This window comes from Lacinutrix sp. Bg11-31 (assembly GCF_002831665.1).
Lineage (GTDB): Bacteria > Bacteroidota > Bacteroidia > Flavobacteriales > Flavobacteriaceae > Lacinutrix.
The window spans coordinates 2,825,902-2,941,244 of record NZ_CP025118.1 but is presented as its reverse complement, the minus strand read 5'-3'; the positions used below and the strand labels follow the sequence as shown (position 1 = coordinate 2,941,244).

General features: G+C 30.9%; 101 protein-coding genes and 2 tRNA genes (2 of these 103 only partly in view). 64 read left to right on the top strand and 39 right to left on the bottom strand.

Translation table 11 applies throughout. The features are described 5' to 3' along the window. Positions 1-302, top strand: partial view of a prolyl oligopeptidase family protein gene (locus CW733_RS13230; protein WP_100997630.1) — the 3' end only. It extends 1,861 nt beyond the left edge of the window; 302 of the gene's 2,163 nt are visible here — the last part of the coding sequence; the start codon falls outside the window, past its left edge; its stop codon occupies positions 300-302. Between the two features lie 70 nt (positions 303-372). Further along, on the top strand, positions 373-1,284 hold the full coding sequence (locus tag CW733_RS13225) for an ABC transporter ATP-binding protein (protein WP_100997629.1): 912 nt from the start codon (positions 373-375) through the stop codon (positions 1,282-1,284). Here CW733_RS13225 and CW733_RS13220 read toward each other — a convergent pair. The 17 genes from CW733_RS13220 to pdxA all read right to left on the bottom strand — a co-directional run bounded on the left by CW733_RS13220 (position 1,274) and on the right by pdxA (position 15,351). Then, the gene (locus tag CW733_RS13220) at positions 1,274-1,831 is read right to left on the bottom strand and encodes a 4'-phosphopantetheinyl transferase superfamily protein (RefSeq protein ID WP_100997628.1); all 558 of its coding nucleotides are present in this window, start codon (positions 1,829-1,831) and stop codon (positions 1,274-1,276) included. The two genes, CW733_RS13225 and CW733_RS13220, sit on opposite strands and share 11 nt — an antisense overlap. Further along, entirely contained in the window at positions 1,828-2,082 is a 255-nt protein-coding gene (locus tag CW733_RS13215; RefSeq protein ID WP_100997627.1) for an acyl carrier protein, read from the bottom strand. The genes CW733_RS13220 and CW733_RS13215 overlap by 4 nt, the downstream gene beginning before the upstream one ends. A 78-nt stretch (positions 2,083-2,160) precedes the next feature. Further along, on the bottom strand, positions 2,161-3,438 hold the full coding sequence (locus CW733_RS13210) for a beta-ketoacyl synthase (RefSeq protein ID WP_100998837.1): 1,278 nt from the start codon (positions 3,436-3,438) through the stop codon (positions 2,161-2,163). A gap of 53 nt (positions 3,439-3,491) precedes the next feature. Beyond that, entirely contained in the window at positions 3,492-3,929 is a 438-nt protein-coding gene (locus CW733_RS13205; RefSeq protein WP_100997626.1) for a 3-hydroxyacyl-ACP dehydratase FabZ family protein, read from the bottom strand. A 55-nt stretch (positions 3,930-3,984) separates the two neighbouring features. Continuing rightward, a complete protein-coding gene (locus CW733_RS13200; RefSeq protein WP_100997625.1) occupies positions 3,985-4,779 on the bottom strand; it encodes an enoyl-ACP reductase in 795 nt (264 codons plus the stop codon). Between the two features lie 58 nt (positions 4,780-4,837). Next, the gene (locus tag CW733_RS13195) at positions 4,838-5,890 is read right to left on the bottom strand and encodes a type III polyketide synthase (RefSeq protein WP_100997624.1); all 1,053 of its coding nucleotides are present in this window, start codon (positions 5,888-5,890) and stop codon (positions 4,838-4,840) included. Between the two features lies 1 nt (position 5,891). Further along, on the bottom strand, positions 5,892-6,605 hold the full coding sequence (locus CW733_RS13190; protein WP_100997623.1) for a methyltransferase domain-containing protein: 714 nt from the start codon (positions 6,603-6,605) through the stop codon (positions 5,892-5,894). Beyond that, positions 6,602-7,729: an NAD(P)/FAD-dependent oxidoreductase gene (locus CW733_RS13185; protein ID WP_100998835.1), complete on the bottom strand. Its 1,128-nt coding sequence runs from the start codon at positions 7,727-7,729 to the stop codon at positions 6,602-6,604. Before CW733_RS13185 ends, CW733_RS13190 begins: the two co-directional genes overlap by 4 nt. A gap of 64 nt (positions 7,730-7,793) precedes the next feature. Further along, entirely contained in the window at positions 7,794-8,255 is a 462-nt protein-coding gene (locus tag CW733_RS13180; protein WP_100997622.1) for a 3-oxoacyl-ACP synthase, read from the bottom strand. After that, a complete protein-coding gene (gene mtgA, locus CW733_RS13175; protein WP_100997621.1) occupies positions 8,248-8,934 on the bottom strand; it encodes a monofunctional biosynthetic peptidoglycan transglycosylase in 687 nt (228 codons plus the stop codon). Before mtgA ends, CW733_RS13180 begins: the two co-directional genes overlap by 8 nt. Positions 8,935-8,938: 4 nt before the next feature. Further along, positions 8,939-10,054, bottom strand: a complete 1,116-nt coding sequence (locus CW733_RS13170) for an FAD-binding oxidoreductase (protein ID WP_100997620.1) — start codon at positions 10,052-10,054, stop codon at positions 8,939-8,941. A 271-nt stretch (positions 10,055-10,325) separates the two neighbouring features. Beyond that, positions 10,326-11,678 (bottom strand): acetyl-CoA carboxylase biotin carboxylase subunit, encoded by a 1,353-nt coding sequence (gene accC, locus CW733_RS13165; RefSeq protein WP_100997619.1) that lies wholly within the window; start codon positions 11,676-11,678, stop codon positions 10,326-10,328. Positions 11,679-11,762: 84 nt separating this feature from the next. Then, a complete protein-coding gene (gene accB / locus CW733_RS13160) occupies positions 11,763-12,236 on the bottom strand; it encodes an acetyl-CoA carboxylase biotin carboxyl carrier protein (protein WP_100997618.1) in 474 nt (157 codons plus the stop codon). Positions 12,237-12,272: 36 nt separating this feature from the next. After that, positions 12,273-13,268, bottom strand: a complete 996-nt coding sequence (locus tag CW733_RS13155) for a beta-ketoacyl-ACP synthase III (protein ID WP_100997617.1) — start codon at positions 13,266-13,268, stop codon at positions 12,273-12,275. A 178-nt stretch (positions 13,269-13,446) separates the two neighbouring features. Then, entirely contained in the window at positions 13,447-13,650 is a 204-nt protein-coding gene (rpmF, locus tag CW733_RS13150; protein ID WP_013869593.1) for a 50S ribosomal protein L32, read from the bottom strand. A gap of 9 nt (positions 13,651-13,659) precedes the next feature. After that, a complete protein-coding gene (locus tag CW733_RS13145) occupies positions 13,660-14,199 on the bottom strand; it encodes a DUF177 domain-containing protein (protein ID WP_100997616.1) in 540 nt (179 codons plus the stop codon). 72 nt (positions 14,200-14,271) lie between these two features. Then, complete coding sequence (gene pdxA, locus CW733_RS13140; RefSeq protein ID WP_100997615.1) at positions 14,272-15,351, bottom strand: 4-hydroxythreonine-4-phosphate dehydrogenase PdxA; 1,080 nt, start codon at positions 15,349-15,351, stop codon at positions 14,272-14,274. A 66-nt stretch (positions 15,352-15,417) separates the two neighbouring features. Between pdxA and CW733_RS13135 the strand changes: the two genes are divergently transcribed. Next, entirely contained in the window at positions 15,418-16,008 is a 591-nt protein-coding gene (locus CW733_RS13135) for a riboflavin synthase (protein WP_100997614.1), read from the top strand. On the opposite strand, the gene CW733_RS13130 is transcribed toward CW733_RS13135, so the two are convergent. After that, positions 16,005-16,208, bottom strand: a complete 204-nt coding sequence (locus tag CW733_RS13130; RefSeq protein WP_198520077.1) for a PID-CTERM protein-sorting domain-containing protein — start codon at positions 16,206-16,208, stop codon at positions 16,005-16,007. The two genes, CW733_RS13135 and CW733_RS13130, sit on opposite strands and share 4 nt — an antisense overlap. 362 nt (positions 16,209-16,570) lie before the next feature. Here CW733_RS13130 and CW733_RS13125 point away from each other — a divergent pair, with 362 nt between their 5' ends. Then, the gene (locus tag CW733_RS13125) at positions 16,571-17,893 is read left to right on the top strand and encodes an amidohydrolase family protein (protein WP_100997612.1); all 1,323 of its coding nucleotides are present in this window, start codon (positions 16,571-16,573) and stop codon (positions 17,891-17,893) included. 139 nt (positions 17,894-18,032) lie between these two features. Here the strand turns inward: CW733_RS13125 and CW733_RS13120 are convergent. Together CW733_RS13120 and mce are read right to left on the bottom strand one after the other, a co-directional pair. After that, positions 18,033-18,106, bottom strand: a tRNA-Ile gene (locus CW733_RS13120). 47 nt (positions 18,107-18,153) lie between these two features. Beyond that, the gene (gene mce, locus CW733_RS13115; protein ID WP_100997611.1) at positions 18,154-18,570 is read right to left on the bottom strand and encodes a methylmalonyl-CoA epimerase; all 417 of its coding nucleotides are present in this window, start codon (positions 18,568-18,570) and stop codon (positions 18,154-18,156) included. 172 nt (positions 18,571-18,742) lie between these two features. Here mce and rbfA point away from each other — a divergent pair, with 172 nt between their 5' ends. Then, complete coding sequence (gene rbfA / locus CW733_RS13110) at positions 18,743-19,144, top strand: 30S ribosome-binding factor RbfA (protein ID WP_055447333.1); 402 nt, start codon at positions 18,743-18,745, stop codon at positions 19,142-19,144. A gap of 5 nt (positions 19,145-19,149) precedes the next feature. Next, positions 19,150-20,364: an FtsX-like permease family protein gene (locus CW733_RS13105; protein WP_100997610.1), complete on the top strand. Its 1,215-nt coding sequence runs from the start codon at positions 19,150-19,152 to the stop codon at positions 20,362-20,364. A 275-nt stretch (positions 20,365-20,639) separates the two neighbouring features. Here the strand turns inward: CW733_RS13105 and dusB are convergent, their stop codons facing one another. From dusB to CW733_RS13090, 3 genes are all read right to left on the bottom strand, one after another. Then, on the bottom strand, positions 20,640-21,635 hold the full coding sequence (gene dusB / locus CW733_RS13100) for a tRNA dihydrouridine synthase DusB (RefSeq protein ID WP_100997609.1): 996 nt from the start codon (positions 21,633-21,635) through the stop codon (positions 20,640-20,642). Positions 21,636-21,670: 35 nt separating this feature from the next. Further along, positions 21,671-22,069 (bottom strand): DUF4345 domain-containing protein, encoded by a 399-nt coding sequence (locus tag CW733_RS13095; protein ID WP_100997608.1) that lies wholly within the window; start codon positions 22,067-22,069, stop codon positions 21,671-21,673. Between the two features lie 65 nt (positions 22,070-22,134). Then, positions 22,135-23,367 carry a M20/M25/M40 family metallo-hydrolase gene (locus tag CW733_RS13090; RefSeq protein ID WP_100997607.1) on the bottom strand — a complete coding sequence of 411 codons (1,233 nt, stop codon included), beginning with the start codon at positions 23,365-23,367 and terminating at the stop codon, positions 22,135-22,137. A gap of 136 nt (positions 23,368-23,503) precedes the next feature. Between CW733_RS13090 and CW733_RS13085 the strand changes: the two genes are divergently transcribed. After that, entirely contained in the window at positions 23,504-24,616 is a 1,113-nt protein-coding gene (locus tag CW733_RS13085; RefSeq protein WP_100997606.1) for a PD40 domain-containing protein, read from the top strand. Here the strand turns inward: CW733_RS13085 and CW733_RS13080 are convergent. After that, entirely contained in the window at positions 24,613-27,039 is a 2,427-nt protein-coding gene (locus CW733_RS13080; protein WP_100997605.1) for an outer membrane beta-barrel protein, read from the bottom strand. The genes CW733_RS13085 and CW733_RS13080 overlap by 4 nt on opposite strands. Before the next feature lie 161 nt (positions 27,040-27,200). On the opposite strand from CW733_RS13080, the gene lepA reads away from it, so the two are divergent. Beyond that, positions 27,201-28,997 carry a translation elongation factor 4 gene (gene lepA, locus CW733_RS13075; RefSeq protein ID WP_100997604.1) on the top strand — a complete coding sequence of 599 codons (1,797 nt, stop codon included), beginning with the start codon at positions 27,201-27,203 and terminating at the stop codon, positions 28,995-28,997. A gap of 74 nt (positions 28,998-29,071) precedes the next feature. On the opposite strand, the gene CW733_RS13070 is transcribed toward lepA, so the two are convergent. The 6 genes from CW733_RS13070 to CW733_RS13045 all read right to left on the bottom strand — a co-directional run bounded on the left by CW733_RS13070 (position 29,072) and on the right by CW733_RS13045 (position 37,102). Beyond that, positions 29,072-29,836 carry a LytTR family DNA-binding domain-containing protein gene (locus CW733_RS13070; RefSeq protein WP_157811577.1) on the bottom strand — a complete coding sequence of 255 codons (765 nt, stop codon included), beginning with the start codon at positions 29,834-29,836 and terminating at the stop codon, positions 29,072-29,074. A gap of 4 nt (positions 29,837-29,840) precedes the next feature. Next, positions 29,841-30,854 (bottom strand): sensor histidine kinase, encoded by a 1,014-nt coding sequence (locus CW733_RS13065; protein WP_100997602.1) that lies wholly within the window; start codon positions 30,852-30,854, stop codon positions 29,841-29,843. After that, the gene (locus CW733_RS13060; RefSeq protein WP_100997601.1) at positions 30,851-31,627 is read right to left on the bottom strand and encodes a CPBP family intramembrane glutamic endopeptidase; all 777 of its coding nucleotides are present in this window, start codon (positions 31,625-31,627) and stop codon (positions 30,851-30,853) included. The genes CW733_RS13065 and CW733_RS13060 overlap by 4 nt, the downstream gene beginning before the upstream one ends. 6 nt (positions 31,628-31,633) lie before the next feature. After that, positions 31,634-33,991 carry an outer membrane beta-barrel protein gene (locus CW733_RS13055; RefSeq protein ID WP_198520076.1) on the bottom strand — a complete coding sequence of 786 codons (2,358 nt, stop codon included), beginning with the start codon at positions 33,989-33,991 and terminating at the stop codon, positions 31,634-31,636. Positions 33,992-34,108: 117 nt separating this feature from the next. After that, a complete protein-coding gene (locus CW733_RS13050; protein ID WP_100997599.1) occupies positions 34,109-35,155 on the bottom strand; it encodes a glycosyltransferase family 9 protein in 1,047 nt (348 codons plus the stop codon). A gap of 96 nt (positions 35,156-35,251) precedes the next feature. After that, positions 35,252-37,102: a sodium:proton antiporter gene (locus tag CW733_RS13045; RefSeq protein ID WP_100997598.1), complete on the bottom strand. Its 1,851-nt coding sequence runs from the start codon at positions 37,100-37,102 to the stop codon at positions 35,252-35,254. Positions 37,103-37,237: 135 nt separating this feature from the next. Between CW733_RS13045 and CW733_RS13040 the strand changes: the two genes are divergently transcribed. The 8 genes from CW733_RS13040 (at position 37,238) to CW733_RS13005 (ending at position 47,826) form a co-directional block, all read left to right on the top strand. Next, positions 37,238-38,086: a universal stress protein gene (locus tag CW733_RS13040; RefSeq protein ID WP_100997597.1), complete on the top strand. Its 849-nt coding sequence runs from the start codon at positions 37,238-37,240 to the stop codon at positions 38,084-38,086. After that, positions 38,083-40,269, top strand: coding sequence for a SulP family inorganic anion transporter (locus tag CW733_RS13035; protein WP_100997596.1), 2,187 nt, complete (start codon positions 38,083-38,085; stop codon positions 40,267-40,269). Before CW733_RS13040 ends, CW733_RS13035 begins: the two co-directional genes overlap by 4 nt. A gap of 51 nt (positions 40,270-40,320) precedes the next feature. Next, complete coding sequence (locus CW733_RS13030; RefSeq protein ID WP_100997595.1) at positions 40,321-41,193, top strand: MBL fold metallo-hydrolase; 873 nt, start codon at positions 40,321-40,323, stop codon at positions 41,191-41,193. Between the two features lie 24 nt (positions 41,194-41,217). Then, positions 41,218-42,831, top strand: a complete 1,614-nt coding sequence (locus CW733_RS13025) for a S8 family peptidase (protein ID WP_100997594.1) — start codon at positions 41,218-41,220, stop codon at positions 42,829-42,831. A 67-nt stretch (positions 42,832-42,898) separates the two neighbouring features. Continuing rightward, the gene (locus tag CW733_RS13020; protein WP_100997593.1) at positions 42,899-44,740 is read left to right on the top strand and encodes a M1 family metallopeptidase; all 1,842 of its coding nucleotides are present in this window, start codon (positions 42,899-42,901) and stop codon (positions 44,738-44,740) included. A 140-nt stretch (positions 44,741-44,880) separates the two neighbouring features. After that, positions 44,881-45,246: a ribonuclease P protein component gene (gene rnpA / locus CW733_RS13015; RefSeq protein WP_100997592.1), complete on the top strand. Its 366-nt coding sequence runs from the start codon at positions 44,881-44,883 to the stop codon at positions 45,244-45,246. A gap of 4 nt (positions 45,247-45,250) precedes the next feature. Further along, positions 45,251-46,897 (top strand): S41 family peptidase, encoded by a 1,647-nt coding sequence (locus tag CW733_RS13010; protein WP_100997591.1) that lies wholly within the window; start codon positions 45,251-45,253, stop codon positions 46,895-46,897. 53 nt (positions 46,898-46,950) lie between these two features. Next, positions 46,951-47,826: an OmpA family protein gene (locus CW733_RS13005; protein WP_100997590.1), complete on the top strand. Its 876-nt coding sequence runs from the start codon at positions 46,951-46,953 to the stop codon at positions 47,824-47,826. A 321-nt stretch (positions 47,827-48,147) separates the two neighbouring features. Here CW733_RS13005 and CW733_RS13000 read toward each other — a convergent pair whose 3' ends face one another. The 3 genes from CW733_RS13000 to rpiB form a co-directional block, all read right to left on the bottom strand. Beyond that, a complete protein-coding gene (locus CW733_RS13000) occupies positions 48,148-48,594 on the bottom strand; it encodes a GNAT family N-acetyltransferase (RefSeq protein WP_100997589.1) in 447 nt (148 codons plus the stop codon). Between the two features lie 134 nt (positions 48,595-48,728). Continuing rightward, complete coding sequence (locus tag CW733_RS12995) at positions 48,729-49,646, bottom strand: cation diffusion facilitator family transporter (protein ID WP_100997588.1); 918 nt, start codon at positions 49,644-49,646, stop codon at positions 48,729-48,731. Then, positions 49,647-50,075, bottom strand: coding sequence for a ribose 5-phosphate isomerase B (gene rpiB / locus CW733_RS12990; RefSeq protein ID WP_100997587.1), 429 nt, complete (start codon positions 50,073-50,075; stop codon positions 49,647-49,649). It abuts the gene before it with no gap. Between the two features lie 854 nt (positions 50,076-50,929). Between rpiB and rnr the strand changes: the two genes are divergently transcribed. From rnr to CW733_RS12965, 5 genes are all read left to right on the top strand, one after another. Beyond that, entirely contained in the window at positions 50,930-53,128 is a 2,199-nt protein-coding gene (rnr, locus tag CW733_RS12985) for a ribonuclease R (RefSeq protein ID WP_100997586.1), read from the top strand. 186 nt (positions 53,129-53,314) lie between these two features. Beyond that, on the top strand, positions 53,315-53,623 hold the full coding sequence (locus tag CW733_RS12980) for a heavy metal-binding domain-containing protein (protein WP_100997585.1): 309 nt from the start codon (positions 53,315-53,317) through the stop codon (positions 53,621-53,623). A gap of 58 nt (positions 53,624-53,681) precedes the next feature. Then, the gene (locus CW733_RS12975; RefSeq protein ID WP_100997584.1) at positions 53,682-54,356 is read left to right on the top strand and encodes a head GIN domain-containing protein; all 675 of its coding nucleotides are present in this window, start codon (positions 53,682-53,684) and stop codon (positions 54,354-54,356) included. Positions 54,357-54,505: 149 nt separating this feature from the next. Beyond that, on the top strand, positions 54,506-55,186 hold the full coding sequence (locus CW733_RS12970) for a LysE family translocator (protein ID WP_100997583.1): 681 nt from the start codon (positions 54,506-54,508) through the stop codon (positions 55,184-55,186). Positions 55,187-55,201: 15 nt separating this feature from the next. Further along, complete coding sequence (locus CW733_RS12965) at positions 55,202-56,095, top strand: hypothetical protein (protein WP_100997582.1); 894 nt, start codon at positions 55,202-55,204, stop codon at positions 56,093-56,095. Positions 56,096-56,180: 85 nt separating this feature from the next. Here CW733_RS12965 and CW733_RS12960 read toward each other — a convergent pair. After that, positions 56,181-56,251, bottom strand: a tRNA-Cys gene (locus tag CW733_RS12960). Positions 56,252-56,301: 50 nt separating this feature from the next. Next, positions 56,302-56,664, bottom strand: coding sequence for a dihydroneopterin aldolase (gene folB / locus CW733_RS12955; RefSeq protein ID WP_100997581.1), 363 nt, complete (start codon positions 56,662-56,664; stop codon positions 56,302-56,304). Positions 56,665-56,884: 220 nt separating this feature from the next. On the opposite strand from folB, the gene CW733_RS12950 reads away from it, so the two are divergent. From CW733_RS12950 to CW733_RS12930, 5 genes are all read left to right on the top strand, one after another. Beyond that, entirely contained in the window at positions 56,885-58,891 is a 2,007-nt protein-coding gene (locus CW733_RS12950; RefSeq protein WP_100997580.1) for a glutamine--tRNA ligase/YqeY domain fusion protein, read from the top strand. A 427-nt stretch (positions 58,892-59,318) separates the two neighbouring features. Next, positions 59,319-62,798 carry a S8 family serine peptidase gene (locus CW733_RS12945; RefSeq protein WP_232730366.1) on the top strand — a complete coding sequence of 1,160 codons (3,480 nt, stop codon included), beginning with the start codon at positions 59,319-59,321 and terminating at the stop codon, positions 62,796-62,798. A gap of 116 nt (positions 62,799-62,914) precedes the next feature. Beyond that, a complete protein-coding gene (locus CW733_RS12940) occupies positions 62,915-63,394 on the top strand; it encodes a DUF1761 domain-containing protein (RefSeq protein ID WP_100997578.1) in 480 nt (159 codons plus the stop codon). Positions 63,395-63,452: 58 nt separating this feature from the next. Continuing rightward, a complete protein-coding gene (locus CW733_RS12935) occupies positions 63,453-64,613 on the top strand; it encodes a GNAT family N-acetyltransferase (RefSeq protein ID WP_100997577.1) in 1,161 nt (386 codons plus the stop codon). Between the two features lie 84 nt (positions 64,614-64,697). Continuing rightward, positions 64,698-65,594 carry a hypothetical protein gene (locus tag CW733_RS12930; RefSeq protein ID WP_100997576.1) on the top strand — a complete coding sequence of 299 codons (897 nt, stop codon included), beginning with the start codon at positions 64,698-64,700 and terminating at the stop codon, positions 65,592-65,594. Between the two features lie 70 nt (positions 65,595-65,664). Here the strand turns inward: CW733_RS12930 and CW733_RS12925 are convergent, their stop codons facing one another. Continuing rightward, entirely contained in the window at positions 65,665-66,600 is a 936-nt protein-coding gene (locus CW733_RS12925) for an SPFH domain-containing protein (RefSeq protein ID WP_100997575.1), read from the bottom strand. Between the two features lie 105 nt (positions 66,601-66,705). Here CW733_RS12925 and CW733_RS12920 point away from each other — a divergent pair, with 105 nt between their 5' ends. Continuing rightward, complete coding sequence (locus CW733_RS12920) at positions 66,706-67,392, top strand: hypothetical protein (protein ID WP_100997574.1); 687 nt, start codon at positions 66,706-66,708, stop codon at positions 67,390-67,392. A 56-nt stretch (positions 67,393-67,448) separates the two neighbouring features. Beyond that, positions 67,449-69,275 (top strand): T9SS type A sorting domain-containing protein, encoded by a 1,827-nt coding sequence (locus CW733_RS12915; RefSeq protein WP_100997573.1) that lies wholly within the window; start codon positions 67,449-67,451, stop codon positions 69,273-69,275. A gap of 75 nt (positions 69,276-69,350) precedes the next feature. On the opposite strand, the gene gltX is transcribed toward CW733_RS12915, so the two are convergent. Next, positions 69,351-70,859, bottom strand: coding sequence for a glutamate--tRNA ligase (gene gltX / locus CW733_RS12910; protein WP_100997572.1), 1,509 nt, complete (start codon positions 70,857-70,859; stop codon positions 69,351-69,353). A 246-nt stretch (positions 70,860-71,105) separates the two neighbouring features. Between gltX and CW733_RS12905 the strand changes: the two genes are divergently transcribed. From CW733_RS12905 to CW733_RS12880, 6 genes are all read left to right on the top strand, one after another. Next, positions 71,106-74,615: a DUF4175 family protein gene (locus CW733_RS12905; RefSeq protein WP_100997571.1), complete on the top strand. Its 3,510-nt coding sequence runs from the start codon at positions 71,106-71,108 to the stop codon at positions 74,613-74,615. Next, positions 74,608-75,018 carry an rRNA maturation RNase YbeY gene (gene ybeY, locus CW733_RS12900; protein ID WP_100997570.1) on the top strand — a complete coding sequence of 137 codons (411 nt, stop codon included), beginning with the start codon at positions 74,608-74,610 and terminating at the stop codon, positions 75,016-75,018. The genes CW733_RS12905 and ybeY overlap by 8 nt, the downstream gene beginning before the upstream one ends. Before the next feature lie 155 nt (positions 75,019-75,173). Continuing rightward, positions 75,174-77,045 (top strand): tRNA uridine-5-carboxymethylaminomethyl(34) synthesis enzyme MnmG, encoded by a 1,872-nt coding sequence (gene mnmG / locus CW733_RS12895; RefSeq protein ID WP_100997569.1) that lies wholly within the window; start codon positions 75,174-75,176, stop codon positions 77,043-77,045. 428 nt (positions 77,046-77,473) lie between these two features. Beyond that, positions 77,474-78,334: a class I SAM-dependent methyltransferase gene (locus tag CW733_RS12890; RefSeq protein ID WP_100997568.1), complete on the top strand. Its 861-nt coding sequence runs from the start codon at positions 77,474-77,476 to the stop codon at positions 78,332-78,334. 224 nt (positions 78,335-78,558) lie between these two features. Continuing rightward, positions 78,559-79,071, top strand: coding sequence for an OmpH family outer membrane protein (locus tag CW733_RS12885; protein WP_100997567.1), 513 nt, complete (start codon positions 78,559-78,561; stop codon positions 79,069-79,071). 140 nt (positions 79,072-79,211) lie between these two features. Next, on the top strand, positions 79,212-81,101 hold the full coding sequence (locus tag CW733_RS12880; protein ID WP_100997566.1) for a hypothetical protein: 1,890 nt from the start codon (positions 79,212-79,214) through the stop codon (positions 81,099-81,101). Positions 81,102-81,126: 25 nt separating this feature from the next. On the opposite strand, the gene CW733_RS12875 is transcribed toward CW733_RS12880, so the two are convergent. After that, positions 81,127-82,281 (bottom strand): DNA polymerase III subunit delta', encoded by a 1,155-nt coding sequence (locus CW733_RS12875; RefSeq protein WP_100997565.1) that lies wholly within the window; start codon positions 82,279-82,281, stop codon positions 81,127-81,129. A 169-nt stretch (positions 82,282-82,450) separates the two neighbouring features. On the opposite strand from CW733_RS12875, the gene CW733_RS12870 reads away from it, so the two are divergent. Genes CW733_RS12870 through CW733_RS12855 form a run of 4 tightly spaced genes read left to right on the top strand, consistent with a single transcriptional unit; the run spans position 82,451 to position 87,880 of the window. Continuing rightward, positions 82,451-84,028 (top strand): hypothetical protein, encoded by a 1,578-nt coding sequence (locus tag CW733_RS12870; RefSeq protein WP_100997564.1) that lies wholly within the window; start codon positions 82,451-82,453, stop codon positions 84,026-84,028. 17 nt (positions 84,029-84,045) lie between these two features. Next, on the top strand, positions 84,046-85,233 hold the full coding sequence (gene pgk, locus CW733_RS12865; RefSeq protein ID WP_100997563.1) for a phosphoglycerate kinase: 1,188 nt from the start codon (positions 84,046-84,048) through the stop codon (positions 85,231-85,233). A gap of 54 nt (positions 85,234-85,287) precedes the next feature. Then, the gene (locus CW733_RS12860) at positions 85,288-86,871 is read left to right on the top strand and encodes a LysM peptidoglycan-binding domain-containing protein (RefSeq protein WP_100997562.1); all 1,584 of its coding nucleotides are present in this window, start codon (positions 85,288-85,290) and stop codon (positions 86,869-86,871) included. Between the two features lie 22 nt (positions 86,872-86,893). Next, on the top strand, positions 86,894-87,880 hold the full coding sequence (locus CW733_RS12855) for a DUF4837 family protein (RefSeq protein ID WP_100997561.1): 987 nt from the start codon (positions 86,894-86,896) through the stop codon (positions 87,878-87,880). A 72-nt stretch (positions 87,881-87,952) separates the two neighbouring features. Here the strand turns inward: CW733_RS12855 and CW733_RS12850 are convergent, their stop codons facing one another. Beyond that, positions 87,953-88,138: a twin-arginine translocase TatA/TatE family subunit gene (locus CW733_RS12850; RefSeq protein ID WP_100997560.1), complete on the bottom strand. Its 186-nt coding sequence runs from the start codon at positions 88,136-88,138 to the stop codon at positions 87,953-87,955. Between the two features lie 127 nt (positions 88,139-88,265). Here CW733_RS12850 and CW733_RS12845 point away from each other — a divergent pair, with 127 nt between their 5' ends. The 26 genes from CW733_RS12845 to CW733_RS12720 form a co-directional block, all read left to right on the top strand. After that, positions 88,266-89,138, top strand: a complete 873-nt coding sequence (locus CW733_RS12845) for a M23 family metallopeptidase (protein ID WP_100997559.1) — start codon at positions 88,266-88,268, stop codon at positions 89,136-89,138. A 143-nt stretch (positions 89,139-89,281) separates the two neighbouring features. Beyond that, a complete protein-coding gene (locus CW733_RS12840; RefSeq protein ID WP_157811576.1) occupies positions 89,282-90,034 on the top strand; it encodes a S9 family peptidase in 753 nt (250 codons plus the stop codon). Further along, complete coding sequence (locus CW733_RS12835; protein ID WP_100997557.1) at positions 90,034-91,536, top strand: GH3 auxin-responsive promoter family protein; 1,503 nt, start codon at positions 90,034-90,036, stop codon at positions 91,534-91,536. Before CW733_RS12840 ends, CW733_RS12835 begins: the two co-directional genes overlap by 1 nt. A 28-nt stretch (positions 91,537-91,564) precedes the next feature. Further along, on the top strand, positions 91,565-93,253 hold the full coding sequence (locus CW733_RS12830; protein ID WP_100997556.1) for a hypothetical protein: 1,689 nt from the start codon (positions 91,565-91,567) through the stop codon (positions 93,251-93,253). A gap of 15 nt (positions 93,254-93,268) precedes the next feature. Continuing rightward, positions 93,269-94,333: a hypothetical protein gene (locus tag CW733_RS12825; RefSeq protein WP_100997555.1), complete on the top strand. Its 1,065-nt coding sequence runs from the start codon at positions 93,269-93,271 to the stop codon at positions 94,331-94,333. Next, positions 94,329-95,342 carry a dTDP-glucose 4,6-dehydratase gene (gene rfbB / locus CW733_RS12820; RefSeq protein ID WP_198520135.1) on the top strand — a complete coding sequence of 338 codons (1,014 nt, stop codon included), beginning with the start codon at positions 94,329-94,331 and terminating at the stop codon, positions 95,340-95,342. The genes CW733_RS12825 and rfbB overlap by 5 nt, the downstream gene beginning before the upstream one ends. Beyond that, on the top strand, positions 95,339-96,202 hold the full coding sequence (gene rfbA, locus CW733_RS12815) for a glucose-1-phosphate thymidylyltransferase RfbA (RefSeq protein ID WP_100997553.1): 864 nt from the start codon (positions 95,339-95,341) through the stop codon (positions 96,200-96,202). Before rfbB ends, rfbA begins: the two co-directional genes overlap by 4 nt. A gap of 15 nt (positions 96,203-96,217) precedes the next feature. After that, positions 96,218-96,766 carry a dTDP-4-dehydrorhamnose 3,5-epimerase gene (rfbC, locus tag CW733_RS12810; protein WP_100997552.1) on the top strand — a complete coding sequence of 183 codons (549 nt, stop codon included), beginning with the start codon at positions 96,218-96,220 and terminating at the stop codon, positions 96,764-96,766. Further along, on the top strand, positions 96,763-97,620 hold the full coding sequence (rfbD, locus tag CW733_RS12805) for a dTDP-4-dehydrorhamnose reductase (protein WP_100997551.1): 858 nt from the start codon (positions 96,763-96,765) through the stop codon (positions 97,618-97,620). The genes rfbC and rfbD overlap by 4 nt, the downstream gene beginning before the upstream one ends. A gap of 123 nt (positions 97,621-97,743) precedes the next feature. Beyond that, the gene (locus CW733_RS12800) at positions 97,744-99,012 is read left to right on the top strand and encodes a nucleotide sugar dehydrogenase (protein ID WP_100997550.1); all 1,269 of its coding nucleotides are present in this window, start codon (positions 97,744-97,746) and stop codon (positions 99,010-99,012) included. An 11-nt stretch (positions 99,013-99,023) separates the two neighbouring features. After that, entirely contained in the window at positions 99,024-100,112 is a 1,089-nt protein-coding gene (locus CW733_RS12795; protein ID WP_157811575.1) for a hypothetical protein, read from the top strand. Between the two features lie 111 nt (positions 100,113-100,223). Further along, positions 100,224-100,547, top strand: a complete 324-nt coding sequence (locus tag CW733_RS12790; RefSeq protein ID WP_100998833.1) for an acyltransferase — start codon at positions 100,224-100,226, stop codon at positions 100,545-100,547. 142 nt (positions 100,548-100,689) lie between these two features. Further along, positions 100,690-101,139, top strand: coding sequence for a hypothetical protein (locus tag CW733_RS12785; protein ID WP_100997548.1), 450 nt, complete (start codon positions 100,690-100,692; stop codon positions 101,137-101,139). 73 nt (positions 101,140-101,212) lie between these two features. Then, positions 101,213-102,220 carry an SDR family oxidoreductase gene (locus CW733_RS12780; protein WP_100997547.1) on the top strand — a complete coding sequence of 336 codons (1,008 nt, stop codon included), beginning with the start codon at positions 101,213-101,215 and terminating at the stop codon, positions 102,218-102,220. Further along, on the top strand, positions 102,210-103,550 hold the full coding sequence (locus CW733_RS12775; RefSeq protein ID WP_100997546.1) for an O-antigen ligase: 1,341 nt from the start codon (positions 102,210-102,212) through the stop codon (positions 103,548-103,550). Before CW733_RS12780 ends, CW733_RS12775 begins: the two co-directional genes overlap by 11 nt. Continuing rightward, complete coding sequence (locus CW733_RS12770) at positions 103,543-104,787, top strand: oligosaccharide flippase family protein (RefSeq protein ID WP_100997545.1); 1,245 nt, start codon at positions 103,543-103,545, stop codon at positions 104,785-104,787. Before CW733_RS12775 ends, CW733_RS12770 begins: the two co-directional genes overlap by 8 nt. 7 nt (positions 104,788-104,794) lie before the next feature. Beyond that, positions 104,795-106,222: an O-antigen polymerase gene (locus CW733_RS12765; protein WP_100997544.1), complete on the top strand. Its 1,428-nt coding sequence runs from the start codon at positions 104,795-104,797 to the stop codon at positions 106,220-106,222. Positions 106,223-106,228: 6 nt separating this feature from the next. Beyond that, entirely contained in the window at positions 106,229-106,768 is a 540-nt protein-coding gene (locus CW733_RS12760; protein WP_100997543.1) for a DapH/DapD/GlmU-related protein, read from the top strand. Between the two features lies 1 nt (position 106,769). Continuing rightward, positions 106,770-107,837: a glycosyltransferase gene (locus CW733_RS12755; protein ID WP_100997542.1), complete on the top strand. Its 1,068-nt coding sequence runs from the start codon at positions 106,770-106,772 to the stop codon at positions 107,835-107,837. A 3-nt stretch (positions 107,838-107,840) separates the two neighbouring features. Next, positions 107,841-109,001: a glycosyltransferase gene (locus tag CW733_RS12750; RefSeq protein ID WP_100997541.1), complete on the top strand. Its 1,161-nt coding sequence runs from the start codon at positions 107,841-107,843 to the stop codon at positions 108,999-109,001. Between the two features lie 15 nt (positions 109,002-109,016). After that, positions 109,017-110,168, top strand: coding sequence for a hypothetical protein (locus CW733_RS12745; protein ID WP_100997540.1), 1,152 nt, complete (start codon positions 109,017-109,019; stop codon positions 110,166-110,168). Continuing rightward, positions 110,149-111,303, top strand: a complete 1,155-nt coding sequence (locus CW733_RS12740) for a glycosyltransferase family 4 protein (protein ID WP_100997539.1) — start codon at positions 110,149-110,151, stop codon at positions 111,301-111,303. Before CW733_RS12745 ends, CW733_RS12740 begins: the two co-directional genes overlap by 20 nt. After that, positions 111,296-111,904, top strand: a complete 609-nt coding sequence (locus tag CW733_RS12735) for a sugar transferase (protein WP_100997538.1) — start codon at positions 111,296-111,298, stop codon at positions 111,902-111,904. The genes CW733_RS12740 and CW733_RS12735 overlap by 8 nt, the downstream gene beginning before the upstream one ends. Further along, positions 111,901-112,509: an acetyltransferase gene (locus CW733_RS12730; protein WP_100997537.1), complete on the top strand. Its 609-nt coding sequence runs from the start codon at positions 111,901-111,903 to the stop codon at positions 112,507-112,509. The genes CW733_RS12735 and CW733_RS12730 overlap by 4 nt, the downstream gene beginning before the upstream one ends. Positions 112,510-112,511: 2 nt before the next feature. Beyond that, positions 112,512-113,642 (top strand): DegT/DnrJ/EryC1/StrS aminotransferase family protein, encoded by a 1,131-nt coding sequence (locus CW733_RS12725; RefSeq protein WP_100997536.1) that lies wholly within the window; start codon positions 112,512-112,514, stop codon positions 113,640-113,642. A gap of 63 nt (positions 113,643-113,705) precedes the next feature. Continuing rightward, a protein-coding gene (locus tag CW733_RS12720) for a nucleoside-diphosphate sugar epimerase/dehydratase (RefSeq protein WP_100997535.1) crosses the window boundary here: on the top strand, positions 113,706-115,343 show its 5' portion. Its footprint extends 327 nt past the window's final position; 1,638 of the gene's 1,965 nt are visible here — the first part of the coding sequence; it begins with the start codon at positions 113,706-113,708; its stop codon lies off the right edge, out of view.

Sequence of the window (115,343 nt, the reverse complement as noted above, 5' to 3'; positions counted from 1 at the left end):
TAAAAGGCTATTCACCTGTACATAACGTTAAAGCAGGTACGCAATATCCTGCTACTTTAGTAACCACTGGAGATCATGACGACAGAGTTGTACCTGCTCACAGTTTTAAATTTGCTGCAGAATTACAAGCAAAACAATCCGGAGCAAACCCAACACTAATTAGAATAGAAACAGACGCTGGACATGGAGCGGGAACTCCTGTAAGCAAAACAATAGAGCAAGCAGCAGATGTTTTTGGTTTCACACTGTATAATATGGGTTATGATATTTTACCAAGTAACACTGAAAATTTTAAAGACTAATTAAAATTATTTAATAATATTTAGACCTCACAGATTTTAAAAACCTGCGAGGTCTTGTTATATTTACAAAATGTTAAACGTAAAAAACCTTTCCTTTTCTTACAAAAAAATACCAGTTTTAAAAGACCTTTCTTTTAATGTAAAGCCAGGAGAATACCTTGCGATAATTGGAGAAAGTGGTTGTGGTAAAAGCACGCTTTTAAAAGTACTTCGTGGTGAATACGATTTAAATAACGGAACTGTTTTCTGGAAAAAAGAGCAAATTCTTGGACCAAAATACAATCTAGTTATTGGTTACGGTTTTATGAAATACGTAGCACAAGAATTTGAGCTAGAACCATTTATTTCGGTTTCAGAAAATATTGGTCAACACCTTTCAAACTTTTTTAAAGAAGAAAAGAAAGAACGTATTGCAGAGCTTCTTGAAGTTGTAGAACTTACAGATTTGGCAACAACTAAAGTGAAATTATTAAGTGGTGGGCAAAAACAACGTGTTGCATTAGCGAGAGCTTTAGCAAATGCACCAGAAATTTTGTTATTAGATGAGCCTTTTAGCCATATCGATAATTTTAAAAAGCAATCGCTACGTCGTAATATTTTTAGCTATTTAAAAGATAAAAACATTACCTGTATTGTTGCTTCTCACGATAAAGAAGATGTTTTAGGTTTTGCAGACCAAATGATTGTTTTAAACGACAATAAGATAGAAGCTTATAATACTCCCGAGCAATTATACAGTAAGCCAGAAACACCTTTAATCGCTTCTTTTTTTGGTGAGTTTAATGTAATAAATAATGTGATTGTTTATGCACATCAATTAAAAATAGTTAAACAATCTCACTTAAAAGCAACTGTTAAAAATGCTTATTTTAAAGGGAATCATTATTTAATTGAAGCTAATTTAGATGGAAATAAAGTGTTTTTTGAGAATAAAATAGGTCTAAAAATTAATTCCAATCACTATTTAGAAATTATAAAATAGCAAAAGCACTATACTTACCATGATGCGTCAAAGAAAAGCAAGTGTTTAATTTTTTTCCATTTTGAAACAATTTAGGCACTCTAACATCGTTTTTTCTAATCTCTATTAAATCTAAATTTAAGAATTCTAAAAATTTCTTTTTTAATGTTTTACTCTGTATTTTATAATTTGAGTTTTCCATTTTAAAATACGCACTTACATAGCTCCGTTTAGAATTTAAAGTAGCTATTGAATGTATGTATTCGTTTGTAATTATTGATTCAGTAAAATAGTTATTACTATCAATTGAAACCATTCCTTTTTCTAAAGAAACAAGCTCACATTCAATCCGTTTCGGATTAAAAAACCGTTTCCCAAACTGCTGCACATTCACTTTATAAGCCGCTTCTTTCATACTCCAAAGCAACCAAACCGTTTGATGTTTATTTTCCGAAGCCAAAATAAATTCTTGTTCTTTTTTAGTAAAAACTTTATCTAAAAAACGTGGTCGCTTCCAATTACTATCTATGGTAGCTTGTTTTAAATCGACAATATCATTGCCTATCATTTTGCTGCTAATTTTTCGTTTACAATATTCATTGCTGCTTTTACAGAAATCATTTTTTCCATATCGTCATTTTCTATTCTAATATCAAATTCGTCTTCGACATCTAGAATAACATCTACAAGATTTGCAGAATTTATCTTGAGATCATTTATAAAATCTGTGTTTTCAGATAAATTATTAAACGCCTCTTCATCTTGAATATAAGGCTCAACGATTGTTTTTAACTTGGCTATTAATTCTTCTTTTATCATATTTATTTTAGTTCTTATTTCTTAGAGTGTGGTCTAGAGATTTTAATATTTCTCGATTATGCTTGAGGTGACATTCTTTTATTCAGAATACTTCTTAAAGATAACACAACCATTTACATCACCAAAACCAAAACTTGCTTTAACTGCAATATTTAATTCTGTATTTAAAAGTTGTTTTACAATTTTTTCTTCGGAAATTAATTTTGAAATATCAGGATGCAAATCGTCACAATTAATATTAGGAAACACAAATTGTTCCTTAATTTGAAGCACAGTTGCAACACTTTCAATGCTTCCTGCTGCAGACAAACAGTGTCCAACCATAGATTTTAAAGAATTAATATATGGAAAATCACCACCTTTTCTGTCTAGTGCTTTGGTCCAGTTTTCAATCTCTAATGCATCTTTAGAAGTTGCAGTTAAATGACCATTTATTACATCAATCTCCTCAGCAGTAATACCTGCATTTTTTATAGCATCTTTAATACAACGTTGTACAGCTTTAGCATTTGGTGCTGTCATGGTTCCACCATTTCTTTGTCCTCCAGAATTAATGTTTCCACCTAAAACCTCTGCATAAATTTTTGCGTTGCGTTCTAATGCGCTTTCTAAAGATTCTAAAACTAAAGCACCTGCTCCTGAACCAGGAACAAAACCAGATGCGCTCGCACTCATTGGTCGAGAACCTTTTTCTGAAGATTCATTATGTTTATAAGTCATTACTCGCATAGCATCAAATCCTCCCCAAATATATGGGCCATCATCGCTACAACTACCAACAAGCATACGCTTTGCTTGACCGTTTTTAATACGCTCGTAACCCATTAAAATAGCTTCGGTTCCTGTGGTGCATGCAGACGAATTTGTTGTGACTTGATTCCCTAACCCAAGAATTCCACCCAAAAAAGCGCTTACTCCACTTGCCATAGTTTGTACCACTACTGTGCTACCTAAACGTTTTACTTGTTTATCGTCAAGCTTGTAAATGGCTTCTCTAAATTTTTCTACTCCAGAGGTTCCTGTACCAAAAACAGTTCCGCTATCGAAGTCCACATTGGTCTCTGAGTTAATTTTAAACCCTGCATCTTTCCATGCATCCATTCCTGCAATACAACCATATAAAATTCCAGAACTATTAAAACCTCTAAGTTGCAAAGGTGTTAAATACTCTAGTTTCTTTTCTTCGGAAATCTTTGGAATACCACCAATACAGCACGAGAAATTTAAGTCGGCTAAATTTTGATGAAATGTAACTCCTGATTCTCCCTTTTTTATAGCTTTTGTGAATGCTTCAATACCTACACCATTTGGCGCAACGACTCCTAAACCTGTTATTACTACTTTTTTTTTATTCATAATATTTTTAGAGCTTGTAGATTTTAACAACCTTTAAGGTCTTTTCTTAAAAATTAAATCTTCAACATTCCAGAAATTTGACCACGACACACCAATTCGTCTTTTTCATTTAATAGTTTTACTTTACATTTTAATTTATTAAAACGAAAGACCTCTTTTTCTGAAATCACTGTCACTTTTTCACCAGGAAATACAGGTAAAAAGAAATCTACTTGACTAGACGTTAAAGCTATTTGAGGCTTATTTTCTTCATGAATTTGATCTTTCAACATATAAATACCAAGACATACAACACCTATTTGAGCCATACATTCTGTTAATATCACACCTGGAGTAACTGGGTTATTTTTAAAATGGCCTCGGTAAAAATATTCCCTATCTCTAAAGGTGTAATTACCTGTTATGCCTTCTGAAGAGATCATAGTTAATTCATCAACGAACATAAATGGCTCTTGATATGGTAAAAGGTTTATAATCTCTTTACTGTTCATCTTTTCTTTAAGTTGTGAGCTCCGGCATATCTAAGAATTACAAAACACTTTTTAATTATGAGATATGTTCTCCACCATCCACAGGAATTATACATCCATTTATCCAACTTGCCTCGTCTTTACATAATAAATAAACCGCATTAGCAACATCTTCAGGTTGTGTTAATCTCTTAAATGGATTACGCATTAAACTGTGCGCTTTAATTTGCTCGCTTCCCGGAATCATACGTAAAGAAGCAGTATCTGTTACACCTGCTTGAATACAGTTTGCTCTAATACCAAAAGGCGCAAACTCTAAAGCAATGTTTCTTGTAATAGCTTCTAAGGTTACTTTTGCTGCAGATACTGCTGCGTAATTTTGCCAAGCTTTAGTATTTCCTTCACTTGTAAAGCTAATAATTCGAGAATCTTCTGCAAATAGTTTGTTCTCAAAAACAGCTTGTGTCCAATCGTATAAACTAATCGCCATGGCGTTGATTGTTAAACTAAAATCATCATTTTTTAGTGTTAGCTTATTATTAGAAATCATTGGTTTTAAGTTTCCTTTTGCTACGCTATGTACTAAAGTTCTAATTTTGCCTTTGGTTCCTAAAAGGTCTTTTAATTCTGAAATAATTTGCTCTCTTTTTTCTATTTTAAATGCATCTACATTATAAGACTTAAACTTAACATTTTCCGCTTTAATACTTTCAAACTCTAAAGTGATTTCTTCTTCTTGTGCTCTTAGATTTCTGTGAATTATACAAATATTCATACCTTGATTCGCTAGCTTCTTTGCTGTTGCTAAACCTAATCCGCTGGAGCCACCTAAAATGAGTGCCCAATAGTTTTTATCTTGAAATTCTTTCATTTTCAATATTTAATAAGAAATGCTTACATAGACTCTGCATGTTTTACACTTAATAACACTACCATTCTAAAAGTATGCGTTGAGCAGAAAAACCTGGCCCAAAACTTAGCATTAATCCTCTATCACCTTTGGGTAATTTTTTATCCATAAAACGTTCTAAAACATATAATACAGTTGCACTACTCATGTTTCCATATTGCTTTAATACATCTTTCGTGTCGTCTATATTCTTCCCAAGAGATCCAAATAAATCTTCTACTGTTTGAACTATCTTTTTTCCTCCTGGATGAAAAATTAAGTGATCGATGTCTTCAATCGACATATTGTTTCGTTTTAAAAACGGATGTACAATCATAGGAAAATGTTCTGAAATAGTTTCTGGAACTACCTTATCTAAAATCATTTGCAAACCTGTGTTTACGAGTTTAAATCCCATCATAGTCGTTGCATCATAAAAATGATACATGGCTTCGTCAATAATTTTTGGTCCTTCTTCATTTTCATAAGACGATATAATTACACTTGAGGCACCATCACCAAAAATGGCAGCACTTACAATATTAACCATTGAAAAATCGTCTAGCTGAAATGTTGCTGTTGGCGACTCTACAGCAATAACTGCCGCTCGCTTATTTGGATTTGCTTTTAAAAAATTTTTAGCATAAATAATTCCTGAAACTCCAGCTGCACAACCCATTTCTGTTATTGGGAGTCTTACAATATCTTGTTTCATTTTTAGATTATTAATCAAATAAGCATCCACAGAAGGGATCATAATTCCTGTACAGCTTACCGTAATTATATAATCTATATCTGTAGGTTTTAATTTTGCTTTATCTAAGGCTTTTACCAAAGATTGCTCTGCTAATTTGATGACTTCTCGAGCATAGATATCATTTTTTTCTTCAAAAGATGTTTTTAAAAACACTTCTTCAGCATCCATTATAGAGTAACGTCTCTCTACTCCTGCGTTTTCAAAGAGCTTAATCACTTTGCGTTGAAAACGTTCCTCTTGACCTGTCATCCATAGTTTTAAATATGGAATGATATCCTTAGTGTCCCTAGTGTATTTAGGTAATTGTTTAGCTACTGCCGTTATTTTTACACTCATATTATTTTTTTTTCAAAATCCATTGGAAACGAAATGCCCACTTCCATTGGATTTGATAATCTGCATTTATTTTTTCTGAAATAGCTTTCAGCTCGCTTCTCTTAAATCCTCTTAAAACTGAAGTTAGACCATCTTCAATAATTGTTTTGTTTTTAATAGTGGTACATAATAGTTTAAAGAGATAATAAGCTAGTCTATGTCTATGTAAATCGTTAATTACTATACCTAATTTTGCTTTTTCTAATACTGGTTTTAAAAATTTTTCTAATTCTTCTTTTTTAAAATGATGTAGAAATAGTGTTGATAAAACTAAATCGTATTCTAAGTCTTTAAATTCTTCAGAAAAAATATCAATAACCTTAAACTGTATATTATTATAATTTTGAGATAGACTATCTGCATAAGAAACAGTGTAAGGGTTGGCATCTAAACCAATTAATTGAAAATTATAATTGCGTTTATTTCCAAATGCTGAGATTTCTCTTAAAATATCTCCTCCGCCACATCCTAAGTCTACAATGGTAATGGTTTCTGTTTTGGTTTGGTTTTTTAGTGCTTTTTTTAAACCGTTTATGGTGACTATATTTCCACCTAACCATTGGTTTATTTTGGCTAATTTATCTAGTGCATCATGCAAAATCGGACCGTTATAATCCAAATTGTCCATAATTTCTTCTTCTTCACTTCTATGTTTTGTATTTACTAAAAAACTCATTTAACGTTCATTAATTTACCATGTGTGCGCTTAATAATATGAGGTAAAATACTTGGCACCCATTTTATAATCCTAATTAAAACTTCGGCTAATTTGTTTTTGCTAAACAAATTAGCAACAATATGACCTGTTGTTAAACGCGATTTAAACTCTGCATTCCATTCTCTAAGATACTGTTTTTCTAAAGTTTGTCTGTCTTTAATTTCATTATTAAAAAATTCAAGAATAAGTAGCGATGCCATCTGTGCACTACGTATTGCCATACTCATTCCATTACCACATAATGGATGAATCATGCCTGCTGTATCACCGCACATTAACATATGGTTTTCTATTGGTTTTTTAGTTTCAAAAGAAATTTGACTAATACTTAAAGGTAACTTAAAGACTGGCTTTGAATTTTTAAAAATGGCTTTTAATGTAGTGTTTTTAAAGACTACTTTCTCCTGAAACTCGTTGATGTTTTTATACTTTTTAAAAACCTCAATATTAGCAATATAACATATATTTATACTATCGTCTTCTACTTTTGAAACTCCGCAATAGCCACCTTCAAAATTATGAAGCGCAACTAAATCGTTAGGAAAATCACCTTTAATATGCGTTTTTACTGCTAAAAAAGGCGATTTCTTTTTAATGAAACTCCGCTTAAGTTTAACATCTAAATTTGCGCGTTTGCCATAAGCACCAATCACAATTTTAGAGGTATAATTGGCTTGTTTTGTTTGAATTGAAAACGTATCGTTTGCAAAGGTGACATCTTCAACAGTGTCTTGAATAATTGCTGCTTTGTTAGCAATGGCTTTTTTAGCAAGATTATTATCTAAACAAAACCGACTGATTCCAAAACCACCAAGTGGTAAGTTTGCTTGTACTAATTTATTTTTGGGTGTTGAAAGCTCAAATTTATTTATTCTTTTAGCTCCTAATTTAAAAACATCGATTCCTAAAAAATTGAGATAAGGCAAGACTTCGTTTGAGATATATTCGCCACATACTTTATGCTTTGGATACGCGTTTTTTTCGATAACCAATACGCTACACTTATTTTTAGATAAATGGATAGCACTACTTAAACCGGCTAATCCACCACCAATAATAATGATATCAAAATTTAAGGGAATTGTATTCAACTTTTTTCTAATTCAATTTTTACTAAAGATAAGTCGAAAATTGTTTACTTAGAAGTTAGTTAACATTTGTTATGGTAAACTCTTGATTTCTAAACTTAATTTGATCTCCATTTTTTTTACCTAACACTAATTGTGCAATTGGTGTATTAGCAGATATAGCGTAGAATTTTTGGTCTCCATATTCTAATTCACCTGCACTAATTGCTATATAATAATTAGCGTTTGTTGTGAAGACAACACTTCCTAAACCAATGATATTAGATCTTTTTTCTGTACTTATTTTAGCTAATAATTGATTTACTTTCTGAATTTCGGCTAATTGTTCACCTGCTTTTTCGCGTTCTAAATGTACCATTGCACGACCCGTTTCATGCTTATCACCTGCGCTACTTTTGGTTTCGGATGTTAAGGATTCTTGTAATTCTTCAATCGTTTTATTAATAGTATCCAGTCTGTTTTTTGTAAACTGAACGCACTTATTATAGAGTACCTGCTTTATATTTTCTACTTTATTCATCTTTAGTTGTATAATTTAAAACACCATAAAAATTCATCTGATTTACAATCCATTGCTTCCTTTTTTTAATATAAGCAGAAGCAGGATTTGCACGATACTTTCTTGGACTTGGTAATATAGAAGCTATTGCCGCAGCTTCATAAGCTGTTAACTTAGCTGCAGATTTTTTAAACCAATATTGGGATGCTGCCTCAATGCCATAAATACCGTTTCCCATTTCTATACTATTTAAATAGACTTCGAGAATACGTTCTTTAGACCACATTTTTTCAATTAAAAAAGTGAAATAGGTTTCTAATCCTTTACGTAACCAACTGCGTTGTGGCCAAAGAAACACGTTTTTTGCTGTTTGTTGACTAATAGTACTTCCTCCTTTTACGCGTTTACCTTTTTTATTATAGTTATAGGCTTTTTCTATAGCTTCAATATCGAAACCATTATGCTTTAAAAACTTTTGGTCTTCGGTACAGATAACAGCTAATTGTATATTTTTAGAAATTTTCTCTATGGGCTTCCAATCGTGTTGCCACATTTTTTTTTCTGAAGGGTTTTCGAAATAACGAATAACCATTAAAGGTGTAGCAGGCACTGGAACATACTTAAAGACAAGTACTAAACCAACCGAAAACACAACGCTCCAAAAGAAAACTTTAATTATAAGCTCTAAAAAATTTTTCATTTAGTTACAAAGTAATATCTGCTAGCTGTTTTCCAATAGTACTACCAATAGCAACTCCCATTCCTCCTAATCTTACACCGCAAAACACATTATTACTTAATTGTTTTACTATTGGTTTTTTTTGGTTTCCAACACCCATAATTCCACTCCAACGGTGTTCTATTTCAAATGCTGTGTTTGGTAAAATTGTAGTTTTAAGTAGCTCTTCTAGCTTGTTTTGAATAAGATCTGTTTGAGACACCTCGGTGGTTTCTTCTGTTTTAAAATCTAAGTTCCTACCACCTCCAAATAGGATTCTATTGTTTATGTTTCTAAAATAGTAGTAACCTTCATCTAAATGAAATGTGCCTTTTATATGTAAGTTTTTAATTGGTTTTGTTATTAGTACTTGCGCTCTTGCTGGCTTTACGGTTTCACTTATTAATTGTGATGCAAAACCATTTGTGGCTATTAATAATTTAGCAGATGTAAACTCAAATTGGTTTGTTTTTATATTTACGGTATTCTCGTTATCTGAGAATTCTTCGACTAGAATGTTGTTTAATATTTTGATGCCTTTTGCTTGTACTTTTTTAAGCAAAGCTTCCATCATTTTACCTGTATCTATCTGTCCTTCGAACTGATTAAAAATAGTGTTTTCTTTTATATTTTTAAACTGAAAGCTATTCTGTTTTAAACTAAAAACGCCTGCATTAAATACTGGTTTTAATAAATTGTTTATCTCTGTTATTTTAGAAATACAATTTTGAAATAGGTTAGAATTTGTGTCTTGAAATAATTCGTAGCCTCCCAGTTGTAGGTAGTCAATAGTCTTGTCTCCTAAATTGTCTCTTAAAAGCGCTAAACCTTTAACTCTCTTTTTAACTAACTCTATTACTTCTTGTTCTGTATGTGTGTTTAAATCGTCTATAATCTCGCTTAAACTACCAAAACACGCAAATCCTGCATTTTTAGTACTTGCTCCTTGTGGCAACATTCCTTTTTCTAATATAAGAATGTTAGCTTTTGGATATTGTTTTTTTAGTTGTAACGCACAATTTAGGCCCACTATTCCGCTTCCAACAACTGTATAATCTATGTTGGTTAACCATGTTTTTATTTCCCAATAAGATAAATTCATGATGCTAAGTTATTGTTTTATTTTTAAGTGTTGCGCTGTGTTAAGGATAGAAGTGGCATCCTTTTTTTGTGCAAATGAAATTATTGTATTGAAATACAAACTATAATATAATTTGTAAACTTGATAAGATACTGAAACAAGTTCAGCACAAGAAAAGATATAGCGGATAGCCTGACTTTTGCTTTTTGGAGCAAAAGTAACGCCATAAAAAAATAGAGAATATTATAGTTATAAAAAAAGCGACTTGTGTGTTACAAGTCGCTTTTTTGTTTTAGTCTTCAGTTGGTTTTTGCATTACAAAATCTTCCATGAATTTTGTAGTGTAATTACCAGCTAAATAATCTGGGTGATCCATTAATTGTCTATGGAACGGAATTGTTGTTTTGATACCTTCTATTACGAATTCGTCTAAAGCACGCTTCATTTTATTGATAGCTTCTTCTCTTGTTTGCGCTGTTGTAATTAACTTAGCAATCATAGAATCGTAATTTGGCGGAATAGAATATCCTGCATAAACATGCGTATCTAAACGCACACCATGACCACCAGGAGCATGTAATGTTGTTATTTTTCCTGGCGAAGGTCTAAAGTCGTTAAATGGATCTTCGGCATTAATTCTACATTCTATAGAGTGTAATTGTGGTAAATAGTTTTTACCAGAAATTGGCACACCTGCAGCTACTAGAATTTGCTCACGGATTAAGTCGAAATCTATTACTTGTTCTGTAATTGGATGTTCTACTTGAATACGTGTATTCATCTCCATGAAGAAAAAATTTCTGTGTTTATCTACTAGAAACTCTACTGTTCCTGCGCCTTCATATTTAATATATTCGGCAGCTTTAACTGCAGCTTCTCCCATTTTTTTACGCAAAGCAGGCGTCATGAATGGAGAAGGTACTTCTTCTGTTAATTTTTGGTGACGTCTTTGGATCGAGCAATCTCTTTCTGATAAGTGACAAGCTGTTCCTTTAGAATCCCCAACAATTTGAATTTCAATATGGCGAGGCTCTTCAATAAGCTTTTCCATATACATATCGTCATTTCCAAATGCGGCTTTAGATTCTGCTCGAGCAGATTCCCAAGCGTTCTGTAAATCTTCTGGTTTCCAAACTGCTCGCATACCTTTTCCACCACCACCTGCAGATGCTTTAAGCATTACTGGGTAACCGGTTTCTTTAGCTATTTTTTTACAGTCTTCGAATGTTTCTATAACGCCTTCACTTCCTGGAACACATGGCACTCCTGCTTCAATCATGGTTGATTTTGCATTTGCTTTATCTCCCATTCTATCAATCATCTCTGGAGAGGCACCAATAAATTTGATTTCGTGTTCGGCACAAATTTTAGAAAACTTAGCGTTTTCTGATAAAAAGCCATACCCAGGATGAATTGCATCTGCGTTTGTAATTTCTGCAGCTGCTATAATGTTAGACATTTTTAAATACGAGTCTTTACTTGGTGGAGGACCAATACAAACCGCTTCGTCTGCAAATTTTACGTGAAGACTTTCGGCATCTGCAGTAGAATAAACAGCTACTGTCTTGATACCCATTTCTTTACAAGTTCTAATAACACGTAGTGCTATTTCACCTCTATTGGCAATTAGTATTTTTTTAAACATAACTTATTTTTTAATAATTAAATTTCCTAGCATTAAATCCTAGATTTTAAAAATTTAGAACTTGTGTATTGGAATTTTAAATTGTTATGATGGATCTACTAAAAATAATGGTTGATCAAATTCTACAGGAGAAGAATCGTCTACTAAAATTTTAACTACTTTACCTGAAACTTCAGATTCTATTTCGTTAAATAATTTCATAGCTTCAATAATACAAAGTACGTCTCCTTCTGCTATAGTCTGTCCTACCTCAACAAATAAAGGTTTGTCTGGTGATGGCTTTCTATAAAATGTTCCAATAATTGGAGATTTTACAGTTATATACTTAGAGTCTTCGCTTTCCGAAGCTTGTGTTGCTGCTGGAGTTGATGCTACAGGAGCTTGCGCTACTGGCATTTGCATTTGCGGCATTTGGCCCATTGGCATTTGTTGCACAATAGTTGTTTCTTCAGATCCTGTTTTTATTGTAATCTTAACATCGTCTGTTTCTAATTTCACCTCACTTGCACCAGATTTTGCTACAAACTTGATTAAGTTTTGAATGTCTTTTAAATCCATAATATTAGAGTTATTAAGTGTTTTTTTAGTTAGTTTTTAAGAATTGTAAGCCCATTTTAAATATATTGAGCCCCAAGTAAAGCCACCTCCAAAGGCGGCAAAAATAATAGTATCGCCTTTTTTTAATTGCGATTCATAATCATTTATTAATAATGGTAATGTTGCAGAAGTAGTGTTTCCATACTTCTCTATATTCATCATTACTTTTTTGCTATCCAGCTCAATACGTTTTGCTGTTGCATCAATAATTCTCTTATTAGCTTGATGTGCTGCTAACCAAGTAACATCATCTTTTGATAAATTATTTCTTTTAAGAATTTTTTCAGCGACATCTGCCATATTAAAAACTGCGTTTTTAAAAACTGTTTTTCCATCTTGAAAAACAAAATTTTCTTTTTTAGCTATAGTTTCTGCTGTTACAGGATAAGAAGAACCACTTGATTTTACTTGAAGAAATTCTCTACCTGACCCATCACTTCTTAGGTATTCGTCTTGTAAACCTAAACCTTCTTCATTTGGCTGAAATAAAACAGCTCCTGCTCCATCTCCAAAGATGATACATGTTGCCCTATCCTCATAATTAATCATTGAAGAGTTTTTGTCTGCTCCAATAAGTAATACATTTTTATAACGTCCAGATTCGATATATCTAGCTGCTGTAGACATGCCAAAGAGAAAACCTGAACATGCTGCTTCCAAATCGAAAGAGAATGCATTTACAGCTCCTATTTGTGTAGCAGTATATGCTGCAGTAGATGCTGCTTGCATATCTGGTGTTGCAGTAGCTACAATTACCAATTCTATGTCTTCAGGACTTATATTAGATTTTTTAAGAAGATCTTGAGCGGCTCTAATAGCCATAAAGGAAGTACCTTTACCTTCTCCTTTTAGGATGCGACGTTCTTTGATACCTGTTCTTGAGGTTATCCATTCGTTGTTAGTATCAACCATCGATTCTAAAATCTTATTGGTTAATATATATTCTGGCACATAAGCGCCAACAGCTGTAATTGCCGCAGAGATTTTACTCATACTTTTAAGTTAATTTAACCAAAAACTGCTCGAAATCGCCAAAAGAAGGCGGATTTTTATTAAAAATAGTGAATCTTGGTTAATTACGTGCAAATTAAGTTGTTTTTAACTGAAAGAAAAATATATCACAAAAAAAACGCTCACAAGTGAGCGTTTTTCTATATGCATGCATAGTAAATTATGCAATATTCTCTTCTGCAACAGCATTGTCAATTAAAACCTGACCTCTGTAATATAATTTACCTTCGAACCAATGTGCTCTATGGTATAAATGCGGCTCACCAGTTGTTGGGCAAGTTGCAACCTGTGGCGCAGTTGCTTTGTAATGTGTTCTTCTCTTATCTCTTCTTGTTTTCGAGATTTTTCTTTTAGGATGTGCCATTTTATTATTTTATTTATCCGTTAATAGTTTCTTTAATGTATTCCAACGAGGATCTGTTTCCTCTTGGTCTTCTTTTATATCCTTTTCTTTAGGACTTAATTCTTCTAATCTTTCAAGTATGTCTGAATCTAATGTACCATCTTCAATTCCAGGATGAATTCTTTTTGTTGGCATAGCTAATACTATAAGTTCATATACATATTGTTGTATACTAATCTCGTATTCTCCATGCGAAATGATTAAAATATCTATATTCTCATCATTATACTCATCACCAAACTTAACTACTAAATCAAATTCATTTTGCAACGATTGATCGTAAGGTTCGTTAGTAACGTCGCAATTAACGTTTACTGTTCCTGAAACTTCAAAATGTAGTTCTAAAAGTGTTGATTTTTTTACAAATTCAACATCAACTTTTAAATTACTACTATTAAAGTCTTCATATTCAAAATATTCAAAGAACTTATTATCAATATTAAAATCAAAATGATGTTTTCCTTCTTTTAAACCTACAAATGGAATTGTAAACTCTTTCAATGGCTTCATTATCGCATCTATTTTGAGCCTGCAAATATACAATTTTTTATTTATTGAGCAGACTTATTAACAATTTTTTGTTTACTTCTTTTTTGACTCGTATTTTCTTTCATCAAAACGCTTCCTTTTACCAATGGTTAAAGGGTTTTTGTTTAGCTCTTCAAATTCATTTCTATTATTGAAAATACTAACAGCTGTAAAAAGAGCTTCTTTAAAAGAACCTGTATCTGCTATACCTTTACCTGCAATCTCATAAGCTGTGCCATGATCTGGCGATGTCCTTATTCTATTTAGTCCTGCAGTAAAGTTTACACCTTGACCAAACGATAATGTTTTAAATGGTATTAAACCTTGATCGTGATATGATGCGATTATAGCATCGAAACTTTTGTAATTATCACTTCCAAAAAAACTATCTGCTGCGTAAGGTCCAAAAACTAATTTCCCGCTTTCTTTAATCTTTTTTAATGTTGGTCGCATTACGGTATCATCTTCTGTACCAATAACACCATTATCTCCTGTATGAGGATTTATGCCTAAAACAGCTATTTTTGGCTTACTAATTCTGAAATCCTTTTTTAAAGAATTGTAAACAGTCTCTATTTTTTTAGTTATTAATTCTGCAGAGATATGACTTGAAACATCTTTTACTGGGACATGGTCTGTTAGTAAACCAACTCTTAATGTCTCTGTAACCATAAACATTAAGCTATCTCCTTCTAGTTCTTGAGCGAGATAATCTGTATGCCCAGGAAATTTAAAGGTTTCAGACTGAATATTACTTTTATTAATAGGTGCTGTTACTAACACATCTATTGTTTTGTCCTTTAAAGCTTTTGTTGCGCTTTCAAGAGATTTAATAGCATACTCACCTATTTTAGTGTCTTCTTTACCAAAATTAATGTTTACGTTTTCTTTCCAACAATTTAGCACGTTTACTTTACCGTGAAGAATTTCGTTTGCATTATTTATACCATTCAAATTAATGTTTAACTTAAAATGGTTCTTAACAAAAGTCATTGTTTTTGTAGATGCAAAAATTACTGGAGTAAAGAAATCCAGCATTCTATTATCTTCAAAAATCTTTAATACAATTTCTGAACCTATACCGTTTAAATCTCCTATAGAGATGCCTACAATTATTTTTTCTTCTCTCTTCATTAATAATGCTAACTATTGTTCGTAATTTTATACACGCAAATTTAACCAAATAATATAGTTAAAAGTATGTTTACAGGAATTATTGAAAGCTTGGGTCACGTTACAAATCTTAAAAAGGAAAAAGACAACTTACATATTACAGTTGAAAGTGCTTTTACAAGCGAATTAAAAATAGATCAAAGTGTTGCGCATAATGGTGTGTGTTTAACTGTTGTTAAAATTGAGGGTAATAATTACACAGTTACTGCTATTAAAGAAACCTTAGACAAAACAAATATTGGAAATCTAAAGCTTTCAGACACAGTTAATTTAGAACGTGCAATGAAACTTGGCGACAGGCTTGATGGACATATTGTACAAGGACATGTAGACCAAATTGCACAATGCATAAATGTTAAAGAAACCGAAGGAAGTTGGTTGTTTACTTTTAAATACGATTCCTCTCTTAGTAATATAACAATTGAAAAAGGCTCTGTAACTGTAAATGGAGTGAGTTTAACAGTTGTGAACTCTAAACGAGATACATTTAGTGTCGCTATAATTCCCTACACATACGAGCACACAAATTTTAAAGCTTTTAAAATTGGCTCTATAGTGAATTTAGAATTTGATGTTATTGGAAAATACGTTTCGAGACTAAACGCTTTAAATAGCTAGATTGCTTTTTTTTTAAGACGATACATTTTATAAATACCATACAAAACGCCTACTGCAAACAACGCAATTAAACCACTGTCTATAGGTAATCCTACAGGTCCAGCAGGTCCTAAGGGAGGTGGTGGAGGTGTTTGAGCTGAGCATACAAAACTTATTAATAAAAATAAGATTGAGGCAAATATTTTTTTATTTTGTATCATAATTCGGAGTGTAAATGTATAAAAAAAACCGTCTTTACAAAACTTTTTATCACTTATTCGTTAAAAACACTCTACGAAGTGTAGTTTTTTTTCGATAAAATACCAGAATCACTCAATATTAGCGCTTTTAATAGTTTTATGTTTGAATTTATTCTTCGGAATCTATCAAAAAGAGGCTTACTGTCTGATTTTAATTCGGACTGATGAATAAAAAATGTTTGGTAGCACCATATAAAAATAATGTGTAGTTTAGTGCTTAATCAACAGTTCGTGCTGTTTTGTTACGGCTGATTTCTCTTCAAAAACCCTCACACTATTCCTATACAACAGAGTTGTATTTCAATATAACAAACCGATAACCAATGATAAAACTCTTAAAAAACATGAACTTAAGGCAAATTGCATCAAGTGCTCTTCTATTCGTTTTGACAACTACAACAGCAACCGCTCAAATAAGTTTTAGTTCTTATGCTTTGCAAAATGTCAATATTATTGACGTAAACACAAATGATATACTGTATGATTATACCATAATAATCAACAATGATAAAATTTCCAAGATTTTACCATCTAAAAACTATAGTCTTAATGATACAATTCCATCCATAAAATTAAAAGGAAAATTTGTAGTTCCTGGCTTAATTGATTCTCATGTTCATTTTGCAACAGACCCAACAGAAGAAAGAAGAGATAATGCAGAAAAAGTGCTTAAAGAAATGTTATTAACAGGTATCACTTCTGTTAGAGATATGGCTGGTGATGCGAGAGCTTTATCTAGTCTATCAAGAAATGCATTAGTGGGAGATATAGTAGCACCTAATATCTATTACTCTTCCTTAATGGCTGGTTCTAAGTTTTTTAAAGACCCAAGAACCTTGGCTACTGCACAAGGCGGAGTAAGTGGACAAATGCCTTATATGAAAGCTATTGATGACAATTCAAACATTCTTTTAGAAGTTGCTCAAGCAAAAGGAACTGGTGCAAAAGGCATAAAACTTTATGCATTGTTAACCAACCAACAAATTAAAACAATTGTTTTAGAAGCAAAAAAACAAAACATTCCAGTATGGTCTCACGCATCTTTAATACCCACTTTACCCATAGATGTAGTGTCTTCAGGTGTAATTTCTATTTCTCATTCAGACATGCTTGTGAATCAAACTTATCGAGAAAAAACGAATATTCCAAGTAGTTGGAAAGGAACTGGTGCGTTAGAAATGTTACCTGAATTTTGGGACGAAGAATACAGCAAGCTTAAACTTAATTCCATCTTTGAATTAATGAAACAATATAATGTGGTCCTTGACGCAACACTAACTGTTTATGAGTCTTATAAAGGTTTAAAGAATGCACACTGGAGGTATGAAATGGCGAAAAGAATAACTAGAGAAGCAAAAAACGCAGGTGTAAAAGTGGCTGCAGGTAGCGACTCTGACCAAGCGACATTTGTGCAATATGAAATGAAGCTATTAGTCAATGAAGCAGGTTTCACTCCTTTTGAAGCTCTTGTTTCTGCTACTAAAAATTCGGCACAAGCAACTGGAATTATTGATAACCAAGGAACCATTGAGGTTGGTAAAAAAGCAAATTTGCTTTTTTTAAATTCAAATCCTGTGGAAAATATTGATCATATAGATGACCTCTTTATGGTAATTAAAAATGGAAAGTTTTATAATAAGAAATAACGAAGGTACAGCGCAGTGGCTATAAATAACTGCTTGATTATATTCTATATTTAATAATTTTTAAACTTAAGACATAACTGCTAAAAGCAAAAACAAAAAAAAGCCTTTCAAATAAATGAAAGGCTTTTACAATTTTATGTGGTCCCACTTGGGCTCGAACCAAGGACCACCTGATTATGAGTCAGGTGCTCTAACCAACTGAGCTATGGGACCAAAATTGGTTTGCAAATCTAATATTAATTTTAAAAGGTCACAACATTTTATTTCTTTATTTCTTCCTTTATTTCTTGACACAGTTCTATTAGTACTCCATTAGAGGACTTTGGGTGTAAAAAAGCTACTAATTTATTGTCTGCTCCTTTTTTTGGTATTTCGTTTAAAACAATAAAACCTTCGTTTTTAAGTCTTTCAATTTCGGCTACAATATCATCGACATCGAAGGCTATGTGGTGGATGCCTTCACCTTTCTTCTCTATAAACTTGGCTATTGGGCTGTCTTCCTTAGTCGCTTCAAGTAATTCAATTTTATTATCACCTACTTGAAAAAAAGACGTATTTACACCTTCAGACCTTACTTCTTCAGTTTTATAATGTGGCTCACCAAATAACTTGGCAAACAAACTATTTGAATCTTTCAAGCTTTTAACAGCAATACCAATGTGTTCTATTTTATTCATTTAATGCTCTATTTTTTTATTTCCGCGTAGACGGAAATCTTTTTTTTTAATTTAATTCTACTCTAATCCTTAATTAAGGTACAAAATTTGCTTTCAAAAATACTATAATATTTAAAAAGCGTATTTTTGCAGTCCAACTCTTTAATACTAAAGCTTTGGATTAATACAATAGATGAAAACAGAAGAAAGTCAAAGACAAAAAAAAATAGGGTCGGTTTTACAACGCGATCTAGTAGATATACTACAAACAGCAGCTACTCAAGGTGGAATGCGTGGTGTTATTATTTCGGTATCTAAGGTTAGTGTAACCGTAGATTTATCGGTTGCAAAAGTATATTTAAGTATTTTCCCTAACAACAAAGCTAAGGAATTGGTAGAAGGCATAAAATCTAATCAGCCTTTTATTCGTCATGAATTAGCTCAACGTACAAGAAATCAATTACGCAGAATGCCACAACTTTACTTTTTTGTGGACGATTCTCTAGAGCATATTGATAAAATTGAACAATCTTTAAAAGGAGAAGACAACCCATTAAAAGATCCAGACCTTTTTAAGAAACGTAAAAAATCTTAAACTGTTTGAGCTTTCCACTTTACATCGCAAAACGCTATTTACGGTCTAAAAGCTCTAATAATGCAATTAATTTTATAACCTATATTGCCATTGTTGGTATTATTCTAGGTTCTGCTTCTTTATTTGTTGTACTCTCAGGTTTTGCTGGTCTTCGCGAATTTACGCTTCAGTATACAACCATAATAGATCCCGATTTAAAAGCCGAAACCACCATTGGTAAATCTTTTATTTTAGATCCAAGTACCGAAACAAAACTAAGCGCAATAACAGGTATTGCAAATTATTCTAAAATTGTAGAAGAACGCGTTATTGCTTCTTTCGATGGAAAAAGACAACCTTTATTTATTAAAGGTGTAGATGCTAATTTTACAAAATTAAATGTAATAGATTCTATTCTATGGAAAGGCAGTTGGTTAACCGATAAAACCAACCAAGTTGTAGTTGGATATGGCGTTTCTAATAGTTTAAATATTGGCCTTTTAGATTATGGAAAGCGCATCACTCTATTTGTGCCCAAACCAGGAAAAGGACAAATTACGTCTATAGAGCAGGCCTTTAATCAAGTTGAAACTACAAATGTTGGTGTATTTACTGTAAACGAAAAATTAGACGATAGTTATATTTTTGCAGCCTTAGAAGTAGCGCAAGAGCTACTAAGTTTTAAAGACAACCAGATTACAAATATTGAATTTAGATTAAAGGAAGGTGTAAACGAAGACGAAGTAAAATCTCAAATTCAAGCCATTTTAGGAGATAATATCACATTAAAAAATACAGCACAGCTAAACGATGCGTTAAACAAAATGCTAAACACCGAAAACCTTATGGTTTATCTGCTGCTCACATTAGTCTCAATTATCTTAATTTTTAATGTTATCGGTTCTATAATCATGATGATTTTAGACAAAAAAAGGACTTTAACTACACTTTATAGTATTGGAGCAACATTAAAAGATATTAGACGCATCTTTTTTATTCAAGGAGCAGCAATGACAATTATAGGCTCTCTTTTAGGTCTATTTATTGGTTATCTGGTTTCCGTTAACCAAATATATGGGCCAGAATTTCTAAAAGTTTACATCACCAATTCTTTACCTTATCCACTTGCTATTAAGTTCGAAAACATGCTTCTTGTTTTTGTAACAATTACTGTTTTGGGTGTAATAGCCTCGAAAATTGCTTCGGCAAGAATTACAAAAGATATGGTAAAAATGGGTTAGATTATTTTGGGCGAGCTGCCTAAAAAGGCAAACAGGCTTTCCGCTATATCTTTTTTTAAGAAAAACAAAAAAGGATGCCGCATCAATCCTTCTCGCACGTACTTGTTAAGCTTGGTCTTAACTTACAAGCTCTCTTTTTTACTTTATTTTTTAATATTTATACAGCTTCGTACAAATTGAAAACCTTCAGGTTTTAATCTAAAAATAAAAACCCCTCTCTTTAATTAAAGAAAGGAGCTCATAATAATATATTTATTTTGGAAATTTGCTCTTAACTATTCCGTGAATTGAAAATCACCAAACTTCTCAAGTACCTCATCAAAAGCAGCAAATACATCTACAGACGCATCGCTAGTTACCATTTTCATTCTATGTTCTTTAAAGTGTGGAATCCCTTTAAAGTAGTTTGTATAATGTCTTCTTGTTTCAAAGACACCTAATATCTCTCCTTTCCAATCAATAGACATTTGTAAATGTCTGCGAGCAGCTTCTACACGTTCTTGCATAGTAATTGGTCTATAATGTTCTCCTGTTTCAAAAAAGTGTTTTACTTGTTTAAAGAACCAAGGATTACCAATTGTTGCACGACCAATCATGCAGCCATCTAAACCATATTCATCTCGCATTTTCATAGCGAGTTCAGGTGTTGTTACATCTCCATTTCCAAATACAGGAATGTGCATTCTTGGATTATTTTTAACTTCAGCAATAGGTTTCCAATTTGCATCACCTTTATACATTTGCGCTCTAGTTCTACCATGAATTGCGATAGCTTTACAACCCACATCTTGGAGTCTTTCAGCAACCTCAACAATTCTAATAGAATCATCATCCCAACCTAAACGTGTTTTTACGGTAATTGGAATATTGGTACGTTTTACCATTTCGGCAGTTAGCTGCTCCATTAAACAGATGTCTTTTAAAATGCCTGCTCCCGCACCTTTACTTACTACCTTTTTTACGGGACAACCAAAATTAATATCGATAATATCTGGTTTAGAAGCCGTAACAATATCGATGGTTTCTAACATACTTTCCATATTAGCTCCAAAAATTTGAATACCAACAGGTCGTTCTTTCTCATAGATATCTAATTTCATAACGCTTTTTGCCGCATTACGAATTAAACCTTCACTACTTACAAACTCGGTATACACAACATCTGCACCTTGTTCTTTGCATAAAGCACGAAAAGGTGGATCGCTAACATCTTCCATTGGTGCTAAAAGTAATGGGAAATCCGGAAGTTCTATGTTGTCTATTTTAACCAAAGTATTCTGTTTTTGGGCAAAATTACGGTTTTTTATTAAATCTTTATCTCTATATTAATTCGGTTTAAAACCCAAAGTCCATAGAATCCCAAAAACAATTCAGCAATTACACCAAAAACATATCCAAAAGTTGGTATTCCATCTGCCAAAATACTTACAACTCTTCCAAAACCTAAGCCAAGCATAAAAATAATATTAGTTACAATAGCTGTTTTAAGATAACTGGCTTTAAACAATCCAAAAACCCAAAGTGCTGAAAACCCTAAATACAATCCCATAACTGCTTTGTAGAAATTATGCTCATCTATTGTTTCTAGAAACATATCGAAGCTTAATTCTGGCTTAAAACCGTATATAATTGCTGTTGGCACAACAATACTTACCGAAATTATTAGGTGGATTTTATTTATGAAATCGGTTTTTGTTTTAATCATATTTTAACTTCTTTATACAATTTTTCGTGCCTCAAAATTACTCGAAGTGACAATTGTTTCGTTTATTAAAAAGTAACATCTGCTTCAACCAATTCTTCATCTCGTTTTACAATTACTTTGGTAGAGTCTCCTTTTTTAAAGCTTGCTAAGGCTTTCATATAACTCATCATATCTGTAATGTCATGAGTTCCCATTTTCATTACAATATCTCCTTTTTGAATACCTGCATTTGTGGCTGGAGTATTAGATCGTGTACCATCTATTCGCATACCTAATCCATCGTATAAATAATCTGGTGTGACACCTAATCCAACTTCAAACTTTGGGACTTCGTCGCTTTCATTTTTTGTTTCTCTAAACGGTAATTTACCATTGTTATCAAGATCTGTAATGATTTCGAAAATGTAATTAGAAATGGTTTTCATTCCTTCATAATTTAGTTTTTCGGTATCATCACTTGGCTTATGGTAATCTTCATGCTGGCCAGTAAATAAATGTAGTACAGGAATATCTGCATTATAAAAACTCGTGTGATCGCTTGGTCCAACACCAGATTCTTTAGCAACTATTTTAAATTTAGAATTGTTAGATGTTACTGTCTGTTTTAAAATTGGAGACGTACCAACACCATAAACAGCCAAAGTACTATCTGCTTTTAAGCGTCCAACCATATCCATATTAATCATATAGTTTACTTTCTTTGTATCTATAGTTGGGTTTTTTACAAAATAGTTAGACCCTAATAATCCCATTTCTTCACCAGAAAAAGCCATGAATAAATAGTTGTTGTTTATGTTTTTGGCTTTTAGTTTTTCTGCTAAATTTAAAAGCACTGCTACTCCACTTGCATTATCGTCTGCTCCATTATGAATTGCTTTTTCACCTCTATGTAACGAGCCTTCTGCGCCTAAACCTAAATGATCGTAATGTGCACCAATTATAATGGTGTTTTCTGCTTTGTTATCTATAAAACCAATAACGTTTGTTCCTGTAATTGTACTGTCTCCATCTTTTACAGTATAATTTACTTTCTGGTGTGGATCTGTTTTTGGGCGAAATGAAAACGTTTGCAGATACCCTTTTGTTCCTTTTTCTTGTAAACCAATATTTTGAAATCTTTCTGCAATATATTTCGCTGCTTTTTGCTCTCCATCGCTTCCAGTTTGTCTGCCTTCTAAAGCATCTGACGCTAAAAAAGTAACATCTTCTTTTATTGAAACTGTATTAATTGGTTCTTTTGTTTCTGATTTACAAGCAGATAAAAACACTAAAAAAAGTGAAGCGATTATGTATTTCATGATAAGAGTATTAGTTTTACACGAAATTAGACATTATTAAGCAATTATTAAACGAGCATGTTATAAATTTAATCATCTAAGGAAATGATTAATAGAGAACAGTATGTGACCATAAAAAACAATAAATATAAAACACATGAAAACACGTGTATTTAACTTATTACTTATCGCAATTGTTTGTTTTTCTTGTAAAAAGGAAGCGAAAACAGAAGGTGAAAAAACTGTAGTAACTTCTGAAACAATAGAAATAAAAAATCCTTTAATCTATACAGATGAAGTTCATTTTAAAGACTTGCGTCAAGTTACTTTTGGTGGAGATAATGCTGAGGCCTATTGGAGTTTCGATGATAAGCAAATAGTATTTCAATCTAACTATACAAAATGGAACGTTAGCTGTGACCAAATGTTTTTAATGCATGCAGACGATACTTTTAATGGTACTGTTCCTCCAATGGTAAGTACAGGAAAAGGACGTACAACATGTTCTTATTTTATGCCAGACAACAAGCATATAATTTATGCGTCTACACATTTAGCAAATGAAAATTGCCCAGATACTCCTTTACGTAAAAACGGAAAATACATCTGGCCTGTTTACGATACTTTCGATATTTTTGTAGCCGATTTAGAAGGTAATATTGTTAAACAATTAACCAACGAAAAAGGCTACGATGCAGAACCAACAGTATCTCCAAAAGGCGATAAAATTGTATTTACGTCGACTAGAAGTGGTGATTTAGAATTATACACTATGAATCTTGATGGTAGCGATGTTAAACAAATTACAGATGAGCTTGGTTACGATGGAGGTGCTTTTTTCTCACCAGATGGCACAAAAATTATCTTCCGTTCTTCTAGACCAAAAACAGAAAAAGAAATTAAAGACTATAAAGATTTATTAGCTGAAGGTTTAGTAGAACCAACAGATATGGAGCTTTACATTTGTAATGCAGATGGAAGTGATTTAAGACAATTAACCGACTTAGGAAACGCTAATTGGAGTCCGTTTTTTCATCCAAGTGGTAAGAAAATATTATTCTCTTCTAACTTTGAAGCAGAGCGTGGTTTCCCTTTTAACTTATACTTGATAGATATTGATGGTAAAAATTTAGAACGCGTAACACATGGTGAGACTTTTGATGCTTTTCCTGTGTTTTCGAACAATGGTAAAAAACTAGCTTTTTCTTCTAATAGAAATAATGGAGGTGGACGCGATACTAATTTGTTTATTGCAGAGTGGCAGGATTAATTTTTCTCCAAACGATCTCGCTCATTTAACTCTTTAGTGCGCTCGTTAGTTCTTAAAGTTGTATTACCAAATTTATAATTAAAGCCTAGCTTAACGTAACGGTTATCTAAATTGGTGAAATTGCGATTATCTTGGTTTCCAAATTTTGATCTTACTGCAAAGTCTTGCTTGTTAAACAAATCTGCAAAGGCTAAAGATAGCGTTGCTTTCTTTTTTAAAATAGACTTACTAAAGGACAGGTCTGATATTAAACGAGAATCTACTATTTGAAATCCTTGTTGGTTTTTACTAGCATAAGTTAACGTAAAATTCATTTTTAAACTCCTATCTTTTAATAACGAGATATTATTACTAAGTTCAGAATAGTTACTCCATTGGTCCATTTTAAGTAATTGGTTATCAATAAAAGCTTCTTCTTGAATATTATAAAAAGACGTTACAAAATAAACTGACCAATTATCTTTAACATCAAAATAAGTAATAAAATCGAAACCTAACTCTTTGGTATTGCCAATATTAGTTGGCGAATATATTAATAGGTTATTAGTGTTATCTTGTCTAGGCAGTTCTACAATTTCGTTAGAACTATCTTTGTAATAAGCTTCTATCGTGTAAAGCTTATTTATTTCTGTACCAACTACAAAATGATTTGAAAAAGAAGGTAATATATTTGGGTTACCTGTTACTATTGTATTGTCATTTAAAAAGAAGTTAAACGGATTTAATAATTGATAACTAGGTCTAGAAAGACTACGTTTATAATTAGTGTAAACATTTACTTTCTCTGAAGCTTGATGACTTAAATTTAATGTTGGAAACAACTCAAAATAGTCTTGAGTGTTTTTTACATTATCTGAAACAGACAATCCTTCTAAGTTAGTTTGCTCTAATCTTAATCCACCACTAAAACGCCACTTATCCCAAGATTTATTGTAACTCGTATAAGCGGCAAAAATAGTCTCTTCATAATCAAATACGTTAGAGTTTTCTGCATTAAAATCTATAGTGCCTGTTCCTTGGTTAATATCAAACTGAGCAATATTACTATTGGTTTTAATAGCGGACGATTTTAAACCAAAGGAGAAATCTGAGCTTTCATCTATAGGCAAATCATAGTCAATTTGAGAGCTTATAATATTTGTATCTTGGTTATTATCAGTAATAAAAGCAGTACTAAAGTTTCCTACATTATTAGTAAAAAAATAATCACTACTTACGTTTTGATTTCTTTGGTAGTCGTAATCTGTATAATGAACGTTAAATGCCAGCTTTCCTTTGCTTTTAAAACGATGCACAAAGTCTAAGTTGAATCCTAAATTATATTTTTCATCTTTAGAATGATTGTTAGCATTAAAATTGAAAAGCTTAGCGTTCTCGTTATCTACAACTTCCGTTTGTCCATTTATTCTATAATCATAATAAGGCACTAATAACACGTTAGACGAAAAACTTAATGTGTTACTATCGTCTATAAAATAATCAAAATTTAAGTTAGCATTGTGATTGTTAGAGGACGTGTTTCTGTTATTTTTCGTTAGCCATTGTTCTTCCAAATCTCCCGAATTATCAAGGTAGTTTACGCTATTATCGTTCTCTCTATTAATTTTACTTTTTGTAAAACTGTAATTTAAATTAACATTAATCTTTTTTGTTTTATAAAACTGATTAATTCCTGCATTATATCTTGGGTAAATACCTTGAGTATATTTACTAAATACATTGCCACGATAACCAGTAATTAAATTTCTGCTCATTACTATATTTAAAACCGCACCACTTTCGGCATCATATTTTGCTGGTGGATTGGTAATAACTTCTACTTTTTTTATGCTATTTGCTGGCGAGTTTTCTAAAAGCTGGGCTATTTCGCTAGCAGATAGATTTACTTTTCTATCGTTAATATAAACTGTTGGTGTACTATTTTTTACAGTAATAGCATCATCTAAAATTAAAACACCTGGTGTACTACGTAATACATCTAGTAGACTTCCTTCACTTAATGCTGTATTTGCAACCTTAAACACAAGTCTATCTACTTCTTTTTTTAAGATTGGTTTGGTTGAGGTAATCGTGACTTCTCCTAAAGTTTCAGTGTCTTCCTTTAAAGTAATTTTGAGATTTTCTCTTTTAGAAAGTTGAACTGTTTTCACTTCTTCTTTAAATCCTAGAAAACTTATTGCTATTCTATAATTTCCTTTTTCAAGATTATCAAAGACGAAAAAACCTTTTTCATCTGTAGAAACTCCCTTAATATTTTTAAATCCTGAATTTCCCAAATCTTCTGTAATTGGTTGCATAACTATAACATTGGCATATGCAATTGGAGTGTTTTGCTCATCAACAACAGTCCCAGAAATGGTAAATTGCTGCGCTATGCTTTCCGAAGAAAAAAGAAAAATAAGTGAGTATAAAAGGTATTTCATTTGAGATTTTAACGAAAAAGCAAGTTACTAATAGTTTTTTAATTTCTGTTACGGTAAAAACCGTAAATTTTAGGCACTTACTAAGCCGAAGAAAAACTAAAAAAATCGTCAATAAATGCCTTATATTTGCAGTCTCTTCTCTTTATAAGAGCCTATAGATTATGAAGCACATTAGAAATTTTTGCATTATTGCACATATTGATCACGGAAAAAGTACACTTGCCGATCGTTTACTCGATGCAACAGGTTCTGTAACTGCTCGTGAACAACAAGCGCAACTTTTAGATAGTATGGATTTGGAACGCGAACGTGGTATTACCATTAAGTCGCATGCTATCCAAATGGAATATACTTACGAAGGTCAAGAGTATGTTTTAAACTTAATTGATACTCCTGGTCATGTAGATTTCTCTTACGAGGTATCAAGATCTATTGCTGCTTGTGAAGGCGCATTACTAATTGTAGATGCTGCGCAAAGTATACAAGCACAAACTATTTCTAATTTATATTTAGCACTAGAGAATGATTTAGAAATTATTCCTGTTTTAAATAAAATCGATTTACCAAGTGCAAACCCAGAAGAAGTTACAGACGATATTGTAGATCTTTTAGGTTGTAAGCCAGAAGAAGTAATACACGCAAGTGGAAAAACTGGTTTTGGTGTCGAAAATATTTTAGAAGCAATTATTAAGCGTATTCCTGCTCCAAAAGGAGATCCTGATGCACCGCTTCAAGCTTTAATTTTCGATTCGGTTTACAATACTTTTAGAGGTATTGAAACTTACTTTAGAGTTTTTAATGGAGAAATTAAAAAAGGACAAAAAATTAAATTTGTCGCTACAGATAATCATTATTTTGCAGATGAAGTTGGTACTTTAAAATTAACACAAGTTGCAAAGAAAAGTGTAAAAACTGGTGATGTTGGTTATTTAATTACTGGAATAAAAACGGCAAAAGAAGTAAAAGTAGGAGATACAATTACAGATTTTGATAACCCAACTACAAATATTGTTGAAGGTTTCGAAGACGTAAAACCAATGGTTTTTGCAGGAATTTATCCTGTAGATACAGAGGATTACGAAGAGCTTAGAAATTCTATGGAAAAGCTTCAGTTAAACGATGCTTCTTTGGTGTTTCAACCAGAAAGTTCTGCGGCTTTAGGTTTTGGTTTCCGTTGTGGTTTCTTAGGAATGCTACACATGGAAATTATCCAAGAGCGTTTAGAACGTGAGTTTGATATGACGGTAATTACTACTGTACCAAACGTATCGTACTACGCTTATACCAATAAAAATCCTGACGAACCATTTATTGTAAATAACCCAAGTGATTTACCTGAACCAACAATGATAAATAGGGTTGAAGAACCTTATATAAAAGCTACTATTATTACAAAAGCAGATTTTGTTGGTAACGTAATGAGTTTGTGTATTGAGAAACGTGGTATGATTATAAATCAAACGTATTTAACACCTGTTCGTGTTGAGCTTACTTTTGAAATGCCTTTAGCAGAAATTGTTTTCGATTTCTACGATAGACTTAAAACGGTTTCTAAAGGATATGCTTCTTTCGACTACCATCCAATAGGTATGAAGGTATCGAAATTAGTACGTTTAGATGTCTTATTAAATGCCCAACCAGTAGATGCACTTTCTGCATTAATTCATGCTGATAATGCTCATCATATTGGTAAGAAAATGACTGAAAAGTTGAAAGAATTAATTCCACGTCAGCAATTCGATATCCCAATTCAAGCAGCAATTGGAGCAAAAATTATTGCTAGAGAAACGGTAAAAGCATTACGTAAAGATGTAACGGCAAAATGTTATGGTGGAGATATTTCACGTAAACGTAAGTTACTAGAAAAGCAGAAAAAAGGTAAAAAGCGTATGCGTCAAGTTGGTAATGTAGAAATACCTCAACAAGCATTTATGGCTGTTTTAAAGTTGAATGATTAAATAAATTAATTCTCCTTTTTAGATAATTAGATTTATATATATAAACCTTCAGTTTTCGCTGAAGGTTTTTTGTTTTACTGCTCCAGCCATTTTCTAAACTCTGCTGTTGTAGAAGAACTCGTCATTACTTTATCTTTTAAGCCCTTTATTTTAATTAATAATCGGTTTTTAAAATGGCTTTCTAAGTTTTCTATGTAATCTATGCTTAGAATCTCGCTTCTGTTTATTTTAAAAAACTTAGTTGGATTTAATTGTTGAATAATTGATCCTAAATTTTGAGAAATAATGTGTCGTTTTCCACTAAAGTCTGTGGCAATGCAAAAATCTCCTGAAGCTTCAATTATACTAATTTCTGATACATTTAAGAGTTGAATTCCTTTTGTTTTTTTAATTACAAAACGCTTCTTATAATTATTAGCCTCTTCTTTTAAAGCAACTTTAAGCTCTGTGATTGTTTCGTTAGAAAGTGCGTTATAATCGCCTTGTTTAAATAGAGATTGGTATTTTTCAATTGCCTTTTTAAAATCTGTTTGCGTGTACGGTTTTAATATATACGCAATACCGTTTGTGTTAAATGCTTGAAACAAATAATCGTCGTGAGCAGAACAGAAAATAATTGGAGAATCGATATCAATTTCATTATACAAATCGAACGACACACCATCTAGCAATTGAATGTCCGACAAAATAAAGTCATACTTATTATTTACAAGAAACGCTTTTCCTTCAGCATTAGATCGTGCCCAATCGTGAGGAATGTGTTCTTGAAAATAGTCGTTTACAAAAGAAACTAGTTTTTGATATGCTGGTATTTCGTCTTCTAGAATTAAAATTTTCATTGCTCTAATTTTCGTCAATTAATTTAATAATTGGAATTGAAATAACAAATTCTTTATCTGTATTTATAATTATTACTTCCTTATCTGACAATAATTTATATCGTGCTTTTAAGTTTTCTAAACCTGTTCCAAACGATTCGTCTTTAGATAAAATACCAGATTTTGTGTTTGTTACTTTAAGCGCGCTTTCTTCAACTAAAATAGTTGTTGCTATTGCTTTATTGTTTTGTGGCTTATTGTGTTTTACAACGTTCTCTAATAAGGCTTGAATTGCTCCTGTTGGAATAAACCTATCTGTAATATCTGTATTTATTTCAACTTTAAAATCGTAATCGTTTCCAAAACGCGTTTTAATTAAAAACATATAATTTTTGGCTAGTTCTATTTCCTCAGACAGTTCCATAACCTCAGCATCTTTGGTTTTTATTAAATAGCGATAGATTAACGATAGCCTATTAATATATTCTTTTGCTTTTTCTGGATCACTATCTATTAAAGAATCTAGTGTGTTTAAATTATTAAATAAAAAATGAGGATCTATTTGCGAACGTAATAGTTTGAGTTCGTTTTCTTTTTGTTGCTTTTCTACAGTAAGAAGCTGTGTCTGGCTCTCGTAAAACTTCTTAGTTAAAAGTAAACCAAAAGGCAATCCCATTTGATTAGCGCTTATAGATATGGATTCAATAATAAACCAAAAGGTTGAAGGAAATCGGTTCCAATCATTATCTCCAGACCAGTAACCAACAACTTTATCTATACCTCCAATAACAATCATGGCTAAAAGGCTAAAAAATATGAAATTAAAATACTTTTTTTGCTCAATAATATATTTGGGTATTAACCAATACATAAATATTGAAATTAATACAAGAATCATTATTATGTCTACTGGAAAATCTATCCAATACTCCCTTATTAATGCATGACGATCATAATAATCTAAAGTCTGCATTGCAATGGATATCACAAAATAGATAATCAATAATATATAATCGGATTTGTTTAGTTTGGTGTTCATTTATTTATTATCAAAGTGCTTTTATTTACCTCTAATTTAATTCCTTTTTTAAACTTATAAGCTATGGTAAGAGTAATTACAAGGATAATAGTAATAATTCTAAAAACATTAGCATATGTGCCTCCAAATGCGTTATCAGCTACGGAGAATAGCATCCAAAATAAGTTCATAAATAGATGTAAAAAAATAGAAACCCATAAATTATTATCCCATTCCACATAAACCCAAGCAAATAAAATTGCTCCTAAAAAAGTAGTTAAAAAAACGCCTATTAATGTTGATAATTCTTGACTCTGATAGAGGTGTCCTAAAGCAAAAATTAATGCTCCAAATATTATTGAAGGAAAAAAACCAATTTTAGTAAATCTATAAATTTGACCAAAAAGAATTCCTCTAAAAAACAGTTCTTCAATAAAGGCGGCAATAAAAGCTCCTCTTAAAATTTTAGTAAAAGTAATTTCAGAATTAAGATCAAAAACTATAAAATATCCAATAAACATTGGAGATGTACATATCAAAGAAAACAATAATGCCTTTTTAATGGATTTGTTAAGTCCTAGGTTTTTGATAAAGTTTTTGAAATCATGAATTAAACCAACTCCTATAAATAAAGGTATTCCAATAATCAAATCAGTGACAAAATGACTAATTCCAATATTCTTTATGTTTAAATTAATCCAATTTATCAAGTCGGAGTAAAAGAAATGTCTCAAAGCAAAAGAAAGACCAAAAGAGGCTAGAGTTAGCAATATAATTTTAAATGTTTTATCCATCTCTAATTAATTATTATCATCAATTCTATTTTCTTCATCTTTAGAAGCATTACTTCTGTTCTTCTTTTTTCCATATTTAGAACCAAAACTATACGTTGCTCTTAACTGAATATTTTGTCTTGATTGATTACTTTCCACATCTGCTTGTAAATTATTATAGTTAATTTCGCCTATAAAACCTCTGTTTAGCATTTTGTTGAAGCCTAAGTTTAGTTTTAGCCTTTCGTCTAAAAGCTTTTTTCCAAAAGAAAAATCTAATCCTGCAAACCAGTCTGTGTCTATACCACCTTCTAAAGCTCCTGTGCCATAGTTTGCACTAAGTTCTGCGCTAATTTCAAATGGCAACTCGTAACTAGCCTGAGAAAACCACATTAAACTCCATTTGTCTAAGTTTAAATTATTTGGGTTAGACTCAAACTTATTATAATTTACAATAAAACCAGTATAGCCTTCTACTCCTTTAATAAAACTTAAAGGTCCAAATAACCTAAAGTTCCAGTTTTTACTGTCTGATAAATTAATAGTCGTTCTACTAATTTCGGCTGTATTATTATTTTGAGATATAAACTGAAACATAGCGTCTTCAGTTTCGCTATAACCAACCGTAAAAAAAGGTTGTCCATCGTAGGTTAAATTAAACTGATAATTATTAGTAAAAGCAGGCCTTAAATTTTCGTTCCCAACGTCGGAGGATAATGGGTCGTAATAGGTTACAAATGAATTTAAAGTATTATAATTTGGGCGTCTTATTCTATAACTATACGCTAAACTACCGCTTAAGTTTTTGTTTATTTTTCTACTAACTGAAGCACTTGGAAATACTTTAGAAATTTTACGTTCTCGCGTTTCGTTATTACTGCTTGATGTGCCTTTAGTGTTACTATCTTCAAAACGTAATCCTCCAGAAAATGACCAATTTCCTTTGGTTAAATTAAGTTTAGAATATAAAGCAAAAACAGTTTCATCTACTAAAAAGCGGTTGCTTGCATTTGCGTTAAAATCAAAATTTCCGTTATTGTTTTCGGTAAAAGACATTAAATCGCTATCTGTATTTACTTGCGAATATTTACTACCAAAACTGAGTTTAAAATCTTCAGAAAACAGTCTAGAATAATCTGCTTTATAGGTTTTAATTTGATACTCTTCATCTTGTAAATAACGTTGATTTGTGTATGGAATAGTACTTCCTGAAAGTGAAGAAATAGTATTTTTATTAGTGTTAGAATAATCTACAAAATTAAAATCTATATTAAGTTTGTGAGCATCTGTTTTAAACTCATAATATGGGTTTACATTAAAAACAATTTGGTCTCTATCATAAGTGTTTTGAGATAGTAAAAAGTCTGTTGCTGTTCCACTAGTAATTATGTTTGAGCTTTGAGAGGTTCTATCGGACTTGGTTGTGTTTCTTCTAACACCAATTCCGATAGCATTATTATCGTTTATGTAATAATCTACGCTACCTCCTAATCTAATACTTTGTGGATTATAAGGCTCTATTGTAGCTTGATCGAAAGTGCTATTTTCAACAGTTCTTTTAATAAATAACTCTTCTCGCCAAGTAGGACTTGAATACCCAATACTTGTTTGCCAATTTAATTTGTTTTTATAGCTCGCTATAGAAGCACTTGTTCCAAACTCTACACCTTCGTCTTCACCAACCCAACCCACAACATTACCATGTGTACCTAGTTTTACATTTTTCTTTAAAATAATGTTTATTATTGGTCCTGAGCCTTCTGCATCGAACTCTGCTCCTGGTTGTTCTACTAGCTCTACTCTTGCTATATTATCGGCTGGCATGTCGCGAAGCAAAGTGTCCATGTCCATATACTCGGTAGTTTTGCCATCTATTAAAATTCTAATATTACTTTGTCCTGCGTAGCTTATTCCGTTATTGGTTACAATAACTCCTGGAACACGCTTCATTACATCTTGTAAATTAGAGTTTAACATTTCTGAATTTTCTAAATCTACTATTAGCTTTTCTGCTGTTTGTCTTATAACTGGTCGTTTACTTTTTATAACAACTTCTCCCAGAGTTTGGGCTTCTTCTTTTAAAGTGAAGTTTACCGTTTTTGATTCTTGTGTGATTTGAAAAATTTCGCTCTTTTCGGTTTTAAAACCTAATAAAGAAATTTCTAAACTATAATTACCTTGCTCTAGATTTTTAAACTCGTACTTTCCGTTGTCATCACTAACGGTTCCTGTTAAAGGATTAGTGCTTCCATCTTTATAAATAAGAACATTAGCAAAAGGTTGTGGTTGATTGGTGTCGTCTAAAATAGTTCCGTTTATGCTTTGCGCGAAACTTAGCGTAGTTCCGAAAAGGAAAGACAGAATAATTAATACATTTAATTTCATAATCGATTCGTTAAAGATTGATGAAGTAAATATATACTCATCATTCTTTTAAACGAAACGTAATATGCCGAAATGGGCTAAAAAGAAGATGAACTGGTTTTATTAGAATTTAATAAACTATAGTTTACTCTCTATTAACGACATATAATCTTCAACAGTTCCACTTTTTGTGTCTATAAAATCGTTGTTATTACCATAAGGTCTGTATTTACTTGTTGGTGTAACAGAAAACAAACCTACTGTAGTTGTTTTGGTTGCTGCTGCTAAATGCATAATGCCACCATCTCCTCCAACAAACAGCTCTGCATTTGCAATTACTGCCGCAATTTCTCTAATATCTTTACTATAAAAAGAACCCGCTTTAAAGTCTATTTGAGATACGTTTTCTGCAGGTAAAACTTCTAGAATATTATAAGTGTCCCCAAATTTAGCTTTTAAGGCAGTATAAAAAGTACTCCACCACGCTTTAGAATAACATTTATTACCTGTAGCAAATGTGAAAATTAATATGGTTTTTTTAGATGAATCAATAACCGAACGGTTCAAAACGCCTTTACCATTTAAAATTTCGTTTTCTGTAAGTTTTAAATCTAAATTAGAAATAGGGTCTGTACTTATTGCATAGCCAATTTGCTGTAAATAGTGCCTTAAAAGATACACATTGTTTTTAGCCATGTGATAGTAATCGTCTTCAAATGCTCCTGTTTCCTTTTCTAGTGTTCCATAAACTTTATATTTAGCATTAGATAAATAGGTTAAAATTCTTCCAGAAGACGATCCTTTGTCTCCACTTATTACTAAATCGTACTTTTTTATTTTAACCGAAAAAAAGATTTTTAAATATCTAAATAACTCTTTAAATGGTTTTTTAGGTAGAATAATTATATTATTAACATTTTCATATTCTTGAAATACCGGTTTAGCAACTCCTCCTTTTACAATAAGATCTATTTTACAATCTGGGAAAGATTTTATTAATTCTTGTAATAAAGGCGTAATTAAAAGCATATTGCCAAGCCTTTGATTTGGACGACAAATTAGAATCTTACTAATTTTTGTTTTTTTTGTTCCTTTTACTTTTTTATTAAAATGAGATTTACCAATATCTCGAGTAAGCTTTGGCATTATCTTTTGTCTAATTGAATCGAATTTTAATAAGGTCATTTTGTTAAATAAAGTTATTGAGTTAAAATGATAAATAAAGTAAAATATAATGAACTAATGCTATTTCAAATACACTTACCTACTAGAATTAAATAATTATGCTTCTTCATTAGCGACCTCTTCAACATCGAAAGGTTTTCCTAAATACACTAAATGCCAATTTTCTCCTATGTCTTCAATGTCTTTATTATAAGAAGAAATAATCTGTATTTCGGATGCTTCATTTTTAATAAATAAAGGAATAATGTCTTTGTCGTTATTAGACATTTCAATTAAGCTATCGTAATGTGCTTTATCTCTTAATTCTATTTCCTGAATACTTGGATATTTTCTAGTTACATTACTAAGCGTAGTAAAATCGTCTGTATGTGAAAACAATCCTTCTTTAGGGTTGTTTTCTCCATCTTGCATCTCGTCTACACTAACCAATCTAAATGATCCATTTTCACCAAATTGTTTGCTAAATTTATTAATAGCATACTTATTTATGTCACTACTTCCTGTTAAAGCCATTAAATAACCAACATCGTTTAGTTCTATATTATCCATTAAAGTGTCCGAATAAATATTAGTATTAAATGCTTCTAAGCCTAATTCTTTTGCTTTTTCAATATTACTTTGATTACTGTCTATTAATACAACATGCCTTCCATTAGACTCTAAATAATGACCAATTAATCGCGATACTTTAGATGCACCAACAATTAAAATTCCATTCGATTTTATTAAAAACACACCAACCAGTTTAGCAAATAATCGCGCAGTTGTTGCGTTTAATAATACGGTTCCTAGAACAATCATAAATACCAAGGGTGTTATATATTCTGCTCCTGGTACTCCTTCTTTTGCTAACTTTAATCCAAATAACGAAGCAATACCTGCAGCTACTATTCCTCTTGGTCCAACCCAACTAATAAATATTTTTTCATTTAATTTTAATGTTGAACCATGTGTACTCAAAAACACACCAATTGGACGAATAATAAAAACAACAACAGCAAATAATATTGCTGTATTCCAATTGTAAATTAAATATAAATCACTCATATTTATATTAGCAGCTAAAAGAATAAATAAGATAGAGATTAATAAAATACTTAACGATTCTTTAAAGTAAAGAAGTTCTTTTAAATAAGGAGCATTAGAGTTCCCTAAAACCATACCCATAACTACAACAGCAAGTAATCCAGATTCATGTGCAAAAGTATCTGCTAAGACAAAAACACCTAAAACAGCAGCTAGTGCAAATACATTTAAGAGGTAATGTGGTACTAAGTTTTTATTGATAATAAAATTCATGGCATGTGCAAAAGTAAAACCAAAAGTAGCTCCAAACAATACAATTTTACCAAATTCTATTAAAGCTGTTTTTGTAAACTCTCCTCCTCCATCAACAGTAATAAACTCAAAAACCAAAACGGCTACTAATGCGCCTATTGGGTCTATTAATATGCCTTCCCATTTTAATACAGTCGATATATCTTTTTTTAAAGGAATGTTTCTTAAAATTGGTGTAATAACTGTAGGGCCAGTAACAATAATAAGCCCAGAGAATAAAAAAGAAATTTCCCAACTTAAATAAAAAGTGTAATGTGCTGTAACTGCTGCACCAAAGAAGGTAACCATAGATCCTAAAGAAATTAACTTTGTAATTACAGGTCCTACATTTTTTATTTCGCTCATTTTAAGCGTTAATCCGCCTTCAAAAAGAATAATACTTATAGCTAAAGACACAAAATAAAATAGGCTTTCTCCTGGAAATAATCCTTCCTCTCCATTCCAAATAGGTTCAATCCATTTGGTGCCATCTTCGCTTAAAAACTCTGCAGCAATAGGTCCTACTAAAAGGCCTATTAAAATTAAGGGTAAAATAGCTGGAATTTTAAATTTCCAAGCAACCCATTGTGCCAATATTCCTAGAATAATAATACCTCCTAATTCTACCATATAATATTGCTTATATATTTAAAATGCTAAAGTTAAAAATATTTGAATCATTTCTTTGTCTCTATCAACATTACTTCAATGTTTGTAAGGTAATACGAAAAAAACTATCTTCACTTTTTTAGAAATTATTTTAAAGTGATTCAAAAACCATTCAAAACCATAGGCTTAGGTATTGCCTTCTCTCCAAATTTAAAAGCGAACCTTTATGAGGCTGCGCGTTTAGCACTATATTTTGAATGTAAACTGGTTTTAATTCACGTTGGAGATGAATCTGAAGACAAATTAAAGACCTTAAAAGTTATTCTAAATACTTTTAAAAAGGACAATTTAGATTACGAGGTTATTTTTAAACCAGGAGAACCTGTTGAAGTAATTTTAGGTGCTTCCGAAGAAAAAAAAGTAGACTTATTAATTATTGGTGCTGCAAAAAGAGAAAAATTATTTACCTATTACGTGGGTTCTATTGCACGAAAAATTACACGACAAGCAAAATGTTCTTTATTATTACTTATAAAACCTTCTATAGAACGCTTACCATGCCAACACATTGTCGTTAATGGTTTAATAGATCCTAAAACCGAACAAACAATAGCTACTGCTTTCTATGTTGGGTATAAATTAAAGTCCGAAAAACTAACTATTGTTGAAGAAATAAAGCAAAATGAAATTGCTGTTAAGGTTGATGATGATAAGTCTCTTAGAAAATCAACGATTCTAAAAGAAAGACTTAGAAATCGTGAACGCTCTAGAGTCAATCATATTATAGAAGATATTCCAGAGGAGTTTACTAAAAATATTGTAATAAAATCACAACCTATTTTTGGAACACAAGGGTATTCTATTGGACATTACGCACAAATTGCAAGAGCCGATTTATTAATCATGAATGCACCTACAAAAATGACTTTTTGGGATCGTTTATTCCCACATGACATAGAACATATTTTAACCGAATTACCAACCGATGTTTTAATTATTCAATGAGCCCAAAAAAGAATAACATAAAACTATTTTTTAAAACATTACCAAAAAACATTTTTTCTGGTTTTGTAGTAAGTCTTATTGCTTTACCTTTAGGATTGGGCTTAGCAATGGCAAGTGAAGCACCACCAATTTCTGGTGTTATTGCTGCTGTTATTGGCGGTGTTTTAGTTTCTATTTTAGGCGGAAGTAATGTTACTATTTCTGGACCAGGAAACGGTCTAGTTGGTGTGCTATTAGTTGCTATTTCTACATTAGGGATCGAAAGTGCCTACGCTGCAATAATTTGCTCTGGAGCCCTGCTTTTAATACTTGGTTTCTTACGTTTAGGAAAACTAGCCGATTTTTTTCCATCTTCTGCAATACAAGGCATGCTAGCAGCAATTGGACTTATTATTTTAGGAAAACAATTTCATATTATGCTTGCGCATCGTATAAAACGAGAAGACACTATAGACTATCTTTTAGAGATTCCGTTTACAATAAACGATGCAATTCATTATAATAATACAGGACTACTTTATGCAGCAGCAGCAGGAGTAATAAGTTTTGTTATTATGGTTTTTTACTCAAAAATTAGAAATAAGTACTTACAACTTATTCCTGCTCCAATGTGGATTGTTATATTATCGATTGCATTTAGTTATTACTTTGAACTGATTGCGCATGAAAGCAACCCAATTGCTCTTGAATATATGATATCTGGTATCCCAGAATTTTCTGAAATTATAGAACAGCTTCCAACAGTAAATTTTAGTAAAATTGGTACATTGCCATTTTGGACAAGCGTTTTAGCTTTAACCTTAATTGCAAGTATAGAATCTTTATTAAGTATAAAAGCTGTAGATAAACTTGATCCACAAAAACGCCGTAGTAATGTAAATCGAGATTTAAAAGCACTTGGTTTAGCAACTGTTGGAAGTGGTTTTTTAGGTGGATTAAACGTAGTTACTGTTATTGCAAGAAGCTCTGTAAACGTTAATAATGGTGCTACTAACCGTTCTTCAAACTTTTTTCACGCCACTTTTTTAGTGATTTTTATAGTGCTTTTTAGTTCGCAATTACAGCGTATTCCTTTACCAGCTTTAATGGCTATTTTGGTTTACACAGGTTACAAATTAGCATCGCCAGAAAACATTAAAAAGATTTTTAGAATTGGTAAGGAGCAGCTTATTATCTTTTTTGTTACTCTTTTTGTAACACTTAAAATTGGTCTCATTTCTGGAATTCTATCTGGTGTTTTTGCTACTTTTATTCTTCATTTAATTATAAATAAAAATTTTTCTCTCTTTGGAAGAAACCTAATGAAGCCTAACGTATTAATGTTCCAAGAAGAAGGAAATTACTATGTAAGTGTAAAGCATTTTTGTAGCTTTTTAAATTTCTATAAATTAAAAGCAAAAATAGATGCAGTTCCAGAAACCGAAGATGTAATTGTAGATTTTTCACTTTGTAAATTTGTAGATCATACAGTCATGGAAAACCTTAATAATTATCAAGAATTGTTTACCAAAAGAGGAGGTCATTTTGAGGTGCTTGGTCTGGATTTACATGATACAGATTCTAAACACCCTTTTGCTTTGCGTCGTTTACTACCAGTACCAAATGTTATTAAAAAGAGTTTAACACGTCGCCAAACAACTATAGAGGAATTAGCTAAAGATTACCACTTAAATTATGTGTCTAAAAAAGAAAGAGACACTCATTTTTTAGATAATTTCCTGTTTTTTAGAACTAAGAAAATTAATTATATCTACAATCAATTAACGAATAAAAATGAAGCACTAAACACTTTCGATATCGAGTTTTCTGAAGGTGAGTTCATAGCAAAAGAAGTCATCCGCTCAACCATGCTTCATATAAAATTAGATAAAAGCATTCCAGAATTTACTTTAGATCGTGAAGGTTTTCTTGAAAAAGTATATGCTTTTGCTGGCTTTAAAGATATTCCTATTGCAAACCACACAGATTTCTCTAATAGATTTTACTTACTTGGTGAAGATACAGAAGCTATACAACACTTTTTTACTGATGAAATCACACATTTCTTCGAGAGTAACCCATACTATCACGTAGAATCTAATGGCCACGATTTACTTATTTTTGGTCGCGAAAGACTAGCAAGTATTAAAGAAATTAAAGCGCTTTACGATTTTGGTAAACGTTTACAACAAGTAGTTTCTTAATAAAATCTTAACACTTACTAACAATCCCTTTGTTTTTATTAATTTGCAGGTATGAATTTATATCCAATAAATGCTGGGAATTTTAAGTTAGATGGTGGTGCAATGTTTGGTGTTGTACCAAAATCGCTATGGACGCGAACCAATCCTGCAGATAGCAATAACATGATTGATATTGCTGCGCGTTGTTTGTTAATTGAAGACGGAAACCGTTTAATTTTAATAGACACTGGAATGGGAAATAAGCAAAGCGAAAAATTCTATAGTTATTATCATCTTTGGGGAGACGATACTATAGATAAATCTTTAGCTAAATATGGTTTTCATCGCGATGATATTACAGATGTTTTCATGACGCATCTACACTTCGACCACTGTGGTGGGTCTATACAATATAATAAAGATAGAACGCTATTAGAACCCGCTTTTAAAAATGCTCATTTTTGGAGTAACAAAAAACATTGGCAATGGGCAACACAGCCTAATCGTCGAGAGGTTGCTTCTTTTTTAAAGGAAAATATAATGCCAATGGAAGACAGTGGGCATTTAAAATTTACTAAACTTCCACAGAATCCTTCAGAAGACATTCTAAAAAATTCAGCCTTAGGATTCGATATTTTTTTCGCCAATGGTCATACCGAAAAGCAAATGATTCCAATGATTAATTACAAAGGTAAAACCATTTGTTTTATGGCAGATTTATTACCAACGGTTGGGCACTTGCCAATACCGTTTGTAATGGGTTACGACACAAGGCCTTTACTAACTTTAGACGAAAAAGAAAAATTCCTTAACCTCGCAGCAACTCATAATTATTACTTATTTTTGGAACACGATGCGCATAACGAAATAATTACTGTGCAGCACACTAAAAAAGGTGTGCGCTTAAAAGACTCTTTTTCAAGCAACGACATTTTTAATCTTTAAATTAACAACTAAACATTTTATAACATGAAACTAATTAATAAAACACTTTTGTTTTCTCTATTTTCAGCTGCAATTTTATCTAGCTGTGGTGGTGGAACACCAATTTTATCAACACCTGTTGAAAATATCGACACTTCACCTATAAAAGAAGCAGATTTATCTGAGGCTGAAGCTCATAATTGGGGACATTTAGATCTTGCAAAAGATACTATTCCTGGAATGAGTGTTGATAAAGCGTATAGTGAAATTATAAAAGGTAAAAAAGGTCAAAAAATTATTGTAGCTGTTATTGATTCTGGAATTGATATTTCTCATGAAGATTTAGATGGTGTACTTTGGACTAACAAAAAAGAAATTGCTGGTAACGGAAAAGACGACGATAAAAATGGTTATATAGATGATATCCATGGTTGGAATTTTCTTGGTGATGGCCACGATGAACAATTAGAATACATTCGTTTAGTAGCAAGTGGAGACACAAGTGCTCCTAGATTTGCAGAAGCTAAGACTAAATATGATACAGATTATAATGCAGCTGTAGCTGGGAAGCAACAGTATGAAGGTATTTACAACTCTGTTGAAAGCGCACACAAAACATTAGCAGCACATTTTAAAAAGGAAGATTATACTTCTAAAGAAGTAGCAGCTATTACAACTGAAGATGCTACGTTAAAAGCAGCTGTTGAGTCTGCAAATAGCATGTTTGCAAGAGGAGCTAAATCTCTTCCTGAAGTTTTAGAGCAAGTAAAAGGTGGTGTTGATTATTATGGAGACCAAGTAGCTTATAACTTAAATAAAGACTTTAAAGGAAGAACAACTGGAGATAATCCAAACGATTGGAATGATAAGCCAGGTTACGGAAACGGAAACGTTATGCCAGTAAAAAAATCTGAAAGTCATGGAACTCACGTTTCAGGAATTATTGCTGCAGAACGTAACAATGGTTTAGGAGCAAATGGTGTTGCTAATAATGTTGAAATTATGGCAATTCGTGCTGTACCAAATGGAGATGAGTATGATAAAGATGTTGCAAAAGCAATTAGATATGCAGTAGATAATGGTGCAAAAGTAATTAATGGAAGTTTTGGTAAAAGTTTTTCTCCACATGCTGACTGGGTTAGAGATGCAATAAAATACGCTAGTGATAAAGGTGTGGTTTTTGTTCATGCAGCAGGAAACTCTAGTGAAGATGTAGATACAGAGCCAAACTTTCCAGACGATAACGTAAATTATGTAGAAGTTAGTAATACTTACATTCGTGTTGGTGCATTAGCTCCTAAATATGGTACAGCTATGGTTGCAAACTTCTCTAACTACGGAAAGAAAAATGTAGATGTATTTGCACCTGGTGCAAAAATATATTCTACAACACCAGAAAACGAATACAAAACTATGGGAGGAACGTCTATGGCATCTCCTGCTGTTGCTGGTGTTGCTGCTTTAGTTTGGTCTCAATACCCTAAGTTAACAGCTGCTCAGGTTAAGCAAATTATTATGGATTCTGGTTTAGCAATAAGCGCTAAAGTAGTTGTTGGTGGTAATGGAGAAGATGTAAGACCTTTTGGAGATTTAACTAAATCTGGTAAAATGGTAAATGCATACAATGCTTTAATTATGGCTTCGCAAATATCTAAGTAAAATAATAATCTTAAAGAGCCTCAGTAGTTATTAATTACTGAGGCTTTTTTATTTAAAATATATTAAAATGAAAAAAATACTTCTTTTTAGCCTTTCGGCTTCATTGTTTTTAATGGGTTGTGGCGCATCTAAAAGTGTCTCTACTCCTACAAACTCGACTACATCATCTCAAACAAGTACAGCTTCAGCTAAATCTGCTTATTGGCAACAACATGTAGATTACAAAATGGAGATTGATATGGACGTTAATAACTACCAGTATCAAGGAAAACAAAAACTAGTTTACACTAATAATTCTCCAGATGTGTTAAACAAAGTATTCTATCATTTATTCTTTAATGCGTTCCAACCAGGAAGCGAAATGGACGCAAGACTTCAATCTATTGCAGATCCAGATGGTAGAATGGTAACAGAAGTTAATGGTAAAAAAGAAAGCAGAATTAGCACATTAAAACCTAACGAAATTGGTTACATAAATGTAACATCTCTTAAGCAAAACGGAAGTAGTGTAAAACACTTAACTGCTGGTACTGTTTTAGAGGTAACTTTAAATAAAGCAATCCAACCAGGAGAAAGTGTTACTTTCGATATGGTTTTCGATGCTCAAGTTCCTGTGCAAATTCGTCGCTCTGGTAGAAATAATGCAGAAGGTGTTGCGTTATCGATGACGCAATGGTATCCTAAATTATCTGAATATGATTTTGAAGGATGGCATGCTTATCCATACATTGGAAGAGAGTTCCATGGTGTTTGGGGAGATTTTGATTTAAAGCTAACTATCGATAAAAATTATGTTGTTGGTGGTACTGGATATCTTCAACCTAATCCTGTTGTAAAAGGAGACAAGAAAACGCTTCATTTTAAAGCACCAAATGTTCACGATTTTACTTGGGCTGCAGATCCAGAATATATTCACGATACAATGCAAGTGCCTAATGGACCAATGCTTAATTTTTATTATAAGAAAAACTTACCTGCCGAAAACTTAGAAAACTGGAAAAAACTTCAGCCTAAAACGGTTGAAATGATGCAGTATTTTAGTGAAAATATTGGCAAATACCCTTATGATCAATACTCTGTTATTCAAGGTGGAGATGGTGGAATGGAATATGCAATGTGTACTTTAATTACTGGTAAACGTAAATTTGGTAGTTTAATGGGTGTTACAGCTCACGAAATGGCACACACATGGTTTCAGTTCTTATTAGCAACAAACGAAGGGAAACACGAGTGGATGGACGAAGGCTTTACAAGTTACATTAGTGATTATGCTATGGATTATATTAATAAAGAAAATAAAGACAATCCTGCAGCAAGCGCATACAGAGGTTATAATTATTTAGCAAAATCTGGAAAAGAGAAACCACAGTCTACTCATGCAGATCGTTACGAAACTAATATGGCTTATGGAATAACAGCTTACAATAAAGGAGAAGTATTTTTGTCTCAATTAGGTTACGTTATTGGTGAAGACAATTTAAAGAAAACTCTAAAACAATATTTTATAGATTGGTCTTTTAAACATCCAACACCAAACGATTTTATTCGTGTAGCAGAAAAAGTATCTGGTTTAGAATTAGAATGGTATTTAACAGACTGGACTATGACTACAAATACTATAGATTATGGCGTAAAAAACATTGAAGGTAACACAGTAACTTTAGAGCGTATTGGTGAAATGCCAATGCCTATAGATCTTGAAGTTACGTATACAGATGATTCTACAGAAAGTCTTTACATTCCTCTACAAATGATGCGTGGAGAAAAGCCAACAACAGCAACTACAATTGCAGATTGGGCTTGGGCTCACCCAACATATACTTTTAAAGCTAAAAAAGCTGTAAAAAGTGTAGAAATTGATGCTAAAAATGTAATGGCAGATATTAACAAAGATAATAATAAGAAGTAATTACATTTTAAATTATAAGCTTAAAGCCTCATCTATAGATGAGGCTTTTTGTTTTTCAAAATGTTAAGTTTCTAAGTGATGTTGTATATTAGCTTCTTAATTACGCTAATTAAAATCTAGAATTCGCAATAGTTGTTACAATGAAGCTCACCTACAATAAACACGAAAAATTAAAAAGCCAGAAAACCATCGAGAAATTATTTCTTGACGGAAACTCGGTTTCGGCATATCCTTTGCGGTTAGTCTATTTAAAACATGGAGATTCTAGAAAGGTTGGTGTTTCGGTTAGTAAGCGAAATTTTAAACTTGCAGTAGACAGAATTCGTATAAAACGCTTGCTTCGTGAAGCTTATAGACTAAACAAAACCATGTTAATTGATAATGAAGTTAACGATTATACGTTAATGATTTTATATATTAGTAAAGATATGCCTGATTTTGAATTGGTAGATACCAAAATGAAGAAGGTTTTAATAAAATTTACAGAAGCTATTTTTAAAAGTTAGAACAATGAAAAAACTACTAAAACAACGCGTACTCATTCCTGTATTAGCACTTACATTATTAATTACAGGTTCTGCTTTTAAAACATATAACAACGATTTTTTCGAGATTGCAAAGCAAATTGAAATATTCACTACCCTTTTTAAAGAGTTGAATATGAATTATGTAGACGAAACAAATCCTGGTGAATTAATGGATAATGCCATTAAAAATATGCTAAATGATCTGGATCCTTATACTAAATTCTATAACGAGCAAGATGTAGAAGCTGCACGAATTCAAAGAACCGGAGATTATACAGGTGTTGGAGCTCAAGTACGTATATTAAAAGACAAACTATTAATAGTAGAACCATACAAAGGTTACCCTGCAGATAAAGCAGGTTTAAAAGCAGGAGACGAAATTATTAAAATAGATGGTCAAGTTGTTGCAGATTATAAAGATGATGCAGGAAACTTACTTAAAGGTGTCCCTAATTCTTCTGCAGAAATTACATATGTAAGACAAGGTAAAACGGCAAATACAACCGTAAAACGTAGCGAAATTGAAATTGATGCTGTACCACATTTCTCTATGATTGATGAAACTACAGGTTACATTGTACTTAGAAAATTTAACGCAAAAGCGTCTCAGCAAACAGGTTATGCTTTAAAAGATTTAAAAGCGCAAGGTGCAAAAAGTGTTATTTTAGACTTACGCGGAAATCCAGGTGGATTACTAAACGAAGCGGTTAATGTTGTAAACCTATTTGTACCTAAAGGTCAATTAGTAGTAACAACTAAATCTAAAGTTAAAAAATACAATAGAACATACTATACTAAAAGAGATCCAATAGACACAGAAATTCCTGTTGTAGTGTTAATAAATGGTAGAAGTGCTTCTGCAAGTGAAATTGTTTCTGGAACCATTCAAGATTTAGATAGAGGTGTTGTTGTTGGTGCAAGAAGCTTTGGAAAAGGCTTAGTACAACGTCCTAAAAAATTAACCTATGGTACACAGTTAAAAGTTACTATTTCTCGTTATTATACACCTTCTGGTCGCTGTATTCAAGCTTTAGATTACTGGAATAAAGATGAAGAAGGAAATGCAGTACGTGTAAAACAAAAAGATTACAACGCTTTTAAAACTAAAAACGGTAGAAAGGTATTTGATGGTGGTGGTGTTTTTCCAGATGAAGCTTTAGATTACTCTAAAAACTCAGCAATTACAAAAGCTATTTTAAGCAATCAGAGTATTTTCGATTATGCTACAAAGTACTATTACAATCATCAAAACATTAGTGATATTAACAACTGGAAACTATCCGATTCAGATTTTCAAGATTTTAAAAGCTTCTTAAAGTCTTCCGATTTTTCTTTTGAAACTGAAACTGAAAAGTCTCTTAGTAAAGCTTTAGAGGTTGCTAAGACAGAGAATTTAGATGATGACATTCAACGTGATTATAATAACTTAATTCAAAATTTAAATAATTCAAAATTAAAAGCTGTAGACGATAATAAATCGCAACTAATGGGTTTATTAAGCGACGAAATAATTAAGCGTTACGTTTATAGAGAAGGCTTATACGACTATTATAAGCTACATAATAAAGAGATAAAAAAGGCTTCAGAAATATTAGCTAATCCATCTAAATACGAACGCTATTTAAAATAAGAAAACTTTTAAATTCTTAAAAATTAGTATATTTAAACACCTTTTTACTAAAAATGAAATATTTAATTATCATACTTCTATTTATAACTCAGCTTGGGTTTTCTCAAAAGGAATTTACTCACGATGTCTATTTTGATACAGATAAGTATGTTGTACCATTAACAGAAGAGAATAGACTTTTACTATTTATTTCTAAGTTAGACACCATTCCTGTAGAAAAGGTTTCAATCTATGGTTTTACAGACGATAGAGGTTCTAACGAATACAATTTAGAACTCTCTCAAAATCGTGCAGATGCTATAAAAGAAATGTTTGCAGGTTATGGCATTGATCCAGATTTAATTACAAATGTTAATGGTAAAGGAGAAATACTTTTAAAGGTTTTAAATGAAGAAGAAATTCACCAAATTCGAGGTTTAAATAGAAAAGTTGAAGTTATTGTAACTAAAAAACTACCTACCAAACCTGTTGAAGATGTAATAAGTAGTGTTGATGAAAAGATTGTTTTTGAAGAAACTAACAAAGAAAAAACTACAGACGATATTAAAAAAGGCACCATAAAAAAAGGTGATAAAATTCGTTTAGATAAAATATACTTTAAGACTAGTTACAGTTATGTAACTTCAGATTCTAAGAAAACATTAGAAGCACTTGCAAAAATTATGGTAGAAAATAAAAACGTTTATTTTACTATTCAAGGTCATGTGTGTTGCACGCAAAACAGTCGAGATGCGGTTGATAAAAAAACAAGAAAACGTAATTTATCTGTAGCTAGAGCTAAATATATTTATGATTATTTAGAACGAAAAGGAGTAGATACAAGACGAATGAAATTTGTGGGTTTACGAAGAAAATTTCCTCTTGGTGGAGAACCACAATTCGATAGACGCGTAGAAATTTTAGTTACTTATGTTGGTAAGGCTAATTAAAAAAATATTAAAATATAAGTAAAAAACCATCTTAGAAAGATGGTTTTTTTTGTGCTTGTTATTTTTTACAAATCCTTTAAACGTTAATAATAACGGTTGATTGGTGTTTATGTATATTGAACGCTTTTACTTTATTTGCCTATTTGTGTTTTTAAACAATTAATAATGATAGTTGGCTATAATATTTCTTTAAAGTAAAAAGACTTACTACTTTTGCTAAATAATTTCGGTTTAAAAAAAAATTAAAAACAATATATTTCTAAGTAAATAATTTTTAGTAAGGTTTTTTACTTATCAAGTCAGCGCAATGCGCTGGCTTTTTTATTTTTTATAAAGCATCCCAATGTGTGGAATACCATCTTCTAGATACTCCTCTCCTATTTCGAAAAAGTTTAGGTTGTTATAAAAACGTTTAAGATAACATTGTGCCGAAATCTTTATTTCGGTTGTATTATAATGGTCTTTTATAGATTTTATAGACGCTTCCATAATATCGTAACCGTATTTATGTTGTCTTTCATTTTTATCGACCACTACTCTACCTATACTTGATAAATTGAAATAATCTCCTGGTTTAAATAAGCGTGTATAAGCGACTATTTTTTTATTTTTTAGGCCTATTACATGTAGTGCTTTTTGGTCTTTATTATCTATGTCTTGATAGACGCAATCTTGTTCTACCACAAAAACTTCGCTTCTTAGTTGTAGTAAGTTATATAACTCTGTAGTTGTTAATTCTTGAAAGCTTTTTACTTTAATTTCTAGCATAGTTTATAATATATTGTCAGTTCGAGTGTTTTATGAGGTACGAATAAAATGTATCGAGAGCCTTTTTGGCTAATTATAATGACTTCTCGATATAATTCGTTCATACTTTACGAATCACTCGAAGTGACAGACTTTTAATCCTGCACAATTACATCTTTAACATCGTCCTTTCCAAATTCTGGCTGAATATTAATATGGTTAATTTCAAATTTATGAAACAAGAGTTCTTCAATTTTAGAGAGAATAACATCAAACTCTGTTAAGGTAATGTTTTTTTCAAAATCTACGTGTGCTTCAAAATGAGTTTCATCTTCATTTAATTGCCAAACATGTATATGGTGCACATTACTTATGTCTTCAATAGCATTAATTTCTTTAACAATTTCATCTATAGGAATCGTATCTGGAGTAAATAACATGAGAACTTTGGTAGATTCTTTTAATAAATCTATTCCCATATAAATAAGATAAACAGCAATAGCAAATGTAAGTACACTATCTACCCAAAATAATTGATAGAATTTCATTAATAAACCACCAATTAAAACAGCCACACTTGCCATCATATCTGTTATAAGATGTAAATAAGCGCTTCTCATATTCATGTTAGATTTACTATCTTTTTTAAGAAGTAAAACACTAAATCCATTACCTAAAATAGCAATAAATGCTAACCAAATAACTAAATTACTTTCTATGGTTTGCGGGTTTTGAAAACGTTTAACAGCTTCAATAATCAATAAAATAGCAACAATTATTAAGGTTGATGCATTAATAAAAGCAGCTAAAATTTCGGCTCTTTTATAACCGAATGTTTTATGTAGAGAGGCTTTTTTTTTAGATAATTTTTCGGCTATATAACTTACAATTAAAGAGATAACATCGCTAAAATTGTGTAAAGCATCACTTAACAAAGCAAGACTACCAGAAAGCAATCCACCAATAACTTGAGCAACTGTTATTACTATATTTAATAATATAGATATTAAAAGTTTGCGTCCTCTTAGATTACTGTGATCATGCGCATGATTATGTGAGTGATTATGTGACAATTAACAAGGTATTTTATCTACACGGTTTTGATGTCTTCCACCTTCAAATTTAGTTTCTAAAAACATATCTACTATTGCAATAGCTTGTTGTAATGCAGTGTAACGTGCAGGAATACAACAAATATTTGCATTATTATGTTGTCTTGTTAGTGCTGTAATTTCTTTAGTCCAACATATACCTGCTCTAATACCTTGGTGTTTATTTGCTGTCATGGCTACACCATTTGCGCTTCCACAAATTAATATTCCAAAATCTGCTTTTTTACTTTCTACGTCGTTTGCTACAGGATGTACAAAATCTGGATAATCTACACTATCGCTAGCATCTGTTCCATGATTAGTTACTATAATACCTTTAGCTTCTAAATGCTTAATAATAGCAAATTTATAGTCTGTTCCTGCGTGATCGTTTCCTATTGAAATAGTCATAGTCGTTTTTTTAAGTTTCTAAAAAATATAGAATATAGAGTTGTGTGTATATTAAAAGTGTAAAGTTAATAATTGCTTGCAACTATTAATAAGTAATATTAATGAACTTATGTAAAAGTTTTATTTTTGATAAATACAGTAAAATTAAGATTTAAAATATTAAAAATCTTAGTGTTACTTATTATTTAAAAGTATTGAATTATAATTTAAAGTGTCTTTTATTATTAAATAGAAATCACTGTTAACAACTACACCTTTTAATAGTAACTACTTGTTAATATCTAATCACAGTTTTTTAAAACTTTTATTAGGATTATCCAATTTATTTTTCAAACCAAAATTGGTTATTAACAACCTAAAAAGTTAGCAGTTATTTTTTGGAGACTTATCATTAAAAAATTTGCACATACAAACACAAAAAAATAAAATACTTATTAAAAATTGATTGTGAATATAGGTTATTAACAGTTGTTAATAGCTTAGTTAAATACTATTAAAACCAACACTTTAATATGTTTATAAAGTGTTAGTAGAAAGAGAAAAGTTACCTACACAATCAAAAGGTATAAAAGTTATACCGCTATTCACAAGCCATCATAATCATCATTTTTTTTTTAAATTTTAAAGAAAGAATAATAATATATAATGTAAATGTGGATAAGTCTTAAAGTTAACTTAATATTAAAGAAACATAGGTTAAATATTAAAAACGTAGATTTGTATAAACTTAATTACTTATTAATACGATCACTAAGAAAATTTAAAGTGAAAACGATTAACTCTTCTCTATAAGAATTAAGTTAAAAATAAATAAGATTCCTTTCTTCAAAGGGATTAATTACATTACAAATTAAATGACAAAAAAGAAACACAGGAAACCTTCACATAACAAGATTTCCAACCTTACAAATACAATTCTTAGTATTTTAAAAAAAGATAGAAACAAAGCATTCAACTACAAACAAATTGGAGCTATACTAGATGTTAACGATGCTAGTAGTCGTAACCAAATTATAAAAAAATTAGCAGAACTTAAAGCCAAAGAAGAAATTAAAGAAATCGATCGTGGCAAGTTTCAGATAATTAATAATACAGTATATCACACAGGTATTTTTGATGCTGCACAACGTGGTAACGGTTACGTTATTTGTGATGATTTTGAAGACGATATTTACATTGCTTCAAACAATGTAAACAAAGCTTTAAATGGTGACGAAGTAGAATTATATGTTTACAAGCGTAAAAAAAGTGGTAAACAAGAAGGTGAAATTACTAGAATAATTAAACGTGCAAAAACAGAGTATGTAGGTATTATTCAAATTCATGCTAAAAAGAATTTCGCTTTTGTAGTAGTCGATGGTAATAAAATGAAAACAGACATTTTTGTACCTATCAATAAAACAATGAATGCTAACGATGGAGATAAAGTATTAGTCTCTATGGAAGAATGGCCAGAAAAAGCCGATTCTCCAAACGGAAAAGTAATTAAAGTTCTAGGAAAAGCAGGAGAACACAATACCGAAATTCATGCCATTTTAGCCGATTACGGTTTGCCTTACGAATTTCCGAAAGAAGTTGAAGACTTCGCAAATAATATAGATTTAAACATTAAGCCAGAAGAAATAGCTAAGCGTCGCGATATGCGAAAGGATTTAACTTTTACTATAGATCCTAAAGATGCTAAAGATTTTGATGATGCTTTATCGTTTACCGTTTTAGAAAATGGTAATTACGAAATAGGAATTCATATTGCAGATGTTTCACATTATTTACAAGAAGGAACCCTTCTGGATGATGAAGCTTATGAGCGTGCAACCTCTGTTTATTTAGTAGATAGAGTAGTACCAATGTTACCAGAAGTACTTTCTAATGGTGCATGTTCATTACGTCCACATGAAGAAAAATATACATTTTCTGCTGTTTTTGAATTAAATAGTAAAGCCGAAATTAAAAACGAATGGTTTGGTAGAACAGTAACATATTCTGATGCACGTTTTGCATACGAAGAAGCTCAAGCTATTATTGAAAATAAAAATAATACTATTCCTGCCGAAGTTTCTTTAACAGGAAAAGAATACAAAACAGATCAAGCGATTGCAGATGCTGTTTTAAAAATGGACGAACTAGCAAAAATTATGCGTGGAAAACGTATGCGTGATGGTGCTATTTCTTTTGATAAAGTTGAAGTAAAATTCGATTTAGATAAAGAATCTAATCCAGTAGGTGTATTCTTTAAAACCAGTAAAGATGCTAATAAGCTAATTGAAGAATTTATGCTTTTAGCAAACCGAAAGGTTTCAGAATTTATAGGAAAACAAAAACCAGAGAAAACATTTGTTTACAGAGTGCATGATGAGCCAAATGAAGAGAAATTAATGGCTTTACAAGGCGTTGTTTCTAAATTTGGGCACAAGCTTAACTTTAATAGTAAAGAAGGTATAGCATCGTCTTTAAATAAGCTATTAAGTGATGTTCAAGGTAAAAAAGAACAAAATTTAGTAGATACTTTAGCTATTAGAACCATGTCTAAAGCAGAGTATACTACAAAAAACATTGGTCATTACGGTTTAGCTTTCGATTATTACAGTCACTTTACATCGCCAATTCGTCGTTATCCAGATGTTATGGCACATCGTTTATTACAACGTTATTTAGATGGAGAAAAATCTGCCAATGCAGATGTTTACCAGGAACGTTGTAAACACTCAAGTAATATGGAATATTTGGCAACTAAAGCCGAAAGAGATTCTATTAAGTACATGCAAATAAGATTCATGCAAGATCATCAAGATGAAGAATTTGTAGGTGTAATCTCTGGTGCTACAGATTGGGGAATTTACATAGAAATTGTTTCTAATAAATGTGAAGGTATGGTAAGAACACGTGATATTAAAGGTGATTATTACGAGTTCGATAAAGAACAATTTGCTTTAATTGGTAAAAAAACAAAAACCATGTACCAACTTGGAGACGAGGTTATTGTTAAAGTTAAAAATGCAGATTTAGTAAAACGTCACTTAGATTTCGAATTAATAGGAAAACCAGAAGCATAAGGTTATTGCGAGGAGGAACGATGTGTCTCTTCTAGTTATTCTTATTTTTTTATCATAATTGTATCGAGAAGTTTTTTATAAAATATAAACTTCTTGATACAATTTTTTCATGCTTCAAAAATCACTTAAAGTGATACGCTGTAACTTTTTACTAAACTAGTCTACTAATAATAAAACATAAAAATTATGATACTAACAACAACAAACTCAATAGAAGGTTTTAAAATAATCGATTATAAAGGTATTGTAACTGGAGTAGCAGTAAATAGAAAGCAAACTGGAATGTCGTTTAGTATGACTAAATATTACGATTCTTTAGAAAGTAATATTGAAGAAATAAAAGAAGTAGGTTTTCAAAAACTAAAAGACAATGCTAAAAAGTTAAATGCAAATGCAGTTGTAGGAATTAATGTTGATATAGAAACTTTTGCAACTTCAGGAATTCTTATGATTTCTGTAACAGGAACAGCTGTACATGTAGTTTCAGAAAAATAATGTTGCAAAACTGTAACATTTTTATTTTTTAGTACTCTTTAAAGAAACACTATTTACAATGAAAAAATTTGCATCAATATTATTTATTTTTATATCACTTTCTGTCTTTTCTCAAAATCCAAAAGAGATTAATGTAGGAGATTTTACAACCGTTAAAGTTTACGATTTAATTCATATTAGCTTGGTTAAATCTGAAGAAAACAAAGTTATTGTCTCTGGACAAGATGCAGACGATGTAGAAATAATAAACAAAGATGGTACTTTAAAAGTACGCATGAAATTAGAACGTACTTTCGATGGTACTAAAACATTTGTAGCTGTACATTACAAAAAGATAGAAGTTATAGATGGAAATGAAGGTGCCAAAATTTTTGGTAACGAGCTAATTGTACAAGATAAAATAGAACTTCGTGCACAAGAAGGTGCAATTCTTAAAATTGGATTAGACGTTAAAAACTTAGAAGTAAGAGCAGTTTCTGGAGGTATTATTGAAACTAAAGGAAAAGCGAAATCTCAAGAGATAACTATTAACAGTGGAGGAATTTACCAAGGTCGTGAGTTTATAACAGATAACACTAAAGTTAAAGTTAGTGCTGGAGGAGAAGCAGATGTTAATGCTAGCGAAACAGTAGATGCTAGAATTACTGCAGGTGGAGATATTTATATCTACGGAAACCCTAAAAATGTAAAGAAAAAGCAAACTTTTGGTGGTAGAATAAAGATGAAAGACTAGAGTTTAAACATTACATTAATATACTAAGAGCTTCAGATTTATCTGAAGCTCTTTTTGTATAAACTCATATCTAACACACTAAAAACAGTTAATCCTTTACTTTAATCACATAATTTCTTTACTTTGTATTAACACTTACCTTTTTTTCTATGATTGAAGATATCCAGGCAGCAATACCATTAGGCTTTTTTTTAGCTTTCATGATTGGTCCTGTTTTTTTTGTACTCATTGAGACTAGTGTAATAAAAGGTTTTAGAGCTGCTTTAGCATTCGATTTAGGCGTTATTGTTGCAGATATACTATTTATTGCCATCGCTTATTTTTCAAGTTTTCAATTATTAGAAAACTTAAGTAACCAACCTGGTCTTTATGTTTTTGGAGGTACTATATTGGCTATTTATGGTTTTATAATTTTCTTTAAAAAACAAAAAAAGGAAGTTGTTGATACTACAGAACTAGTAAAACCTAAAACAAACTACATTTCATTATTTATTAAAGGTTTCTTTCTTAACTTTATTAACATTGGAGTTTTAGTTTTCTGGTTAGGAATTATAATAGTTGTTGGACCTAATTTAGATAATGATCCTAATAGATTTATTGTCTTTTTTGGTACCATGATTGGTGCATATTTTGTAACAGATTTATTTAAAATATTACTTGCAAAACAATTAAAAAATAAACTCACACCTAAAGCTATTATTAAAGTTAAACGTTTTCTTGGTCTTATTTTAGTAGTTTGCGGAACGGTTCTTATTGTAAAAGGTTTTCTTCCAAAAGATAAATTGAATCCTCAAGAAATCTTCGAAAAAATAGAAGAGAAAACACATTAATAAACGCTTTTTTTAATGGAATCTCAAGAACAGATTAGACTTAAATATTGCAACAAATGCATTAATAAAAAGGTAGACGATCGTTTTGGGACACTTTGTGGTTTAACAGGACAAAAACCAAATTTTAAATATACTTGTAAAGATTATAGTAAAGGGAAACCTAAAGCTACTTTTAAAGCCTCTACAAAGCCTAAAAGACAAAATCAACCCTATATTAAACAAAGTAGAAAAAAAGTTAAAAGTAAAAGCCCATTATGGATTGGTGGCTCTATTGTATTAACAGTAATTATTTTTGTTTTTAAAATTGGACGTACTGTTTCTAGTTTAAGTAGTGATAATTCAAGCACTTCACAATATGAACTCGATTACCTTAAACAGTTAGAAAAAGCAAAAGAAAGGCGAAATAAAGTAGCAACCATAAATTACTTAAGCCCTAATAATAGTAAAGCCGAATTTTCAAGAAAAATGGAAACCGACACTGTTATTATTTTAAATGCTAAAGTTAAATTAAAGCTTCCAAAACGATTTAGATTAACTATTTATAGTGAAGACAACGAACTCCCAATAAAAGCAACATCTAGAGGTTATTATTTTATTTGTAATAAATTAAAAATAGATAAAAATCAAGACCAGTTAGAGCAGTGGAAAGCATTTAGAAGGCAATTAATAGATAAATATCCAGGCAGTACATTAGTTGTAAAGAAACTATTAACTGTTAATACAATTACAAACGATTTAGACAGAATAGATTTTGAAATTAAAAATAGTTCTAAAACCAATGTAATAGGAACCGCTAGAATAGTAGATTATAATAATGAGCGTTACTTTTTTCAGTTAATATCAGATGCATCAAATGCAGACCATACAATTACTAATAAGTATTTAAGGTATTATGTTAAAGTGAAATAATTTTTTTTGGCTAAAAACAGTACTATAAATTTATCTAAAATTTAAACATAAAAAAAGAGCTACTTTTTCAAGTAACTCTTCTTTGAGGTGTCGAGCAGATTCGAACTGCTGTAGATGGTGTTGCAGACCACTGCCTAGCCACTCGGCCACGACACCTTAATTAAGACAGCAAATATAAAAATATTTACCATTCTAAACTATATTGATTAACTTTTTCTTTTTTCAGTTAATTCAATAGTAACCATTTCAACGTCTCCACTAATAGGTGGATTAATTTTACTTACAGAAACAGTTGCTATACTAACTTGTTTAGCTTCAGATAATATACGTCTTAAAATACGTTTTGCAACATGCTCTAAAAGTGCACTTGGAGTAGCCATTTCTTCTGCTACAACTTTATTTAAAAAAACGTAATCTACAGTATCGTTAAGAGCATCAGAACTTGCACTTTTCTCTAAATCTGCTTTTACTTTTAAATCTACGCGATAATCACTTCCAATAGCTGTTTCTTCTTTTAAACAACCATGATTAGCATGTATGCGGATATTTTCAACTTTAATTATTCCCATTTTCTTTATTTTGAATGGCAAATGTACTCAAAAAAGAGGCTTTAAATAATTATAAATGACTTCCAATTTGTTTCAGAATAAAATTAACTAATTTTACAATCTGTTTTTAAATTGATTTAATTGAGAAAAAACGTCTCGATAGTATCGATATTTCTATTAAAACGGTCATTCTCGTGAAAACGAGAAAGTAAATAATCAATACCAGTAAAGAATAAAATATATGTCTACAGAAGCAAAATCGCTCAACTTTTTAGAGCACATTATAGAAGAAGATTTAGCAAACGGTTTATCTCAAGATAAACTACGTTTTCGTTTTCCACCAGAGCCAAATGGTTATTTACACATTGGTCACACAAAAGCTATTGGTATTAGTTTTGGTTTAGGTGAAAAATATAATGCACCTGTAAATCTTCGTTTTGATGATACAAATCCAGCAAAAGAAGAGCAGGAATATGTAGATGCTATTAAAGAAGATGTCTCTTGGTTAGGCTATAAATGGGCAGAAGAGCGTTACTCGTCAGATTACTTTCAAGAACTTTACGATTGGGCAATTTTACTTATAAAAGATGGTAAAGCGTATATAGATTCTCAGTCTAGCGAAGCCATGGCAGAGCAAAAAGGAACACCAACACAACCAGGAGTAGATGGACCTTTTAGAAATAGAACAGTAGAAGAAAACCTTGCAATTTTTGCTAAAATGAAAGCCGGAGAATGTAATGAAGGCGAACATATTTTACGTGCTAAAATAGACATGCAACATGTAAATATGTTAATGCGAGATCCAATTATGTATCGTGTATTAAAAAAGGACCATCATCGTACAGGAAGCGATTGGTGTATTTACCCAATGTACGATTGGACGCATGGTGAAAGTGATTATATAGAACAAGTTTCTCATTCATTATGTTCATTAGAATTTAAGCCTCATAGAGAACTTTACGATTGGTTTAAGGAACAAGTATATGGTTTTGCAGAAAACAAGTACCCAATGCAACCAAAACAACGTGAATTTGCACGTTTAAACCTTACTTATACTATTATGAGTAAACGGAAGTTGCTTAAATTGGTAGAAGATGGTGTGGTTTCTGGATGGAACGATCCAAGAATGCCAACCATTTCTGGTTTACGTCGTCGTGGTTATACACCACAATCTATTAGAAAATTTGTAGAAACAGTTGGTGTTGCTAAACGCGAAAATTTAATAGATGTTTCACTTTTAGAATTCTGTATTCGTGAAGATTTAAACAAAAAAGCAGACAGAGTAATGGCTGTTTTAGACCCTATAAAAGTAGTTATTACTAACTATCCAGAAGATAAAGAAGAATGGCTTGAAGCCGAAAATAATCAAGAAGACGCTAGTGCTGGTTCTAGAAAAGTACCTTTTTCTTGCGAATTATATATCGAGAAAGAAGATTTTAAAGAAGAAGCAAGTAGTCAATTTTTTAGATTAAAATTAGGAGGAGAGGTTAGGTTAAAGAACGCTTACATTATTAAAGCTGAAAGTGTTGTAAAAGATACAGAAGGTAATGTAACAGAAATTCATTGTACATATTCTCAAGATACCGAAAAGAAAGTAAAAGGAACTTTACATTGGGTATCTATAAAACATGCTATTAAAGCCGAAGTTCGTGAATACGATAGATTATTTACAGTTGAAGCACCAGATAGCCAGCCAGACAAAGACTTTATGGAGTTTATTAACCCAAAGTCTTTAAAAACCATTGAAGCTTTTGTAGAACCAAGTTTAGCAGAAGCTAAAATAGGTGAGCAGTTTCAGTTTCAACGTTTAGGTTATTTTAATGTAGATAGCGATTCAAGTTCTAATAAATTAGTGTTTAATAAAACAGTTGGTTTAAAAGATTCTTGGGCTAAAGTGAAGCCAAAAACTGCAGAGAATAATCAGCAAAAACAACCTCAAAACGATAAACGTTCTGCAATAGACCAAATAAAATCTTACGGAAAAAAGTACGATCGTATGCAAGACGAACAGCGCGAAAAAGCTAAAGCTGAAATACAAGAATTGGCTAAAAACGTGTCTTACGAAGATTTAGAATCTCTTTTTGGAACTGCAGTTAAAAAGGCTGGTACTCGTATTATTACCATGATAAGTTTAGGTGTTTTATTAGACAATGGATTAGAAAAAAATGAAGCTATAAACGACTTTATTTCTAAAGCTTTAGAAGACAAAAACGAGCTGTTAGTTACTGAGGCTAAAGCAATAAAATAAAGTTTTAAACCCACAAGGTTACTTAACCGTATAAGTTTTAATTAAAAGAAATAAATACTAATATTAGTATTTATTTCTTTTTTTTTTAAGGTATCATTTAGTGATTAATCACACCTTTAATTCACTATAATACTGGCTTAAACAGCCAATAGTTTATCTTGTTTTTTATATATCAAAATTTCTAAAAAAGGATATTTAAAAATAAAAAACTAAATTCACAGTAGTGCTTGTAAATATTTAAAAACTTGCACTAATAAAAACAATCGCTATAAATCTTAAAACTATTATGAAAAAACCGACACTAACCAAAACCACTTTACACTTTTGTACTTATTTATTAACACTAATCACTTTTTTTTATTGCAATTTCCTTGAAGCTCAGAATACAATTTATTTCCAAAACGAAGTTATAACAATGCCTAACAATATGGCAACATTTAATTGGGATGCTATGCCAGAAAATTCCAAATTTAATAATGGCTATTTTGGATGGGCAAACTTTAATGAAACACCATCACAAAATATACAAGACCAATTTAAGTCTAGAAACATAAAACTTATTGAGTATTTTCCAGATAAAACGTATCTTTTCTATTGCCCAAAAAGCATACAGGTATCCTACTTAAAACAATCAGGAGTTGTTTCTATTATTCCAATAGAAATTAGCTTTAAAATGGCTTCTCAAATAAAATTAAACACTATAAATGATTACGCAATACAAGGCAATAAAGTGCTTTTAGTATTAGAATATTATGATTTTATAAGTTCTAATTATGTAACGAACCAGTTATTAAAAAACAGTACTGTAGAAATTTTAGAAGATTATAAAGGAAGCAGTCTATTACAAATTGCAGTGCCTTATGAAGAAATAGACGCAGTTGTATCAAATTCTTTTGTAAAATGGATAGAACTAATTCCTGCACCAGCTGTAAAAGAAGACATTAGAGGAAGAAGTTTGCATAGAGCAGCAAACTTAGACACGCAAACACCAACAGGAAGAAACTATACTGGTGCAGGTATTGGTGTAATGGTAAGAGATGATGGAGTTGTAGGACCACATATTGATTTCCAAGGAAGAATAGATAACTCTGCAACAAGTACGACAGGACAAACTCATGGTGATGGAGTAGCTGGAATTATGACAGGAGCAGGTAATTTAGATCCAACAAAAAGAGGAATGGCAGCTGGTGCAGACGTATATGTTGTTGAATATGGATCTACTTTTTTAGACACAGATACGACAGACCTAATTAATAACGGTTCTGTACAAATAACAAATTCTTCTTATGGAGATGGTTGTAATGGAGGTTACACTTCAATTTCTCAAACAGTAGATTTACAAACCAATACTACGCCTTCACTACTTCATGTGTTTTCAGCAGGTAATTCTGGAACTAGCAATTGTGGTTATGGAGCAGGAGCAGGTTGGGGAAATATAACAGGAGGACATAAACAAGGAAAAAACGTAATAGCAACTGCAAACACATTTTTTAATGGAACACTAGCGAGTTCTAGTAGTCGTGGACCAGCTTCCGATGGACGTATTAAACCAGACATAACTGCTCATGGACAAAACCAAGAATCTACAGCAGAAAATAACACTTACCAAACATTTGGAGGAACTTCTGGCGCAGCTCCAGGAATTTCAGGAGTCTCTGCTCAACTATACGAAGCTTATGGAAACTTAAATGGAGGCGCTTTTCCAGAATCGGCATTAATTAAAGCAACCCTATTAAATACAGCAAACGATTATGGAAATGTAGGTCCAGATTTTAGTTTTGGTTGGGGAATGGTAAACGGATTAAAAGCAGCTATGCTAATTGAAGAAGGACGTTACCTAAATAGTACAATTTCACAAGGTGCAAATAATAATCATTCTATTATAGTTCCAGCTAATACTTCTCAAGTTCGTTTTATGGTTTATTGGAGTGATGCTCCTGCAGCTCCTAGTGCTTCTCCTGCTTTAGTAAATGATTTAGATTTAGTGGTAACAGATCCAGGTAGTACAACACACCAGCCATGGATTTTAGATGCAACACCTAATGCTGCAAATTTAAATACTCCTGCAACAACAGGAGCAGATCACTTAAATAATATGGAACAAGTGTTAATTAATAATCCAACTTCTGGATCATATAACATTAATATATCTGGATTTAATGTTCCTATGGGACCACAAAAATACTATGTTGTATATGAAATTATTGCCAACGGCATAACACTGATCTATCCAACAGGAGGACAAAAATTTGTTGCAGGTACACAAGAAGTTATCCATTGGGATGCTGTTAATGCTACTAATTCACATGTATTAGAATATTCAACAGATAATGGAGGAAGCTGGAATGCAATTACGACTTTGCCTGTATCAGCTAAAAATTACACATGGTCTGTACCTAGTAGTGTTTCTGGAGAATATTTGGTTAAAATTACAAATGGCGTATTAACAGACCAAAGCTCAAGTAATTTTTCTATTGCTTCACGTGTTACAGGTGTTAATATTACACAAGTCTGTCCTACTGAAGCTACAGTAACTTGGAATGCTGTTACAGATGCAACTTCTTATGATGTATACTTATTAGGAAATAAATACATGGAAGTTGTAGGAAACTCTACTACTACATCTTTAGCAATTCCAATTCCTAATCCTTCTGATCCAATTTGGGTAGCCGTAAGTGCAAAAGGAGGAAACGGTTGGGAAACCTTAAGAACAATTGCTGTAAGTTCCACAGGAAGCGGTTTATTTAACTGCCCTTTGTCTAAAGATTTAAGCGTAACAGAAATTAATAATTCAACAAATGATTTCGTGACGATTTGTAATACAGATCCTATAATTGTATCTGCAAATATTAAAAATGAAGGAATAGATTCTCAATCAAACTTTGTTATTTCATATCAAATAGGATCAGATCCAATTGTTCAAGAAACTTATACAGGACCATTAGCTTCTGGAGCTTCAGATGTTTTCAATTTTACAACACCAGTAACATTATCATCAAATGGAGATAATACTTTAAGAGTATGGACTTCATTAGCAGGCGATGAATTTGTAAGTAACGACGAGAAAATCTTAGATTTCTATTCACAAGACAGTGGAACAGCTGTAGATTATTCAGAATCTTTTGAAGTAAATGGTGTGTTTCCCGTAGGTTGGTCTCTTGACAATCCTGATAACGGAAAAACATGGATATCTAGAACTAATGTTTTTGGAATTGATGGAAACCTAACTACAGCAGCTTTTGTAGATGGTGCAAATTACACAACAAGAGGTCAATTAGATACATTTACTACAGAGTATTTTGATAATACTCATCAAGGTACAGCAGAGCTAACTTTCGATCTAGCAAAAGCACAATGGTCTGCATCATATAACGATGGTTTACGTGTAGAAGTTTCTATAGATTGTGGAGCAAACTATACACAAATTTATTTTAAAGACGCACTTAATTTAGCTACTGTTCCTTATGTAGGTTCAGTTTGGTCTCCAAATAGCGTTGCAAACTGGAGAACAGAAACGGTAGATTTAACGCCTTATGTGGGCGAAAACATTTTGTTAAGATTTATAAATATTAACGATTATAGCAACAGTACTTTTATAGATAATATTACTATTACTAAGGTGGATTCCACTTTATCTGTTATCGAAAACCTATTAGAAAGTGCAATTTCTGTATACCCAAACCCATCCAAAGAAGAGGTTAATATTAGAATAAATACAACTTTAGGAGCCACCTACCAAATAGAATTATTAAATAATCTAGGTCAAAGTATAACTACGGTTTCTACAACACGTTTTAGTGGTAAAGCACAGCATAAATTAAATATTTCTAAATACCAGTCTGGCTTATACTTTATAAAAATTAAAGTAAATGATAGCGAAGTAATCAAAAAACTAATTATTGAATAGTATTAACATAATTAATCCTTAATGTGATAATAATTTTAGATGTGTTATTTATAGTAAAGTAAAAGGTGAAATCTTTTTTTTGTAAATTGAACCAACTAACAAAAACACTTTTAATTATGGAATTTAATTTTTTAGCAATCTTGGTAGCAGCAATTGCGCCTATTGTTCTTGGGTTTTTATGGTACAACCCAAAACTTTTTGGTAATGCATGGATGCGAGAAGCAGAAATGACCCAAGAAAAAATGAAAAGCGGAAACATGGCTCTTATTTTTGGTCTTACGTTATTACTATCATTCATTTTAGCTTTCTTTTTGCAAAACTTAACCACACACCAAATGGGAGCTTTTGCATTAGCTCAAGGAGAATTAGGTGAAACTGCAACATATCTTGCTTTTATGGAAGAGTATGGAAATGAGTTTAGAAGTTTTAAACATGGTGCCTTACACGGTGTTTTAGCTGGTGTTTTCTTATTCTTTCCTGTAATAGCAATTAATGGAATGTTCGAGCGTAAAAGCTGGAAATACATTTTTATTAACTCAGGATATTGGATTGTTTCTTTAGCAATAATGGGAGCAATTGTTTGTGGTTGGGTTTAATAATGTAATTTTATAAAATAAATAAATTTAAGACTGATGGGTTACCATCAGTTTTTTTATGGTCAAATCACAAATTAAAATATATAATAGAGTAGAAGAATTACCAGAATCCTGGAATGCTTTGCCTAATAACGATGTGTTCTTAAAAACAGCATTTTTAAGCGCTTTAGAGCAATCTTCACCTAAAAACATTACAACACACTATATTGGTGTTTTTAAAGCAGAAGAACTCGTTGGAATAGCTATAGTTCAACGTGTAGAAATGTATTTAGAAGATATTTTTAGAAATAATAATGACAAGTATATAACTAGAAAATCTAAACAATTAATATCTAAAATAGTTAGAGGAAACACCTTAGTTGTTGGTAATATAATGCATACAGGACAACATGGTTTGTATTTTAATACTGAAGAAATCAGCTATAAAGAATACTTAAACCAACTATCTATTGCTATAGAACAAATTAAATCTAATTTAAAGCAAAAGCATGACAAAAAAGTGAGGCTAATTGCTTTTAAAGATTATTTTGAAGATGATTCAATTCATAATAATCAAGCCTTTTTTAAAACTCAAAAACTGTATAAAATACAAGTACAGCCAAATATGGTTTTTAATATTCCAGAATCTTGGACCATTTTAGAAGATTATACTTCATCTTTTACTAAAAAGTATAGAGATCGTTTTAAATCGGCAAGAAAGAAAGGAAAGCAAATTATAAAACGAGAACTAAGCATTGAAGACTTAACGGTATTACAATCTGAAATTTTTAAATTATATAAAGAGGTTTCAGATAATGCACGTGTAAACTCCTTCATATTAAGCGAGAATCATTTTAAAACTTTAAAACAAGAATTAAAAGCCGACTTTAAAGTTTTTGGTTACTTTATAGATGAAGAACTTGTGGGTTTTTTCACTTTAATCCTTAATAATAAAACATTAGAAACTTACTTTTTAGGGTATAACCCAGAGTTTCAATATAAGCATCAAATATATTTGAATATGCTTTTTGATATGGCTCAATTTGCTATAGAAAACAACTTTAAAAATATTGTTTATGCTAGAACAGCAATGGAAATTAAAAGCTCTGTAGGCGCAAAACCTAAAGCTATGCACATTTACATGAAGCACACTAATTTTATAGCAAACTCAATGCTTAAATTAATAGTTAAGTACCTAAACCCAGTAACAAAATGGGTAGAGAGGCATCCTTTTAAATAATATTTTTTAGTATTTATATTTTAAAAAGTAGGGTAATTATATTTTAGATTGTCTTACTACTTTAAACTACTAAATATAAATATTATGATAACAAATAACAGAAAACAATTAAAAAGAGGCATAGCAATATTTGCATTTGTTTTAATAAGCTTTGCAGTTTACTCTTGCAAGTCTGATCCAAAAGTAGATAATGAGTTAGAAATGGAAAAACAAGTAGTGTTGAAAGAACTACAAGACATGTCTACGGCTTACGATGTGGCTATTAATAATAGCAAAGAAAAGGACTCTAAGCTAGAAGATGCTAAACTAAAAATAGAAAAACTAATCGATTCTTTAAAAATTATTGAACCAAGTTACAAAGCATTAATTAAACTAAAAGGAATGCAATTAGAACTTGATAGCGAGTTAAAAAATCTAATAAGAGATAATAAAGAATTAAGACAAGACAATAATATTTTAGTGTACTCACTTACAAAACGTAAGGACCAATTAGCTAAAAGTAAAGAGTTAAACGCATCTCTAAACAAAGAGAAAGAAGGTTTAGTTGAAGAAAAAGAAGATTTAAATAAAAAGATTAATGAAGCTAATTTTTTAAACTTACTCGATTTAACAATAGAAGGCGTTAAGGAAAAATCTTCTGGAAAAGAAATTTTAACAGACAAAGCAAGAAGAGTTAATAAATTTAAAATTTGTTATTCTATAGCTAAAAACACCTTGATTAAAGAGTCTAATAAAACATTATACGTTCAAATTTTAGATCCAAATAATGCAGTAGTTGTATCTAAAGATAAAGCTTTAAAAGCTGAAGGTAGTGATAATGAGTATTCTTTTAAAACGGCATTTGTATACAAAAACGAAAACCTAAACGTTTGTGATTACTTCACTTTTAATGAAGATAAAGACCTTGAAGAAGGAACTTATACTGTTAATATTTACGATGGAGATTTATTGGTTACTACATCTAAAATAACTTTAGAATAGTATAGGTTTTGTGCTATAAAAAAAGGGTAACTTTATTTAAAAGTTACCCTTTTTTTATATGCAATAGAAACTACTCTTTACCAGCTTTTTTATTAAGCTTAGCTTCTTTCATAGCTTCACCAATCTCGTTACTAGCAGCAAAACTTGCAACCATATCGTTTAGCATATTACTTCCTGCTTGAGGTGTGTTAGGTAATAAAATTAAGTTACTATTTGTTGCGCTACCAATAGCCTGTAAAGTATCGTAATGTTGTGTTACAACTATTAAAGCAGAAGCTTCTTGAGAGTTAATACCAACTTTATTTAATACTTCTACACTTTCTTCTAAACCACGTGCAATTTCACGACGTTGGTCTGCAATACCTTGTCCTTGTAAACGCTTACTTTCTGCTTCAGCTTTTGCTTTTTCAACAATTAAAATACGTTGTGCATCACCTTCATACTGTGCAGCAGTTTTTTCTCTATCTGCAGCATTAATACGGTTCATTGCTTCTTTTACTTGTGCATCTGGATCGATATCTGTTACTAAGGTTTTAATAATATCGTAACCATAGTCAGACATTGCTTCATTAAGTTCAGATTTTACTGCAATAGCAACATCATCTTTACGCAAAAACACATCATCAAGAATCATTTTTGGTACCTCTGCACGTACAACATCAAATACATAAGAAGTAATTTGATCGTGCGGATAATCTAATTTGTAAAAAGCATCCTCAACTTTATCTCTAATAACTTTATATTGTACAGAAACTTTTAAACGCACAAATACATCATCTTTAGTTTTTGTTTCTACAATAACATCTAATTGTTGAATTTTTAAGCTTAATCGGCCTGAAATTTTATCAACTAGCGGAATTTTAAATTGTAATCCAGATTGACGAATACTTAGAAATCTACCAAAACGCTCTACAATAGCTGCGGTTTGTTGCTTTACAGTAAATATGCCTGAAATTAAAATGATAAGACCGAAAAATAAAATCGGAATAAGAATAATTTTTCCCATAACAGTTTTTTAAATGGTTAATAAAGCTAAATAACTAGCTTTTAAGGTTAATAAAAATGAAATACTAATTTAAGTTATATTTGCTCATAAACACCCAAATTACAGATGAAAAAAACACAACTTTCCTTATTAGTAGCACTTATGCTATGTTTTGTTACAAAAAGTTTTGCCCAACATAAAAACTACGACATTAAAAATGGCTTTGGTTTGTTTGGTGGTATTACACAATTCGATATTATTACAGATAATTTTCAAACCACAAAAGGAGACGGTTGGATTGGAGGAATGAGTGCTACTGTAGACATTCCACACAAATGGTATAATGCAAGTTATGGTATGCAACTTTCAGAAAACACTATCGGTATTTCTGGTCGTACAAGTAATTTAGATTTATCTGCTAAAGAATTAGAATACAAAATTTTTACAGCACAAGTAGCCTTTTTATGGCATGCTAAATTGGCTGGAAGCTATTTAACTTTAGACTTTGGACCAATGTTACAGTACAATAGTGATTTAGAATTAAAAGACGACCAACAAGAGAATTTTTTAATTTCTAATTACGATGCTTTAACCGCTAACGATATTACAGATATTTCTAATTTTAATGTAAATGGAGCAATTGGTTTAACAGCAGGATTTAGTATAATTAAATTTAAAGCCCAGTATATTTATGGCTTTTTAAACACGTTAAATGCACTAAATACTAATAACGATTTAGATTTAACAGGGAGTAACAAGAAGTTTAAAGGTAACCAATCTATGTTGGCTTTTTCTGCTATGATTACCTTTTAAATAATTGTAACTATCTTGCATATAATTAATTATAACAAACAATTAAATTTAAAATAATGAAACAAAAACTACTTTTCATCTTATTTACAGCTTTATGCTGTGCTACACTTTTTGCACAAAGCGAAAAAGAAACAATTGCTCGCAATTGGTTAGAAAATAATAAGCACGATTTAAACATTCAAGATAACCATACATTAGACATGGAGTTTAGTAGGGTTGGATTATCTGGTGAAACGTTTCGGTTTTATCAAATGATGAATGGTGTACAAGTTTTTAAAGCAGAAGTTACCATTCACGTATCGAATAATAAAAGAGTTTCTTTTCATGCAAGTACTTATGATGATTCAATAGAAACTATAAACACAACACCAAGTATCTCTGATGCACAAGCGCAACAAACAGCATTAACAAACTTAAACGTTCTAGCATCTGACGTTGTAAGTTTGGAAAATAAAATTTTCATAATAAAGCATGAAAACCAAACACATTTGGTACGAAGGGTTTTAATAAATGCTTACTCAAAACCTGGGGCTTGGGAAGTTATGGTAGATGCTCAAAATGGTTCTGTTTTAAGGTCTAAAGACATTGCTTTTTACTATAATCATGGAGATAAAGACAAGAAAAAAAACACTCAAAAAAATAATGCTCCATCCTCATTTATGGGAACAGGAACAGCCATGATTTTCGATACAGATCCATTAACCGCAAGTACAAGCCCTTATGGCGGACAATATGTAGATGGAAATGATGCGACTAATGCTGCTCTAGATGCCGCAAGAACTGCAGTAAACCTTCTAGATATTGAGTTTTCAGGTGGAAATTATACCTTAAAAGGACCCTATACTCAAATTTCAGAATTAACATCTCCTAATAAAGGTTTATTTATTCAAACCTCAAGTAATTTTGAATTTAATAGACAAGAAGACGGTTTCGAGGCTGCAAACGTATATTACCATACAGATAAAGCGATGCGTTACATCAATATAGATTTAGGCATTACATTAGCTCCATCTCAAAATGGAGGTGTTATTCGTTTCGATCCACATGGAGCTAATGGAGCAGATAATTCTTATTATTCTGGAGGCACTTTAAACTTTGGAGAAGGCTGTGTGGATGATGGAGAAGATGCAGATGTAATTTTACACGAATTAGGTCATGGATTACATGATTGGATTACAAATGGAGGTTTATCTCAAGTAAATGGATTAAGTGAAGGGAGTGGAGACTATTGGGCAAACTCATATAAAAGAAGTTTAGGACAATGGTCTGCAAGTGATGCTGCTAGAAACTGGGTTTTTGGTTGGGATGGACATAATGAATGTTGGAACGGAAGAACTACAGTTTATGGTGCACAATATCCAGGAGGATTGGTAGGACAAATACACGCAGATGGACAAATGTGGGCAACCACATTAATGGAAATCTGGGAAGATATAGGTCGTGAAAAAACAGATAAAGCTTTTTTAGAGGGTTTAGGGATGACAAATAGCAACACAAACCAAGAAGATGCTGCAATTGCTGTTAGACAAGCCGCTATAGATATGGGAACCGCTCATGGTTATACATGTGATGATATTCTTGCTATGACAAATAGGTTTACTGCTCAAGGCTACAACTTACCTGCTTACACTTGTAGTTTAAGTGTAGATGAATTTGCTATTAATAGTATCTCAATATTTCCAAATCCAACAAAAGGATTGATTACTTTTAAGAATATTGAGCAAGATTATAATGTTGCAGTATTTAATATGTTAGGTCAAAAAGTTAAAGACCAAGCAATAAATGGAACAGCTAACACAATGGATGTTTCAAACTTAGCTACAGGAACTTACTTTATTAAATTTAATGGAGTAGATGCTGTATTAAAGTTTATTAAAGAGTAAAAATTAGATTATTTTATAAATGAAAAGCGAGCTAAAATAATTAGCTCGCTTTTTTTATTTAATATGTTCACGGTTTTACAAAACAGTAATCATTTTCTCAATACGTTTTATAGTTTCAGTTTTACCTATCATGTACATAATATCAAAAACTTCTGGTCCTTGTAGAGCACCAACCAAGGCTAAACGTAAAGGCATCATTACTTTTCCAAAACCTATTTCGTTTCCAGTAATCCAACCTTTTATTTCCTTTTGAAGTATTTCTACTTCAAAATCTTCAATATTAGAAACTATAGACACTAATTGCGTCATTAAGTCTTTCGTTTCGTCTTTAAATGCTTTTTTAGAAGCTTTCTCATCGTAGTTTTCTGGTGCAACAAAGAAGAAGCTACTTAAATCCCAAAAGTCGTTTACAAACGTTGCGCGTTCTTTAATTAAACCAACAACCATTGCAATATAACTAGGATCAATATCTTTTAATTCTGTACGCTTTTTTTGAAAAGCCTCAGCCAATACATCATCGCTTTGTTCTTGCATATAATGATGGTTAAACCACTTTATTTTGTCTGGATCAAAACGTGCTCCTGCTTTATTTACACGATCTAAATCGAAAGCTTCAATTAATTCATCTAAGTTAAAAATCTCTTGTTCTGTTCCAGGATTCCATCCTAAAAACGCTAAGAAATTAATTACAGCATCTGCAAAATAACCTTCTTCGTTATAACCTTTAGAAATGTCTCCATCGGGAGATGTGTACTCTAATGGAAATACTGGAAAGCCTAATTTATCACCATCACGCTTACTTAGTTTTCCTTTTCCTGTAGGTTTTAATATTAATGGTAAATGTGCAAATTCTGGAGCTTCCCAACCAAATGCAGTATATAATTGCATGTGTAATGCTAAAGAAGGTAACCATTCTTCACCACGAATAACATGAGAGATTTCCATTAAATGGTCATCCACAATATTTGCTAAATGGTAGGTTGGCATACCATCACTTTTAAACAAAACCTTATCGTCTAAAACGTTAGTATCAATTTTAATATCACCACGAATAATATCTTTAAGACGTAAAGTTTCATCTTTAGGAGACTTAAAACGAATAACGTAATCATCTCCATTATCTAATTTCGTTTGTACGTCTTCAGCAGAAAGCGATAAAGAGTTACTTAGCTCTAAACGGTTATGCCAATTGTAAATAAAGGTTTGTTTGTTACTTTCGTATTCTTTTCTTTTAGCATCTAATGTTTCAGCTGTATCAAAAGCATAATAAGCATTATCGCTAGCAATTAACTGCTCAGCATATTGCTTGTATAAATGCTTACGCTCACTTTGTCTGTAAGGTCCAAATTTCTCATTCTTGTTTGGTCCTTCATCAAAAGGAATATTACACCAATTTAAAGCATCGATTATATATTGCTCTGCACCTTCAACATAGCGGTTTTGGTCTGTATCTTCAATACGAAGTATAAAAGTACCGTTGTATTTTTTTGCAAATAAATAGTTGAAAAGAGCTGTTCTAACTCCTCCAATATGTAGAGGTCCTGTTGGACTTGGTGCGAAACGCACACGAACGTTTTTAGACATTATTTATGTTTTATAAAACACTGTAAAACAAAGCATTACTAAAATGAAAAACATTTTCATTAAAAGGATATTGCATAGTAAACCGAAGTGCTTTTTTAATATATTTTTTGCAAAGATAATTTGATAAGCTCACAGAACAAAGAAAAGAAGGCTTTGTTTAAAATAAGCTTTTAACATGATACTAATATTGTTTAGAAAATAAAATAGTATTTTAGTCAGTTATAAAGAGAAAAAGACAATCAAAAATTGAACAACTTCCAAAACATACAATCCAAACTAAACCAATTTATTAGAAAATATTACACTAATGAGTTAATTAAAGGTGTGATTCTATTTTTTAGTATTGGACTACTATATTTATTAATTACATTATTAGTAGAACATTTTTTATGGCTAAGTTCTACCGCTAGAACAGTTTTGTTTTGGTTATTTGTAGCAGTAGAAGTTGCCCTTTTTATTAAGTTTATAGCCATTCCGTTGGCAAAATTATTTAAACTTAAAAAAGGAATTAATTTTGAAGAAGCCTCACTATTAATAGGTGGTCATTTTCCTGAAGTTAACGATAAATTACTTAATGTACTTCAATTAAAAAACACAAAATCAGATTCCGAGTTATTGTTAGCGAGTATCGATCAAAAGTCTGCAGAACTTACACCAGTTCCATTTAAACTCGCTATTAATTTCAAGAAAAACGCTAAATATTTAAAATACGCAGCCATTCCATTGCTTATTATTTTGGTTACAGCCATTTCTGGAAAATTAAACTGGTTTAGCGATAGTTATGAACGCGTTATAAATTATCAAACGGCTTACGAGCCACCAGCACCATTTCAGTTTTTTGTGTTAAATGAAGACTTACAAGCTGTCGAGAATAAAGAGTTTCGATTAATTGTTAAAACAGCTGGTGATGTTGTTCCAGAAAATGCACAAATCACTTTTAATAACGAAACATATTATTTACAACAACGTGGAGTAGGTGCTTTCGAATTTGTTTTCGAACAACCACAAAACAATATTACCTTCAATTTAACAGCAAACAATGTAACCTCTAGACCGTATACAATAACAGTTGCTCCAGTTCCAACCTTACTAGGTTTCGACATGGTTTTAAACTATCCAAATTATACAAATAAGCCAGATGAGGTATTAAAAAGTACAGGAAACGCAGTTGTGCCAACAGGAACAAGTATTACCTGGAAATTAAGAACTAAAGCAACAGATTACGCAACACTTTACGCTAAAGACACAACACTGTTTAAAAGCAACGAAAACGGAGCGTTTTCAGTAGGAAAAAGAGTGTATAGTAATTTAGATTATAGTATTGCTACAAGTAATAAACAACTTAAAGATTACGAGAACTTAGCCTTTAATATTCAAGTGGTTCGCGATGAATATCCAGAATTAAAACTACAATCTAAAGTAGATTCTTTAGATAAACAATCGTTGTATTTCTTCGGAAAAGTTAGCGATGATTATGGTCTTAATAAACTACAATTAGTGTATTATCCTAGCGGAAATGATAAGGATAAAAAGAGTGAACGTATTCCAATTTCAGGATCTAACTTTAGCGAGTTTGTAAGTGCTTTTCCTAATAATTTAGAAATTACCGAAGGTACCAGTTACGATTTATACTTCGAGGTTTTCGATAATGATGCTGTAAGCAAAAACAAAAGCACAAAAAGTAGTGTGTTTAGTTATAGAAAACGAACTGCAGACGAAGAGGAGAAAAAGCAATTGCAAGAACAAAATGAAACGATACAGGATTTAAACAAATCTTTAGATAAGTTCGAAAAGCAACAAAAAGAATTAGAAGAGTTGTCTAAAACACAAAAAGAAAAATCCGAACTTAATTTTAATGATAAAAAGAAGTTCGAAAATTTTATAAAGCGTCAAAAACAACAAGATAAAATGATGCAGAAGTTTAATAAAAAGCTTCAAAAGAATTTAGAGGACTTTCAAAAGGAAAATGAAGAAAAAGATCAATTTAAAGAAGATTTAAAAGAACGATTAAAAGAAAATGAAGAGCAGCTTAAGGCAGATGAGAAATTACTTAAAGAACTCGAAGAATTAAAAGATAAAATTAATAAAGAAGAGTTTTCTGCTAAACTTGAAAAGCTTGCTAAAAAGGCTAAAAGCCAAAAAAGAAGCCTAGAGCAAATGATAGAGCTAACGAAACGTTATTATGTTAGTAAAAAGATGGAAAAGATTGGTAATGAGTTAGATAAATTGGCTAAAGAACAAGATAAGCTTGCTAACGAAGAACCAAAAGACAACACTAAAGAAAAGCAAGAAGAATTAAATAAGAAGTTTGAAGACATCCAAAAGCAGCTAGACGAACTTGAGAAAGATAATAAGGAACTAAAGAAACCTGTTAAGTTGCCAAGAGACGAGAACAAGGAAGAAAATGTAAAGGATGATCAAGAAAAAGCTTCAGAAGAATTAGAGAAAAAAGAAGAATCTCCAAGCCTAGAGGAAAAGGAGAGCCAAAATGCTAAAGCTAAGAAAAAGCAAAAATCTGCTGCTCAAAAAATGAAAGAGATGAGCATGAAAATGCAAGCTCAAATGGGACAAGCTTCTAAAGATGCATTAGAAGAAGATATCGAAATGTTACGTCAGATTTTAGATAATTTAGTATTGTTTTCTTTTGATGAAGAAAAGTTAATGAAGCAATTTAAGAGCATAGAAATTAATCATAACGAGTATGCAACGTATTTAAAAAAGCAAAAAGACTTGAGAACTCATTTTGAGCATGTAGACGATAGTTTGTTTGCAATGTCTTTAAGGCAGCCAAAAATTTCTGAAGAAGTAAACAAGGAAATATCCGATGTCTATTTTAATATAGACAAAGCGATGGCAGAATTAGCAGAGAATAATATTTATAAAGGTGTTTCTTCTCAACAGTACACAATAACGTCTGCTAATAATTTAGCAAATTTTTTAAGTAATGCTTTAGATCAATTACAAAATGCTATGTCAATGCCATCACCAGGAGAAGGACAAGGTGAAGGAGGAATGCCACTTCCAGATATTATTATGAGCCAAGAAGAGCTTAATAAAAAGATGGAAGAAGGAACCAAAAAAGGAGAAAGCGGTGAACCTAAAGAAGGAGAAGGAGATAAGCCTGGCGAAAAACCGGGAGAGAAACCAGGTAAAGGAAAAAAACCAGGAGACAAAGGTGAAGACGGAGAGAGTGGAGAGAATGGTAAAAAAGGAAAAGGGAAAAAAGGCAAAGACGGAGAAGGTGAAGGTGAGGGCGAAGGAGAAGGTCGTGGAAAAGATGGAAAAGGTAAAGGAGGACAAGGAAAAGGTCAAGATGGTTTTAACGAAGATGTAAATGGAGAGCTTTATAAAATTTACCAGCAACAACAAATGATTCGTCAAGCATTAGAAGAAAAATTAGCGCAAGATGAAAAGTTAGGTAAAGGAACGCCTGCAGATGCAAAACAACTTGTTAAGCAAATGGAAGATGTTGAAGAAGATCTTATAAATAATGGATTTACAAACGAAACACTTTCTAAGATGATGAATTTACAGCACCAACTTTTAAAGCTAGAAAAAGCAACATTACAACAAGGTCAAGAAAGTAAACGTAAATCTGAAACAAATAAAAAAGAATTTTCGAATACTACAAATAATCAAATTTCTAAGGCTAAAGAATATTTTAACACTACAGAAATATTGAATAAGCAAGCATTACCTTTGCAGCAAATTTACAAACAGAAAGTACAAGAATATTTTAAAGAAAAAAATGATTAGTTTTAACTACGAAAACGATTTTAAGCTTCCTAACGAGACTCAAATCTCTAAATGGATATCATCTGTCATTGTAACAGAAAACTGTAAAGAAGAAGAGATTAACTATGTTTTCTGTGATGATGATTATCTTCATAAACTTAATGTAGATTTCCTAGATCACGATACTTTAACTGATGTTATTAGTTTTGATTACTCTGTAGGAAAAACATTACATGGCGATATTTTTATTTCAACAGAAAGAGTAGAGGACAATGCAAAAGACTTCGAGAATACTTTTCAAGAAGAACTACATCGTGTACTTGTTCATGGTGTTTTACATTACTGTGGTTATAAAGATAAAACAGAAGACGAAGCAAAGCTGATGAGAGAGAAAGAAAACTTATATCTCAACACCTTAAAATAGAATTCAGTAATTCGCACTATATTTGCAAGCTTTTAAATTTTGATATTAATTGTTTCACGTGGAACAATTAATATTTGATTTGAAATATATATTATAATTTCATTCTGAAATCATTTGAATTTTTCAAATGTTTCACGTGGAACAATTAAAAAATTATGTTTAACGAAATTTACGACGTTATAGTTGTTGGAGGTGGTCACGCAGGAAGTGAGGCTGCTGCATCAGCAGCAAACATGGGAAGCAAAACGTTGCTTATTACCATGAATCTACAAAACATTGCACAAATGTCTTGTAATCCTGCTATGGGAGGAATTGCAAAAGGACAGATTGTTAGAGAGATCGATGCGCTCGGTGGATACAGTGGAATTGTAAGCGATACTTCTGCTATTCAATTTAAGATGTTGAATAAATCCAAAGGACCTGCAATGTGGAGTCCAAGAGTTCAAAGTGATCGAATGCGCTTCGCAGAAGATTGGAGATTACTTTTAGAAAAAACAAAAAACTTAGATTTCTATCAAGAAATGGTTTCTGGTTTAATTGTAGAAAACGGAAAAGTTACAGGAGTAAAAACATCTTTAGGAATAGAGGTGAAAGCAAAATCTGTTGTGCTTACTAATGGTACTTTTTTAAATGGGTTAATCCATATTGGAGATAAAAATTTTGGTGGAGGTAGAGCAGGAGAAAGAGCAGCAACTGGAATTACAGAACAGCTAGTTAATTTAGGTTTCGAGTCAGGTAGAATGAAAACAGGAACACCTCCAAGAGTCGATGGTCGTTCTTTAGATTTTTCTAAAATGGCAGAACAACCAGGAGATGCTAATCCAGAAAAATTTTCATATTTAGATATTACAAAACCATTAGAACATCAACGTTCTTGTTATTTAGGACATACAAGTGAAAAGGTTCACGATTTACTTCGCGAAGGTTTCGATCGTTCTCCAATGTTTAATGGTAGAATTAAAAGTCTTGGACCAAGATATTGCCCAAGTATAGAAGATAAAATAAATAGATTTTCAGACAAGAATAGTCATCAATTATTTGTTGAGCCAGAAGGCTGGAATACTGTTGAAATGTATGTAAATGGTTTCTCTACATCGTTACCAGAAGATGTGCAATTTAAAGCCATGCGTTCTATAGTCGGTTTCGAAAACGTTAAGTTTTTTAGACCTGGTTATGCAATTGAATACGATTATTTTCCGCCAACACAATTAAAGCATACGCTAGAAACTAAGTTGGTTGAAGGTTTGTATTTTGCTGGTCAAATTAATGGAACTACAGGTTATGAGGAAGCAGCTTCTCAAGGTTTAATGGCAGGAATAAATGCAGCGCTTAAAGTGCAAGAAAAAGATCCTTTTATATTAAAACGTAACGAAGCTTACATAGGTGTTTTGGTAGATGATTTGATTACGAAAGGAACAGAAGAGCCATATAGAATGTTTACGTCTCGTGCAGAATATAGAACATTGTTGCGTCAAGATAATGCAGATTTTAGGCTAACACCAAAAGGTCACGCTTTAGGTTTGGCTAGTGAAAAAAGATTAAAACGAATGGAGGCGAAGCTTAACGCTTCAGAGAAATTTGTACAGTTTTTTAAAGACACTAGTGTAACTAAAGAAGAGGCTAATCCTATTTTAGAAGCTAAAGATTCAGCTGCTGTAAAACAACAAGGAAAGATGCATAAGATATTTGCTAGACCAAATATTAGTATTGACGATATGCGTAAAATAGAATCTGTAGACAACTATATAAATGAACATAATCTAGATAGGGAAATTATTGAGCAGACAGAAATTCAAGTAAAATACGCTGGCTACATTGATAAAGAAAAGAATAATGCAGACAAGCTTTCTCGTTTAGAGAATATAAAGATTCCGGCTAATTTTAATTATTCAAAGCTGCAATCGATGAGTTTAGAAGCAAGAGAAAAATTAAACAAAATACAGCCTGTTACAATCTCTCAAGCATCAAGAGTTAGTGGAGTATCTCCTGCAGATATTTCTGTGCTTTTAGTTTATATGGGTAGATAATTACCTGATGATTTTTCTTTAATGTTTCACGTGGAACATTAAAATTAAATAGTTTTAGTTAGAAGAAATCATGTTTTATTTTAGTTTTACTCTTTGCCTTTTTAGGTAATAGTCAAGCTTAAATTGTTTACCATAATTATGTAAATAAAGAAAAATTTAGAGAAGGAATACTTGTAAAACACTAACTAGTTATAGCTAGATATTATACTTTTAAATTCCATTTTTGCTAATGCCAATTGTGTTATTAATGGTTAAGAAATTACACTTATTGCGAAAGAGAAAGGCAATGTTAAAAACAATAATCGTTAAAATTTAAAAGGCACTAAATTTAAAATTGTAAAGAATAATAGTCTTTAAATTTATTATTCTAAACCAGTTTGGTTAAAAGACCTTGTGTTAAATAAAGTAGATTAATAATTAAGTTATCTGTGAAAAGCAATCATCAAATATATTTATCGGTTAAAGATTATTCTGTTTCTAGAGAAGAATTTCAATTAGTTCCAAATGCTAAATATGGTTATTTAGAAACCACGCCTCAACCATCTTTAGATAATCTTGCTGGTTATTATGAAAGCGAAGATTACATTTCGCATACAGATAGTAAGCGTAATTTGTTTGAAAAAGCATACCATACTATTCGTAATATTTCTTTGAAAAGAAAATTGAAACTGATTAATTCGTTTAATTCTGAAGAAAAAAAACTATTAGATATTGGTTGTGGTACAGGTGCATTTTTAAAAACAGCTAAAGATAATGCTTGGGAGGTTTGCGGAATAGAACCAAATGAAAAGGCTAGGAGCATAGCTAATAATAGTTGTAATAATTCTGTTTTTAATACAGAAAAGCTACAATCTTTTAAAAATGAAAGCTTCGATGTTATTACACTTTGGCATGTTTTAGAACATTTACCTAATTTAGAATTACAGATTTCAACTTTTAAAAGACTATTAAAACCAAATGGAACCTTAGTTATTGCTGTTCCAAACTTTAAAAGTTATGATGCATTACATTATAAAAACTTTTGGGCTGCTTTCGATGTGCCTAGACATTTATGGCATTTCTCTAGAGAATCTATTTCAAACTTATTTAAAACAGAAAGTATGAAAGTAGAAAAAACACTTCCAATGGTTTTTGATTCTTTTTATGTAAGCATACTTTCAGAAAAATACAAAAAGAGTTTCTTAAAACTACTACCTGCTTTTTTCGTTGGATTACGCTCAAACTTAAAAGCAAAACGCTCTGGAGAGTATTCTTCGCTTATTTATGTGATTAAAAACAGTAAAAACTAAATATTAGGCACCTTGCTGCTTTTGTTTTGGTTTGTTTCTTGTGATAAGGTGGAGGTTTTATAAAAACGCCTTAAAACGCTTTATTTGAATCCATTTTAGATAAGAAAAAACTATTACAAACACTTTTTACTATAGCAAACTCTTATGTTGAGCTTTTAGTTCGATTTTTTGCAAATAAATTACTTCTCTTTTCTATTTTTGCGCAAACATAAAATTATAAAAAAATGAAAAAAATAATATTAGCAGTTATCGTTTTGGTAACATTCGCATCTTGTCAAGAACAAAAAATTGGTTTTGTTGATAACGCAAAAGTGATTAACGATATTCAAGAGAAAAAAGATGTTGAGTCTAAGTACGAGGTTTTAAACGAATCGTTTAAATTACGTGCAGATAGTATTGGTAAAACTTATCAATCGGAATACCAAGCATTACAAATTAAAGCGGCTAAAATGTCTCAAAGTAAACAACAAGAAGCTATGCAATCTTTTCAAGCAAAAGCACAACAGTTTCAACAAATGATGCAAGCAGAGCAGCAACAACTGCAAACTGCTTATCAAACAGATATTGACTCTGTTATTTCTAAAATGAAAGTTACAGTTAAAGACTACGGAAAAGCAAATGGATATAAATTTATTATAGGTGCTAACGAATCTACTGGTAATATTTTATATGGTGATGAAGGATCGAATTTATCAGACCTAATTATTAAAGAAATAGACGCTAAGTATAAAAAATAATAAGAGTAAATTTTCTTTTTAAAAACGCTAAACTACCATTTAGCGTTTTTTTTATGCATTAATCTCTTAGATTTCAAAGCTTTCAAATAATTACCTATATTTAGCCTAATAATTTAACGCTATTAATTATTCTATTTAAGATGATAAAAAACTGTTTATCATTCAGTTTCATTGTCTTTACTTTTTGTGGGCTTTTATATGCTCAAGAAGCTGTTCCTTTTAAAGTTCAAAACGAATTTTATATTTATGGAGATGCAACTGTTATAGGAAACAATATCTTAAGTAAAGACGTAAAAGAACCATTTAACGATACATCACTAACTAATGATGATATTGATATGGTTTTTGTTGATATTGATAATGATCCCTCTACTTTTAGTTCAAGCTCCGCGAGCTTAAAGCTACCCGAAAATCATAAAAAAATTGTTTATGCAGCTTTGTATTGGACCGCTACGTATAGCTACGAACAAGGTTATAAACAAGAGTCTAATGGACAGTTTTTGTTTCAAGGAAAACGTGTAACAAAAAGAGATGATATAGATGATATAATGCTAAAACTACCAAACGGTGAGTATAAAAATATAAACGGAACTGTAATTTTCGATGGAGATCAAGACACAGATTTTGCATTAAATTCACCTTATGTTTGTGTGGCTGATGTAACTAGGTTGCTAAAAAACACTAAGTCTGTAAATGGAGATTATACTGTTGCAAATGTAAAGGCAACAAAAGGCTTTGTTGCAGGAGGAAGTGCAGCTGGCTGGTTGTTATATGTTGTTTATGAAACACCAACAAAAAACCCAAAATACATTACTACTTTTAACGGGTTTGCACACGTGAGTAATGCACCATTAAAAATTAAATTCAATAATTTTAAAGCTTTAGAAAAAGGAGAGATAAAAACAAAATTAACGTTTGCGGCTTTGGAAGGGGATTCTGCACTAACAGAAGATGAATGTTTATTGGTTAATAGAAAATCTAAAAGAGTCTCGCTTTTAAGGACAGAATCAAGACCAAAAAACAACTTTTTTAATAGTAAAATAACGGATAGCGATAATATTTTAAGTAACAGATATCCCAAAAGTGAAAACACCTTAGGCTTCGATATTGTGTCTATGGATGTTCCAAACGAATCGGAACCTATTATAGATAATACAACTACCGAAATTGAAATGGCTTTCAATACAGAATCTGATAGGTTTTATATGTTTTTTACTGCTTTTCAAACTGAAATAAGTAAAATTTTTTATGAAGAAAAGACAAGCAATATTGTGGAAGAAACTATTGAAATTGACAAAACAAAAAGTGTTGTTTTAGAAGTTGAAAAACCTAAAGAGGAAAAGAAAAAAAGAAAGAAACCAATACAAAAGGAAAGAATAAAAAAAGAGAAAAAGAAACAAATAAAAGTGCCAGCTACTGCAGTGCAAGTGAAGGTTGAGAGAACTAAAACACCAGTAAGTATCATTCAAGATGTTTATACTCCAAAAGAAGAATTATATAAAGTTGAAAACTACACACCTGTATTAGAGAAGAAGAAGAAACCGCTTCCAATTTGGCTGCAGAAAAATCAACCAGATGAAATTTTAAGTGATTTAGAAACAGGTGTTTATCAGCCAAACGTAACCCTGAAGCAACCAATTTTTTCGAACAATTCTCTAGTTATGAATAGAGAAAATTATGAAAAATTGCTTACCAAAGAAGATTATGTTTACGAAACACAAAAATTTAAGCGTATTCTTAATCAAGAGCCAGCATTAATTGATGGAGTTACAAAAGGATATTATGTAATCGCTGGTTTGTTATACGACCTGGATTATGCTATAAGTTATCAAGAAGAGCTTAAAGATCAAGGTGTAAATTCAAAACTATTTAAAGATGTTTCTCAGGGTAAATATTACATTTATTTATATAACTCTGAAAACTTCTACGATGTTTTTATGCTTAGAAAAGCATTTATTAAAAGCATATTTTTAAAGCAAGTATGGATTTTAAATATTAATATAGAAAAGCAGGTTATAAAAAAGTTGTAATCTAAAAACGAATTGTAATCTTCTATTATTCTGGTTTTTTATGAAGTAACCTCGTGAGTTTTATAGATAAATCTGTAAGGATTATTTTAGAGTTTCCGTTGCGTTCAATATGGTAAATAGCATCTTGTAATTCGTTTGAAATATCTATAATATTATTGTTGTGTACAAAAGGAGCAAATTTTTCAAGTTTAAATTTTTCGCTCTTAATTTCCATATAAACTAAAGCACCAGCATTATAATTTAATAATAATGCTTGACGAAAAAAGTCTAAACAGAAATTTAAAAAGTGTTTCTGTGTTTCGCGACCTGTTTTAGCAATATCCTCACTCCATTTTATTAAATCGTGGATTGCAGCTTTGTTACCTTTTGCCTTAAAAGCAGCACGAATCCAGAAAATAAACCAAGTTTCAAACTGGGTGTCTTCACTATCATTATAAACTAAATCGCAGGCTTTATTGTAATTACCGTTAGCTTGATGTGCTATTTTAACTGCTACAGCTTCATTTAAACTATAGTTTTTAATGAGCGCATTTTTTATATCAACTTCGGCTAAAGGAGGAAAATGCAATAACTGACAACGCGATCTAATAGTGTTAATTATTTGTTCTTCTTCTTCAGCAATTAAAATAAAAACAGTCTTGTTTGGTGGCTCTTCAATTAACTTTAAAAGTTTATTTGAAGCAGCAGTATTCATTTTATCTGCCATCCAAATTAACATCACTTTATAACCACCTTCGTAAGATTTTAGAGCAAGAGATTTAATAATATCTTGTGCTTCGTCTACACCTATTTGACCTTGTTTATTGTCGACGCCTAATTGTTTGTACCAATCAAACAAGTTTCCATAAGGTTGTTTGGTAAGTAAATCGCGCCATTCTTCTAGAAAATGATTCGAAACAGGATGCTTTTTTATTTTATCGTTTGTAGTAACAGGAAAAGCAAAATGCAAATCTGGATGCGAGAAGTTTTTAAACTTCAGATTGCAAGCATTACCTTCTTCACTGTTTTCGCCATTAGTATTAGAGCATAAAACATATTGTGCATAAGCAATTGCCATTGGTAAAGTACCAGAACCTTCTGGTCCAATAAAGAGTTGAGCATGAGGCACGCGACCATTATCTACACTTGTTGTAAGGTGTTTTTTTATATGAGTCTGTCCAATTATATCACTAAAAAGCATAAAGCAAATATAGTTTATACTAGTTATAGTTTAAATTTAAGCGAAAGGAAATCGTTTGTTTTTGCAAAGTATTGGTTTAAACGTCAATTTTAAACACTTTATCCCAAAAGGGTGTCGTAGTAATTATATATATTTGAATTGTGAAAAAATGTCGCTATTTTTTTTAAACATGAAACCACAATTAATGAGAGTATTATTACTAATATGTATTTCCTTTTTAGGATTTTCTAACGTCTATTCGCAAGAAAAAGAAGCGATTAAAGATCGTTTAGATTACGATGGTGTAGATTTTAAATCGGTAAACGAATTTTATATTTATGGAGACTCTAAAACTATTGGAAACAGTATTTTAGGAGAACATAAAACGAATGATTTTAACGATATGAATGTTATTAATGACGATGTAAAAATGAAATACATCGACATCGACAACGATAAATCTACCTTTAGCTCAAGTTCGGCTAAATTAAAGCTCCCAGATAATTTAAAGAAAATTACTTATGCTGCATTATACTGGACAGCAACATATAGCCTTGAGCAAGGAAAAAAAAGAAAATCGAAAGATAGTTACGAGTATAAAGGTGATTTTAGGCAAAATCGAGCAATAGATACAGTAAAATTTAAAACACCAAATGGCGAATACCAAACCATTGGTGGGAATATTTTATACGATGGAGCAAAAAATCCAACACATGCCATAAACTCTCCTTACGTTTGTTTTGCAGATGTTACAAAAATACTTAGAGATGCAGAAGAGCAAAACGGAAACTACACTGTGGCCAATGTAAAAGCGTCGCAAGGTTATATTTCTGGCGGAAGCGCTGCAGGATGGATGCTTTATATTGTTTACCAATCGCCTACAGATAATCCAAAATACATTGCATCTTATAATGGTTTTGCATTAGTAAATAATTTACCTGTAGATATTACATTTAAAAACTTTAAATCTGTAGATCAAGGCGATGTAAAAACATCTTTAGTGGTTTCTGCACTAGAAGGAGATATAACTTTATCGCAAGACGAATGTGCTATTATTAAAAGAGATGGTTCTTATCAATCGCTTAGTAATGGAGTTAGGAACCAACAAAACTTTTTTAATAGTAGTATTACAAATAATAGTCTACTAAATTCCGATCGTATACCAAGCAGTAGAAACACATTAGGTTTCGATATTGCAGAGTTAGAAATACCTAACTATAACAATTCTATTATAGACAATAATATGAGCGCTACGACTTTGCGATTAAAAACACGCTCAGATCGTTTTTATATGTATTTTGCTGCATTTCAAACTGAAATTAGTCAGGACTTTTTTGAAGATGTAGTTGAAGAAAAAGAACCAGTTAGCAAAGTATCTACTATAGAACCTGAGGTTATTAGAACTACACAAGCCGAAGTTGCGAAAAGTAAAAGAAAATACGTTTGGAAACCATTAGGAAAACAAGGTTTTAACTCTAAAGCTTTTAAGAGGTTGGTAGCAAAACGTTCAACACTCTTTAATGATGTTAGTAAAGGGTATTATGTAGTTACTAATGTGTTTTCTGATAGTCCTCGCGCTAGAAAATGGGAAGGTTATCTTATTAAAAAAGGATACACACCAATTACTATTACTAATCCAAAAAACGGATGGCAATACGTAGCTATTATGCAAACAGAAAGCGCCAAAGAAGCCTTTACAAAACAACAAGAATTAATTCAAGAATACCAATTTAGAGACACTTGGATAATAAAAGTAAACCTAGACTAAAAGCTTAAAAAGAACAGATGAAGACTTTAAACGATTTCAATTTTAAAAATAAAAAAGCATTAATTAGAGTAGATTTTAATGTGCCATTAGACGATAACCTTAAAGTTACTGATGCTACAAGAATTTCTTGCGCAAAACCAACAATAATTAAGATTTTAGAAGATGGTGGAAGTTGTATTTTAATGTCGCATTTAGGGCGTCCAAAAGGTGTTCAAGATAAGTTTTCTTTAAAGCATATTGCAAGTAAGGTTGAAGATCTAATTGGTGTAGAAACTAAGTTTGTCTCTAGTTGTGTAGGAGCAGAAGCTGAAGAGGCAGCTGCTAATTTAAAACCAGGAGAAATATTAATATTAGAAAACCTACGTTTCCACGAAGAAGAAACAAAAGGAAATCGTGACTTTGCTGAGCAATTATCTAAGCTTGGAGACATTTATGTAAACGATGCTTTTGGTACAGCACACAGAGCGCACGCATCTACAACGGTTATAGCGCAATTTTTTCCTGAGAATAAATGTTTTGGCCTTTTATTAGAACAAGAAATAAAGAGTATTGATAAGGTTTTAAAGTCAGACGACAGACCTATTTTAGCTATTTTAGGAGGTGCAAAAGTATCGTCTAAAATAACAGTAATAGAAAACATTTTAGATAAGGTAGACGATATTATTATTGGAGGAGGAATGGCCTTTACATTTGTAAAAGCACAAGGCGGAAGCATTGGAAATTCTTTAGTAGAAGACGATAAATTAGAAATGGCTTTAGACATTTTAAAGCAAGCAGAAGCTAAAAATGTAAACATACATATTCCTGTAGACTCTATAATTGCAGACGCTTTTAGTAACGATGCAAATACTAAAATTTGCAATATAAATGAAATTCCAGACGGTTGGATGGGATTAGATGCTGGGCCAAAATCTAGAAAGCAATTTCACGAGGTTGTAATGAAAAGCAAAACTATTTTATGGAATGGACCTTTAGGTGTTTTCGAAATGGAAAACTTTGCAAACGGAACTATTGCATTAGGAAATTCTATTGCTGAAGCTACTAAAAAAGGAGCCTTTTCTTTAGTTGGAGGTGGAGATTCAGTAGCTGCTGTAAAACAATTTGGTTTCGAGAAGAAAGTAAGTTATGTAAGTACTGGAGGAGGTGCAATGTTAGAAAGTTTAGAAGGTAAAACACTACCAGGAATTGCTGCTATTCTAGAGTAAAATACCATTTCTGTTATTATTACGTTATACCAATTTAAACACAATCCCTTTTTAATGATATCAGTTTTAAAATATATAGTTGTACTGTTCTTTGTTTTCTTCGGATTGCAGTTGAACGCGCAAGATTCTTTAACAGTAAAAACTACGCGACTCTCAGAGTCCGAATTAATTGCTGGCGAAAGCTATGTAATAGATACAATAGTCGACGGAAAGGCCTTCTTTAAAAAACCTATAGAGCCATTAAAGGATATAGATTTAACGATGGAATTGCAAGACCATGAATTTGCTTCTGAAATAGATAAAAAGTGGATGGAAGAGCTGTATAGCACGTCTCTTTTTGATACTATTTATCGCGATGTAACAGATTTAAAATATGAAGCTGTTTATTATCCAGAATTACCTACAGACACTTTAAAGGCAAGGTTAGCGCGCTTAAATGCTAGAACACCTTTTAATATAGAATACAATCCGCAATTAGAAAACTTAATTAAACGTTGGTTAAAAAATAGACACCATTCTATGGAGCGTTTAATGGGATTAAGTAAATATTACTTTCCTATGTTCGAACGCGAGATGGATAACTACAATATCCCTTTAGAGATGAAGTATCTCTCGATTGTAGAGTCAGCATTAAAACCAAGAGCAAAATCTAGAGTTGGAGCAACAGGATTATGGCAATTTATGTTTGCTACAGGAAAACAATATGGGCTAGATGTAAGTAGTTATGTAGACGAACGTAGCGACCCTATAAAATCCACAAAATCTGCAGCAACATACTTAGCAAAATTATATCAAATTTTTGGTGATTGGGATTTAGCATTAGCAGCTTATAATTCTGGCCCAGGAAATGTAAGTAAGGCAATAAGGCGTTCAGGTGGTTATAAAAACTACTGGAATATTAGACCAAATCTTCCACGTGAAACAGCAGGTTATGTACCTGCTTTTTTAGCAACAATGTATATTTTTGAATATGCAGACGAGCATGGTTTTGTGCAACACAAACCTCAGTTTAATTATGTAGAAACCGACACTATTCATGTAAAACAGATGATTACTTTAGACCAAGTTTCAGAATTTACAGGTGTAAAAATGGAGACGCTTCAGTTTTTAAATCCGTCTTATAAATTAGACGTTATTCCTTTTATAAAAGGAAAAAATTACACCTTAAGATTACCCAGAAACGTGGTTGGTGCTTTTGTTAATAACGAAAAAGAAATGTATGCTTTCGCTAAAGCAGAATTCGATAAACGAGAAAAACCTTTACCACAACTTAAAAATTCAGATACAAAAACGCGCTATTCAGTAAGACAAGGCGATTATTTGGGTAAGATTGCAAGAAAGTTTGGTGTTCGTGTAAGCCAGTTAAAACAATGGAATGGTTTAAGAAGTAATAACCTTAAGATAGGACAACGCTTAACTGTTTATCCACGAAATCCTTCAGCTATAACAAAAGCTTCCCGCAAACCTAAAAGCACTGCAAACTTTAACGGAAAGACATATAAAGTTAAAAGCGGAGATTCATTGTGGAGTATTTCGCAAAAATTTTCAGGAGTTTCTGTTCAAGATATTAAAGATTGGAACGATATTAGTGGTACTAATTTAAAACCAGGCATGACTTTAAGGGTGTCGAAAAGTTAGTAATTCTAAAAACAAATAAATTATGCGTAAACTTATTCTATTAGTAGTCATTATAGCCACTACCTTTTCTTGTGATAATAGTAGTAAAGGAGGTATAAAAATACTTCCAGATTCTGCAGGCCCAGTTAATAAAATAGCTATTGTTGTAGATAATGAGTTGTGGAAAAACACTGTAGGTGAAACCATTAGAAGTGTTATGGCACAACCTATTGACGGTTTGCCACAGGAAGAGCCAATATTTTCTTTAAGTCAAATACCTACTCAGGTTTTTACTGGTTTTGCAAAACAAAGCAGAAGTATTTTAAAGGTTGAACAAGGTGAAGCTAATTTCAAAATAGAAAGAGATGTACATGCAAGGCCACAAAAAATAGTGACTGTTTCTGGAAAGGATATAGCAGAAATTAAAGAACAAATAACTAAAAATGCTGACAATATTGTTGAAGCTTTAAAAGCTGAGGAAATAAGATATAAGCAAACACAAATGTCTAAATCTTTATCTAGAACTAAAGAGATTCAAGAATCCCTAGGAATAAAGGCGAGGTTTCCGTCTTATTATAGAGTTACAAATACTATTGCAAAACCTGAAGATAAATTTTTTTGGATAAAACGAGATATCCCAACTGGTTATACAAATGTATTGTTTTACGAACTACCTTTAAGCGCTATTAAAAAGGATGATAGTTTGGTGAGTCAAATTATTAGAACTAGAGATTCTATTGGTAAAAAATATATTTCAGGACCAGTAGATGATAGTTATATGGCAACAGAAATGGCTTATGCTCCACATGTTTACCAAACAATAATTGATAATAAACCAACAATAGAAGTTAAAGGACTTTGGGATGTAAAAAACCAGTTTATGTCTGGACCTTTTATTATGTATTTAATCGAAGATAAAATTAATAATAGATATCTTGTTGCCGAAGGTTTTGCTTATGCACCATCAGTATCTAAACGTAATTATGTTTTTGAGCTTGAATCTATTATAAAGTCTATTAGAATAAATTAATTATATACAGAATACTGAGCACAAAAAAACCATCGCATTGCGATGGTTTTTTATATAGTTTAATTTAGAAATTTACTTTTTTTCTTCAGCTTTTTCCTCATCTTCTTTACTAGCGTCTTTAAATTCTTTAATTCCGCTTCCAAGTCCTTTCATAAGTTCTGGGATTTTTTTACCTCCAAAAAGTAATAAAATAGCTATAACTATTAATCCAATTTGCCATGGTCCAAATGCACCTAAAAATATACTTAATGATATCATAATATATGTATTTAAGGTACAAAGTTAGTAATTAAAGTTTAATTAAAGCGTTTTAAAGCTAACTTTAGTATATTGTTAAATAGGTAAAGTTATATTTTTATTTACTTTTGTTTTAAGATGAGCACGTATGGCTAAGAAGATTAAAAAGACTAAAAAAATATCTAAGAAACTACTTAATAAGTATCGTTTAGTAATACTAAACGAAGATACTTTCGAGGAGCGATTAACATTTAAACTCACACGTTTAAATGTATTTGTGCTACTTGGTATTTCGTCTATTGCATTAGTAGCTTTTACAATTTTACTAATTGCTTTTACGCCATTGCGAGAATATATTCCAGGTTATTCTTCAACCGCTTTAAAAAAGCAAGCAGTAGAGCTTAGCTATAAAACAGACTCGTTACAACAGGTAATTACCTATAACGATCAATATTATGCTTCAATAAGAAAAGTACTAAAAGGCGAAGTAAGTACTGTAAAGTTTAATAGAGACTCTATAATAGAAGCAGCTAAAACAGACGCAAGTGAAGTAGATTTGTCTGCTAGTGAAGCCGATTCTATATTAAGAGCAAAAGTTGATAAAGAAGATAAATACAATCTTTTCGAAACTGCAAAATCTAAAACTAATTTTGTGTTATTTCCACCAGTAAATGGTGAAATTAGTGAGCAATATAATGCTAAAGAAAAACATTATGCAGTAGATATAGTAGTAGCAAAAAACACACCAGTTAAAGCTACTGCAGATGGCACAGTAATTTTTGCAGAATGGACAGCAGAAACAGGCTTTGTAATCTTAATAGAGCACAGTTACGGGTTGCTTTCTGTATATAAGCACAATACTACGCTTACTAAAGAACAAGGCGATTTAGTAAAAGCAGGAGAAGTAATTGCAACCTCAGGAAATACAGGAGACTTGTCTACAGGACCACATTTACATTTCGAGTTATGGAGCGATGGTTATTCTGTAAACCCAACTAATTTTATAGATTTTAAGAAATAGTGAGAAGAATTCCGAAAATAGTAATAAACCTTGTAATTATCATCATACTTTTTTCTTGCAAAAAAGAAGATATAAGCACCTTTCACAATCAAATTATTTCACAACAGCTTTTAAACAACACGGAATCATTTCATATTGAAGGAGTGGAAACCTATAAAATTAATTATAAATCTGAAGGTTTAAATATTGAAGGTTTTATTGCAAAACCAATAACAAATAAGGAAAAGGCAAAATTACCAGCAATTATTTTTTGTAGAGGCGGAAATCAAAGTTTTGGAATGCTTAATGCATACCAACTAAAAATGATAAATCAATTAGCAGAAAACGGATTTGTAGTTTTAGCCTCTCAACTTAGAGGAAATATAGCAAGTGAAGGCGTTGATGAGTTTGGAGGAAAAGATGTAAATGATATTTTAAAGTTAATAGATATAGCAAAAGAATTAGATTTTGTAGATGCCAAAAATATTCATGTTTTAGGCTATTCTAGAGGAGGAATGAATACTTATCAAGTGTCTAAATTAACAGATAATATAAATAGTATTGCTGTAGTAGGAAGCCCAACCAATAAATTTAAAGCCATTAAATTTAGAGAAAGCATGTATCAATATGTATACAAACCTTTGTTTGGTGATACAATACAAAACAAAAACGCTTACGTTAATCGATCAGCAGTATTCTGGCATAATAAATTAAACGAGCCAACCTTAATTCTTCATGGAAGTGATGACTCTAGAGTGGCACTAGAGGAAGCGCAACAAATTATAGATTCGCTTACTGCATCAAACAAAAAAGATTTTGAATATAAAATATTTGAAGCAGGAAATCATTCACTTTCAAACTATAGAGAAGAAAGGGATAGTTTAATTATTAACTGGTTTAAAACACACAACAAATAATGCTATCACTAAAAGCAGCTTTAGCAAAACCATTTGCTAAAAGAGTTTATAAAAAAGTTCAGAAATGGGCTAATAATCCTATTGAAACCCAGGAAAAGGTTTTTCGAGATTTAATTAGAGGAGCTTCGGAAACAGCCTTTGGAAAAGATCACGGTTTTAATACTATAAAAAATCATGACGATTATGTAAAACATGTTCCTATTCGTGATTATGAAGCACTAAAACCGTACGTAGAAAGAGTAGTTGCAGGTGAAGAAAATATTCTTTGGAAAGGAAAACCACTCTATTTTGCAAAAACATCTGGTACAACATCAGGCGCAAAATACATTCCTATTACTGCCGAAAGTATGCCTAATCATGTAAATGCAGCACGAAATGCCATCTTGCTTTATATTCATGAAACAGGAAATTCTAAATTTGTAGATGGTAAAATGATTTTCCTTCAAGGCAGTCCCATTTTAACAGAACAAAACGGCGTGCAATTAGGACGATTATCTGGAATAGTAGCTCATTACGTACCTAAATACCTTCAAAAAAACAGATTGCCTTCATGGGAAACCAATTGTATTGAAGACTGGGAAACTAAAGTAGATGCAGTAGTAGAGGAAACATTACCAGAAGACATGACTATTATTTCTGGTATTCCATCTTGGGTTCAAATGTATTTTGAAAAGCTTCAGAAAAAAACAGGACAAAAAGTTGGTGATATTTTCAAGAATTTTAACCTTTTCATTTTTGGAGGCGTTAATTACGAACCTTACAGAGCCAAGTTCGAAAACTTAATAGGACGAAAAGTAGATAGTATAGAATTGTATCCTGCGAGTGAAGGTTTCTTCGCTTTTCAAGATAAGCAAGAAGAAAAAGGAATGTTGCTACAGCTAGATTCTGGAATGTTTTACGAATTTATTTTAGTTGAAGACTTTTTTGAAGATAACCCAAAACGAATTACAATAAAAGATGTTGAAGTTGGTGAAAATTACGTTTTAATAATTTCTACAAATGCAGGATTATGGGCTTATAATGTTGGAGACACAGTAATTTTTACAAGTACAAAACCATATCGCGTTATTGTTTCAGGACGTATAAAACACTTTATTTCTGCCTTTGGCGAGCATGTAATTGGTAAAGAAGTAGAACACGCTTTAAGAATAGCTACAGAAGGTACTTTAGTTAGAATTAATGAGTTTACGGTTGCACCACAAATTAGTCCAGAATCTGGATTACCATATCACGAATGGTTTATAGAGTTTGAAAACGAACCTGAAAGTCTTTCCGCTTTAGCGCAAAAAATAGACCAAGCTTTACAACAACAGAATAGTTATTATTTAGACTTAATAATAGGTAAAGTTTTACAACCTTTAAAGATCTCAGTAATTCAAAAAAACGGATTTCAAAATTACATGAAATCAATAGGGAAATTAGGTGGGCAGAATAAAATTCCACGTCTTGCAAACGATCGAAAAATTGCTAAGGCATTAAATACTGAAATAATACTGAAATAATAGTATCTTTGTTAGCTAATGAAACTACATGAGTAAAATAAAAAAACACGAAAGAACGAGGGCGCAAGAGAGCTCGAACGCTATAGAAAGAATGTACATTACGATGCGACATTTATTTAATCGTGGTTTTTATAAGCCTATGGGAATATCTGGAGAAACGCTTCGCGAAGCTCTTTTAGTATTAAGACCAGAAATTTATGGCTCGATTGCAGACGAAAAAGCTGAGTTAGAAGGACTTTTATATGTTATTGATAGACTTCCAATTGGTATTGAAGAATGTCGTTTTATTAACCTTACAAGTGATGAAGGTTATGCGAATTCTCATTTTGAAGCTATTATTCCTCCAAAAAGAAGACGTAATTGCTACAGAATTGACGAAGAGCAAATGAATATTGAAATCACGCGTGGACGCAGTGAAATCTACGATATTTTAACACACTTAACATTTCTATTTGTTGAATCTCATAAAATTTTTAAACGCGTAGTTATAGACGAGAAAGGAACTACAACTAGAGATTGGATTAAGTTAGAAGCTGCTGTCTTAAGCAAAAAGAAACTAACGAACCAAGAGCGTGAAATAGCAATAACACATACTGCAAACATTTTAGGTCGTACTTTTAAAGAACTTACAGATGTTTATAGTGTTTTTGCAACAACCAAACATCCAGAACGCTTATTAGAAATTGTGTACTGGTTAGGAAAACTTGCTATAGACGAGGTTGTAAATAATAACAAGCGTACAGTTACTTTTAGTCCTGTTTTACGTGAGCGTTTAGGTCACCACATTCATGGAGAGCGCTGGGCAGACACAATAAAAGAAACACTTAAAAAAAACGGTTTATTATCAAGACCAATACATATTATTAGTGCTAATCTACATAGTGTTATGAATACTTTGTATGCACCACAAGCATTAAAAGCGTTGGCATCTAAAAAAGATGTTTTTGAGGTTTACGAAGCATTAAGCAGCTCTGAAAATGAAAACCTACGCAATAAAGTAACACAAAAAGCGTTACAGCAAGGAATGATTTATATCAAAGATACTTCTGGAACCAATATAAATGTACAGATTTTTGATACAGCAAAGCTAGATTTAAGTCTTACAGATTTAGGGCTTAATAAAGCTGATAAAAACAGTGAAAAACCTGTGCTTTTTGTAATGGATTATGCGTTTGGAGAACAGGCTTACGAAACTATAGATGAGTTCTTAAAACCGTACGAAGAAGGCAAAGAGAAAACACATTTAAATATCGAGTCTATCTCAATAATGGGAAAAGCTGGAATTTTAGAAGGCGGAAAAGGAGATATAATGATTCCATCTGCACATATTTTTGAAGGTACGGCAGATAATTATCCGTTTAAAAACGAGCTTAGTAAAGCTGATTTAGAAGGACAAGGTGTTGAAGTATTTGAAGGTAGTATGATTACTGTTTTAGGTACATCTCTTCAAAACAAAGACATTTTAAAATTCTTTTTTAATTCAACCTGGAATGTTATAGGTTTAGAAATGGAAGGTGCGCATTACCAAAAAGCAATACAAGCAGCATCAAAAGTACGCGGTAGTATTAATCCAGATGTAAAAGTGAGATATGCATACTACGCAAGTGATAACCCATTAGAAACAGGAAGTACATTAGCTTCTGGAGGTTTAGGAACGTCTGGCGTAAAACCTACATATTTAATAACAAGAAAGATATTACAACAAATTTTTAATTAACCATTAGAATAAATTATGAGTCAAGAACTACCATCAAATAAAAACAGTAACGAAGAAGTAGATTTAATTGTGTTTTTTAACCTCATTGGAAACGCACTAACTAAAGTTGTAAGCTTTTTTACATCGGTAATAAAAGCAGTTTTTTCTGTAGCTATCCATACTGTAAAGATATTTATTAATAGTTGGAAAATTATTCTAGGAGTAATCGTCGTTTTTACAATAATAGGGTATGTGTTAGAGCAAACAAAGAACGTGTCTTATCAGTCTGAGATGTTAGTAGAGCCTTTTTATGGGTCTAAATACCAGTTAGTTACTAATATTAAGTATTTTAATGCACTAATAGCAGAAAGGGATTACGATGCATTAAGTAATATTTTTGTTGAGGATTCTATAAGTTTGGATGTTAAGAATATTTTAGGGTTTAAAGTTGAGCCAGGTCCTGAAACAGAGAATGATAGAATTTTACAATACCAAGGTTTTATGCAACGTCTTGATTCTGTAAGAAAGGAAGAAATGACGTTTGATGATTATATAGAAAACAGAAGTTTATATTCGGGAGACTTGTTTTTAATTACAGCATATTCATCACAAAAGGATATTTTTAAAAATCTTGAAAAGGGAGTTGCATCAGCATTTACTAATCAATTTTCAGCTGAAGCGTTTATAAAAAAAGAACAACTTAGAGAACTACAAAAGCAAAATCTAAAAACCCAACTTCAAGAAATTGATAGTTTAAAAACATTTTACATAAAAGTAAGAACAGACGAGTCTAAAACAGGTTCTAAAAAAATAGACTTAGGAGGAATTTCACTCTCTAATGATACTAGATCTACAACACGTGAGTATGAACTATTGGAGAAAGAAAACATTATTAGAGACCAGTTAAAATCGTTAGATCAACAAAAAATTGAAGAAGATAAGCTTTATGCTGTCATATCAAGCTTCCAAGGTGTTGGAGAAATAAAACGTAGTTGGCGAGATAAATACTCTTTAATTTTCCCTGCACTAGCATTTGTTTTATTATGTATATTCTATCTTATATTTAGAGTGGTAAATTATGCTAAAAACTATGAAGATTAAAACGATTTTAATTACTGGTGGAGCAGGTTTTATAGGCTCTAACTTTATACTATATTTTTTAGAAAACAATAAGGACACCCATATTGTAAATTTAGACAAGCTTACATATGCAGGAGATATTACAAATACAAAAGAGGTTAAAAATAACCCAAGTTATACTTTTGTAGAAGGAGATATTTGTAATAGAGAACTTCTTGAAGATTTGTTTAATAAATATAGCTTTTCTGGCGTAATTCATTTTGCAGCAGAATCTCATGTTGATAATTCTATTAAAAATCCAAGTGCTTTTATAGACACTAATATTACTGGAACATTTAACTTAATTGATGTTGCAAAGGCGTATTGGATGGATGGACCAAATCAAATAAAAACAGGTTTTGAAGCGGCAAGATTTCACCACATTTCAACCGATGAGGTTTATGGAACTTTAGGTGAAACAGGTTTGTTTACAGAGCAAACACCTTATGCCCCAAATAGCCCTTATAGCGCATCTAAGGCATCATCAGATTTTATTGTGCGTAGTTATTTTCATACCTACGGATTAAATGTTATTACGACTAATTGCTCTAATAATTATGGGCCAAAACAACATAACGAAAAATTAATACCAACCATTATTAGAAAAGCGATTTCTGGTGAGAATATTCCAATTTATGGAGATGGGAAAAATATTCGCGATTGGTTATATGTTTTAGACCATTGCAAAGGGATTGAATTGGTTTATAAAAAGGGTAAAGCAGGAGAAACTTACAATATTGGAGGAAGAAACGAAAGAGACAATTTGTGTATTGTAAAAACAATTTGTGAGATTTTAGATAATGTTAAACCATCTAAGAAGTCGTATAAAGAACAAATTACTTTTGTAAAAGATAGACCAGGACACGATTTTAGATATGCCATTGATGCAAACAAGCTAGAAAAAGAATTAGGTTGGAAAGCAGACGAGAACTTTGAAACAGGCATAAAAAAAACAATAGAATGGTATTTAAATAAATATAACAATAAATGAAAGGTATAATATTGGCAGGAGGATCAGGCACACGCTTACACCCATTAACATTGGCAGTAAGTAAACAACTAATGCCTATTTATGATAAGCCAATGATCTATTACCCATTGTCAACATTAATGTCGTCTGGTATAAAAGATATACTAATTATTTCTACACCTCACGATTTACCTTTATTTGAAGCTTTACTTGGAGATGGAAAAAAATTTGGGTGTAATTTCGAATACGCAATTCAAGAAGAGCCTAATGGTTTAGCAGAAGCTTTTATTATTGGAGCCGATTTTATAGGCAAAGATAAAGTTGCGCTTATTCTAGGGGATAATATATTTTATGGAACAGGTTTAGAAAAGTTATTACAAGAGAATAGTGACCCAGAAGGAGGTGTTATTTATGCTTATCATGTGCATGACCCAGAGCGTTATGGTGTTGCAGAGTTTGATGAGCACGGAAAAGTTATTTCAATTGAAGAGAAACCTGAAAACCCTAAATCTAATTATGCCGTTCCTGGTATTTATTTTTATGACAATGAAGTTGTAAATATTGCTAAGAATATAAAACCAAGTCCTAGAGGTGAGTTAGAAATAACAGATGTAAATAAAGAATACTTAAAGCAAGGAAAACTAAAAGTTAGTGTTCTAGATAAAGGGACTGCTTGGTTAGATACAGGAACATTTAATTCATTAATGCAAGCTTCACAATTTGTTCAAGTAATAGAAGAAAGACAAGGTTTAAAAATAGGAGCAATAGAAGAAGTAGCTTATAAAATGGGTTATATTAACAAATCTCAACTTCAAGAACTTATTAAACCATTAGTAAAAAGTGGATATGGAAAACATCTACTTAGTATTATTGAGGAATAAAATAAAATAATTTAAATGAAAATTTTCGAAACTAAATTAAAAGGCTGCTTAATTATTGAGCCTAAGGTTTTTGAAGACAAAAGAGGTTCTTTTTTTGAAAGCTTTAATACAAAGCAGTTTAATGATTTAACGAATTCTAAAACTAATTTTGTTCAAGATAACGAATCATATTCTACAAAAGGAGTTTTAAGAGGGCTGCATTACCAAACAGGATTGCATGCTCAAGCAAAGCTTGTGCGTGTAATTAAAGGAAGGGTTCTAGACGTAGCTGTAGATTTAAGAAAAAGTTCTAAAACATTTGGAGAATATGTTTCAGTAGAACTTTCTGAAGCAAATAAAAAACAACTTTTTGTTCCTAGAGACTTTGCCCATGGATTTATTGTATTAAGCGAGACAGCAATTTTTTCTTATAAATGTGATAATTATTACGATAAAGAGTCTGAACAAGGAATTATTTTTAGTGATAAAGATTTGAATATTGATTGGAAACTACCTAAAGAAGAGTTCTTGATTTCAGAAAAAGACATCATACTTCCAACATTTAAAAATGCTGTTTTACCATGAAGACTAAAGTTTTAGTAACTGGTGCAAATGGACAATTAGCACAAACAATAAAAGTATTATATAGTGCAAACAAAGAAAATGTTCAGTTTGTTTTTGTAAATAAAAATGAATTAGATATTACTAATTATAAGGAGGTTTCTAACTTTTTTTCAATAAACAATTATGATTATTGCATTAATTGTGCAGCTTATACAAATGTAGAGCAAGCAGAAGAATTTATAGAATTAGTCTTTAAGATTAATGCTGAAGCGGTAAAAAACTTAGCGCTTTTATGTAAAAAACATAGAACAGTTTTAATTCATATTTCAACTGATTATGTTTTTGATGGAAAAGAAGAAACACCATATCTTGAAACAGATCTAACTAATCCAATCAACCAATATGGTAAGTCTAAATTAAAAGGCGAGCAGTGTATCTCTAACTCATTAAAGGAGCATTTTATTATTAGAACGTCATGGTTATATTCAAACTATGGTAAGAATTTTGTAAAAACAATTGCAAATAAAATAAAAGAAAACTCAGAACTTAAAATTACAATTGCAGAAACAGGAACACCAACAAGTTGTATAGATTTAAGTAGTTTTTTATATTATTTAATAACTACAAAAAGTAATAAATATGGTATTTACCATTTTAGTAATGAGGGTATTACAACCTGGTATGGTTTTGCAGTAGAAATTGCAAAACATTTTAATTCTTTTGATCTTAAAAAGATAGTTCCAGTAGAAGGGTTTATAACTAAAGCAAGACGACCAAAATATAGTGTAATGTCTAAAGATAAAATATTATTAAATTTTAAGCTCTCACCAAACAATTGGAAAGATGCCTTATCTCGTGTTTTAGAAACGTTTTAACTAAAAATTTTATTTTTAGAGTAATCTGACAATAAAAAATATTAAATATATTATTTTTGCAGACGCTAGACAATTGATTTTTTATAACTAAAACAAGTATTCAGCTATAAATTAAGAAAATAAATGAACAAAAAAATAGCCATTATTGGCCTAGGATATGTAGGTCTTCCTTTAGCAGTAGAATTTGCTAAAAAATATAAAGTAGTAGGTTTTGATATAAACAACTCTAGAATAGATCAATTAAACTCTGGCCACGATAGCACTTTAGAAGTGTCAGATTCTAACTTAGAATCAGTTCTTAATCAAAAAGAAAATGGTTTAGCCTTAAGTTTTAATGCTGAAGATATTAAATCTTGTAATATTTTTATTGTAACAGTACCTACACCAGTTGATAAAAACCATAGACCAATATTAACACCTTTAATAAAGGCTTCTGAAACAATTGGTAAAGTACTTAAAAAAGGAGACATAGTTATTTATGAGTCTACGGTTTATCCAGGAGTTACAGAAGATGAATGTGTCCCAATTTTAGAAAAAGTAAGTGGGTTGAAATTTAATGAAGATTTTTTCTGTGGTTACTCTCCAGAAAGAATTAATCCAGGTGATAAAACACATACGGTTGCTAATATTAAAAAAGTAACTTCAGGCTCTACACCTAAAATAGGTGAAGAAGTTAACAGCTTATACGCTTCTATAATTACTGCGGGAACACATTTAGCGCCTTCAATAAAAGTTGCTGAAGCTGCCAAGGTAATTGAGAATGCTCAAAGAGACATTAACATTGCTTTTGTTAATGAACTTGCAATGATTTTTAATAAGTTAGATATTGATACACATGCAGTTTTAGAAGCAGCAGCAACCAAATGGAACTTTTTACCTTTTAAACCAGGTTTAGTTGGAGGTCATTGTATAGGTGTAGACCCATATTATTTAGCTCAAAAGGCTCAAGAAGTAGGCTACCATCCTGAAATAATTTTAGCAGGAAGACGTTTAAATGATTCTATGGGAGAATTTGTAGCTACCGAAGTTTTAAAGCTAATGGTTAAAAATGATATAGCTATTAAAAACGCTAAGGTCTTAATGCTAGGCATTACTTTTAAAGAAAACTGCCCAGATATTAGAAACACCAAGGCTATCGATGTTTATAATGCATTAGTTAACTTTAATATGGATGTTGATGTATACGATCCATGGGCTTCAAATGAAGAAGTTTTTAATGAATATCAAATTCATACTACAGATAAAATTAAGGAAACTTACGACGCTATTGTTCATGTAGTAGCTCATAAAGAATTCACAACATTAGACTTGGAATCAATTAAAAATAAAAACGCTATAGTGTACGATGTAAAAGGAAATTTAGAATTAAAAAAAATAACAAAAAGACTATAACAATAAGTATTATGAAAGTGAATAAAAAAACTCTGAATAATCCGTTATTAATTATAATGCTTTTATTCATCTTGTTTTCTTGTAAAGAAGAAGAGAAATCTAAAACGAGTAATCAAACTCAAAAAATAGAAGTTAAAAAAGAGGTAATAGCAGAAAGTAAAAACAACAATATTAAATTAAATTTTAAAGGAAAATTTGAAAGTGATGATAACTTTCTTTTAATGTATTCAACAGAAGAAAACAAAAGATATTCAAATGAAAACAGATTAACTAAAAGAATAAAAGGATCAAATAAAGAACAAAACATTCAATTCGAATTTCCTGAAGGAGTAAGACCTTATGATTTAAGAATTGATTTTAGCGGTAATAAAGACCAAAAAAAAGTTAGTTTTAAAGAGATAGTAATTAGTGATTCGTTAAATAGAATATTGCTAAATGAGAATAATATATTTAATAATTTTAAGCTTAGTGAGCACTCAAAATTTAATAAAGAAACGTTAGAACTAAAATGTAACCTTTTTAATACGAAAGAAGGGAAAATGGGCTATAACCCTTATTTAGGTACAAATTACTCCTTTTTAAAAGTATTAAAAGCCTTCAATAAAGCAAATATAAATAAATCTAAAACTGTAGCTCTTGAAGATGTTGAAAATATTGATTTAAAAGATGGAGAGTTTAGAGTTATTATAGAAGGTGTTTTTAAATCTGATGATGAATTATTATTGTTTTATAGTGATGATCTTAACAAAAGTTTTAAATTAAAAAAGCCAATAAGAAAACTTGTAAAAGGAAGTAATTTACCTCAAACGGTTATAATTACATTGCCAAATGAAGATTATTTGGTTAATTTTAGATTTGATGTTAGTGCAAGCATAAAGCAAAAAGGTATCGAAATTAATAGATTTACTATTAGCGAATTAAATTCTATAATATCTTTTGATAAAGCTCAAATAAGTGAATACTTGAAAGCTAATGAGTATATAGATTTAAGCTCTAATGGTGAAATAAATTTAAAAACTATAATAAAAAATGGTGTTGAAAACTTCAACCCATACTTTAATTTAACCGATAAGTTTATAAAAGAACTTTCTAATTTTTAAAAAATAGACTCTAAAACTTTTAAAGAAAAAGCGATTTTTGTTTTTCAGAAATAAGGCTTCATAAGAATTATTTATTATTAATGAAAGAAGGTGTTAAATTATAAAGATAAAATGAAAAAACTTAGTTATTTAAATCATATAGATTCATTAAGAGCAATTGCAGTATTGTTAGTAATATTCTATCACCTTGATATTGATGCTTTCAAAGGAGGCTTTATTGGTGTCGATGTTTTCTTTGTAATTAGTGGGTTTTTAATAACACGTATAATAAATCATGAATTTCTAGAAAAAGGTACGGTTAGTTTAAAAACTTTTTATATTAGAAGGATAAGACGTTTAATTCCAACACTTTTTTTAACCTTTATTTTTACTTTTCTAGCATTTTCTCCTTCAGATTTTATGAATGCAGCTAAGTCAATGTTTATGAGTTCTTAAGTTTTTTGAAAATACGTTTTTAAAAATCTTAGACCAAGAAGTAAAAATTAGTAAAACAAAAAAAGAGCTCATAGGAGAGAACAATAACAACATTAAATTAAATTTCAAAGGAACTTTTAAGAAAAATGATATATTTTTGGTTATGTATTCTACTAAAGAGAATAATTCTTATTCTAAAAAAAACAGATTAACACAAAAAATAAAAAGATCAAATTTAGAACAAGACATTCAATTTGAATTTCCAAATGGCGTGAGACCTTATGATTTAAGAATTGATTTTAGCGATAATAAAGACCAAAATGGAGTTGTTTTTAGGGAATTAAAAATTAATGATTCTCTAAATAATATTACGATTAATAAAAACAATTTTTTTGCTAATTTTAAGTTAAGTAAAGACATTGTTTTTAAAGATGAAACATCTGTTTTTAAAGGAGTCCCTTTTAAGACCAAAGAGGGAAAAATGGGTTACAATCCTTATTTTATGCCTAATTCCTTTTTTAGAGAAAGATTAATAAAGTTTAATAATGCTAATATTAATAAAGAACAAGTATTAGATACTGAAAATGGTTTAAATAAAAAAAACAGCAAATAAAATTTCAAAATCAATAGCTAATAATCTATATACTTATAAATAAAACGAATGATGTTGAAGTCATTGAAAAAGAATGAAAGAAAATAAATACCATACAGAAGATTTATCTAAATCAACATTTTTAGTAACTGGAGGAGCTGGTTTTATAGGAAGTAATCTTGTAGAATATCTATTAAAGAACGGAATAAAAAAAGTAGTGATTTTAGATAATTTTGCTACAGGTCACCTTAAGAATATTAGTACCTCTTTAGAAGATTCTCGTTGTGAATTAATAGAAGGAGATATAAGAGATTTAGAAACTTGTAAAAAAAGCATGATTAATGTTGACTACGTCTTGCATCAGGCAGCTTTAGGCTCTGTTCCACGTTCAATAAATGATCCGATAACATCAAACGAAGTTAATATTTCTGGTTTCTTAAATATGCTTGTAGCTGCTAAGGAATCTAAAAGCGTTAAAAGAATGGTTTATGCGGCATCATCAAGTACTTATGGTGATAGTGAGGGCTTGCCAAAGGTGGAAGATGTTATTGGTAAACCACTTTCTCCGTATGCAGTTACAAAATACGTTAATGAGTTATATTCAGACGTTTTTTATAAAACTTATGGATTAGAAACTATTGGTCTTAGATACTTTAATGTATTTGGGCCACACCAAGATCCTAATGGTGCTTATGCTGCTGTAATACCAAAATTTATTGGACAGTTTTTAAATAAAGAAAATATATTAATTAATGGTGACGGAAAACATTCAAGAGATTTTACTTATATTGAGAATGTAATACAAGCAAATATTAAAGCTGCACTTTCTAAAAACCCAGAATCAATTAATCAAATATATAATGTCGCATTTGGAGAGAACACTAACCTAAACGAGTTGGTAGATGACATAAAGGATGGTTTAAGAAGTTTAAATGTGGATTACAGCGCAACAAATGTTAAACATGGGCCTGATAGAGCAGGGGATGTTAAACACTCTTTAGCAGATATTTCTAAAGCAAAAAAGTTAATAAACTATAATCCTATATACTCTTTTAAAGAAGGAATAAAAATAACCACACAATGGTACCATAATGAATTATAATAAAGAGATAGATTATAAAAGTTATTTACAAACATTCCTTTTTAGTTTATTTTGTCTCTTATTTGCTTTTCCTATTTTACCTAATGCTTTTCACAGTATTATAATTGTATTAATTATAATTTCTGCATTATTTCTTTATGGTAAAAACTTAAAAGACAACATAAAAAGAACAGGCTATAAACCTGTTTTTTATCTGTGTCTTTGGATAATTGTTATAATATTTAGTTTAAGTTACACAGATAACCAGGATAAAGGATTAAAGTTGATATTAAGACTTGTAAACTTTATAATATTCCCTATACTTTTTATTTATTTAATACCAAAAATATCACAGAAGCAACAAACCATTTTATTTTATTTTTATATAGTATCTAATTTTTTAATTGTAATTTTTTTATATGTAAAATTAGTACAAGGTATAGATGCTTTAGGTTATATTAATACTGCTGGAGAGAGAACGAGAGGACTTTTAAAACTAAGTATAATAGACCAGTTTAATGTTATTTCTAAACTTCCATTTCATGTGTCTAGGTATTATCTAAACGAGAATAATATAAGTGGTATTTTTGTGCATAAGGCATATTTAAGTATGGGCTTTATATGGAGTATAATATTAATTATTGACACTGTTTTTTTTAAAGAAACATCTAAGTGGCTAAAAGCAGCAGGCCTTTTTTTTATACTTATATTTACTTTTAGCGTAGTTTACCTAACATCTATTCCTAATTTAGTATGCCTTTTAATTATTCCAATTTTTATTGTTTGGAAAATAAATTCAAAGAAAATAAGAACAATAATATGTATATTGTTTATTGTTGTACCATCAATACTCTTAGTAACACCAAGTGTACAGAATAAATTATATGATAATGTTAGGTTTAAGCAAGACTTTGAAGAAGCTAAAATAACGCTAGTAAACCTTTTTTCAGAAAAACCTGATAGAAACGCAAATATTAGATCTCAACTTTGGAGTTGTGCGGTAAATGAGTTTGCTAAAAAACCTATTTTTGGCTATGGAATTGGTTCCGAAAACGATGTTATCAACACGTGCACAAACAGTGAGCTAAATTCCCATAATTACTTTTTTTCAATTCTTATTACTGGAGGACTAATTTTATTTATTGCCTTTATTCTTTTTTTAGGAAACAGTTTCAATATTGCGATAATCACAAAAAACAAAGTGCAACTCGCTTTTTTAGTTATTATTTGTATTAACCTTATGTCTGAAAGCATGTTTATTAGAATACATGGGATATTATTTTGCTCAATTTTCGGGAGTCTATTATATAAAGAATCCCTATTCTTAAAATTAGAAAAAGAAAGTGTTTAAGTCAGATTTTTTAAAAAGCATAAGTGTTTTAGCCGGAGGAACAATAGTCGCACAGATTGTTACTTTTTTGGCAATGCTTTATTTAACAAAAGTATATCTTCCAGATAGTTTTGGGCTTTTATCTTTAGGAACTTCTTTAATAAGTATTTGTTTACCATTAGCAACATTACGTTTTGACAAAGCAATAGTAATTGCTGAAAGCGATAAAGAAATATATAATTTAGTTGTTCTTTCTCTTTTAACTAATGTTATTGTCTCTGTTGCTATATTAATATTAGGCGTTTTTTTATACTTTTTTAATATTATTGATCAAGTACATTATCCTTTAGTTTTTATTATTCCTTTTAGTGTTTTTTTGTATGGACTAATAAATGTTTTTCAAATGTATTTTGATAAACGTTCGAAGTTTAAAATTACATCTAGAGCAGTAATAATAGATGCTTTTTCAAAGTCAGGAATGCAATTTGTTTTATTTAAAACGTTTCCTTTATTGGGTATGTTAATAGGTTATGTTTTTGCATTAACAATAGGTGTTTCTTATTATTTTTTTAATACAGTATCTTTTTTTAAAAACTGTAAAAAACAAGCTACTAAACAGAGCCTGATTTTAGTTGCAAAAAAATATGATAAGTTCCCTAAATTTTATGCGCTAAGCAACATCTTAAAATCTGCATCGCACAATATATGCTCATTTACATTTCCTGTGTTTTTTTCGCTTGCAGTTTTAGGGAATTTTAGCATTGCGTTTAAAATTGTAAAATTACCAGCTCAACTAATATCTATGGCTTTAAGAAGAGTTTATTGCCCTAAAGCAGCTAAGCTATACCTGACAGATAAAAGAGCCATGCTAAAACTATATTTTAAATCTACCAAGGTTTTGTTATTTATAGCTATTGGTCCTTTTATAATATTTGAACTTTTTGCAGATGATTTATTTATATTATTCTTTAAGGAAAGCTGGTGGAGTGCCGCTGTGTATGCAAAAGTAATATTGATATATGTATTTTTTAATATTGTAAATGCTTTAGCTCATGAGAATATGATTATATTAGGGCTGCAGAAAACATTTTTAATAGTTGAAATTGTATGGTTAGTATTAAGCTTAATTTTAATTTATATTGCCTCAATATTAGAAAGCTCTTTTTTAGCCGTTTTGTTTTATGCTTTAGTTGGAGTTTTCATGGAAATAATTGTGTTTTTAATTCAATACATAAAGTTAAGAAACGAATTGAAGTAAAATAGTTATGAAAACGACATCTAAAAGTATTATATATTTATTCGTTTCACTAGTTGGTGTTTTATTAACGGGTTTAAGTTGCTATTTTGTAAAATTAAATTTCGCATTATTTTTTTCGTTAATAACTTTAATCTTTACTTATAGAATATTTAAAATATCAATAAAGCGTTTAAATAGTTTTTCCTTTTTCTTTTTGCTTTTTTATGTTTTATATACATATGCTCCGGTACTTACTGTTTTGTTTGATATTGATAATAGAAGGCTGTTTCGAGAATCAACTCCCGAATCAGCATGTCTATATTTATTTGTTTCTACACTTGGCTTGTTCGCAATGTCTATTCCATACATTATTAGTATCAAGAATGTTGAAATAGATAAGAATCAGTATTCACATAAAATAAAGCAATTTACATTGTTTACTGTTGCTTTTGTTTGTGTTGCTCTTTTAAGTGAATTTATTAACATATATAGAGCTGGAGGACTTGGTATATTAAGTTTTGGGAAAGCGGTTTATCAAGCAAAAACAGGAGGAGTTTTTATAACACTACCATCTGCAAGTTTTTTAAAAATAGGTTTTTTCTTTCTTGGATTAAGAATGTATTTAACTTACAGTAATAAGTTTTTTGCAGTTCTAAAAAACAAATTATTCTTATTTGTTTTATTAATTGCCTCTCCAATAATATTAATTTATTTAAGTGTTGGTTTTAGAGGTCATTTACTAGGCGTTTTTATTGCTTATTTAGTTGGGTATAGTTATTATTTAAGCATCCATAAAATAAAAAGAAAAGTTGTGCTTTTTTTGTTTTTAGGTTATTCCTCAATGGCTATATTATATGGAATTAGAGGACAGTTAAGACATTTGTTTACCTCAGGTAATTGGGAGCGCTTTGATTATTATGTTTTTCAAAAGAAAAGTTATTTAGTATATTATAATCCAGCAAATAACGAGTTTGGAGCGCCATACATGAACTACATTAAATTTTATAATGATGATGATAATGAGTTGCTTTATGGTTCAAGTTATCTTGATGGCTTTTTAATACCAATTCCAAGGGCTTTATTACCTTTTAATAAGCCAAAACCAATTACATATACTTTTAAAGATAGATATTTTTCTTCCTGGAACACTAGTAGAATATCTGGCTCTGGTTTCTCTTATGTTATGGAAGCGCAATGGAATTTTGGATTGTTTGGACCATTCTTGGTCTACTTTTTTACAGGCTTCTTTTTTTGGTTTTTAGAATACCTTAGAAATAAAAACAAGTTTATATTATTTATGCCATTATTTTACGCAATGATGCTTCCTTTTGCACAATCAATCCATCGTTCATCATTTGGGTTCATTATGGCAAATGTTATTGTAATAAGTATGTTAATAGTTATATTAGTTATATTAAAGACAATAATTCCAAACTTTATAAATAAAAACAACTAATAGAATTTGAAATTACTATTTAAAAAAATAATAAGTCTTTTTATTCTTTACACAAAAGGAGGTGTTTCCTATGCTCGACACAAAGGTGTTAAAGTAGGAAGTCGCTGCCGTATTTTTACAACAAATTTTGGTAGCGAACCTTTTTTAATTGAAATAGGTAATGATGTAACTATAACATCTGGAGTTAAATTAATAACTCATGATGGTTCTACTTGGCTCATGAAAGATGATAAAGGAAGAAGATATCGGTTTCAAAAAATAGAAATTGGAAATAAGGTTTTTATAGGCGTAAATAGTATAATTATGCCTGGTGTTAAAATAGATGATAACGTAATTGTTGCAGCTGGATCAGTAGTAACTAAATCAATTCCTTCAGGCTCAATAGTTGCTGGAGTGCCAGCCAAAATGGTAGGTGAATATAAGACTATAGAAGATCGAATGATAAAAAATTACATTAGTGATCAAGATATGGATTATAATAAAAATTATATAGATAGAATACTAGGTGTTACAAACCCGGGTTTTAAAGATTATTTAAAAAAATAATTTGAAACAAAAAAAAATAACAATAATTTTACCTTCTTTAAAAGCAGGAGGAGCAGAACGTGTTTTGTCTTTTATTTCAAAAAAATTAGATAAAAATAGTTTTGAAGTCACACTCTTAGTTCTTGGTTTTAAAAAAGACGGTGTTTACAATATTGATGATTGTAACACTGTGTTTTTAAACAAAAAAAGACTACTATACGCTTTTCCATTAATTATAAAATATATTGTAATTGCTAAACCAAATATAATATTAAGTTCAGTAACTCATGTTAATTTATTAATGGCAATTCTATCTTTTGTTTTTTATAAAACTAGTTTTGTTGCAAGAGAGGCTAGTGTAGTAAGTAAAATAAGCGAGCATAGTAAATCGTTATTAACGAATAGGCGTGTCATTAGGTTTTTATATCCAAGATTTAAAAAGATTATCTGTCAGTCTCAAGATATGCAGAACGATTTAAAGACGATTTATAAAATAAACGAAGATAAATTAATAGTTATTAATAATCCAATTACTCAATTACATCATGTAAAGGATAAAGTTTATGCTAAAGAAGAGATTATTAAATTTATTACAGTTGGTCGTTTAAGTAAAGAAAAAGGGCATGAAAGAATATTAAAAAGTTTACAGCTTTTAGATTATAATTTTCACTACACTATTATTGGAGACGGACCTTTAAAAAATGAAATAAGAGACTTAGTTTTAAAATTAGAAATAAAAAGTAAGGTTTCTTTCATAGATTATACAAATAAGGTTTCAGAAGAATTAAGAAAATCAGATATTTTTTTACAAGGCTCTTATGTTGAAGGGTTTCCAAATGCTGTTTTAGAGAGCTGTGTAGTTGGAACTCCTGTATTAGCATTCAACGCGCCTGGAGGAACAAAAGAGATTATAAAAAATGACATAACTGGATATTTAGTAAACACAAAAAAAGAATGGAAAAATAAACTCGATAATATTGAGGGTTTACTTCAAATGGAACCCAACACAGTAAGTGAATATGTTAAAAACAAGTTTAGTGACACTACTATATTGAATAAATACGAACAACTATTTAAAAATTTAAATTAATAAATGGATTTTGTTTTTTTAATAAATAGATTAGGAATGGGAGGCGCAGAACGAGTAGTTGTTACGCTAGCAAATAAACTAATAGAAAGTCATTACAAAGTAGAAATAATTTGTTTAGAAAAAAGTGATATTGCATACAATTTAAATGATAAATGTAAAGTTTCCACACTAACAAATTATAATATTAATAATGGTGTTTTAAAACTGTTTTTACTAATATATCAAGCATGGAAACTTAGAAGACACATTTCAAAACATAAGATTAAAAGTGTCCAGAGTCATTTATACAGAGCGAATTATGTAAATGTTTTAGCAAAAGTATTATTTTTTTCAAAACACCAATCACAAATAGTTAATCATAGCTCAATCTCCAGATACAGAAAAGAAGGAGCAGTAGGGAGGTTAAATCTGTTTTTAATTAAAAACCTTTACTCTAGATCTAACATTATAGTTGCCATTTCTAAAATGATGGCACATGAAATTAAAGCGATTACTAAAAGAGAGGACATTTTAATAATTAACAACCCTCACGATTTGGAAGGTATTAAGAGTAAAATTGACAAAGAAATAAACAATTTTATCTTCAAAAAAAACATAACCTATATTATATGTATTGGTCGCTTAATTCCGTTAAAAAGAAATCAAGATGTAATTAAAGCTTTAGCTCAAATAGATAAAAACAGCGAATTAATTTTTTTAGGAGAAGGTGATGAAAAAGAAAAGCTTATTAATTTATCTAAGAATTTAAAAATTGAAGAGAGAGTTCACTTTCTTGGCAATGTAGAAAACCCATTTAAATACTTAAATAAATCAGATATATTTGTGTGCTGTTCAGAAACTGAAGGGTTTCCTAATGTTTTGATAGAAGCAATGGCATGTGAAACATTTGTGATTTCTTCAGACTGTGTAAGCGGTCCAAGAGAAATTATTGCACCACAAACAAACTATTTGGATACTCTTGAAACAAGAAGTTCTTATTCAAAAGATAATTATGGGATATTATATCCTGTAGGAGATTATTTGTCATTAAAAGAGGCGATTTTGGAAGTAAAAGGGAGTAGAATATATAAAAAAAACGTAGAAGAAAATGCTTTTGAAGCAATTAGAAAATATGATTTAGAAAACATTTTCGAAGACTATAAAACAAAACTTTTTAACTTTTAATTAAATAATAATCATTTGGATATATTTACAGCCTTAATAATTACCTTTATTGTTTTAATTGTTCTTTTTAGAAAATTAAAAAAAGTTAATTCTACAAAAATAAAACTATTATATATAGCTTTAGTTGTAATTCATTCTATCGCTTTTGGCTTAAATTATTATGTAAATATAGACTTAAAAAAGGATGCGTATATCTTTTTTACAAAGGCCTTAAATGCAAATAATATTACAGATTTTAGTTTCCTTGGAAGTCAATTTATGTCAGTAATAGTTTATCCTTTTGCAAAACTTGGATTTTCTTTTTTTTCAATATCTTTACTATTTTCAACCTTAAGTTTATATACCTTTTATAAGTATTTAAACTATCTACAAAAAAAATATAATATTGATGATTCTAAAAGCCTAATTTTTATATTAATCTTGTTTTTAATGCCATCACTGCACTTCTGGACAGCTGGATTAACAAAAGAAGCTCTAGTTTTTTATTTAATGAGTGTTGTCTTTTTTCAAACCCTAAAAAGTAAAATTATAAGCTTTCAATTAGTACTTTCATTAATATTTATTTTGCTTATTCGACCCTATTTGTTTGGTATTGTTCTTTTAACGTATTCTATATTCGTTCTTAGAAATCAAAAAGTACAAAAGAAAAATAAAATACAATTAATACTGTTAACATTATTGGCAATAACACTAAGTTTACCAGTTTTAAAAGGGTTTTTAAAGGTAGATAGCTTAAATATTGAAGGCATAAATAAAAGCTTTCAGCATATAATTGAATACAGTCAAAATAATGGTGCTTCATCTATAAATTTGGAAAACTCAACATACTTTTATCGCATGTTTTTGGTGTTGTTTAAACCTTTATTTTATGATGCTAGAACGTTTTTTCAATATATAATATCTATTGAAAATCTAATTTTATTAATAATACTATTTAAATTTATAGTCGACGTTATAAAAAAGAAAGCTCTTAAATTTATTTTTAAAGAACAATTTTTTTTATCATTAACAGTAATTTTGTTAATACTATTTTTTAGCACCTATTTATATAATTTAGGTTTGGCATCACGAATGAGAGTTATGTTTTTACCGTACCTGTTTTTGTTGATGTTTAATTTTTATACTAAAGCTAATAAGAAAAAATGTGATGAAGAAAAAAGTAATTAGAGTTACAACTATACCTTTATCTTTAGAAAAGCTCTTAGGAGGTCAAATGTCTTTTATGAAGGAGTTTTATGAAGTTAAAGCTGTATCTTCAGATAATGACTATTTACAAAAAGTAGCACAGCAAGAAGGAGTAGAAGCCTACCATATAGATTTAACAAGAAGAATAACACCATTTAAAGACCTAATGGCTGTTTGGAAAATGTATAAATTTCTAAAAAAAGAAAAACCTTTTATTATACATTCTCATACACCTAAAGCAGGTTTGGTGTCTATGCTAGCAGCTAAACTAGCAAATGTTCCAAATCGCTTACACACGGTTGCTGGTTTGCCTCTATTAGAAAGTACTGGAGCTAAAAGGACCCTGTTAAACATTGTAGAGAAGCTAACCTCTAAATGTGCAACTAAAGTTTACCCAAATTCTAATGCTTTAAAAAACATAATTGTAAACAATAAATTAGCAAAACATAATAAATTAAAAGTTATAGGCAACGGTAGTTCTAATGGTATAAATTTAAATCATTTTAACTCAAATAAGTTTTCATTTATCGAAATTGAAACTCTAAAAAAAAAATTGGGAATTAGTAAAAATTATTTTGTATATATATTTGTTGGCAGAATAGTAAAAGACAAAGGGATTAATGAGTTAGTAGAAAGCTTTGTTGAGATAAATAAGGATAATCATAATACTAAATTGTTATTGGTTGGACCTTTTGAAAGAGATTTAGATCCTATTAAACCTCATAATTTTAAAGAAATAAAAGAGAATAACAATATTATAGAAGTAGGGTTTGTTAACGATGTAAGACCTTATTTTTTAGTATCAAATGTCTTGGTGTTTCCAAGTTATAGAGAAGGTTTTCCTAATGTTGTTTTACAAGCAGGAGCAATGGGTTTACCCAGCATTGTTAGTAATATCAATGGTTGTAACGAAATAGTTGAAGACAATAAAAATGGAGTTATTGTTCCTGTTAAAAATGTTTTTGAATTAACAAATAAAATGAAAGAGTTACTTTTAAACGAAGCCTTTTATTTACAACTTAAAAAACAGGCTAGATCTAGTATAGAAAATAGATATGACCAAACCTATATTTGGGAAGAAATTTTAAAAGAATATAAAGAATTAGAAAATGTATAAAAACTTTATTAAGCGTATCCTTGATTTTATTTTTGCTTTAATTGGTTTAATATTGTCTAGCCCAATATTTCTGCTTTTAATTGTGATATTAATAATTAGCAATAGAGACTCTTGCTTCTTTTTTCAGAAAAGACCTGGTAAAAAAGGAGAAATATTTAAAGTCATTAAGTTTAAAACGATGAATGACAAAAAAGACAAAGATGGGAACTTACTTTCAGATGATAAGAGGTTAACTAAATTAGGTAAATTTGTTAGAAAAACATCTTTAGACGAACTACCTCAGTTAATAAATGTATTAAAAGGAGATATGAGCCTAATTGGACCTAGGCCTTTATTGCCAGAATATTTACCTTTGTATACATTAAATCAAAATAAAAGACACAATGTTAAGCCAGGTATAACAGGTTGGGCACAAGTTAACGGTCGTAACTCCATTAGTTGGGAGAAAAAATTTGAATTAGATGTTTGGTATGTGGAAAATGTATCTTTTATGCTAGATTTTAAAATTTTAATTAAAACTGTTTTAAAAGTAATTAAATCAGAAGATATAAACACCGCGGGACAAGCTACAACCTTACCCTTTAAAGGTCCAATGAAATGAATAAAAATGTATTTTTATATGGAGCTAGTGGACATAGCAAGGTTATTATAGATATTTTAAAATTAAATAATTTTAAAATTATTAATATTTTTGATGACGATACATCAAAAAAAAAACTTCTAGAATTCAATGTTTGTAAACCTACAAGGATAGAGGAGCAAGTTAATTCATGTGTCATATCCATTGGGAACAATATAATTAGACAAAAAATTGCAAAACAGTTTTGTAAATTAAAATACGCAATAGCAATACACCCTAAAGCTGTATTGGATAATACGGTCAAGGTTGGTCAAGGAAGTGTTATCATGGCTAATGCAGTAGTTAATTGCTCTACTATTATTGGAGAACACTGTATAATTAATACATTAGCATCTGTAGATCACGATTGTATTATAAGTGACTTTGTTCATATTTCTCCAAACGCAACATTATGTGGCAATGTATCAATTGGAGAATGTAGTCAAATAGGAGCCGGAAGTGTAATAATTCAAGGAGTAACAATAGGAAAAAACGTAATTATTGGAGCAGGAAGTGTGGTTATAAAAGATGTTATAGATAACACAACAGTAGTTGGTAATCCTGCTAAACCTATAAAAAACAAATAAAAATGAACTCAAAAATATGGCTATCCTCACCACACATGGGAGGAACAGAACAAAACTATATAAAAGAGGCTTTCGATACTAATTGGATAGCTCCATTAGGACCAAATGTAACAGGTTTTGAAAAAGACATAGAATCTTACCTTAAAGAAGGAAGCCACGTTGCTTGTTTGTCTTCAGGAACAGCTGCTATTCATTTAGCATTGGTACAATTAGGAGTAGGTTTAAATGATGAGGTTTTATGTCAAAGCATGACGTTTTCAGCATCTGCAAATCCTATAAAATATCAAGGTGCAATCCCTGTTTTTATAGATAGTGAAGCAGAAACTTGGAACATGTGTCCAAACCACCTTGAAACAGCTATTAAAGATAGAATAGCTAAAGGCAAGACTCCAAAAGCAATAATAATAGTTCACCTTTACGGTATGCCTGCTAAAATGAATGAACTATTGGCTGTAGCAAACAAGTATAGTATTCCTGTGATTGAAGATGCAGCAGAGGCTTTAGGTTCCACATATAAAGGAAGACAGTGTGGTACTTTTGGAGACTACTCTATATTGTCTTTTAATGGTAATAAAATAATAACAACTTCCGGAGGAGGAGCTATGGTTTGCAATACTTTAGAAAAAAAGGAAAACACAATATTTTTAGCAACACAGGCAAGAGATCAAGCGCCACATTACGAGCATTCTCAAGTAGGTTATAATTATAGAATGAGTAATATTTGCGCAGGAATTGGTAGGGGGCAAATGGAGGTGTTAGATAAACATATAGGCTTAAGACGAAGTATGAATACTTTTTATAAAGAAGAGGTTTTTAATGGCATAAAAGGAGTTAACGTTTTTGCAGAGCCAAATCAAGACCTTTATTCAAACCATTGGCTAAGTTGCATAACTATTGAAAATGATGCTCCATTTTCTAAAGACGAGTTATATAATAAAATGTTAGAAGCAAATATAGAAACAAGACCTTTATGGAAACCAATGCATTTGCAACCAGTATTTAAAAATGCGTTATATTACGGAAACAATACAAGTGAAGAGTTATTTAAGAAAGGATTATGCTTGCCAAGTGGTTCCAATCTCACTCAAAAAGATAGAGATCGAATATTAGAAGTTGTTTCATGCCTTAAATAAGCTTATATTTCTATATTGTAATTATAATTAAGATATTTGTAATCTCATATTATAGCATTCTAAATGTTTAAAAAATTAAAACAAGCCCTTTCTCAAGTTTTAGAGTCTAGTCGTAAAAAGATAGATTTTAAAAACATAAATTACCTGCCAAGGTGGGCTATATTATGTTTTGATAGTACTATTTTGTTAATAGCTTTAATGATTACTAAAATTATCATTGGAAATTTACAAAATGACACCATCTATCTCTCTTACCTTCCTACAAGTCAAGAATTAATTGTAATATTAGTAAACGTTCTATTCTTTATTTTTTTTAGAACCTACGCAGGTCTAATTAGACACTCGACATTTATAGATGCAGTTAAGTTTTTTTTAGCATCTGCAGCGACATTAATAACCTCTTTAGGTATACATTATGTGTATTTTTTAGCGACAAAAGAAAGTATTTTTCTAATTCCAGAGATTTTAGTTTACTCTATAATTTCATTTTGCGGATTATTTCTTTTTAGAATACTTGTAAAATATATTTTTGAGGCTTATCTAAGTTCCCAATACAAAGAAAATCAATTAAACGTATTGGTTTATGGTACAGATGAAAACGCAATAGCGATTGCCTCCGCTTTAAAAGCAGAGAAACCATCACGTTACAAAGTACTAGGTTTTATTGATAAAGCAGGTAAAAATAAAAGTAAAGAAATTTTAGGACTTCCAATTGTCCATTTACATAGAAAAGTTGCTGTCATTTTAAGAGCTAATAGTGCACAAGCACTAATTATTGCAGATAACAACCTAACAAAAGAAGAAAGTATAGCAATCGTTGATAATTGTCTTGAGTACAATTTTAAGGTATTTAGAGCACCTTTAATTTCAGACATAGAAAACAATAAGAGCTTATCTAACCAGATCCAGAAAATTCAAATTGAAGACATCCTTGAAAGAGATCCAATAACATTAGATAATAAATTAGTTGCTAAAGAAATTTACAACAAGATTATTTTGGTAACAGGAGGAGCAGGATCAATAGGTAGTGAAATTGTAAGACAAGTAGCAAATTACAAACCTAAAAAATTGCTAATTTTAGATAATGCCGAAACACCACTTTACCGTATTCATCACGAAATAAATCAAAATTTTCCAGACCTAGATTTTGAAGCCATTATATCAGATGTGAGAAATAGAAAGACAGTCAACGAAGTGTTTAATACTCACAAACCAAATGTTGTTTATCATGCCGCAGCATACAAGCATGTACCATTAATGGAAAAACACCCATCTCAAGCGGTACTTGCTAATGTTATAGGATCTAAAAACGTTGCAGATATGGCGAGTAAGTATGATGCCGAAAAATTTGTCATGGTTTCTACAGATAAAGCTGTAAACCCAAGTAATGTGATGGGAGCTTCCAAAAGAATAGCCGAAATTTATATCCAAGCACTTCAAGCAAAATTAAAATTAGAGAATAAAATTAATACTCAATTTGTTACTACAAGGTTTGGAAACGTTTTAGGTTCTAACGGTTCAGTAGTTCCATTATTTAAAAAACAAATTGAAGAAGGAGGGCCATTAACAATAACACATCCAGACATTATTAGGTACTTCATGACTATTCCAGAAGCCTGCCAATTAGTAATAGAAGCAGGAGCAATGGGAAACGGAGGAGAAGTTTTTATCTTTGATATGGGAGAAGCTGTAAAGATAATA

Excerpts from the sequence above, each read along its gene's own strand:
- CW733_RS13225 (WP_100997629.1), top strand. The coding sequence starts at position 373 with ATGTTAAACGTAAAAAACCTTTCCTTTTCTTACAAAAAAATACCAGTT.
- CW733_RS13220 (WP_100997628.1), bottom strand. The coding sequence starts at position 1,831 with ATGATAGGCAATGATATTGTCGATTTAAAACAAGCTACCATAGATAGT.
- CW733_RS13215 (WP_100997627.1), bottom strand. The coding sequence starts at position 2,082 with ATGATAAAAGAAGAATTAATAGCCAAGTTAAAAACAATCGTTGAGCCT.
- CW733_RS13210 (WP_100998837.1), bottom strand. The coding sequence starts at position 3,438 with ATGAATAAAAAAAAAGTAGTAATAACAGGTTTAGGAGTCGTTGCGCCA.
- CW733_RS13205 (WP_100997626.1), bottom strand. The coding sequence starts at position 3,929 with ATGAACAGTAAAGAGATTATAAACCTTTTACCATATCAAGAGCCATTT.
- CW733_RS13200 (WP_100997625.1), bottom strand. The coding sequence starts at position 4,779 with ATGAAAGAATTTCAAGATAAAAACTATTGGGCACTCATTTTAGGTGGC.
- CW733_RS13195 (WP_100997624.1), bottom strand. The coding sequence starts at position 5,890 with ATGAGTGTAAAAATAACGGCAGTAGCTAAACAATTACCTAAATACACT.
- CW733_RS13190 (WP_100997623.1), bottom strand. The coding sequence starts at position 6,605 with ATGAGTTTTTTAGTAAATACAAAACATAGAAGTGAAGAAGAAGAAATT.
- CW733_RS13180 (WP_100997622.1), bottom strand. The coding sequence starts at position 8,255 with ATGAATAAAGTAGAAAATATAAAGCAGGTACTCTATAATAAGTGCGTT.
- mtgA (WP_100997621.1), bottom strand. The coding sequence starts at position 8,934 with ATGAAAAATTTTTTAGAGCTTATAATTAAAGTTTTCTTTTGGAGCGTT.
- CW733_RS13170 (WP_100997620.1), bottom strand. The coding sequence starts at position 10,054 with ATGAATTTATCTTATTGGGAAATAAAAACATGGTTAACCAACATAGAT.
- accC (WP_100997619.1), bottom strand. The coding sequence starts at position 11,678 with ATGTTTAAAAAAATACTAATTGCCAATAGAGGTGAAATAGCACTACGT.
- accB (WP_100997618.1), bottom strand. The coding sequence starts at position 12,236 with ATGGATTTAAAAGACATTCAAAACTTAATCAAGTTTGTAGCAAAATCT.
- CW733_RS13155 (WP_100997617.1), bottom strand. The coding sequence starts at position 13,268 with ATGAGTAAAATCTCTGCGGCAATTACAGCTGTTGGCGCTTATGTGCCA.
- rpmF (WP_013869593.1), bottom strand. The coding sequence starts at position 13,650 with ATGGCACATCCTAAAAGAAAAATCTCGAAAACAAGAAGAGATAAGAGA.
- CW733_RS13145 (WP_100997616.1), bottom strand. The coding sequence starts at position 14,199 with ATGAAGCCATTGAAAGAGTTTACAATTCCATTTGTAGGTTTAAAAGAA.
- pdxA (WP_100997615.1), bottom strand. The coding sequence starts at position 15,351 with ATGAAGAGAGAAGAAAAAATAATTGTAGGCATCTCTATAGGAGATTTA.
- CW733_RS13135 (WP_100997614.1), top strand. The coding sequence starts at position 15,418 with ATGTTTACAGGAATTATTGAAAGCTTGGGTCACGTTACAAATCTTAAA.
- CW733_RS13130 (WP_198520077.1), bottom strand. The coding sequence starts at position 16,208 with ATGATACAAAATAAAAAAATATTTGCCTCAATCTTATTTTTATTAATA.
- CW733_RS13125 (WP_100997612.1), top strand. The coding sequence starts at position 16,571 with ATGATAAAACTCTTAAAAAACATGAACTTAAGGCAAATTGCATCAAGT.
- mce (WP_100997611.1), bottom strand. The coding sequence starts at position 18,570 with ATGAATAAAATAGAACACATTGGTATTGCTGTTAAAAGCTTGAAAGAT.
- rbfA (WP_055447333.1), top strand. The coding sequence starts at position 18,743 with ATGAAAACAGAAGAAAGTCAAAGACAAAAAAAAATAGGGTCGGTTTTA.
- CW733_RS13095 (WP_100997608.1), bottom strand. The coding sequence starts at position 22,069 with ATGATTAAAACAAAAACCGATTTCATAAATAAAATCCACCTAATAATT.
- CW733_RS13090 (WP_100997607.1), bottom strand. The coding sequence starts at position 23,367 with ATGAAATACATAATCGCTTCACTTTTTTTAGTGTTTTTATCTGCTTGT.
- CW733_RS13085 (WP_100997606.1), top strand. The coding sequence starts at position 23,504 with ATGAAAACACGTGTATTTAACTTATTACTTATCGCAATTGTTTGTTTT.
- CW733_RS13080 (WP_100997605.1), bottom strand. The coding sequence starts at position 27,039 with ATGAAATACCTTTTATACTCACTTATTTTTCTTTTTTCTTCGGAAAGC.
- lepA (WP_100997604.1), top strand. The coding sequence starts at position 27,201 with ATGAAGCACATTAGAAATTTTTGCATTATTGCACATATTGATCACGGA.
- CW733_RS13070 (WP_157811577.1), bottom strand. The coding sequence starts at position 29,836 with ATGAAAATTTTAATTCTAGAAGACGAAATACCAGCATATCAAAAACTA.
- CW733_RS13065 (WP_100997602.1), bottom strand. The coding sequence starts at position 30,854 with ATGAACACCAAACTAAACAAATCCGATTATATATTATTGATTATCTAT.
- CW733_RS13060 (WP_100997601.1), bottom strand. The coding sequence starts at position 31,627 with ATGGATAAAACATTTAAAATTATATTGCTAACTCTAGCCTCTTTTGGT.
- CW733_RS13055 (WP_198520076.1), bottom strand. The coding sequence starts at position 33,991 with ATGAAATTAAATGTATTAATTATTCTGTCTTTCCTTTTCGGAACTACG.
- CW733_RS13050 (WP_100997599.1), bottom strand. The coding sequence starts at position 35,155 with ATGACCTTATTAAAATTCGATTCAATTAGACAAAAGATAATGCCAAAG.
- CW733_RS13045 (WP_100997598.1), bottom strand. The coding sequence starts at position 37,102 with ATGGTAGAATTAGGAGGTATTATTATTCTAGGAATATTGGCACAATGG.
- CW733_RS13035 (WP_100997596.1), top strand. The coding sequence starts at position 38,083 with ATGAGCCCAAAAAAGAATAACATAAAACTATTTTTTAAAACATTACCA.
- CW733_RS13030 (WP_100997595.1), top strand. The coding sequence starts at position 40,321 with ATGAATTTATATCCAATAAATGCTGGGAATTTTAAGTTAGATGGTGGT.
- CW733_RS13025 (WP_100997594.1), top strand. The coding sequence starts at position 41,218 with ATGAAACTAATTAATAAAACACTTTTGTTTTCTCTATTTTCAGCTGCA.
- CW733_RS13020 (WP_100997593.1), top strand. The coding sequence starts at position 42,899 with ATGAAAAAAATACTTCTTTTTAGCCTTTCGGCTTCATTGTTTTTAATG.
- rnpA (WP_100997592.1), top strand. The coding sequence starts at position 44,881 with ATGAAGCTCACCTACAATAAACACGAAAAATTAAAAAGCCAGAAAACC.
- CW733_RS13010 (WP_100997591.1), top strand. The coding sequence starts at position 45,251 with ATGAAAAAACTACTAAAACAACGCGTACTCATTCCTGTATTAGCACTT.
- CW733_RS13005 (WP_100997590.1), top strand. The coding sequence starts at position 46,951 with ATGAAATATTTAATTATCATACTTCTATTTATAACTCAGCTTGGGTTT.
- CW733_RS13000 (WP_100997589.1), bottom strand. The coding sequence starts at position 48,594 with ATGCTAGAAATTAAAGTAAAAAGCTTTCAAGAATTAACAACTACAGAG.
- rpiB (WP_100997587.1), bottom strand. The coding sequence starts at position 50,075 with ATGACTATTTCAATAGGAAACGATCACGCAGGAACAGACTATAAATTT.
- rnr (WP_100997586.1), top strand. The coding sequence starts at position 50,930 with ATGACAAAAAAGAAACACAGGAAACCTTCACATAACAAGATTTCCAAC.
- CW733_RS12980 (WP_100997585.1), top strand. The coding sequence starts at position 53,315 with ATGATACTAACAACAACAAACTCAATAGAAGGTTTTAAAATAATCGAT.
- CW733_RS12975 (WP_100997584.1), top strand. The coding sequence starts at position 53,682 with ATGAAAAAATTTGCATCAATATTATTTATTTTTATATCACTTTCTGTC.
- CW733_RS12970 (WP_100997583.1), top strand. The coding sequence starts at position 54,506 with ATGATTGAAGATATCCAGGCAGCAATACCATTAGGCTTTTTTTTAGCT.
- CW733_RS12965 (WP_100997582.1), top strand. The coding sequence starts at position 55,202 with ATGGAATCTCAAGAACAGATTAGACTTAAATATTGCAACAAATGCATT.
- folB (WP_100997581.1), bottom strand. The coding sequence starts at position 56,664 with ATGGGAATAATTAAAGTTGAAAATATCCGCATACATGCTAATCATGGT.
- CW733_RS12950 (WP_100997580.1), top strand. The coding sequence starts at position 56,885 with ATGTCTACAGAAGCAAAATCGCTCAACTTTTTAGAGCACATTATAGAA.
- CW733_RS12945 (WP_232730366.1), top strand. The coding sequence starts at position 59,319 with ATGGCAACATTTAATTGGGATGCTATGCCAGAAAATTCCAAATTTAAT.
- CW733_RS12940 (WP_100997578.1), top strand. The coding sequence starts at position 62,915 with ATGGAATTTAATTTTTTAGCAATCTTGGTAGCAGCAATTGCGCCTATT.
- CW733_RS12935 (WP_100997577.1), top strand. The coding sequence starts at position 63,453 with ATGGTCAAATCACAAATTAAAATATATAATAGAGTAGAAGAATTACCA.
- CW733_RS12930 (WP_100997576.1), top strand. The coding sequence starts at position 64,698 with ATGATAACAAATAACAGAAAACAATTAAAAAGAGGCATAGCAATATTT.
- CW733_RS12925 (WP_100997575.1), bottom strand. The coding sequence starts at position 66,600 with ATGGGAAAAATTATTCTTATTCCGATTTTATTTTTCGGTCTTATCATT.
- CW733_RS12920 (WP_100997574.1), top strand. The coding sequence starts at position 66,706 with ATGAAAAAAACACAACTTTCCTTATTAGTAGCACTTATGCTATGTTTT.
- CW733_RS12915 (WP_100997573.1), top strand. The coding sequence starts at position 67,449 with ATGAAACAAAAACTACTTTTCATCTTATTTACAGCTTTATGCTGTGCT.
- gltX (WP_100997572.1), bottom strand. The coding sequence starts at position 70,859 with ATGTCTAAAAACGTTCGTGTGCGTTTCGCACCAAGTCCAACAGGACCT.
- ybeY (WP_100997570.1), top strand. The coding sequence starts at position 74,608 with ATGATTAGTTTTAACTACGAAAACGATTTTAAGCTTCCTAACGAGACT.
- mnmG (WP_100997569.1), top strand. The coding sequence starts at position 75,174 with ATGTTTAACGAAATTTACGACGTTATAGTTGTTGGAGGTGGTCACGCA.
- CW733_RS12885 (WP_100997567.1), top strand. The coding sequence starts at position 78,559 with ATGAAAAAAATAATATTAGCAGTTATCGTTTTGGTAACATTCGCATCT.
- CW733_RS12880 (WP_100997566.1), top strand. The coding sequence starts at position 79,212 with ATGATAAAAAACTGTTTATCATTCAGTTTCATTGTCTTTACTTTTTGT.
- CW733_RS12875 (WP_100997565.1), bottom strand. The coding sequence starts at position 82,281 with ATGCTTTTTAGTGATATAATTGGACAGACTCATATAAAAAAACACCTT.
- CW733_RS12870 (WP_100997564.1), top strand. The coding sequence starts at position 82,451 with ATGAAACCACAATTAATGAGAGTATTATTACTAATATGTATTTCCTTT.
- pgk (WP_100997563.1), top strand. The coding sequence starts at position 84,046 with ATGAAGACTTTAAACGATTTCAATTTTAAAAATAAAAAAGCATTAATT.
- CW733_RS12860 (WP_100997562.1), top strand. The coding sequence starts at position 85,288 with ATGATATCAGTTTTAAAATATATAGTTGTACTGTTCTTTGTTTTCTTC.
- CW733_RS12855 (WP_100997561.1), top strand. The coding sequence starts at position 86,894 with ATGCGTAAACTTATTCTATTAGTAGTCATTATAGCCACTACCTTTTCT.
- CW733_RS12850 (WP_100997560.1), bottom strand. The coding sequence starts at position 88,138 with ATGATATCATTAAGTATATTTTTAGGTGCATTTGGACCATGGCAAATT.
- CW733_RS12845 (WP_100997559.1), top strand. The coding sequence starts at position 88,266 with ATGGCTAAGAAGATTAAAAAGACTAAAAAAATATCTAAGAAACTACTT.
- CW733_RS12835 (WP_100997557.1), top strand. The coding sequence starts at position 90,034 with ATGCTATCACTAAAAGCAGCTTTAGCAAAACCATTTGCTAAAAGAGTT.
- CW733_RS12830 (WP_100997556.1), top strand. The coding sequence starts at position 91,565 with ATGAGTAAAATAAAAAAACACGAAAGAACGAGGGCGCAAGAGAGCTCG.
- CW733_RS12825 (WP_100997555.1), top strand. The coding sequence starts at position 93,269 with ATGAGTCAAGAACTACCATCAAATAAAAACAGTAACGAAGAAGTAGAT.
- rfbA (WP_100997553.1), top strand. The coding sequence starts at position 95,339 with ATGAAAGGTATAATATTGGCAGGAGGATCAGGCACACGCTTACACCCA.
- rfbC (WP_100997552.1), top strand. The coding sequence starts at position 96,218 with ATGAAAATTTTCGAAACTAAATTAAAAGGCTGCTTAATTATTGAGCCT.
- rfbD (WP_100997551.1), top strand. The coding sequence starts at position 96,763 with ATGAAGACTAAAGTTTTAGTAACTGGTGCAAATGGACAATTAGCACAA.
- CW733_RS12800 (WP_100997550.1), top strand. The coding sequence starts at position 97,744 with ATGAACAAAAAAATAGCCATTATTGGCCTAGGATATGTAGGTCTTCCT.
- CW733_RS12795 (WP_157811575.1), top strand. The coding sequence starts at position 99,024 with ATGAAAGTGAATAAAAAAACTCTGAATAATCCGTTATTAATTATAATG.
- CW733_RS12790 (WP_100998833.1), top strand. The coding sequence starts at position 100,224 with ATGAAAAAACTTAGTTATTTAAATCATATAGATTCATTAAGAGCAATT.
- CW733_RS12785 (WP_100997548.1), top strand. The coding sequence starts at position 100,690 with ATGTATTCTACTAAAGAGAATAATTCTTATTCTAAAAAAAACAGATTA.
- CW733_RS12780 (WP_100997547.1), top strand. The coding sequence starts at position 101,213 with ATGAAAGAAAATAAATACCATACAGAAGATTTATCTAAATCAACATTT.
- CW733_RS12775 (WP_100997546.1), top strand. The coding sequence starts at position 102,210 with ATGAATTATAATAAAGAGATAGATTATAAAAGTTATTTACAAACATTC.
- CW733_RS12765 (WP_100997544.1), top strand. The coding sequence starts at position 104,795 with ATGAAAACGACATCTAAAAGTATTATATATTTATTCGTTTCACTAGTT.
- CW733_RS12750 (WP_100997541.1), top strand. The coding sequence starts at position 107,841 with ATGGATTTTGTTTTTTTAATAAATAGATTAGGAATGGGAGGCGCAGAA.
- CW733_RS12740 (WP_100997539.1), top strand. The coding sequence starts at position 110,149 with ATGAAGAAAAAAGTAATTAGAGTTACAACTATACCTTTATCTTTAGAA.
- CW733_RS12735 (WP_100997538.1), top strand. The coding sequence starts at position 111,296 with ATGTATAAAAACTTTATTAAGCGTATCCTTGATTTTATTTTTGCTTTA.
- CW733_RS12730 (WP_100997537.1), top strand. The coding sequence starts at position 111,901 with ATGAATAAAAATGTATTTTTATATGGAGCTAGTGGACATAGCAAGGTT.
- CW733_RS12725 (WP_100997536.1), top strand. The coding sequence starts at position 112,512 with ATGAACTCAAAAATATGGCTATCCTCACCACACATGGGAGGAACAGAA.